At 38.7% G+C, this 88,208-nt stretch carries 87 protein-coding genes, 11 tRNA genes, 1 rRNA gene, 1 pseudogene, 3 riboswitches and 1 other annotated feature; of the genes and pseudogenes, 28 read left to right on the top strand and 72 right to left on the bottom strand.

Going from position 1 to position 88,208, the window contains the following annotated elements:
- From GD441_RS12550 to GD441_RS12490, 13 genes are all read right to left on the bottom strand, one after another.
- Positions 1-1,479: ribosomal RNA gene (locus tag GD441_RS12550) — 16S ribosomal RNA — on the bottom strand; the annotation flags it as partial.
- 254 nt (positions 1,480-1,733) lie between these two features.
- Positions 1,734-1,807, bottom strand: a tRNA-Gly gene (locus tag GD441_RS12545).
- Between the two features lie 26 nt (positions 1,808-1,833).
- Positions 1,834-1,910, bottom strand: a tRNA-Pro gene (locus GD441_RS12540).
- Between the two features lie 8 nt (positions 1,911-1,918).
- Positions 1,919-1,995: transfer RNA gene (locus GD441_RS12535), tRNA-Arg, on the bottom strand.
- A 12-nt stretch (positions 1,996-2,007) separates the two neighbouring features.
- A tRNA-Leu gene (locus GD441_RS12530) sits at positions 2,008-2,093 on the bottom strand.
- Between the two features lie 63 nt (positions 2,094-2,156).
- Positions 2,157-2,241: transfer RNA gene (locus GD441_RS12525), tRNA-Leu, on the bottom strand.
- Between the two features lie 10 nt (positions 2,242-2,251).
- A tRNA-Lys gene (locus GD441_RS12520) sits at positions 2,252-2,327 on the bottom strand.
- 3 nt (positions 2,328-2,330) lie between these two features.
- Positions 2,331-2,405: transfer RNA gene (locus GD441_RS12515), tRNA-Gln, on the bottom strand.
- Positions 2,406-2,533: 128 nt separating this feature from the next.
- Positions 2,534-2,609, bottom strand: a tRNA-Asp gene (locus GD441_RS12510).
- Between the two features lie 181 nt (positions 2,610-2,790).
- Positions 2,791-2,862 (bottom strand) — tRNA-Glu (locus GD441_RS12505).
- A gap of 10 nt (positions 2,863-2,872) precedes the next feature.
- Positions 2,873-2,963: transfer RNA gene (locus tag GD441_RS12500), tRNA-Ser, on the bottom strand.
- A 9-nt stretch (positions 2,964-2,972) separates the two neighbouring features.
- A tRNA-Asn gene (locus GD441_RS12495) sits at positions 2,973-3,047 on the bottom strand.
- 122 nt (positions 3,048-3,169) lie between these two features.
- The gene (locus GD441_RS12490) at positions 3,170-3,637 is read right to left on the bottom strand and encodes a SprT family protein (RefSeq protein ID WP_153126771.1); all 468 of its coding nucleotides are present in this window, start codon (positions 3,635-3,637) and stop codon (positions 3,170-3,172) included.
- A gap of 115 nt (positions 3,638-3,752) precedes the next feature.
- On the opposite strand from GD441_RS12490, the gene cmpA reads away from it, so the two are divergent.
- Positions 3,753-3,872 (top strand): cortex morphogenetic protein CmpA, encoded by a 120-nt coding sequence (gene cmpA, locus GD441_RS12485; RefSeq protein WP_153126770.1) that lies wholly within the window; start codon positions 3,753-3,755, stop codon positions 3,870-3,872.
- Positions 3,873-3,950: 78 nt separating this feature from the next.
- Here cmpA and GD441_RS12480 read toward each other — a convergent pair whose 3' ends face one another.
- From GD441_RS12480 to acpS, 6 genes are all read right to left on the bottom strand, one after another.
- Positions 3,951-6,101, bottom strand: coding sequence for a Tex family protein (locus GD441_RS12480; protein WP_191992185.1), 2,151 nt, complete (start codon positions 6,099-6,101; stop codon positions 3,951-3,953).
- Between the two features lie 168 nt (positions 6,102-6,269).
- Positions 6,270-6,620 carry a type II toxin-antitoxin system PemK/MazF family toxin gene (locus tag GD441_RS12475; protein WP_153126768.1) on the bottom strand — a complete coding sequence of 117 codons (351 nt, stop codon included), beginning with the start codon at positions 6,618-6,620 and terminating at the stop codon, positions 6,270-6,272.
- A gap of 4 nt (positions 6,621-6,624) precedes the next feature.
- Entirely contained in the window at positions 6,625-6,906 is a 282-nt protein-coding gene (locus GD441_RS12470) for a CopG family ribbon-helix-helix protein (RefSeq protein WP_153126767.1), read from the bottom strand.
- Positions 6,907-7,222: 316 nt separating this feature from the next.
- The gene (alr, locus tag GD441_RS12465) at positions 7,223-8,392 is read right to left on the bottom strand and encodes an alanine racemase (RefSeq protein WP_191992182.1); all 1,170 of its coding nucleotides are present in this window, start codon (positions 8,390-8,392) and stop codon (positions 7,223-7,225) included.
- 125 nt (positions 8,393-8,517) lie between these two features.
- On the bottom strand, positions 8,518-9,528 hold the full coding sequence (locus GD441_RS12460; RefSeq protein ID WP_153126765.1) for a LolA family protein: 1,011 nt from the start codon (positions 9,526-9,528) through the stop codon (positions 8,518-8,520).
- A 394-nt stretch (positions 9,529-9,922) separates the two neighbouring features.
- Positions 9,923-10,276: a holo-ACP synthase gene (acpS, locus tag GD441_RS12455; RefSeq protein ID WP_153126764.1), complete on the bottom strand. Its 354-nt coding sequence runs from the start codon at positions 10,274-10,276 to the stop codon at positions 9,923-9,925.
- 133 nt (positions 10,277-10,409) lie between these two features.
- On the opposite strand from acpS, the gene GD441_RS12450 reads away from it, so the two are divergent.
- Complete coding sequence (locus GD441_RS12450; protein ID WP_153126763.1) at positions 10,410-11,003, top strand: rhomboid family intramembrane serine protease; 594 nt, start codon at positions 10,410-10,412, stop codon at positions 11,001-11,003.
- Positions 11,004-11,031: 28 nt separating this feature from the next.
- Here GD441_RS12450 and GD441_RS12445 read toward each other — a convergent pair whose 3' ends face one another.
- From GD441_RS12445 to GD441_RS17570, 5 genes are all read right to left on the bottom strand, one after another.
- Positions 11,032-12,486 carry a PH domain-containing protein gene (locus GD441_RS12445; RefSeq protein WP_153126762.1) on the bottom strand — a complete coding sequence of 485 codons (1,455 nt, stop codon included), beginning with the start codon at positions 12,484-12,486 and terminating at the stop codon, positions 11,032-11,034.
- Positions 12,479-12,955 carry a PH domain-containing protein gene (locus tag GD441_RS12440; RefSeq protein ID WP_153126761.1) on the bottom strand — a complete coding sequence of 159 codons (477 nt, stop codon included), beginning with the start codon at positions 12,953-12,955 and terminating at the stop codon, positions 12,479-12,481. Before GD441_RS12440 ends, GD441_RS12445 begins: the two co-directional genes overlap by 8 nt.
- 419 nt (positions 12,956-13,374) lie before the next feature.
- Positions 13,375-14,841 carry a degradosome RNA helicase CshA gene (cshA, locus tag GD441_RS12435; RefSeq protein ID WP_225434224.1) on the bottom strand — a complete coding sequence of 489 codons (1,467 nt, stop codon included), beginning with the start codon at positions 14,839-14,841 and terminating at the stop codon, positions 13,375-13,377.
- 594 nt (positions 14,842-15,435) lie between these two features.
- Positions 15,436-16,182, bottom strand: a complete 747-nt coding sequence (locus GD441_RS12430; protein ID WP_338091709.1) for an alpha/beta hydrolase — start codon at positions 16,180-16,182, stop codon at positions 15,436-15,438.
- A gap of 190 nt (positions 16,183-16,372) precedes the next feature.
- Positions 16,373-17,749 carry a protoglobin domain-containing protein gene (locus GD441_RS17570; protein ID WP_153126760.1) on the bottom strand — a complete coding sequence of 459 codons (1,377 nt, stop codon included), beginning with the start codon at positions 17,747-17,749 and terminating at the stop codon, positions 16,373-16,375.
- Positions 17,750-17,944: 195 nt separating this feature from the next.
- Between GD441_RS17570 and GD441_RS12420 the strand changes: the two genes are divergently transcribed.
- Positions 17,945-18,121 carry a hypothetical protein gene (locus GD441_RS12420; protein WP_153126759.1) on the top strand — a complete coding sequence of 59 codons (177 nt, stop codon included), beginning with the start codon at positions 17,945-17,947 and terminating at the stop codon, positions 18,119-18,121.
- A 206-nt stretch (positions 18,122-18,327) separates the two neighbouring features.
- On the opposite strand, the gene GD441_RS12415 is transcribed toward GD441_RS12420, so the two are convergent.
- Both GD441_RS12415 and GD441_RS12410 read right to left on the bottom strand, forming a co-directional pair.
- On the bottom strand, positions 18,328-19,695 hold the full coding sequence (locus GD441_RS12415) for a UDP-N-acetylmuramoyl-tripeptide--D-alanyl-D-alanine ligase (RefSeq protein WP_153126758.1): 1,368 nt from the start codon (positions 19,693-19,695) through the stop codon (positions 18,328-18,330).
- Between the two features lie 146 nt (positions 19,696-19,841).
- Positions 19,842-20,924 carry a D-alanine--D-alanine ligase gene (locus GD441_RS12410; RefSeq protein ID WP_153126757.1) on the bottom strand — a complete coding sequence of 361 codons (1,083 nt, stop codon included), beginning with the start codon at positions 20,922-20,924 and terminating at the stop codon, positions 19,842-19,844.
- Positions 20,925-21,110: 186 nt separating this feature from the next.
- Here GD441_RS12410 and GD441_RS12405 point away from each other — a divergent pair, with 186 nt between their 5' ends.
- The gene (locus GD441_RS12405) at positions 21,111-21,275 is read left to right on the top strand and encodes a hypothetical protein (RefSeq protein ID WP_153126756.1); all 165 of its coding nucleotides are present in this window, start codon (positions 21,111-21,113) and stop codon (positions 21,273-21,275) included.
- A gap of 125 nt (positions 21,276-21,400) precedes the next feature.
- On the opposite strand, the gene GD441_RS12400 is transcribed toward GD441_RS12405, so the two are convergent.
- Positions 21,401-22,168, bottom strand: coding sequence for a hypothetical protein (locus GD441_RS12400; protein ID WP_338091710.1), 768 nt, complete (start codon positions 22,166-22,168; stop codon positions 21,401-21,403).
- A gap of 194 nt (positions 22,169-22,362) precedes the next feature.
- On the opposite strand from GD441_RS12400, the gene GD441_RS12395 reads away from it, so the two are divergent.
- A complete protein-coding gene (locus GD441_RS12395; RefSeq protein ID WP_153126754.1) occupies positions 22,363-23,553 on the top strand; it encodes an FtsW/RodA/SpoVE family cell cycle protein in 1,191 nt (396 codons plus the stop codon).
- Positions 23,554-23,735: 182 nt separating this feature from the next.
- Here GD441_RS12395 and GD441_RS12390 read toward each other — a convergent pair whose 3' ends face one another.
- The 3 genes from GD441_RS12390 to GD441_RS12380 form a co-directional block, all read right to left on the bottom strand.
- Positions 23,736-26,156 (bottom strand): heavy metal translocating P-type ATPase, encoded by a 2,421-nt coding sequence (locus GD441_RS12390; protein WP_153126753.1) that lies wholly within the window; start codon positions 26,154-26,156, stop codon positions 23,736-23,738.
- Positions 26,157-26,240: 84 nt separating this feature from the next.
- Positions 26,241-26,447: a copper chaperone CopZ gene (gene copZ / locus GD441_RS12385; protein ID WP_153126752.1), complete on the bottom strand. Its 207-nt coding sequence runs from the start codon at positions 26,445-26,447 to the stop codon at positions 26,241-26,243.
- 12 nt (positions 26,448-26,459) lie between these two features.
- Complete coding sequence (locus tag GD441_RS12380) at positions 26,460-26,801, bottom strand: metal-sensitive transcriptional regulator (protein WP_153126751.1); 342 nt, start codon at positions 26,799-26,801, stop codon at positions 26,460-26,462.
- Between the two features lie 139 nt (positions 26,802-26,940).
- Here GD441_RS12380 and GD441_RS12375 point away from each other — a divergent pair, with 139 nt between their 5' ends.
- On the top strand, positions 26,941-27,552 hold the full coding sequence (locus GD441_RS12375) for a histidine phosphatase family protein (protein WP_225434223.1): 612 nt from the start codon (positions 26,941-26,943) through the stop codon (positions 27,550-27,552).
- On the opposite strand, the gene GD441_RS12370 is transcribed toward GD441_RS12375, so the two are convergent.
- The 6 genes from GD441_RS12370 to GD441_RS12345 all read right to left on the bottom strand — a co-directional run bounded on the left by GD441_RS12370 (position 27,541) and on the right by GD441_RS12345 (position 32,499).
- On the bottom strand, positions 27,541-27,789 hold the full coding sequence (locus tag GD441_RS12370) for a hypothetical protein (RefSeq protein WP_153126749.1): 249 nt from the start codon (positions 27,787-27,789) through the stop codon (positions 27,541-27,543). The genes GD441_RS12375 and GD441_RS12370 overlap by 12 nt on opposite strands.
- A 168-nt stretch (positions 27,790-27,957) precedes the next feature.
- The gene (locus GD441_RS12365; RefSeq protein ID WP_153126748.1) at positions 27,958-28,254 is read right to left on the bottom strand and encodes a rhodanese-like domain-containing protein; all 297 of its coding nucleotides are present in this window, start codon (positions 28,252-28,254) and stop codon (positions 27,958-27,960) included.
- 25 nt (positions 28,255-28,279) lie between these two features.
- On the bottom strand, positions 28,280-28,642 hold the full coding sequence (locus tag GD441_RS12360) for a rhodanese-like domain-containing protein (RefSeq protein WP_153126747.1): 363 nt from the start codon (positions 28,640-28,642) through the stop codon (positions 28,280-28,282).
- Between the two features lie 143 nt (positions 28,643-28,785).
- Positions 28,786-30,009 (bottom strand): efflux RND transporter periplasmic adaptor subunit, encoded by a 1,224-nt coding sequence (locus GD441_RS12355; protein WP_153126746.1) that lies wholly within the window; start codon positions 30,007-30,009, stop codon positions 28,786-28,788.
- A 16-nt stretch (positions 30,010-30,025) separates the two neighbouring features.
- Positions 30,026-30,688 (bottom strand): hypothetical protein, encoded by a 663-nt coding sequence (locus tag GD441_RS12350; RefSeq protein WP_153126745.1) that lies wholly within the window; start codon positions 30,686-30,688, stop codon positions 30,026-30,028.
- A 200-nt stretch (positions 30,689-30,888) separates the two neighbouring features.
- Positions 30,889-32,499, bottom strand: coding sequence for a gamma-glutamyltransferase family protein (locus tag GD441_RS12345; RefSeq protein ID WP_225434222.1), 1,611 nt, complete (start codon positions 32,497-32,499; stop codon positions 30,889-30,891).
- Positions 32,500-32,735: 236 nt separating this feature from the next.
- Positions 32,736-32,843, top strand: a riboswitch (SAM riboswitch).
- A 102-nt stretch (positions 32,844-32,945) separates the two neighbouring features.
- Between GD441_RS12345 and GD441_RS12340 the strand changes: the two genes are divergently transcribed.
- Complete coding sequence (locus GD441_RS12340) at positions 32,946-34,268, top strand: Na+/H+ antiporter NhaC family protein (protein ID WP_153126744.1); 1,323 nt, start codon at positions 32,946-32,948, stop codon at positions 34,266-34,268.
- A 69-nt stretch (positions 34,269-34,337) separates the two neighbouring features.
- On the opposite strand, the gene GD441_RS12335 is transcribed toward GD441_RS12340, so the two are convergent.
- The 3 genes from GD441_RS12335 to GD441_RS12325 form a co-directional block, all read right to left on the bottom strand.
- Positions 34,338-35,675: a sodium-dependent transporter gene (locus tag GD441_RS12335; RefSeq protein WP_153126743.1), complete on the bottom strand. Its 1,338-nt coding sequence runs from the start codon at positions 35,673-35,675 to the stop codon at positions 34,338-34,340.
- A 93-nt stretch (positions 35,676-35,768) separates the two neighbouring features.
- Positions 35,769-36,000 (bottom strand) — a binding site (T-box leader).
- Positions 36,001-36,250: 250 nt separating this feature from the next.
- Positions 36,251-38,197: a cytochrome D1 domain-containing protein gene (locus GD441_RS12330; RefSeq protein WP_191992183.1), complete on the bottom strand. Its 1,947-nt coding sequence runs from the start codon at positions 38,195-38,197 to the stop codon at positions 36,251-36,253.
- A 36-nt stretch (positions 38,198-38,233) separates the two neighbouring features.
- Entirely contained in the window at positions 38,234-40,333 is a 2,100-nt protein-coding gene (locus GD441_RS12325) for a hypothetical protein (protein WP_153126741.1), read from the bottom strand.
- 228 nt (positions 40,334-40,561) lie between these two features.
- Here GD441_RS12325 and GD441_RS12320 point away from each other — a divergent pair, with 228 nt between their 5' ends.
- A complete protein-coding gene (locus tag GD441_RS12320; protein ID WP_153126740.1) occupies positions 40,562-41,323 on the top strand; it encodes a MerR family transcriptional regulator in 762 nt (253 codons plus the stop codon).
- Between the two features lie 209 nt (positions 41,324-41,532).
- Here GD441_RS12320 and GD441_RS12315 read toward each other — a convergent pair whose 3' ends face one another.
- The 6 genes from GD441_RS12315 to GD441_RS12290 all read right to left on the bottom strand — a co-directional run bounded on the left by GD441_RS12315 (position 41,533) and on the right by GD441_RS12290 (position 48,001).
- On the bottom strand, positions 41,533-42,606 hold the full coding sequence (locus tag GD441_RS12315) for an ABC transporter substrate-binding protein (protein WP_153126739.1): 1,074 nt from the start codon (positions 42,604-42,606) through the stop codon (positions 41,533-41,535).
- The gene (locus tag GD441_RS12310; protein ID WP_153126738.1) at positions 42,603-43,406 is read right to left on the bottom strand and encodes an ABC transporter permease; all 804 of its coding nucleotides are present in this window, start codon (positions 43,404-43,406) and stop codon (positions 42,603-42,605) included. Before GD441_RS12310 ends, GD441_RS12315 begins: the two co-directional genes overlap by 4 nt.
- Positions 43,390-44,208 (bottom strand): ABC transporter permease, encoded by an 819-nt coding sequence (locus GD441_RS12305; RefSeq protein ID WP_153126737.1) that lies wholly within the window; start codon positions 44,206-44,208, stop codon positions 43,390-43,392. The genes GD441_RS12310 and GD441_RS12305 overlap by 17 nt, the downstream gene beginning before the upstream one ends.
- Positions 44,198-45,304 (bottom strand): ABC transporter ATP-binding protein, encoded by a 1,107-nt coding sequence (locus GD441_RS12300; RefSeq protein ID WP_153126736.1) that lies wholly within the window; start codon positions 45,302-45,304, stop codon positions 44,198-44,200. Before GD441_RS12300 ends, GD441_RS12305 begins: the two co-directional genes overlap by 11 nt.
- Before the next feature lie 86 nt (positions 45,305-45,390).
- A complete protein-coding gene (locus GD441_RS12295; protein WP_153126735.1) occupies positions 45,391-45,933 on the bottom strand; it encodes a helix-turn-helix domain-containing protein in 543 nt (180 codons plus the stop codon).
- Between the two features lie 850 nt (positions 45,934-46,783).
- Positions 46,784-48,001 (bottom strand): MDR family MFS transporter, encoded by a 1,218-nt coding sequence (locus GD441_RS12290; protein ID WP_225434221.1) that lies wholly within the window; start codon positions 47,999-48,001, stop codon positions 46,784-46,786.
- A gap of 279 nt (positions 48,002-48,280) precedes the next feature.
- A riboswitch (FMN riboswitch) is annotated at positions 48,281-48,414 on the top strand.
- A 342-nt stretch (positions 48,415-48,756) separates the two neighbouring features.
- Between GD441_RS12290 and GD441_RS17235 the strand changes: the two genes are divergently transcribed.
- The 5 genes from GD441_RS17235 to GD441_RS17475 all read left to right on the top strand — a co-directional run bounded on the left by GD441_RS17235 (position 48,757) and on the right by GD441_RS17475 (position 51,814).
- Entirely contained in the window at positions 48,757-49,086 is a 330-nt protein-coding gene (locus GD441_RS17235) for a dihydrofolate reductase family protein (RefSeq protein ID WP_225434220.1), read from the top strand.
- A gap of 85 nt (positions 49,087-49,171) precedes the next feature.
- Positions 49,172-49,813 (top strand): riboflavin synthase, encoded by a 642-nt coding sequence (gene ribE / locus GD441_RS12280; RefSeq protein ID WP_153126733.1) that lies wholly within the window; start codon positions 49,172-49,174, stop codon positions 49,811-49,813.
- 26 nt (positions 49,814-49,839) lie between these two features.
- Complete coding sequence (locus GD441_RS12275; RefSeq protein ID WP_153126732.1) at positions 49,840-51,033, top strand: bifunctional 3,4-dihydroxy-2-butanone-4-phosphate synthase/GTP cyclohydrolase II; 1,194 nt, start codon at positions 49,840-49,842, stop codon at positions 51,031-51,033.
- 21 nt (positions 51,034-51,054) lie between these two features.
- Positions 51,055-51,525, top strand: coding sequence for a 6,7-dimethyl-8-ribityllumazine synthase (gene ribH, locus GD441_RS12270; protein WP_153126731.1), 471 nt, complete (start codon positions 51,055-51,057; stop codon positions 51,523-51,525).
- Between the two features lie 160 nt (positions 51,526-51,685).
- Entirely contained in the window at positions 51,686-51,814 is a 129-nt protein-coding gene (locus GD441_RS17475) for a hypothetical protein (RefSeq protein ID WP_263862446.1), read from the top strand.
- A 179-nt stretch (positions 51,815-51,993) separates the two neighbouring features.
- Here GD441_RS17475 and GD441_RS12265 read toward each other — a convergent pair whose 3' ends face one another.
- Together GD441_RS12265 and GD441_RS12260 are read right to left on the bottom strand one after the other, a co-directional pair.
- Positions 51,994-52,689: a TerC family protein gene (locus tag GD441_RS12265; protein WP_153126730.1), complete on the bottom strand. Its 696-nt coding sequence runs from the start codon at positions 52,687-52,689 to the stop codon at positions 51,994-51,996.
- 86 nt (positions 52,690-52,775) lie between these two features.
- Positions 52,776-52,871, bottom strand: a riboswitch (yybP-ykoY riboswitch).
- Positions 52,872-53,055: 184 nt separating this feature from the next.
- Positions 53,056-53,550: a DUF1572 family protein gene (locus GD441_RS12260; protein ID WP_153126729.1), complete on the bottom strand. Its 495-nt coding sequence runs from the start codon at positions 53,548-53,550 to the stop codon at positions 53,056-53,058.
- 251 nt (positions 53,551-53,801) lie between these two features.
- Between GD441_RS12260 and GD441_RS12255 the strand changes: the two genes are divergently transcribed.
- Together GD441_RS12255 and GD441_RS12250 are read left to right on the top strand one after the other, a co-directional pair.
- On the top strand, positions 53,802-53,972 hold the full coding sequence (locus tag GD441_RS12255) for a hypothetical protein (RefSeq protein WP_153126728.1): 171 nt from the start codon (positions 53,802-53,804) through the stop codon (positions 53,970-53,972).
- A 652-nt stretch (positions 53,973-54,624) separates the two neighbouring features.
- A complete protein-coding gene (locus tag GD441_RS12250) occupies positions 54,625-54,783 on the top strand; it encodes a DUF1540 domain-containing protein (protein ID WP_153126727.1) in 159 nt (52 codons plus the stop codon).
- Positions 54,784-54,861: 78 nt separating this feature from the next.
- On the opposite strand, the gene GD441_RS12245 is transcribed toward GD441_RS12250, so the two are convergent.
- The 3 genes from GD441_RS12245 to GD441_RS12235 are packed head-to-tail and all read right to left on the bottom strand — an operon-like array spanning position 54,862 to position 56,833.
- The gene (locus tag GD441_RS12245; RefSeq protein WP_153126726.1) at positions 54,862-55,512 is read right to left on the bottom strand and encodes a nitroreductase family protein; all 651 of its coding nucleotides are present in this window, start codon (positions 55,510-55,512) and stop codon (positions 54,862-54,864) included.
- 36 nt (positions 55,513-55,548) lie between these two features.
- The gene (locus GD441_RS12240; protein WP_153126725.1) at positions 55,549-56,409 is read right to left on the bottom strand and encodes a VOC family protein; all 861 of its coding nucleotides are present in this window, start codon (positions 56,407-56,409) and stop codon (positions 55,549-55,551) included.
- On the bottom strand, positions 56,396-56,833 hold the full coding sequence (locus GD441_RS12235) for a DoxX family protein (RefSeq protein ID WP_153126724.1): 438 nt from the start codon (positions 56,831-56,833) through the stop codon (positions 56,396-56,398). The genes GD441_RS12240 and GD441_RS12235 overlap by 14 nt, the downstream gene beginning before the upstream one ends.
- Positions 56,834-57,051: 218 nt before the next feature.
- Between GD441_RS12235 and GD441_RS12230 the strand changes: the two genes are divergently transcribed.
- Entirely contained in the window at positions 57,052-57,375 is a 324-nt protein-coding gene (locus GD441_RS12230) for a winged helix-turn-helix transcriptional regulator (protein ID WP_153126723.1), read from the top strand.
- A 76-nt stretch (positions 57,376-57,451) separates the two neighbouring features.
- On the opposite strand, the gene GD441_RS12225 is transcribed toward GD441_RS12230, so the two are convergent.
- The 5 genes from GD441_RS12225 to GD441_RS12205 all read right to left on the bottom strand — a co-directional run bounded on the left by GD441_RS12225 (position 57,452) and on the right by GD441_RS12205 (position 62,003).
- On the bottom strand, positions 57,452-57,763 hold the full coding sequence (locus GD441_RS12225) for a hypothetical protein (protein ID WP_153126722.1): 312 nt from the start codon (positions 57,761-57,763) through the stop codon (positions 57,452-57,454).
- On the bottom strand, positions 57,748-58,773 hold the full coding sequence (locus GD441_RS12220; protein WP_153126721.1) for an anti-sigma factor: 1,026 nt from the start codon (positions 58,771-58,773) through the stop codon (positions 57,748-57,750). Before GD441_RS12220 ends, GD441_RS12225 begins: the two co-directional genes overlap by 16 nt.
- Positions 58,763-59,260, bottom strand: coding sequence for a sigma-70 family RNA polymerase sigma factor (locus tag GD441_RS12215; RefSeq protein ID WP_153126720.1), 498 nt, complete (start codon positions 59,258-59,260; stop codon positions 58,763-58,765). Before GD441_RS12215 ends, GD441_RS12220 begins: the two co-directional genes overlap by 11 nt.
- Positions 59,261-59,496: 236 nt before the next feature.
- Positions 59,497-60,639, bottom strand: coding sequence for a glycerate kinase family protein (locus GD441_RS12210; RefSeq protein ID WP_153126719.1), 1,143 nt, complete (start codon positions 60,637-60,639; stop codon positions 59,497-59,499).
- Positions 60,640-60,779: 140 nt separating this feature from the next.
- Positions 60,780-62,003 (bottom strand): MFS transporter, encoded by a 1,224-nt coding sequence (locus tag GD441_RS12205; protein WP_191992180.1) that lies wholly within the window; start codon positions 62,001-62,003, stop codon positions 60,780-60,782.
- A 165-nt stretch (positions 62,004-62,168) separates the two neighbouring features.
- Between GD441_RS12205 and GD441_RS12200 the strand changes: the two genes are divergently transcribed.
- From GD441_RS12200 to GD441_RS12190, 3 genes are all read left to right on the top strand, one after another.
- Positions 62,169-63,950, top strand: coding sequence for an ABC transporter substrate-binding protein (locus GD441_RS12200; RefSeq protein ID WP_153126717.1), 1,782 nt, complete (start codon positions 62,169-62,171; stop codon positions 63,948-63,950).
- A 127-nt stretch (positions 63,951-64,077) separates the two neighbouring features.
- The gene (locus GD441_RS12195) at positions 64,078-64,266 is read left to right on the top strand and encodes a hypothetical protein (RefSeq protein ID WP_153126716.1); all 189 of its coding nucleotides are present in this window, start codon (positions 64,078-64,080) and stop codon (positions 64,264-64,266) included.
- A gap of 11 nt (positions 64,267-64,277) precedes the next feature.
- Positions 64,278-64,529: a spore coat protein gene (locus GD441_RS12190; protein WP_153126715.1), complete on the top strand. Its 252-nt coding sequence runs from the start codon at positions 64,278-64,280 to the stop codon at positions 64,527-64,529.
- Between the two features lie 146 nt (positions 64,530-64,675).
- On the opposite strand, the gene rraA is transcribed toward GD441_RS12190, so the two are convergent.
- Complete coding sequence (rraA, locus tag GD441_RS12185; protein ID WP_153126714.1) at positions 64,676-65,155, bottom strand: ribonuclease E activity regulator RraA; 480 nt, start codon at positions 65,153-65,155, stop codon at positions 64,676-64,678.
- Positions 65,156-65,614: 459 nt separating this feature from the next.
- Here rraA and queF point away from each other — a divergent pair, with 459 nt between their 5' ends.
- Positions 65,615-66,112 carry a preQ(1) synthase gene (gene queF / locus GD441_RS12180; RefSeq protein ID WP_153126713.1) on the top strand — a complete coding sequence of 166 codons (498 nt, stop codon included), beginning with the start codon at positions 65,615-65,617 and terminating at the stop codon, positions 66,110-66,112.
- Between the two features lie 49 nt (positions 66,113-66,161).
- Here queF and GD441_RS12175 read toward each other — a convergent pair whose 3' ends face one another.
- The 3 genes from GD441_RS12175 to ilvA form a co-directional block, all read right to left on the bottom strand.
- Positions 66,162-66,773 carry an alpha/beta hydrolase gene (locus GD441_RS12175; protein WP_153126712.1) on the bottom strand — a complete coding sequence of 204 codons (612 nt, stop codon included), beginning with the start codon at positions 66,771-66,773 and terminating at the stop codon, positions 66,162-66,164.
- A gap of 66 nt (positions 66,774-66,839) precedes the next feature.
- Complete coding sequence (locus tag GD441_RS12170; RefSeq protein WP_153126711.1) at positions 66,840-67,775, bottom strand: ring-cleaving dioxygenase; 936 nt, start codon at positions 67,773-67,775, stop codon at positions 66,840-66,842.
- Positions 67,776-68,030: 255 nt separating this feature from the next.
- Positions 68,031-69,248 (bottom strand): threonine ammonia-lyase, encoded by a 1,218-nt coding sequence (gene ilvA / locus GD441_RS12165; protein ID WP_153126710.1) that lies wholly within the window; start codon positions 69,246-69,248, stop codon positions 68,031-68,033.
- A gap of 249 nt (positions 69,249-69,497) precedes the next feature.
- Here ilvA and GD441_RS12160 point away from each other — a divergent pair, with 249 nt between their 5' ends.
- Positions 69,498-69,932 (top strand): Dps family protein, encoded by a 435-nt coding sequence (locus GD441_RS12160; protein WP_153126709.1) that lies wholly within the window; start codon positions 69,498-69,500, stop codon positions 69,930-69,932.
- Positions 69,933-70,174: 242 nt separating this feature from the next.
- Here the strand turns inward: GD441_RS12160 and GD441_RS12155 are convergent, their stop codons facing one another.
- Positions 70,175-71,863, bottom strand: a complete 1,689-nt coding sequence (locus GD441_RS12155) for an acyl-CoA dehydrogenase family protein (RefSeq protein ID WP_153126708.1) — start codon at positions 71,861-71,863, stop codon at positions 70,175-70,177.
- 62 nt (positions 71,864-71,925) lie between these two features.
- Positions 71,926-72,309 (bottom strand): MerR family transcriptional regulator, encoded by a 384-nt coding sequence (locus GD441_RS12150; protein ID WP_153126707.1) that lies wholly within the window; start codon positions 72,307-72,309, stop codon positions 71,926-71,928.
- A 364-nt stretch (positions 72,310-72,673) separates the two neighbouring features.
- Here GD441_RS12150 and GD441_RS12145 point away from each other — a divergent pair, with 364 nt between their 5' ends.
- From GD441_RS12145 to GD441_RS12130, 4 genes are all read left to right on the top strand, one after another.
- The gene (locus GD441_RS12145; protein ID WP_153126706.1) at positions 72,674-72,814 is read left to right on the top strand and encodes a hypothetical protein; all 141 of its coding nucleotides are present in this window, start codon (positions 72,674-72,676) and stop codon (positions 72,812-72,814) included.
- An 85-nt stretch (positions 72,815-72,899) separates the two neighbouring features.
- Positions 72,900-73,736 carry a hypothetical protein gene (locus tag GD441_RS12140; protein ID WP_153126705.1) on the top strand — a complete coding sequence of 279 codons (837 nt, stop codon included), beginning with the start codon at positions 72,900-72,902 and terminating at the stop codon, positions 73,734-73,736.
- A gap of 12 nt (positions 73,737-73,748) precedes the next feature.
- Positions 73,749-73,925, top strand: coding sequence for a hypothetical protein (locus GD441_RS12135; RefSeq protein WP_153126704.1), 177 nt, complete (start codon positions 73,749-73,751; stop codon positions 73,923-73,925).
- 171 nt (positions 73,926-74,096) lie between these two features.
- The gene (locus GD441_RS12130; RefSeq protein WP_420849694.1) at positions 74,097-74,360 is read left to right on the top strand and encodes a transcriptional regulator SplA domain-containing protein; all 264 of its coding nucleotides are present in this window, start codon (positions 74,097-74,099) and stop codon (positions 74,358-74,360) included.
- Between the two features lie 111 nt (positions 74,361-74,471).
- Here GD441_RS12130 and GD441_RS12125 read toward each other — a convergent pair whose 3' ends face one another.
- Positions 74,472-75,440, bottom strand: coding sequence for a DMT family transporter (locus GD441_RS12125; RefSeq protein WP_153126703.1), 969 nt, complete (start codon positions 75,438-75,440; stop codon positions 74,472-74,474).
- Positions 75,441-75,652: 212 nt separating this feature from the next.
- Here GD441_RS12125 and GD441_RS12120 point away from each other — a divergent pair, with 212 nt between their 5' ends.
- Positions 75,653-76,090: an Hsp20/alpha crystallin family protein gene (locus GD441_RS12120; protein ID WP_153126702.1), complete on the top strand. Its 438-nt coding sequence runs from the start codon at positions 75,653-75,655 to the stop codon at positions 76,088-76,090.
- 161 nt (positions 76,091-76,251) lie between these two features.
- Here GD441_RS12120 and GD441_RS12115 read toward each other — a convergent pair whose 3' ends face one another.
- From GD441_RS12115 to GD441_RS12085, 7 genes and pseudogenes are all read right to left on the bottom strand, one after another.
- The gene (locus GD441_RS12115; RefSeq protein ID WP_153126701.1) at positions 76,252-77,211 is read right to left on the bottom strand and encodes an ABC transporter permease; all 960 of its coding nucleotides are present in this window, start codon (positions 77,209-77,211) and stop codon (positions 76,252-76,254) included.
- Positions 77,204-78,130, bottom strand: a complete 927-nt coding sequence (locus GD441_RS12110) for an ABC transporter ATP-binding protein (RefSeq protein WP_153126700.1) — start codon at positions 78,128-78,130, stop codon at positions 77,204-77,206. Before GD441_RS12110 ends, GD441_RS12115 begins: the two co-directional genes overlap by 8 nt.
- A gap of 291 nt (positions 78,131-78,421) precedes the next feature.
- Positions 78,422-78,589 (bottom strand): annotated as a pseudogene (locus GD441_RS12105) (sigma-70 family RNA polymerase sigma factor); the annotation flags it as partial.
- Between the two features lie 101 nt (positions 78,590-78,690).
- Positions 78,691-79,725 (bottom strand): DUF1835 domain-containing protein, encoded by a 1,035-nt coding sequence (locus GD441_RS12100; RefSeq protein ID WP_191992179.1) that lies wholly within the window; start codon positions 79,723-79,725, stop codon positions 78,691-78,693.
- A 16-nt stretch (positions 79,726-79,741) separates the two neighbouring features.
- Entirely contained in the window at positions 79,742-80,752 is a 1,011-nt protein-coding gene (locus GD441_RS12095; RefSeq protein ID WP_153126698.1) for an HD domain-containing protein, read from the bottom strand.
- Positions 80,753-80,785: 33 nt separating this feature from the next.
- Complete coding sequence (locus GD441_RS12090) at positions 80,786-80,923, bottom strand: DUF3977 family protein (protein ID WP_225434219.1); 138 nt, start codon at positions 80,921-80,923, stop codon at positions 80,786-80,788.
- A gap of 434 nt (positions 80,924-81,357) precedes the next feature.
- Positions 81,358-83,382 (bottom strand): methyl-accepting chemotaxis protein, encoded by a 2,025-nt coding sequence (locus GD441_RS12085; RefSeq protein ID WP_191992178.1) that lies wholly within the window; start codon positions 83,380-83,382, stop codon positions 81,358-81,360.
- A gap of 552 nt (positions 83,383-83,934) precedes the next feature.
- Between GD441_RS12085 and GD441_RS12080 the strand changes: the two genes are divergently transcribed.
- The gene (locus tag GD441_RS12080) at positions 83,935-84,081 is read left to right on the top strand and encodes a hypothetical protein (protein ID WP_153126696.1); all 147 of its coding nucleotides are present in this window, start codon (positions 83,935-83,937) and stop codon (positions 84,079-84,081) included.
- Positions 84,082-84,640: 559 nt separating this feature from the next.
- Positions 84,641-85,486, top strand: a complete 846-nt coding sequence (locus tag GD441_RS12075) for an Nmad3 family putative nucleotide modification protein (protein ID WP_153126695.1) — start codon at positions 84,641-84,643, stop codon at positions 85,484-85,486.
- Positions 85,487-85,564: 78 nt separating this feature from the next.
- On the opposite strand, the gene GD441_RS12070 is transcribed toward GD441_RS12075, so the two are convergent.
- Genes GD441_RS12070 through GD441_RS12060 form a run of 3 tightly spaced genes read right to left on the bottom strand, consistent with a single transcriptional unit; the run spans position 85,565 to position 87,959 of the window.
- Positions 85,565-86,533, bottom strand: coding sequence for a CBASS cGAMP-activated phospholipase (locus GD441_RS12070; RefSeq protein WP_153126694.1), 969 nt, complete (start codon positions 86,531-86,533; stop codon positions 85,565-85,567).
- Between the two features lie 22 nt (positions 86,534-86,555).
- Positions 86,556-86,951 (bottom strand): type II CBASS E2 protein, encoded by a 396-nt coding sequence (locus GD441_RS12065; protein WP_153126693.1) that lies wholly within the window; start codon positions 86,949-86,951, stop codon positions 86,556-86,558.
- On the bottom strand, positions 86,952-87,959 hold the full coding sequence (locus GD441_RS12060) for an SMODS domain-containing nucleotidyltransferase (RefSeq protein ID WP_191992177.1): 1,008 nt from the start codon (positions 87,957-87,959) through the stop codon (positions 86,952-86,954).
- Between the last annotated feature and the right edge of the window lie 249 nt (positions 87,960-88,208).

The raw sequence follows: 88,208 nt of genomic DNA, 5'->3' as shown, positions 1-88,208 counted from the left end.
GCAGCCCTTTGTACCATCCATTGTAGCACGTGTGTAGCCCAGGTCATAAGGGGCATGATGATTTGACGTCATCCCCACCTTCCTCCGGTTTGTCACCGGCAGTCACCTTAGAGTGCCCAACTGAATGCTGGCAACTAAGATCAAGGGTTGCGCTCGTTGCGGGACTTAACCCAACATCTCACGACACGAGCTGACGACAACCATGCACCACCTGTCACTCTGTCCCCCGAAGGGGAACGTCCTATCTCTAGGATTGTCAGAGGATGTCAAGACCTGGTAAGGTTCTTCGCGTTGCTTCGAATTAAACCACATGCTCCACCGCTTGTGCGGGCCCCCGTCAATTCCTTTGAGTTTCAGCCTTGCGGCCGTACTCCCCAGGCGGAGTGCTTAATGCGTTTGCTGCAGCACTAAAGGGCGGAAACCCTCTAACACTTAGCACTCATCGTTTACGGCGTGGACTACCAGGGTATCTAATCCTGTTTGCTCCCCACGCTTTCGCGCCTCAGCGTCAGTTACAGACCAGAGAGCCGCCTTCGCCACTGGTGTTCCTCCACATCTCTACGCATTTCACCGCTACACGTGGAATTCCGCTCTCCTCTTCTGCACTCAAGTTCCCCAGTTTCCAATGACCCTCCACGGTTGAGCCGTGGGCTTTCACATCAGACTTAAGAAACCGCCTGCGCGCGCTTTACGCCCAATAATTCCGGACAACGCTTGCCACCTACGTATTACCGCGGCTGCTGGCACGTAGTTAGCCGTGGCTTTCTGGTTAGGTACCGTCACGGTACCGGCAGTTACTCCGGTACTTGTTCTTCCCTAACAACAGAGCTTTACGACCCGAAGGCCTTCTTCGCTCACGCGGCGTTGCTCCGTCAGACTTTCGTCCATTGCGGAAGATTCCCTACTGCTGCCTCCCGTAGGAGTCTGGGCCGTGTCTCAGTCCCAGTGTGGCCGATCACCCTCTCAGGTCGGCTACGCATCGTCGCCTTGGTGAGCCGTTACCTCACCAACTAGCTAATGCGCCGCGGGCCCATCTGTAAGTGACAGCCGAAACCGTCTTTCCCTTCCTCCTCATGCGANCGTCAGACTTTCGTCCATTGCGGAAGATTCCCTACTGCTGCCTCCCGTAGGAGTCTGGGCCGTGTCTCAGTCCCAGTGTGGCCGATCACCCTCTCAGGTCGGCTACGCATCGTCGCCTTGGTGAGCCGTTACCTCACCAACTAGCTAATGCGCCGCGGGCCCATCTGTAAGCGACAGCCGAAACCGTCTTTCCCTTCCTCCTCATGCGAGGAGGAAATCTATCCGGTATTAGCCCCGGTTTCCCGGAGTTATCCCAGTCTTACAGGCAGGTTGCCCACGTGTTACTCACCCGTCCGCCGCTAACTTCTCAAAAGCAAGCTTTTAAGAAGTCCGCTCGACTTGCATGTATTAGGCACGCCGCCAGCGTTCGTCCTGAGCCAGGATCAAACTCTCCAAAAAGTTTTATAAGCATCGAATCTCTTCGTCAGCTTCGCTCGCTCACGTCCTCATTTATCAATAATAAACTCCGGCGTTCGCTCGCTTTGCTTCCTCGACCTTCTCGCTTCTAAAACTTTTTTCGTTTTAAAAGAGAGAAAATCCGATTCTCAACTCCATCTTTTTCGAGCTTGACTTGCTCATAAATTGTGTTGCTTAAAAGCAACTAGAATTAACGTTGACGTATTGTTTTGTTTAGTTTTCAAAGTGCAATCATTTGGAGCGGGTGATGGGAATCGAACCCACGACATCAGCTTGGAAGGCTGAGGTTTTACCACTAAACTACACCCGCATTATTTAATAATGTACAATTTTCGATGGTCGGGAAGACAGGATTCGAACCTGCGACCCCTTGGTCCCAAACCAAGTGCTCTACCAAGCTGAGCTACTTCCCGTAATATAATGGCGCGCCCGACAGGAGTCGAACCCATAACCTTCTGATCCGTAGTCAGACGCTCTATCCAATTGAGCTACGGGCGCATATTATTTAATTGGTGCGGCCGAGAGGACTTGAACCTCCACGGGGTTGCCCCCACTAGGCCCTCAACCTAGCGCGTCTGCCATTCCGCCACGACCGCGAAAGCGACAAATTGTATGATAACAAACCAACGATGTTATGTCAATATTTTTTTAAAATATAATGGTGCGGGTGAAGGGACTTGAACCCCCACGCCGTAAGGCGCCAGATCCTAAGTCTGGTGCGTCTGCCAATTCCGCCACACCCGCAATATGAAAATGGTGAGCCATGGAGGACTCGAACCTCCGACCCTCTGATTAAAAGTCAGATGCTCTACCGACTGAGCTAATGGCTCGAATGGCTGGGCTAGCAGGATTCGAACCTACGAATGACGGAGTCAAAGTCCGTTGCCTTACCGCTTGGCTATAGCCCAATAGTTAATCATCTTATAACAACTTCCATCGTAATACTTCCTCAAGAAGCAACTCTCATATATTATCACACTACATTAATATTTGCAAGTGTTATTTTTTTATTCAATATTTAAAGATGAATTAAAGATGGCGGTCCCGACGGGAATCGAACCCGCGATCTCCTGCGTGACAGGCAGGCATGTTAACCGCTACACCACGGGACCAACTTAATCATTTAATAAATCTATGCTTGCTTAAACTGTCTCTTCCTCTTCTAGTCATTTCGAAGATGCTAATACGTCGAGACAACTCGCTGTTTATTCCAGATGCTTCGCTCGTCGCTACACCACGGGACCTTTAAGGTCAAAGAATGGGAGGCGATAAAATCGCTTCCCATTAATAAGATGACCCGTACGGGATTCGAACCCGTGTTACCGCCGTGAAAGGGCGGTGTCTTAACCACTTGACCAACGGGCCATGATAACTATGGCGGAGAAGGAGGGATTTGAACCCTCGCGCCGCTTACGCGACCTACGCCCTTAGCAGGGGCGCCTCTTCAGCCTCTTGAGTACTTCCCCAAAACAAAATGGCTCCGCAGGTAGGATTCGAACCTACGACCGCTCGGTTAACAGCCGAGTGCTCTACCACTGAGCTACTGCGGAATATTGCGGAAATTTTATTATAACCTCTGGCTGAATCGTATGTCTTAATGTCTTTGATATCTTATCGACTCTTTAAATTATAATTACTTGAATTCATGTTGTCAACAATAAATATTAATTTTTTATTTCTCCACTGAATCCAATACTAATTTTCCTCGGCATCTGCCACATACATATTTTATCGTATTCACCCTCCTTTTTCTAATATAGATCATCCCACAATCTTTACATTTATAATGATACATTCTGTGCTTTTTTGAGGTACTACGCCTACTAACCAAAGGAGTGCAGTACCTCGGCGCTCCAACTTCCTGCATTAGTTTCTTAAACTCTGGATCTCTATGCTTATATCCTCTCCCTTCAATATGAAGATGATAATGACATAGTTCATGCTTAACGATTCCGATCAGTTCGTCCATCCCATGTTCTTCGAAATACTTATAATTAATCTCGATATTGTGGTTATGTAAAAGATATCTTCCACCGGTAGATCGAAGCCTTGGGTTAAATAATGCTTTATGACGAAACGGTTTTTGAAAATGGGTAAGTGATATTTTTTCAGTTAATTTTTGAAGCTCTTGATTGTTCATATAATATACCCCCATACATTCTTCAACAACGTCCCTCATCATTTGTTTTTGAAACCTAACAAGCCATATGAACATACAATATTTTAAATCTTAATGGAATTTAAGGAGGTCCCTTATGCCTAAATGGTTGCAAAAACAAATCCAAAAAGCATTTTTGGAAAAGGACCGTTATCAAATTCGACTATTAAATCAATGCTGGTATTATTATAGAAAAAATAATTGGACTGACTCATAAGTCACTATACTCCCATTTCCAAATCATCTCCGTTTAGAAAAAGGAATAAAGCCATCTCTTTTGAGTCAGTCCTTTACATTATTTAGGTGGTATCATTGTAAGAGAAACCCGTTGTTTTTTCAAATCTACCTGTTCCACCCAGACGGTGACTACATCACCAACAGACACAATTTCAAGAGGATTCCTTACAAATTGTTTGCTTAATTTTGATAGGTGCACAAGTCCGTCCTGCTTTACTCCAATATCAACAAAAGCACCAAAGTCTACCACGTTACGTACTGTACCCTGAAGTTCCATACCAACCGATAAATCTTCCATTGTTAAAACATCTTGTTTTAACAATGGTCTTGGAAGTTCATCTCGTGGGTCTCTTCCTGGCTTCATCAAATGATCTATAATGTCCTTCAAAGTAATCTGGCCAATCTGAAATTCTTCAGCAATATCCGTAAGGTTCAATTTCTGCAAAGAATGATTAAGCTCTTCTGTACCTATATCTGCACTTGTGAATCCAAGTTTAGACAAAAGCTTTTTGACGATCGTGTAATTTTCAGGGTGAATGGCTGTACTATCTAAAGGCTCCTCCCCATTGATGATGCGAAGAAATCCAATGCACTGCTCGTAGGTTTTAGCCCCTAATCTTGGAATCTTTTTCAGCTGCTCTCTAGATACAAACCTTCCTTCTTCCTCTCTCTTTTTCACAATGTTTTGAGCTACTGTCTTAGACAAGCCCGAAACATACTGCAACAATGAAGGAGAAGCGGTATTCACATTTACACCTACTTGGTTAACGGCTGTTTCAACTACAAAAGTGAGAGATTCAGTAAGTTTTTTCTGGGATACGTCATGCTGGTACTGACCAACCCCAACTGATTTAGGATCAATTTTAACAAGCTCAGCCAAAGGATCCTGCAACCTTCTGGCAATGGATACTGCACTTCTTTCTTCCACCTGCAAATTCGGAAACTCTTCCCTTGCCAAATCTGAAGCTGAGTATACACTCGCTCCTGCTTCGTTAACAATGATATAATATACCGTTTTCCCATATTCTTTTATCGTTTCTGCCACAAACTGTTCGGTCTCGCGCGAAGCTGTCCCATTCCCTATAGCTACTACTTCTACACCATGCTTAGCTAACAAAGAAAGAAGTTTTTTCTTAGCCTCAGCCTTTTTTGAAACAGGCGGATGAGGATAAACTACATCAACTTCTAACAATTTTCCTGTATCATCTACAACTGCTAGCTTACACCCTGTCCGATAAGCAGGATCTACTCCTAAAACAACTTTTCCTTTTAATGGCGGCTGCAACAATAGATTTCTTAAGTTCTCTGCAAAAATATGAATAGCTCGGTCTTCGGCTTTCTCCGTCAACTCTTTTCTTACTTCTCTTTCGATCGAAGGATAGATCAATCGTTTATAAGCATCATCGATAGCTTCCTTGATGATATTTACACTGATTGCATACATATCCTGAATATATTTTTTGGCTAAATAAGAAGTAATTCTTTCAACATCAGCTTTAAGGGTAACTTTTAAGATTTCTTCTTTCTCTCCCCTATTCAAAGCGAGAATTTGATGTGGAAGAACCTTGGAAATGGGCTGTGTAAATTCGTAATATATCTCAAAAACTCCTCGCTCATCCTTTTCTTTTTCCTTAACAACAGATTCGATCTGCCCATTCTTAAAAAATTCCGTCCTTACCCATTGTCGAATAGAAGCATCATCAGATAGATGCTCTGCAATGATATCTTTTGCTCCCTCCAAGGCTTCTTCAGGTGTATGTATTTCATGATCTTCCGATACGTATTCAGCCGCTTTTTCTAAAACAAAACCTTCTTTAGGATACGACAAAAGCCAATCAGCAAGCGGTTCTAATCCTTTTTCCTTTGCAATGGTCGCTTTTGTCCGGCGTTTTTGTTTGTAGGGACGATATAAATCCTCAACAACCTGCAGCTTGTCGGCTTTTTCTATAGACGTTTTCAATTCAGGTGTTAGCTTTCCTTGCTCCTCGATTAATCTCAGAACTTCTTGCTTTCTATTATGTAGATTCTCAAGATATGTCCAACGCTCGATAATGTCCTTAATTTGCACCTCATCAAGTGATCCTGTCATTTCTTTACGATACCGTGCGATAAATGGGACAGTGTTCCCCTCCGATATTAACGAAATGACATTTTCCACTTGCTTAGTCTTAAGCTTCATTTCTGCTGAGATTTTGCTGAATAACTCCATTTTATAATCAACCGTAGTAGTCAATGCCTAGCCTCCAAACTTCTTCTATGTATGTGATCAGTTTACCAAAAATAACAACATGAAGGAAATCGTATTTGTGCCTGATTCCCTTTTGTCCCAAACAAAAAACGCTCTTATTATTCTTTAAGAGCGTTTAAATATCAACTATTAAAATTCTTTCAATCCCAAACTGATTTGCAGTGCCTCATCTACTTTTTTCATGATTACATCATCAAGGTGGGTAATCATATCCGTTAAGCGTTTTTTATCAATGGTACGTATTTGCTCTAGTAAAATAACAGAATCTCTTTCAAATCCGTAACGCTTAGCATCAATTTCCACATGAGTCGGGAGCTTCGCTTTCTGAATTTGGGCTGTGATTGCTGCTACTATGACTGTAGGGCTGAACCGATTACCGATATCATTTTGTATAATCAGCACAGGGCGGGTTCCACCTTGTTCAGAACCTACCACAGGGGATAAATCTGCGAAGTATACGTCACCACGCTTAAAGCCCAAATTCTTATCCTCCACTTACTAAACGTTCAACGCAATGCTCTGCCTCATATTCGGCTAGAAAGGCTTCTGAAGCAATCTTCAAATTAATTGCCGCCATTTCCACATAACCGCGTTTCATTTGATCACGAAATTTTCTCTTTTTTCTTTCGTTTAAATACATCACAGTCGCACGGTAAATAAGTTCACTGCGGTTTCCATTTACTTCTTCTACATATCCATCTAATTCTGTCAGTAAATTTTGAGGTAATTGAATCATTATTTCTCTAGTTGCGCTGGGTTCAGACACAAATATACACCTCCACCATCACTACACACCTTTACTACTTCGGTAACATATTACCATTAATACACACAAAAGCAAAGAGTATATTACATTATGATCAAATACGTTTACCATTCAAACCGTTGAAAACACTTGTCAGATAAGGCAAGAGCACGCAAAAGAAGAGAATTTGCCAAAACATACCAGATCCTATTTACTGAGTTGAATAAGATCTCTCAATCAGTATTCCCGTAATATTATAGTCCAATAATCCTTGAATTTATGCGTATATAATAAAAAATCACAAACTATTTTCTGCAGTTTTTACTTCAAAACAATTTTATTTTATTAAAGAATGTAACGGATTATGAATGAAAACTGTTTTTCCGTCTTTTTTATATACACGGGGAACCCGATTTCCAATCATGCAGGTCACTTCATAGTTAATCGTTTCCAGCTTTTCTGCCACGTCATCAACAGAAACAAACATTCCATTATTCTCTCCAATCAGAGTTACCTTCTCTCCAATTGGATATTTTGAAGGAAGCTTAATCATGCATTGATCCATACAGATTCTTCCTACAATCGGTACAAGCTTGCCATCTACAATCACTTTAAAGCCTTGGAGTTTTCTGATCCAGCCATCCGCATAGCCAATTGGAATCGTCCCGATCCACTCATTCTCCTTCGCGATATAAGTAGCTCCATAACTGACAGCATCACCAGCTTTAATTTCCTTCACATGGACTAATTTCGTGTGAAGAGAAAACGATTCTTTTAATGGGAACGGTAAAATATCTTTCATTTCTTGTGAGGGAGTGAGTCCATACATAGATATCCCCATTCTTACGGCATTAAATTGCGCATCTTCAAATCGTAAAGAAGCCGCACTATTGCTGCAGTGAACCAATTCTGGCAAAGAATCTAGTCCGGACAGTAATTCTTTAAATCTCTCAAGCTGTTGCTCATAAAAAGTCGTTGTCAATTCATCAGCCGTTGCAAAATGGGTATATATCCCTTCGAATAAAAAATTCTCATGTGCAAGCAACTGATCTGCTAAATGACGAAGCTCATCTTTCTCCCGGATTCCTAATCGTCCCATTCCTGTGTCACACTTGATATGAACTTTAAGAGGCTGCTCTCCATAAAAATGCTCTACGGCTCTTTTCAACCATTCTTCATGAAAAACTGTTACAGCAATATTGAAGTTTGCTGCTAATGTCGCATCTTCCGGACGAGTTGCCCCTAATACTAAAATTGGCGCTTCAATTCCTTTTTCCCGTAATGCAATCGCTTCGTCCAAAAAAGCAACAGCCAAATAGTCTGCTCCAGCTTCAAGTGCTGTTTTGGCGACCTGATAATCTCCATGACCATAGCCATTAGCTTTTACTACCGCAAAAAGCTTTGTTCCACCCTTAATATGCTGCTTCATGTTCTTAACATTTTCAAATATATGATCAAGGTTAATTTCAGCCCATGTATCTCTAAAATACGCTGCGTGCTTCACCAAAAACCCTTCCTTCTCGTTCTCTTCTTTAGATAAAATTATCGTCCTTTGAGAAAGAAGTGTCAAACCTAGAAAAACAGACCCTCAAAAAACAAGAGTCTGCTAAATCTGTAGTAGTTATTAATGATTTACTTAATCGGAGCAACCTGAACAGAACGGGCAACTTCAATCATCTCTTCAGGAGACAGCTCTTGTGATGCTAGAGTATATTCCACTCCCTCATACGTCCAAGAAACCGTATTGGCTGTCATTGCTCCAACCGTGAAACCTAAATCGACAGGATTACCAATAACATTCGTCGGAGCCAAAGTTGTCTGCACGACTTCTGCTTTTTCCTGAATCAATGTGTAGCTCTTCTTACCGTCATAAGTTAAAACAAAGCGCTTACCGTTCTCTGTTTCAATTTCTTTTTCCTCCGTTAAGCTAACACCTTCTAATTCTAGCGCAGGATATTTGACAGAAAATCCTTCATCCTTAACCTCGGCCATAACAGGGACTTCAAGTTGGGCACCCGTCATGTTTTTCTTCATGTCAAATGCATCTTTTTCAAATGTCGCGTTGAACTTAACATTTGAAAATTCCACAGTCACTAACGTGTTCTTGTCTGGATCCATAACCTTCACACTGATAGGAGCAAGATCTTTTTTATTTATAGTAATTTCTTGATAAGGAAGCATCTTATTATTTTGGTAGCGTGTTTTCGTTTCAAACACATAATGCTTATCTGTTGCTTTAAAGCTGGCAGACTTATCATCAATAATGTCTTTTACCAGAGATTCATACAAGTAGGCTTGGCTGCTATTTTTCGGCCATTCACTTTGGAAACGGAAGCTCTTGTTTAAAGCAGGCGTTAGGACAAATACACCTTCTTTATTTCTAAGAATCATCTGGCTCTGGTCTTTTTTTTCATTCTTTAAATTTACACGGTAGTAATCTGGATCTTTATGCCACACTTCTACATCATAAACTTGCGGCTCTGATCCCATCTTTAATGTCATCTTTGCATCAGCCTTGTATCCCTTCAGCTCAGTGAGCTTTTCATTTAAAGCTTTCACAACATCAGCCTGGGACTTTTGTCCACAAGCAGAAAGAGCTAATATTAACATAAGGCCAGCAAAAACTACCAACAACTTCTTCATCTTTTCAACCCCTTTTTTGTCATTTGAACGTAAAAGGGAGACGAAAAGGCATGGACAAACATTGGCGAAAATTCTTGAAGCATGATGGAAACACAAAGTTGTTATTCAAGTTTTCTAAATCTCAAGCTTGAGAAGCACCGATAAACGATTTAAGTATCGGCTTGCCAATTTATCCCGTATTAACTGCCCGTAAAATTCCCTATTCGGAAATACCGGATAGTAAATACCCGATTAACTCAACTGATTCTCATTCTGATTAAGGATCACTTTCTTAATCGGGCCTTGTCTCACCTATAGCAATAAGAGTATATGAGACAAACCCCGTGATTATGTCCAAGTGTTGACAAGCTTTTTTCATAAAATTGTTTTGCATTCATGACTAAAATAAGAACATTCATCGTGCTTCAATGATAACCTGCGCAGCCGCATAATCCTTGCTGTGTGTTATAGAAAGATGAACCCCATCCGAAAAGGGCAGGTGAAAAAATGGCTTACCTTTTTCATCATAGAGAATTTCCATATCAAGAAAGCTGAGATCTTTTCCGATCCCTGTTCCAAAAGCTTTCGAAAAAGCTTCTTTAGCAGCAAATCTCCCCGCAAGAAATTCTCTTTTTCTTGAATTTGATAACATCTCATATATTTCTTGTTCTTTCTCAGTTAAAATTCTTTGTATAAACTTTGGTTGACGAGTTAAAATCTTTTCAATTCGTTCAAGCTCAACGATGTCTAATCCGATTCCTTTTATCATACACATCAGCCTTCTATTTTGTTTTTAATTGGCATACCCTATCAGTATTCCGTCTCTAGAGAGAGGATTCATAAAATGAGAAACAGTATACACCCCCATGTTGGTATAGACAAGTTAATCTAGGAGGATGAATATGTTTATCAGAACGGAAAGTTTTCATGATTTTATACGTATGTATCCAGCTGTAACCATTATAATTTCTATAAATAGTATGATTTTTTTATTAACGAATGTCCCTTTTTTGGAGGACAGACATTGGTTTGAATCTATGGCAGGCGTTAACTTATTTATCGCGGATGGGGAATATTGGCGACTTATTACACCGATATTTTTACACGGATCCTTCAGCCATATTTTGTTTAACAGCTTCTCTACTATTATTTTTGCACCCGCATTGGAAAAGCTGTTCGGTTCAATCAAAATGACCTCATTTTATTTACTAGCAGGAGTTGCAGCAAACATCCTAACTTTTTGGCTCATGCCTCTAAAATATGTTCACGTTGGAGCAAGCGGGGCAATCTTTGGTCTACTAGGTTGTTACTTATATCTGGTTTTAATAAGAAAAGATCTTTTGACAAGACAAAACTCCCAGACAATCCTAACATTGACAATCATTGGAGTTATTATGACGTTTATCCAACCGCAAATCAATGTGATAGGTCATCTAGGAGGCTTAGTATCAGGGTTTATTCTAGCCCCTCTATTCTTACGCTTTAGAAAAAAATAATCTGGCTAAAAAAAAGCAGCCGGTTTGTTTATCCATTTAGATACCATTGTTTCACTTGCTCAATATCACTCTTTTCGAGATCATAAACCCTGCCCAATCCCGGGCCAATTCCAAGCTTAATAAAAACCGACAACGTACCAAGGTCTTTTCTATTTTGGAACCAGCTGTATTTTGTATCCATTGATTGTATTTTTCGTTTTTTCGCTATGAAGGTTTGTTTTGAAATGATTCGATAACGTAGCGATAGTTGATCTTCTGTTAGATTCCATCCTGCTGACTGATAGGAAAGATAGGCCCATATACCACTTAACGGTAATAAAAGCAAAGACATTAAACCCCATGGAAAGAAAATGGCTGATACAGCAACTGATACAGGAAGCCATACAAACCATTGACGAAATAGATATCTTGAAAAAGCCCTTTTCGGTACAGATGTTATGGAAACATTAGCTGTATAATCCGGAACAAAAACAGGAATTAGATTTTCTAGTTCTTTCTTTTTGATAAGTGGGAAAAGCATAACCTTCGAAACCTCTGCATCCATGACGGATCCACCTGCATTTTCAATATACACCGTTGCATAACCAAGAGGTTGCCTTATAATATTTTCTACAATGCGGATGGCTTGGATTTTATCAAGAGGAATCGTTATTTTTCTTCTATCTAGTAAACCACGTGTAATAACAAGTTCATCTTCTATTTTTTTCACAGTAAAATAGGCATACTTGATCACGATACCTGCTGTAGCTACCACGTATGCCAGTACAAGTCCCAAGAAAATAGCGGCAGCAACAACACCGACACCAGAAGAAATAAATTTCTCAAATCGACTAAACACTTTTTCATAAGGAATCAATTCCTCAAATTGAGCGAGAAAGGCCATTGCTCCAGAAAAGACGACCCCTACACCTCCTGAAGTGGCGGCCATTAATAGAAGCTCTTTAAACTTCATTTGAAAAACAGTCGGTGTTTTCAGTGTAACATCTTCCATCTCATGATGCTCGGTTACTATTTCTGCTTGATTTTTGTTTTTATTCTTTATTTCTGAAAAAGACGTGCTAATTCTGTCAGCTTCTTCTTTTGAAATAGCCGTTAATACCCCTTCCGCCAGCATTCCAGAAGACCCGGCTGTTTCAATTTTCACCTTTACCAATCCAAACAAACGCTGCAAAACGCCTTCCGATACAGCTATACTTTGAACCCTTTCAAAACGAATGTATCTCTTATTACGAACAAAAACTCCTTGCTCAATAATAATTTCTCCATCTTTTAAGACATAAGTAAAACGCAGCCAAGAAAGCCATCCATACAGTAAAATAAATACGACTGAAACAAAAATGATAATAAGTTCTATATTTTGCCATTTCGATGAATCATTGCTTCCAAAAACAAATAAAGCAATAAAAGGAATGATTGCTTCCTTCAAAGTTTTCATTGCATTCGAAACAGCAGCAATGGGATGTAGACGTTTTGGTTCAGACATCTTCTTCCTCCACACTTGCAAGAATGGAAATCTTTTGTCGCAGATGATCCGCTTCTAGACTATCCAATGCAGGGATTACATGAACTGTCGCAGCTGTAGAAATATGAACTGCAGCTAGATCATACTTTCTGTAAATCGGACCCTGTTTCGTTTCTACATGTTGTACACGATCCATAGGGAAAAGTGTTTTTGTAACAACAAACAACCCTTTTTGAATTTCTATTTCGCGCTCCCTTACCTCATAGCGCCACCACTTCCACCGAAGAGAAGGTAAAAAGAAAACCAGTAGAACAAATTCAAGTAATGCTAATCCCCAATAGATCATATATAACCATTTCGGCCAATCAAAAAGCTCGTTCACAATCGTAAGTCCTACTGCAATAATAATTCCAATTAAAGCATACAGAAAGCCCGATAACCTCCATACCTTTAAAGCCTTCGTTGAGATAATATTTTCCAACTCTCCCATTCGCAAACTCCTTTTTACAATTTATGCTATTTTTAGTAAGTATACTATAATATCTATTAATCTCTCTATACTATTTAGTACGAAATGAAGAAAGAGCCCGACTAGCTCTGACGAGAACCCAGTAAACTTACAAAACTTCGCAGAGTCCCCAAGAAAAACTGCAGGCCTTCCGAATTGGGTTAGCTCCACTAAAAATCCCACCAGTTTTGGTGGTAATCCCGCCGGTTTTTATAAAAATCCCGCCAGTTCTCTTGATAATCCAGCGGGTTTTTCCAATAATCCCGCCAGTTTCAGGAATACTCTCGCCAAACGTTACTTTTTACACTTTTTAGTAAGGGGCAGGAGCTGGTGATTCGCTCACCTACTTGTCGCAAAAAAAACTGCCCCATTATAATAGGGCAGCTTTCTGTAACTCCTATTTATTTTGTTCTTTCTTTTCTGCCGCGGCTGAAGTTTCCTTTTGAACGTTCTCCGCTGCGTTTATTGCTGTATTCTTTGCTACGGCCATTTGAGCTTCTTCCGTTTCTACCCTTATCGCGGGAGAAGGTTTCCCTTACTTTCTTGACAGGGAGAGGCTGCTCTTCTGTTAATTTTACAGGCGTACTATCAGGCTCTTTCGTTAAGCTCTTGATCACGCTAGCAACAATAAGTTCTGCATCGTACTTATTAAGAAGGTCTTTTGCATTTGGCAAGTAAAGGGATAAATCTTCATTTTCAATAATCGAAACGAGTTTTTCCGTTACAGCTTTTTGCTGACCTTCTAGTGCTTCACTCAAGGAAGGAGTTTTCAAACGCTCCATTCGCTTCTTGGTTGTCTTTTCAATTACATATAACTGAGGTCTCTCTCTGTACGTTACAAAAGTTACTGCTGAACCAGTTTTCCCAGCACGGCCTGTTCTTCCAATTCGGTGAACGTAGCTTTCAGGGTCCTGTGGAATGTCAAAATTATAAACATGCGTTACACCTGAAATATCCAATCCACGAGCTGCAACATCCGTTGCAACCAAAACATCAATGCTTCCCTCTTTAAATTTCTTTAAGACAGAAAGGCGCTTTGCCTGGCTTAGGTCACCATGAATTCCTTCGGCCGTATAGCCACGAAGGTTTAACGCAGTTGCAAGTTCATCGACACGTCTCTTCGTACGACCGAATACAATCGCTAACTCCGGAGTCTGAATGTCCAATAAACGTGTAAGCACGTCAAACTTCTCAGCTTCTTTTAGCTCGATATAGTATTGCTGAATACGGTCGACCGTCATTTCTTTTGCTTTTACCTTCACATGATGTGGGTCTTGCATGAATTTTTCTGCAATTTTTCGAATCGGCTCAGGCATAGTTGCAGAGAAAAGAAGGGTTTGATGCTCTTCAGGAACTGTAGAGAGAATGGCTTCAATATCTTCAATGAAGCCCATGTTTAACATTTCATCCGCTTCATCTAAGACAACTGTATGAACATTGCCTAAACGAATCGTTTTACGGTTAATGTGGTCCAAAAGCCTTCCTGGTGTTCCCACAATGATATGTGGTTTTTTCTTTAATGCTCGAATTTGGCGTTCAATATCCTGTCCGCCATATACTGCAAGAACACGGATTTTTTTCCCATAGCCTAATTTATACAATTCTTCAGATACTTGGATCGCAAGCTCACGAGTAGGCGCAATGACTATTCCTTGCACGTGCTCAGCCTTCGGATCAATTTTCTCCATTAACGGGATTCCGAATGCTGCCGTTTTACCTGTTCCTGTCTGCGCTTGTCCAATAATATCCTTGCCTTCTAGAGCTACCGGAATCGTTTGAGCCTGAATCGGAGTGGCTTCCTCGAATCCCATCTTTTCAATCGATCTTAACGTAGACTTATCAAGTCCTAATTCACTAAACAAAGTCAATTTTTCTAACTCCTTTTATTGAGAAATTGTGTATATCTTTAGAAAAAGTTTTCTCATGATCACCAGTAAGAATGATATCCCTTAAAAAGTTTACCTTCCAATTGAAACCTCAGCAAATGCCGATATACAAGATGAGAAGCATCCCAACACAACGTTAAGTCTACCTCTAGGAAAATATATCAACAAGAAGGATTTTAAGGAAAGAACCGAGCTTTTTCTTACACAAAACAGGCCTATGATGCTTGGAGTTTGAAACAATTTAGAAAAATTGCGAAAACAAAATCACACCAACAACTCTGCTGTCTGAATTGCTGGGCGTTATGATTAGCATTACAAATTTGGGTGCATTGGCCTATTTTATTCATTAAAAGTTCTTATATCTCAAGATTTAAAAGAAATCTCTTTCAAAAGATACTATACGAAAGTGTCAATATGATCACTTAAGGAAGACAACACTCATTGTTACAAAAAACAAGAAGGACAATAAATTATTGTCCTGAACTCTTGATGCAATATGAAAAAACATATTTATCGAAAGTTGCCTTAAAGATTATAATAACACTTGATATATCTTATTGCAACAAAGCAAATTGGTTATACGTAGGTAAATATATTTTTTCGATCGTCCTTTTTAGCAGGTTGTTTTCCTGTTAAAAAAACATAGATTTCACGAAATAACGCTTCCTTTCCCTCACAATGACAGATTAAATGCTTCGCTTCATCTACCCAAAAAAGCTTTTTATATGTTGCTGGGATAATCCGGTACAAATACTCCGCACTCTTTGGCGGCACTATGCTGTCTGATTTTCCTTGAGCAATAAATGTAGGAACCCTTACCTCTTTCAACGCCTTTGAATAGGAGGCAACAAGATTTCTAAATTGTAGTGTAGCACTGAACGGAGTTTTCATTATTTTATTTTTAAAACGTAAGTAAAATTCATTCTCTTTTACCTTTCCATAGAACAAATCCGTTATTAAGTCCTTCATATCAAGAGCAAGTTGCTTAGGGTTTATATATTTTGCAGCTGCACTTAACAAAACGAGTTTTTTAACTGGGTACTTGGATGTAAGATAGCAGGCAATCATTCCTCCCATTGAAAACCCGATTAGATAGACCTCTTCACATTCTTTTAAGAGCTGAAGAAGTTCTTTTTCGGCACATTCCACCCAGTCAGTATATTTTATTCCCTTTAAGCTCGCGTTTTCTCCGTGCCCCGGCAAAGTTGGAACAACAATTTTCCAATTCGTATGCTTCCTCAAATAATTTGCCAAAGGCTCAACCTCAAACGGCGCACCTGTAAATCCATGTATACACAAACACCCAATCATCATGATCACCATTACATTTTTTCTTTCATTATACCCGATAACACTAGAGATACTCTTCGTTCATAAAAAATACCCCAGAAACATTTCTGAGGTAAAATACTAAACAACTTTTACAAATTGATCTATTTTACAAACCTCTAAACCTGTCCTTCAAATTTTAAATGATGCTTCATAAGGCCACCTCAATCAATTGTATCTTAATTTATGCTTTAAACTTATCTGTCAGCTCGTTATTCAAATAACTTAGCTGCTCAGCCATTTCAGCAATTTGATTAGAGGCCTTTGAAATTTCTTCAAATGTCTTTCTAAAATCGTTTACAGCCTTTCCGAAATTACCAATTCTGGAATCGCTCATCTTGACACTGTCTACAGAGTTTTCAAGGATTTCTATTATATTATTATTCATTTCTCTAAATAAGCTTGTTTCATCAACGATAATTTGAAAGCTTTTCTCAAACTTCTCAATGGTTTCCTGAACAGCTGTAATTTGAGTTTGAATATGATCTAATGCATCTTCTGTTTGATGAGCAAGTTTGCGTACCTCTTGCGCTACAATAGAAAATCCTCTGCCATGTTCACCAGCGCGAGCCGCTTCAATGGCAGCATTTAAAGACAGGATATTTGTCTGATTAGAAATGCTTCTAATCGATTTCACCACTTGTCCAATTTGTGCAGAGCTTTCGCTTAATTCTTGAGTCAAGCTTTTTGTTGAATGGATGAGATCTACCACACCATCCACCTTTGTCAAAGAAGAAGATACGTTTTTCCTGCCTGCTTCTACTCGTTCGATCAAGTTTTTGGATTCCATTTGAATCGAACGGATTTCATCCAGCATCAATTGAACTTGTTTTTCTTTATCGCTAATTGATGAGGTTGTTTGCTCTGCGCTTGCTGCCAATGTCGAAGCTGAGTCATTCAGTTTATATTGAAGCTCTTCAATTTCATTAAATTTCATCATAGAAGAAGTGTAAGACTCAATATAGGTTTCAATGGCAATTTGCATATCAAACGAGCAAAGTCTCTGGAACGACAAATAATATTCGGTTACATCCTCCCAGCGCTCCAACTCCCTTGTCAATAGATGCAATACCTCATTTTGGATCAAAGTATATGCTCCAATATACCATTCCGGAAATAGACCGATCCGATTATGGACATTACCAATTACCTTCCTGCGGATGACATATTGTTCCCCCACTTCTCCTGAAACCATATCCAGCAAGTACTTTCTTAATGTATGCTTCAGTCGGTCAATGGTGGAGTTTTCTTTTATGATATTCGTAAGATGAGGAATCTCCTGAAGTCTCGTGTAAAAAGCATCTACAACCTGATCTACGTTTCTTTCAAAAATAGGCTTTAAATGAGTAAGGTTAATAATATCTTGTTCGGTCAAGCCCACAAACTTTACCTGTGTAGCTTCTCTTCCATTCATCAATTCACGATAATAGGAACTGGAATGGGTAGAAACAGAATGTGTCACAGAAGCGGAAGGCTTATCTTGAGATGAATCTTGTTTACGGAAAAAATGGACCGCTCCATTTTGGTTTTGCACGAAAAATTTAAATGGACATCCAGCCATGAATGTATCCCCCCCAGTAAAAAAAGAAAAATAAGTCTTTTTTCCTGCATTCGGTTTCAGTATATCGTATATTAATTTTAGTTTGTTAAGAATATCCAACAAATTTATGAAAATATTTCAAAAATTAATCTGCATATAAATATTTTAAAGTATTCTTAAAGAAGGAATTTTTTTAAAGAGGGGAATTTTCCTTATGTGAAAATTAACGGAATATTTGAACCTTCCAATCAGCTATCAGGTGAGATCTATTTTTGGACGGAATTAGGTGAAGGAGAATACGGGCTCATTATTATTGATGTAAGTGGACACGGCATCCACCCTTTTAGAGTCCTTGCTCCTTTCTCGGATGAAGCATTCCGAAATCATGGATGATATTTGTATCATTCATGGTATTTTGAATTAGCGTTTTTAATAACAAAAGCTGCCCTTTAAATAAAGGACAGCTTTAGATTGTTTACAATGGATGTTGTACTCAAAATCAGGCAGATTAAAACGTTTATTAGGCGGATATATTGGTCACTAGGGAGCAGGAAATCGGTCGTCATTCCGATTGATCGGTCTTCAGAAGCATTCTTTCCTTACCCTTCCATTAAGGCTTGAACGACTTCTTCTAACTTCATTCCCCTTGATGCTTTTACCAGGATGAGATCGTTTTTGCTAACCTGGTTTATTAATGTTGCAATTAATTCTTCTTTATCTTCGTAAGAGAAGATTGCTTCTTTCGGTAAAACCTTCATAGCGCCCTCTGCTATTTTTTTGCCTAACCGCCCGTAGGTAAACAATTGATCTACTGAGCCTGGTTTAATCATTGCCCCAATTTTCAGGTGGAATTCCTCTTCTTTTGGTCCTAGTTCGAGCATATCCCCTAATACAAGGATTTTCCTATTAAAGCCAGTAAGCTCTGTTACCAAATCGATGGCTGCTTTCATAGAAGTCGGACTAGCATTGTAGGCATCATTAATGATGATCTCTCCTCGTTTGCCTTTTTTCATTTCCATACGCATATTGGTCAATTGTACGGAAGAGAGACCTGCCTTTATATTCTCTGGTGTTATGCCCAATTCTCTCGCAGCAAGAATCGCTGCCATTGCATTCTGTACATTATGTGCTCCTAAAACCGGTAAAACAAACTCCGTGCCATATAAATTAGTCTTAAATAGGGTATCTTTTTCTCTTGTCTTTATATACTCAGCGTACACAGTATTTTGATGACCCAAGCCAAAAGTTAGATTTCTTATTGAATGACCTTCTACACGCTCTTTTAATAAAGGCTCATCTCCGTGATAAATCAGCACTCCATCCTCCTTGAGCCCTGACATAATTTCAAGCTTTGCTTCAGCTATTCCTTCTCTAGATCCTAAATCTAGAAGATGCGCTTCTCCAATATTCGTGATGATGGCCAAGTCAGGTTCTGCAAGCTTGGACAACAGCTCAATTTCTCCTCTTCCACTCATTCCCATTTCAAGGACTGCTACTTCTGTATCTTCGCTCATCGTCAAAATGGTAAGAGGCAGCCCAATATGGTTATTGTAATTTCCACTCGTTTTATGAACGCGATATTGAGTAGAAAGAAGAGCGGCAACCATGTCTTTTGTCGTAGTTTTTCCGTTACTGCCGGTTATGCCCACAACCTTAACCGAAAGCTGCATTAAATAATTTTTCGCAAGCGCTTGAAGAGCCTTTAACGGATCTTCTACAAAAATTAACGGAATATCCTCAGGTGGATTGGGAACATCCTTTTGCCATAGAGATGCACCTGCTCCTTTCTCAATGGCGCTCTTTACATATTGATGACCATCCACATGCTCTCCTTTAAAGGGGATAAATAGATTTCCTTCCTCGATCTTTCTTGAATCAATCGATACTCCTCTGATTTCAATATCATATTCTTTATTCAATTGCCCATTCATCATGCTGGCTATTTCTTGTAAGCTTCGCTTAATCATCAGATTGCCTCCATTCTGTGTTATTTTTTCGAATCAATTAAGATTTTATAAATATGTAAAATAATCTCTTTACTCGGAAGCCCTAACAGAAAACAAAGCAGAAGCTTTTGTCACTCGACTACAGCCTCTGCTTCCATTCCATTAAGTTAAAAAGTGTACTTAATTTTTTGTTTTTCTTCATAGCGCTCTTTCGCAAGCTCCACTAGCTTCTCAATAAGCTGTGGATAATCCACACCCGAATGTTTCCATAAAAGCGGGAACATGCTGAATGGCGTGAAACCAGGCATCGTGTTTACTTCATTAATGAATAGTTTCCCTTCTTTGGTCAAGAAAAAGTCTGCACGTACCAAACCAGAGCAATCCAATGCTTTAAACGCGCGAATTGCCAGCGCTTTTAGCTCTTCGTACACGCCATCCGGAAGCTCAGCTGGAATAATAAGCCCTGTATCACCATCTTCATATTTGGCCTTATAATCATAAAAATCTTTTTTGGGAACGATTTCTCCTGCAACAGAGCATTCAGGATGATCGTTACCGAGCACACCAATTTCAATTTCTCTTGCAATAACGCCTTCTTCTATTATAATTTTTCGGTCAAATTGGAATGCTTCCTTAAACGCAGCTTTTAACTCTTCTCTTGAAGTACATTTGCTTATTCCGACACTTGATCCTAAATTAGCAGGTTTTACAAAACAAGGATAGCCTAGTTCCTTTTCTACTTTCTCATAGGCAGCTTCTTCGTTTGATTCCCACTCCGAACGGATGAACCAAACGTAATTCACTTGTGGAAGCCCTGCTTGGGCAAAGATATTTTTCATAATGACCTTATCCATCCCTGCAGCTGAAGCCAACACACCATTCCCTACATATGGGATATTCAAGATTTCGAGCATACCTTGAACCGTACCATCTTCTCCATTTGGTCCATGAAGGAGTGGAAAAATAACATCATACCCTCTCTTTTCTTCTGGTTTTTCTGCAGGAAAAAGCTGAGTACCTAAAGCAATAGGTGTTTGGGAATTTTGAGCCGGAAAAGCGAGTTCCTCTACTGTGCTTGCCGGACTTGTTAACTGGGGTCCAGTGATCCATTTCCCTTCAGTCGTAATGTAAATTGGATATATCTCAAACTTATTAAAATCTAAAGCCTTATTAACTGCGAGAGCCGTTTGAAGCGAAACCTTATGCTCCGCAGATTTACCACCATATAATAACCCAATTCTTGTTTTCATCTAATAACCTCCGAATAATCATTCCATCCATATTGTAACACTTTCATTTTCAAACGAAAATGTGTACAAATGATCTAAATGTTTTTGTTTCATTAAATCTTACTTCCCACAATTATGATATGAAATCTACAGCTAGGCATACAACTCCATGATCTGAACGATTTTCGTAAAATAGTTGAGTAATTCATGAATACTGTGATTATTCCCTTTCTTCCTACTCATATTTTAGGGATATTCGTTAAATGGACTCAAGGCGGTCAAGTAGGAGCCATCATAAGTGTATTTTTAAAAGTGCTTATTATGATTATTGCCTTACATCTATTGATGCTCATTCTGCAACTGATAAAGTAAATACCTATTCAAAGTCGCTTATTGAATCAGTATAAAATAAAACGCTTGGATAAGTGTCATCCAAGCGTTTTTTGATTAATCCCGCATTAACGGGCAGTAAGACCCCCACTGATGGAAGTTTCACTTTATTTTTGAATAATAGCCCATTCTCTCGTTTTTCTTTGATAAATGATTTTGGCCTCTGGTTCATGTCCGACTGTATCTAAAAAACTTTCCATCATATCATCCATATGGATAAAATCTCCCAGCACCCAAATTGGGATTTCCAAGCGACTTCGTGTCTGTTGGATATGTTTTAATGATATCGTCATACCTTCAGCCATAAGATGAGACAGTCTCATCAGCGTCTCCACAGGAACATCTGGATATTCATTCTTTTTCTTGATCCCCAGCCATGTCCTTTCGAGCTTGAGCCGTTCCATTTTTAAAGGCAGGAGTTTAGTGAGCATATAAAAGAAGGTGTCGAGTGAACGATAATACGTTTTATTAAACCATCCATCATCATGTGATAGATACACATAATGATTGTTAAGCTTCCGAAAAAACGGCGGTTTTAAATGAGCCTTAGCATGACCCAAATATAGAAGCTCTGCAATTTCATACCCTTCTAATTCATCTAATCCCATCTCATCATCAAAATCAACCCAACAAAAATCTCCATAGCCATTTACATCTTCTTTTAATAATTGTGGTAAATTTTCCTGCGTAACAAATTCGAGGAGTGTATTCATATTAAACTCCCCATCATCAAATCGATGTTTTAAGAGAAGTAAATTCTGCAAAGGTTTCGGAATAGAGAAGGCAAACTCCTGAAATCCAATTCCGCTCGAGATGACAAAGCGATCAGATGCATGTAAATGTAAGTATATGATTTCTCTATGTTCGTTTTTCACCAAACCCCTACCCCCTATCATCCCCAAAAACTAAATACAAGATCCTTACATATTTCGTACTAAATAAATATAAATTTTACCACTTTTTTTTGACAAAAGTAATATTTTTTCACAAAACTTCATGTTTGAATGTGTTTGTTAGCTTCTATCATAAATGGTAGAATTATGTATTATAAATCAGAAAGGTGTATCCGATGGATCAGCGTCGTACTTTTTCAGAAAAGTTTGATTGGACATTATGCCTCATACTCTTCGTGTTTTTCGTGGTGAGCTGCCTGTCTATTTATAGCGCCCAGACTACAGGACAATATCCCATTAATTTTGTTTCAAAGCAAATTTTCTGGTATCTAGTAGGAGCTCTCATTATTTTTTTTATTATGTATTTTGACCCGGACCAATTAAAGAATTTATCATGGTATCTTTATGCAATCGGAAACCTGCTATTATTGGTGTTAATTTTTGCACCCCAATCTATCGCTCCAATCAAAAATGGTGCAAAGAGCTGGTTTATCCTTCCTGGTGGTCTTGGAGCTATACAGCCTTCTGAGTTCATGAAAATTTTTTTGATCCTTGTACTTGCGAGAGTAATCGTAAAACATCATGAAAAAGTGATCTATAAATCTTTGCAAACGGATGCCTTATTATTATTAAAAATTGGTGCTGTAACAGCTTTACCCCTTATACTTATAAAAGAACAGCCAGACCTAGGGACTTCGTTAGTTATGATCGCCATCATGCTTGGAATGACTCTCGTTTCCGGCATCAGCTGGAAAATTCTATTACCGTTGTTTACAGGCGGAGCTGTGATCGCTTCTACTTTAATATTCTTTGTTTTAAAGCTCCCACATATTCTTGAGAAGTATTTGGGTATTCAACCTTATCAGTTCGACCGAATTTACGCTTGGCTGACACCACATGAATATTCGGGCAATAAAGCTTATCATTTGGAAAAATCACTGTCCGCTATTGGCTCAGGCATGATGTCTGGAAAAGGATTTACAGGTCGTGAGGTCTATATTCCCGAAAGCCATTCCGATTTCATTTTCAGTATTATTGGAGAGGAATTTGGATTTATAGGCGGGAGCATTGTAATTGGTTTATATTTTATCCTAATTTTTCATTTGATAAAAATTGCATTGGATGCAAATGATCATTTTAATTCATATGTTTGTGCTGGTATCATTAGCATGATCACCTTCCATGTGTTCCAAAATATCGGCATGACCATTCAGGTCCTTCCAATCACTGGAATACCGCTTCCATTCATCAGTTATGGCGGAAGCTCTCTTATGGGAAACATGATGGCCATGGGGATCGTTTTCAGTATGCAGTACCACTACAAAAACTACATGTTTAGCTCAAAAGAGAAAGCAAAAAGTTTGTAAAACGAAAAGCACCTTTATGTCAAATAAAGAAAGGGCTGTAAAGGGCAACTTCATTAAAAATTGAAAATCAAGAAGGGTGATATATCCATATTCTTGAACATACAAAGGGGCATCCAAAAGCCGAAAATTCGACTTATTGGAAGCCCCTTTGTTTTGTCTTTATCTTTTACATTGAGTTCTTCTTAGAGTTTCACCCGTTGCAGACGAAGTGAATTCAGGACTACGCTGACAGAACTAAACGCCATTGCGGCTCCAGCTACCCATGGAGCAAGAAATCCAAATGCTGCAATTGGAATCCCTAAAGTATTGTAGGCAAAGGCCCAGAAAAGATTTTGTTTGATGTTTTGAATGGTTTTCTTGCTCATGTAGATTGCATCGGCTATAGAATGGAGATCACCTCTCATTAATGTAATATCGGCTGCTTCCATCGCCACATCTGTACCGGTCCCGATGGCCATTCCGATATCAGCAATCGCCAAAGCTGGTGCATCATTAATACCATCTCCTACCATTGCAACCTTTTTCCCTTGCATTTGTAGCTTTTTCACTTCTTCAGCTTTTCCTTCCGGAAGGACTTCCGCGATAACATGTTCAATTCCTGCTTGCTTTGCAATGGCTTCAGCAGTACGTTTATTATCACCAGTAATCATCCAAACTTCCAGACCCATATCCTTTAATCGGGCTATTGCGGATTTAGACGTTTCTTTTATCGTATCGGCGACAGCAATCATGCCTGCATAATATCCATCAACAGCCATAAGTATAGCCGTTTTCCCTTCGCGTTCCAGCTTCTCCATTTGGTCAAGAGCCTCTTCGATCCTGACATCATATTGGCTCATGAGCTTTCTAGTTCCAGCTAATACTTTTCTTCCGTCTATTTCAGCATATATACCATATCCGGGAATGGCCTCGAATTTCTCGACTGACTTCAATGTTATCCCCTTTTCTTTTATCCCTTGAACGATTGCTTCAGCTAAAGGATGCTCAGAAGATTTTTCAGCCGAACCTATTAATTGCAATAGCTCGTCTTCATCCCATTCCTTCGCTACTACTACATCTGTTAATACTGGCTTGCCATTCGTTACTGTTCCTGTCTTATCCAATAAGACAGTGGTAATAGCATGTGTTTGTTCTAAGTGCTCGCCGCCTTTAAATAAAATACCGAATTCAGCTGCTCTTCCTGAACCAGCCATTATAGAAGTTGGCGTAGCGAGTCCCAATGCACATGGACAAGCAATGACAAGCACAGCTATTAATTTTTCTAATGCACCTGTAAAATTACCCGGATCGACAAATGCGATCCAAATGAAAAATGTAACGACAGCAATGCCAACAACGATTGGAACAAATACACCAGAAATTTTATCAGCTAAGCGCTGAATCGGAGCTTTAGAGCCTTGAGCCTGTTCAACAACCTTTATAATTTGGGCCAGAGCCGTATCTTTCCCAACCTTCGTCGCCTTCATTTTAAGAAAACCATTTTTATTAATAGTGGCTCCGATTACCGTATCACCAACACTCTTTTGAACCGGAACACTTTCACCAGTAAGCATAGACTCATCAAGAGCGGATTGTCCTTCGACGATTTCACCGTCAACCGGTATTTTCTCACCCGGTTTTATGAGCAGTACATCTCCAACTTTAACTTCATCTAAAGAAATCTCGAATACCTCACCATGTCGCTCAACCGTTGCGGTTTTTGCCTGTAAGCCCATTAATTTTTTTATGGCTTCAGATGAACGGCCTTTCGCCTTAGCTTCAAATAGCTTTCCAAGAAGAATTAACGTAATTAATACCGCACTTGTTTCATAATATAGCTGAAGGTCTTGGTGATGAGATCCAATCGCCTGAATGGTTTGATACAAACTATAAAAGTAAGCCGCTGATGTACCGAGAGCTACCAGCACATCCATATTGGCGCTTTTATTTTTAAGGGCTTTGTAGGCACCTTTATAAAACTGACCACCGATCCAAAATTGCACGGGGGTAGCCAAGGCAAATTGAACCCAAGGATCCATTAAAAAATCTGGAATATACATAAAAGAAGTAAAAGAGAAATGCCCTACCATCGTCCAAAGCAAAGGAAATGACAAGATGGCTGACAAAATAAATTTATGTTTCTGCTTTTCAATCGCTTTTTGCCTATGACCCATCGGATCCGTTTCGTTTTGATCTACCTTAACAGCTGCTCCATATCCGAGTTTTTCAATTCGATTCATTAAATCTTTCGGTTCTAAAATAGCCGGATTATATTCGATGGCTGCGGTTTCCAAAGCTAGATTAACAGAAGCCCTCATTACGCCATCCATTTTATTTAATCCTTTTTCAATACGATTTGAACAGGCTGCACATGTCATTCCAGAGATGTTCAACTCTACTTTTTCCGTCACTACACCGTACCCTAAGGCTTCTATTTTTCTTTGTAAATCTTCCGCCTTAACTTTTTCTGGATCGTACTGTATGGTTGATTTCTCAAGCGCTAAATTTACGTTGGCAGCCTCGACACCATCCATTTTGTTCAATACCTTTTCGATTCTGGATGAACAAGCTGCACATGTCATCCCGGATATTTGAAAGACTGCTTCTTTATTTTTTGCACTCATTGTCGTCACTCCTTATACCACCCAGGGGTATGTTGAGATTTTGAAAAAACTCGGCACGTATTGCTAAGCCGAGTTTTCTGATATTTATTCTACGTCGTAACCTTGGTCATCAATCGTTTCTTTAATTTTTTCAATCGATACAACTGCAGGGTCGTATTCAACTTCTACTTTTGCTTGACTTAAATCCACGACTACCTTTTGAACTCCTTCAAGCTCTCCTACGCTTCCTTCCACAGCCTTCACACAATGTCCGCAAGACATGCCTTTTACACGAAGAATAACTTTTTCCATTTGAAATCCTCCCTACTTTTTCATAAGTCGCTGAATAGTTTCTAACACTTCATCTAAAACTTCAATGTCGCCTTCTTGGATTCTTTCAAGCACACAAGTTTTTAAGTGTCCTTCTAAAAGCAATTTGGCAACACTGTTTAACGCTGATTGAGTGGCTGCAATTTGAGTAATAATATCATCACAATATACATCTTTTTCGATCATGCCTTTAATACCGCGGATTTGTCCCTCTACTCGATTTAGCCGCGTAATGAGATTTTTCTTTACTTTTTCTGAGTGATGACTTTTTCGTTCAGTGCTAGTATGACAATGTTCGCTTTGCAATTTTGATTCATTAGGGTTTATGGTGTCCATTTTAAAACCTCCCCACGCTTTAATAGTACCATACCCTACTATGGTATGCAATTTTATAGTAGAAAATTTTTTCTTTTTGAGGTGCATCGGTTATTATATGAATGGATTCTTATTGTTTTTATTCAGGAGGTTATTCGTTGTGCTTACGATCTATTTAACTCGTCATGGGCAAACAGAATGGAATGTTCAAAAACGAATGCAGGGTTGGGGAAATGGTGAATTAACGGATCAAGGCAGACAGGATGCTCAAGCTCTCGCTAAAAGATTAAAGGATATACCAATTGATGCCGTTTATTCTAGCTCCAGTAAAAGAGCTTATGAAACAGCAGAAATCATTGTAGGCGATAGAGAAATTCCCATAATTAAAGATGATTTATTGCGGGAAATGCATTTTGGCGATTGGGAAGGACGTACACGAGACGAAATTGAACGAGAGTACCCAGAAGATTTCAAAGCATTTTGGGAAACTCCTCATCTTTTTAATCGAGATGATGGAGAAGTTTTTAGTCAGGTTCAAGAACGTGCGAAGTTAGCCTTTCAAAAAATCATTGAGCAGCATAAAGAAGGTACGGTTCTGGTGGTATCTCATTCTATTTTCCTTCGGGTTCTCATCGCATATATTCGCCAGCTGCCGCTCGAAAAGCTATTTACTCAAACACCTTTAGGGCACACCAGCTTAACAAAAGTTGTCATTAAAGACGATCTCCATCACATCGAATTCGAAGGAGACATCTCACACTTAAACAAATAACAATTGGGGACGACCGATATTTTGGATTGACGACCGATTTTTGGGCCTGATGACCGATATATTTGATTGACGACCGATATTTTGGGCCTGATGACCGATATATTCGAACGACGACCGATATTTTGAGCCTGACGACCGATATATTCGAACGACGACCGATATTTTGGGCCTGATGACCGATACATTGGATTGACGACCGATTTTATGCGCTTGGTGACCCAAATATCCAACTAACAAGCATTTTCAATCAGTCCAAATATGCGTGAAAAATACGTAGGGGCTGTCCGAAAAGGGCAACTTCATTAAAAATTGAAAGGCAAGAATGGTGAAATATCAATATTCTTGAATATAAAAAGGGGCATCCAAAAGCCGAAAATTCGACTTATTGGACTGCCCCTTTAATGTTTATACGGTCTCCCAATTCCAGTTAGACATACCACCTGTCATGTTCATGACTTTAAAGCCTTGATTTTCTAAAAACATCGTAGCATGCATACTTCTTCCGCCGGATTGACAGACAATGATGTACTCTTCGTTTTTATCCATCTCTTCTAAATGCTCTGGAATGGTTCCAAGTGGAATGTTCTTTGCTCCTGGTATCATACCGAACATTACTTCTTCTGGCTCTCTCACATCAATAATATTTAATTTCTCATGATGATCTAATTTATTTTTAGCTTCTCTAGGTGTGATATTTTTCATGTTTGAATGCTCCTTTATTTAAACATTAAGGTCTCCAAGAACTCATACCGCCGCGAACGTTGGTAATTTTCTTAAACCCTAATTGCTTCAAGATTTTGCATGCTTTTGTACTTCTCATTCCGCTTTGGCACATAACCACAACTTCTTTATTTTTGTCCAATGAAGAAGCCTTTTGTTTTAACACATGAAGAGGAATATTTTGAAATTGCCGGATATGATTGCCTTTATATTCAGCTGGCGTACGTACATCAATAAATTGAACATTCTTCTCTTTTAATCTACCTTTTAACTCTCCTGCAGATATATAATTGATACCCTTACTCGGTACCATCCTACTTGCAACGAGAATGACTGAAACAATGATAAAAATCCAAACAGACCAACTCATGTTGTTACCTCCCTTAAATACCCTTATGGGTATATTATCACCTAAACACCATTACCCCGTCAACAAAAAATATTAATCATAGAAAATGCAGTCAAATAATAAAAGCTATGACTGCCATTTAGTAACAGTCATAGCCGTATTCATTACCTTTCTAACATCCCCATCAAAACATATTGAAGCGTTTGTTTTTTGGATAATCCTTTTAATTCTTTCATTTGAATGTTGGATGTATGAAGTGGCGTTATAACAGGAACGTTTTCCACTTTCACATCCATTGGATCCTTTGCAACTAAATCTTTCTTCTTTAAGCCTTTTTGGATTTCCTGCTTTCCAGCGAAGGTCAAACCTTTATTAACTCTTTGTTTTTCTAACCTTCCACTGTCTGACAATCGGTATACATAATATTTCTTGTCTTCTTTAAATAAAGTACGGTTCGGAATGACAGGAACATTTTTTGCTTCATTCACAATTACGGTAACATCAAGCTTCGCACCTGCCAAAAGTTCTGAATCAGGCTCGTTTAAGGAAGCTGTAAACGGGTAAACCGTTTCTTTTTCTACATGAGGTTCATTTGCAGGGTATGTATGCAATGTACGTATACTGCCTTCCAACTTCTTTTTGTACAAAGGAGAGTACAATACTACTCGCATTCCTTCTTCCGCCTTTTTCCTTTGTACTTCTGTCATCAATCCTTCTACTCCTAAATCAGAGGAAGCAATTTGGATAACAGGGCTTTGTAAGTCTTGGTTTAATTCTGTCACAGTTCCTTCCACTTTGCTTGTGACCGTCAGATTGTTAATTTTTTGGTTAAGATACGCAATTTGTGCATCTATTTTTACTACTTCTTTTTCTAACCGATCCTCAGCCAGCTCTTGTTTGTATATCTCCTGCTCGATTTCGCTTTCTGATATTTTTTCAGCTGTGTATTCTTTCTCTTCATCAACTTTTGATGTTGGTACTGATATAGAATTTTGATAAGACTTCAATTTCCAAATATGATCTTGAACAGCTGCTATTTCCCCTTGAAGCTTTGTTTTTTCCTCTTCCAATCCTTTCTTTTCATCCTCTAGTTTTTCAGAGGAATAAGTAAATAAAGGTGTTCCCGGTGAAACTTGGTCCCCTTTTTTCACAAGGAAGGACTCAATTGGCTGCTTGTCTCCATCCACATAAACCGGAAATTCTTCTAAAGGCTTCAATACACCTTTCGTATCAAATTTTTCCGTTATATCATCTTGTTTCACTCGGAGCCAGTCTTCAACATAAGCCACTCTGGCTGCTTTACTGTCTTCTTTTAAAAGTAGATATAAATTTACACCCACAAATAATACACAAAAAATAATGAGTGCGGCACTTTTCCAACTATTCACAATCATGCACCCCCTCTTAAAAAAAGACTCCAATTCTGATATAAGCTAATAATGCTGAAATGAACCAACAAAAGGCAAAAAACAAACTGACAATTGGGATGATGACCTTTTTGCTTTTGCCAGATAAAGCAGTTAGATAATAGGAAATGATTCCAATCATTAGCCATTGAAATATCGTTATTTCTCCAAAGAAATAACATACGAGCTTATTGGTTGTTATGTACTGGGCAATCACTCCAAAAGCCAAAGGATTAGAAGCTTGATCGACATTTAGTCCAGTATAAATCAATAGATTTAAAGCTTTTTCAAACAAGGCCATACAAAACACTGACATTTGAATCACAACTAGCTTTTTGTATGGAATCTCAACAATGCTCCAAAAAAATAAAGCAGCCAAAAAGAGAAAAATAACAGGAAACATGAATCCTAAAACAATTTTTCCAAGTAAAAACAACTGTTTCCTTGCTTCAAATTCAGAATTTGTTAAGTCCGTCCATTCTTTCGTAATCGATTCTGATCCGATTCCCAAATAACCACTCACCGCAAATAAAGCCATACTCAACAAAAACAGCCAAGCCAATTTCAGCTTATAATGTTTAAATTCTTCGGCCTCTTGAAGCTGATATTTATAGATAAGTGGTCGGATTAGCCCTTTTAAAAGCTGAACTCTAAAGGTCATAAAAAATCCTCCCCAGTATTAATAAATGAAAGTATAATCTCCATTTTAAACGAAAATAGATAAAAAGTTTACTATAACTACTATTTTTCTACTAAAGTTAAGTCGAACAAACTCTTTTGTATGACTCATTAAGACTATTAAAGTACAAATAAATAGAACTGACTCGTGATATTGAATCAGCTCTAATGATAAAAAAATTGTTACCAGCAGGCAATACTTCCATCCGTTCTGCCTTCAGTTCCCCCAACCAATACACCTGTCTCCCAATCCCTCCAGATGATTTGACCACGTCCAAAGCTACCTGAATCGATAGCCACTTCAACCTCATGGCCTTTTCTTGATAGTGCTTGGGCCAAATGGGAAGGAAAATGCGGCTCAACCATTACTTTCTTACCTTTTAGCCATTGCCATCTTGGTGCATCAAGGGCTGCCTGTGGATTGAGATGGAAATCTATCGTATTCATAATCACCTGCATATGTCCTTGTGGCTGCATATATCCACCCATCACACCAAACGGACCTACCGCTTCCTTTCCTTTCGTTAAAAAGCCTGGGATGATGGTATGGTACGTATTTTTTCCTCCTTTTAAGGCGTTTGGGTGGGTTTCATCAAGCGAAAAATCATGCCCTCTGTTTTGTAAGGCGATCCCTGTTTCCGGAATCACAATGCCTGATCCAAAGCCCATGTAATTACTTTGAATGAATGACACCATATTTCCGTCTCCATCTGCCGTTGCGAGGTACACCGTACCAGAATGAACAGGCTGATAAGGTTCGGGACTCATCGCTTCTTCTCCTATTAAATCTCTTCTTTGCTGACCATACACTTCAGAAAGCAAATCCTCTACTGCCATTTTCATATCTTTCGGATCTGTAACATACGCTTTTCCGTCTGTATAGGCGAGCTTCATGGCTTCAATTTGTTTATGGTATGTATCAACCGTATCTTTATCGTTCCACTCAAACCCTTTTGCAATGTTTAAAGCCATTAGCGCGACAATTCCCTGACCGTTTGGAGGGATCTCCCACACATTATAGCCTCTATATTCAATCGATATCGGATTGACCCATTCGGCTTTATATGCTGCTAAATCCTCTTTTGACAAAAATCCGCCGTGTTTGGAAAAAAAGTCGGCTATTTGATCAGCAAGATCTCCTTTGTAAAAGCTCTCTGCGTTTGTTTCAGCAATTGAATGGAGTGTTTCAGCATGGGCTTTCGACTTCCATACTTCTCCGATTCTAGGTGCTCTTCCATTTGGAGCAAATGTTTCAAACCATCCCTTAAACTCTTCTCCGTGTAAAAGTGTCTTATAGTTCTTATAGGCTAAATCCCAAAATTTCCCGAGCGTAGGGCTTACTGGATATCCTTCTTCCGCATATCTGATTGCCGGCTCTAAAACATCAGGTAAAGGAAGCTTCCCAAACCTTTTCGACAATTCAACCCATGCAGATGGAGCGCCTGGGACCGTTACCGGAACGAGACCGTGGGCTGGCATTTTTTCATGTCCTTTGCGTCTAACTGCTTCTATTGAAATATTTTTTGGTGAGGGACCGCTACCGTTTAGCCCGTACAGCTGGCTATTTGTCCAAACTAAGGCAAAAGCATCAGAGCCAATTCCATTAGAAGTAGGTTCGACAACAGTAAGTGCAGCTGCTGTAGCAATTGCTGCGTCAATGGCATTACCGCCTTTTTTCAACATTTCCAATCCTGCCTGTGCAGCAAGCGGCTGTGAAGTAGCGACCATGCCTTTATTGGCAAAAACACTATTTCTCGCTAAAGGGTACGGGTTATATAAATAATCGACTGTCAAATGATATCACCTCTTTTACTATACTTCGTGACAATCTTTCCATTTCCCTTCCTAAAAATGGTTCCTGGGTTAGTATTTTGCTACTATTTTTTGAGAGAGTACTCCTATTAGAAGATGCATATTGTTTGAATATCATTATTTTTGAAAAGTACTATTTTCCCAAAAAATTATTTTGACTTTTTACTAAAAACCATTTAAATTAATAAAAGACTGTTTTAAAAAAATAGTAGAATAACTTCTTATCAAGAGAGACGGAGGGACTGGCCCTATGATGTCTCGGCAGCGGACTCACATAGTATGAGTGCTGTGCCAAATCCAGCAAGCCTAGGCTTGACAGATAAGAAGAGCGATTCTTATTGGAATAAATAAGACCTCTTCTTGTGTGCAAGAAGAGGTCTTTTAGTTTGTTAAGCGATTTATATCCATTTTAAGTGAGGTGCATTCAAATGCAAATTGAAAAAGGAAACGCATGGGCTTTATTGCCTCTTGGCGTATTTTTAGCATTGTTTATTGGATCCGGTGTTATAACTGGAGATTTTTATAAATTGCCTGTCGTGGTTGCCATCATCGTAGCGGCAATTGTAGCTTTGTTAATGAACAGAAAAGAAAGCTTAACGAATAAAATTGAACGCTTCGCAAAAGGAGCGGGTCATATAGATATTATGTTGATGGTGTTTATTTTTATTTTAGCTGGGGCTTTCTCTCAGTCTTCTAAAGAAATGGGAGCTGTAGAGGCAACCGTTAATCTCGCTATGTCTGTTATTCCTCAGAATTTGCTGATCGTAGGATTATTTATGATCGGAGCGTTTATTTCACTGGCAATGGGCACCTCAATGGGGACGATTGCAGCACTCGCGCCAATTGGTATTGGAATTAGTAGTCAAACGGATATTTCTGTCACACTATCCATGGCTGCCGTTGTAGGGGGAGCGATGTTTGGAGATAACCTATCCATTATTTCAGATACTACGATTGCAGCTGTTCGTACACAGCAAACTGAAATGATTGACAAGTTTAAAACAAACTTCTTCATTGTATTACCAGCTGCTATTTTAACAGCTATAATCTTCATTTTCATTTCAACCGGTTCAACAGCTAGTGTAGATCGTGATTCGTTTAGCGTAGTTAAAATTATTCCTTATGTCGCTGTTCTAGTAACAGCATTAGCTGGAATGAATGTGTTTGTTGTATTGTTAACTGGAACTTTGCTGGCTGGTGTGATTGGTTTCGCTGATGGAAGTTTTACGCTTACTACTTTCTTAAAAGCTATTACTGACGGAATGTATGGGATGACAGAGCTTGTTTTCCTTACCCTTTTCATTGGAGGGACAGTGGAGTTAATTCGCTATAATGGCGGGATCCAATTTATCCTGCACTTCTTGACAAAAAATATTTCCTCCAAAAAAGGTGCCGAGTTTAGCATTGCTGGATTAGTGAGTCTCACAAACTTTGCAACAGCTAACAATACCATTTCTATTATCACGGCAGGTCCACTAGCCAATCAAATTGCCGAAAAATATGAAATTGATAAAAGAAAATCTGCTAGCTTACTTGATATTTTTTCATGCAGCGTTCAAGGAATGATTCCTTATGGAGCTCAAGTATTAACTGCTGCAAAGCTCGCGGGCATCTCACCAATTAGCTTGCTGCCATACTCTTTTTATCCAATTCTCATAGCGGTTTGCGGTGCGATTGCAGTTGTGATTGGTTTCCCAAATTGGGCAAAAGAAAAAGCCCCTAAAAAAGTTTCCAGTATTACAAATCAATAACCCTTTATAGGTTTTTACGATCAATTAAAAAGGAAGCTGTACAGGTGACAGCTTCCTTTTTCATATGCTTTATATAATTTCTAAAGAATCCAGAAACACAACGATAATCACAACAGGTACAACAAACCTCATCACATTGTACCAGAGAGAGAATAGAAAACTTCCTCCCTTAGAATGTTGAAGGAGTTCCTGCTTTAACACTTCCTTCTTCATTTTCAAAGGAACAAAAATTGAAATGAGCAATACTCCAATTGGTAATAGGATGTTACTCACCAAGAAGTCTGCAATATCAAAAATATTTTTGTCAAACAAAGTCAGTTCCCCAAGTACCCCGAACGAAAGCGCAGAAGGAATTCCAAGAATGAAAATAAGGATTCCGATTGTCCAAGAAAAGGAAGCTCTCTTTTTCATATTCCCTTTAGCTAATGTTGCAACAGCAATTTCTAGCATTGAGAAGGCCGAAGTTAACGTCGCAAATAAGAATAGCGCCAAGAAGAGTAGAAGGAACAATTCTCCAAATACCATTTTTTCAAAGACAGCCGGCAAGACGATGAACAATAATCCTGGTCCTTCTGCGGGTTCAAATCCAAAAGAGAATACAGCCGGAAAAATAGCTAAGCCTGCCAATAGAGCAATAAACAAGTTCATCGTAACTACCGACATGGCCGGCTGGACAATGCTTTCATTCTTCGGAAGATAGGAGCTGTATGTCGCCATTACCGATACCCCTAAGCTTAGCGAGAAGAAGGATTGCCCCATCGCAAACAAAATACTTTCAGAAGTGATATTCGAAAAATTTGGCTCCAAGAAAAACTTAACGCCTTCCATCGCATTCTCTAAAGTCAGAGAACGAACAATCAGGATCACAAACAAGATGAATAAAGCCGGCATTAAGATTTTACTTGCCTTCTCAATTCCCTGCTGTACACCTTTAGCGACAACAATGATGGTAATGAGCAAAAACATACCCTGTGCTGCCAGTACAGTCCATGAGCTGGCAATTGTTTCACCAAACAAACTACCATAATCTGCCCCTTTTTCAATGACTCCACCATATAGTCCTTTTACAAAATAAATGACAATCCAACCGCCAACTACACTATAGAAGGAAAGCAGAATAAAACAGGTAACAACCCCCAATATACCAATCCAATGCCATCTCGTATTAGGTGCGATTGCTTGATATGCACGGATCGCATCTTTTCCTGTACTCCTACCTACTACAAACTCCGCTAACAATAATGGCAATCCAATAAATAAGGAAAACATTATAAATAAAAGAAAGAAAGCTCCTCCTCCACTTACTCCTGTTACATATGGCAATTTCCAAATAGCCCCGATTCCAATTGCAGAACCGGCAGCAGCAAGGATAAAGCCAATTCGTGATGACCATTGTTCTTTTTCCATGACGCCTTCTTCCTTTCTTCTACCTACTGTATTTTCAAAAATAATCTTTCTTTACGGCAAAAATAAAAGCCACATCCCTATCTATTCATTCTAGATAGGGACGTGGCTGAACACGCGGTACCACCCTACTTGGAAGCTGACGATTTCTGCTTCCCGCTTTAATGGAAATAACGGTCCAAACCGTCCTTTTTGCAATTCCATGGCTATTGCAAAAAAGGAAAGCTCCAAGACTGAAATTCACCTTGTCTTTGTATCAGTTTCCACCAACCACTGATTCTCTTAAAACAGGGAGACAGGCTTAATAAAATCTCTTCAATGCTTTAATTATTAAAAATAATGATATTCGAAATTATAGTATGATAAGAATTAAAGGTCAAGATAATAAGTTCTGAAAATTATATTTATTATTTTAAAATTAGATTTTAAATGAATTAACATATATAACTCGTGTTTCTTAATATTATTTGACGTTCTTTTTCTATATTTGTAAAACATTTGTGCTATTGTATTAAATGAAGAAAATATTTATATTACATAAAAAGCAGCGGATTTTCTGATCCGCTCTTTTTCTTATTTCATTCAAGACTTCTTACATATTCTGCAATAGATTGTATTTCTTCATCGGACAATGTTGGGATAGAATGGTTTTTATGCTTCATAATAGCTTCTTCAATTGTTTTTGCTGAGCCATCATGTAGGTAAGGTGCTGTAGCCCATACACCTCTTAATGTCGGAGTGTCATAGGATCCTTTTTTTCTAGGGTTTTTAAAAGCTCCTCTAGCATCACCATCAGAATCCTGATCCCATTTGTTAGCTGTACCGATGTTATGCAGAAATTCTACACGGTCTGTCGTTAACGCTCCTTCAGCATTGACCGCCAAAGTGCTATCTGTTAAAAATTCTCCACCATGACAGCTCAAGCAATTTCCTTTTCCCTTAAAAAGTAGTTCCCCTGCTTTCGCTTTATTGGATAAAGAACCATCGTCATTACGATAAGGACTTTTTGGAACAGGAAAAGAATCTGGTTGATCTAAAAAGGCAAACATCGCATCATACATATGCTGTACCTCAGGTGGAAGCGGTGCACTCGGATCGAAATCCATCATCCCTCCCATTTCTCCTTGGACAGTATGGATGTAGTCTGTAAAATCATCCCGACTTCCATCCCACATAAATAAACCTGTTTTTGTCGTTAATACGTTACTCGGAACATTTCGTTGTCCTTTCGGCGTCATCAATGTTAAACCGTTTATTTCACCATTGCTATGACAGGAAGCACAACTCATCCAGTTATTTCCTGTTATATCTGTTGCAAACTCATCACTGTTTGCACTATAAAATATCGTTTTCCCTTCTCTTACAAGCTCAGAAAGAGGGTCTTTTTTGATCAGAGAGATCGGTTCTGTTGTTTGTTTGACCCTTGCGTAAGGTGAGGAGCCTCCTAGATCAATAATGGATAAATCATGACTCATTGCATTATGTACATAAGCTGTAGTCCCCTCATCATTTACCACAATCCCTCTTGGATTATTCCCTTTCATTCTTCTTAGAATTTGCGTTGCATTTCCACCTCTTTTCAAGTCAAATACAACCAAATCCTCACTTCCAGACATCACAACATATGCCTTGGAGCCGTCCTTGGAAAAAGCTACATCATATGGATTCGACACAATCATCGTCTCATTTTTTGAATCTAGTACATTCATTTCCTCAAAGAGCTCTTTTCTTTGTTCTATTAGTTCTTGGTCGTTTACTGTATCGATGACTGAAACAGCAGGAAAAATGGTCTCCTGAAAATGTATGGGCGTATCTACATTTGTTAACAAATGTGGAATCCAAGCTGTCTTTCCATTAGGAGTGATGACGATCTGTTCTAGTGTGTTAGGAATTCCCTGACTTTTTTTATGGTCCGGAAGATCAGGGGAATTTTGCAGCTGAATCGTCTTAACGACATCGTAATTCTTTAGATCGACGACACAAATCTTTGCTTCTAAATATAACGGAATATACAATTTATCTCCCTTTGATGTAATGGTGATGCTTCTTGGTCTGTCTCCTAATTGTACTTCTTTTACTAATTTCTTATCTTTCAAGTTAAAAACTTGCAGATTACCAGATCGGAAATTAGAAACAAACAATTTCTTGCCATCCTGACTCGTCATAACCCCATATGGTTCAATACCAGTCTGAATACTGTCCACGACCTTTTTACGCTCTAGAGAAACAATATCCACCTGATGATCGTATAAGCAGGATACATATAGATATTTTTCATCTGGACTTAAAACAAGCTGACTGGGCTCTTTTCCAACCGGAATTTCTGCTTCAACCTTTTGTTTTTCTACATTGTAGATCGTTACTGTGTGAACGTCTAAGTTAGCAGTATAGATATACGTATTCCTCTTATTGATAGCAATATTATTGCTGTTAAGAGAATAATCTCTTATGATCTCTTTTGCTCGTTCCTGTTGAATGGTTTTTGTAGAACAAGATCCTAAGAGTACAGCTGTAATGAAAAGCATCAATGTCCATCCAAATCGCTTCAATGGCTCTCACCTTTATTTCTTTTTAAGCTCTACTGGTACGAGAACAGGAGCAATCCCATATTGGCCGTGCCCAGCTTGAATTTGTGGTACGTTGTCTCCGTCTGTATTGCCAGACTTGTCTCCTGCTTTGTAGAAATCGCCAGTATCCCAAAATTCGCTTGTGATCATTCCTTGATCTAACGCAGGACCATCTATTATTTTTTCATGGAAATCTACATACTTAGAGGTAATCGATTCGATCTCTAAAGCTTCAGGCTGCTCCGATTCGTTTCCTGTATTAGAAAGATTTTGGATCCCCACTCTAAAAGCTGCAGAAAGCACACCGGCAACATAAGGATCGTATTTCCATTCACCTTTTTTCGTTTGATACAGATTTAATTCTTTGTCTAAGAAATATTCATCCATCTTCACATATAGCTTTCTAGCTGCTTCGCGATACTTTTCATCCTTAGTGGCTAAATAAGCTGCTGTTAATCCTCTAATCGCACCTAATTGGGCTTTTAATGTAGGTTCAGATGTATCCACACCTTTTTCTACATCAAAACCGTTTGCCACTAATCCATGATCTTGCATTAGTTCATTCATGATGAAATCTGCTTGCTTGATTATAAGTTCTTTTGCACGTTTACCTTCTGCCGTTTGCAGCGCTTCACCTTCTTCACCGCTGCCATAGCCAACTGGCATTCCATCAAATGCTCTTTGGAAAATACGCAGCGCTTCCATTGTATATCCCGCTTGGAATGTATCCATATAAGTTCCCGCTTGCTCTCCAGTATGTTCAGTAACAAAGAAACCTTTTTCCTTATTAAAGTGCATGGCATCAATATTTTTGAATACATGTAGAAGCACATCACGGTTTACAGAATAAGGATCGTTTGAACGAACATCATTTTCTATCGTGCTGTCAATATTTTTCTGTTCTGCTTTTGGATAAGGTGCACCATCAAATACAGCTCTAAAGGAAGGGGCTACATTTTTGCTTTCTGGTCTTTGATCAGTCATTCCGAAATATTCAGATCCTGACCAAAGCATTAACCACTGGTCTTGTAAATAACTCTTTGAATCTACTACTTTAAGTTGACTAGCTTTTGGCGCTACATCATTGCCATCTTCCATCACTTCGATTTTATGAGGCAAATATACAAAGCCTTCTTCCGGGTTATATAACGTTCCAGGCTTAATATTTGTTAATTTTTTATTTTTTCCATCCATAAATAGCTGATCTGCTACAAAATTAAGCTTGTTCCAAATTTCTTCAGCTAAAATCATGCCTTGCATACCGTCGGCTGAGCTAACACCTAAGGCAACATCTTCAGCTTGATCGTCATTTGGTGTGTTGCCCTCTAATTCCTCATCTGTTTTTGTGTTATGGTAACCTCCTAAAAAGTCGCTAGCCCATAACACTTGCTTTAAAAAGGTTGCTCCATACGCAGAAGGATTTAACTGCTTCTCCATTTTAGAGCGATCCCATCGCACCGATTTATAATCCACTTGATAAACAGGTACATACGTACCGTCATCATTCGATGCATATTCGTCTATATTTACTTCTTGAGGATAGTGAGGATCGCCTTTTGTATATTCAATCATTGTAGGAAACATATTTTGAAAAATTTCTTCTCGCGGATAACCGACTGAATCCGCCAGCTCATAATATCGTTCTGAGAGAGCCTCCTCAGGTGTTAATCCTTTCATTTTTGCCCAATGCTTTAATGCAGGTCCATGTACTAAATGAAGCCCAAGACCAGATTTTTCTACAACCTCAATCATAGCTTCTTCTGAATATTCGTATGCCTCGATTGCCGCTGTATAATCAAATGCGCTCGGCTCGTTTATTTTTCCCGGGTCTAGAGTATCCAAATCAACCCCTAATCCCTCAACTAACGGTTCGCCTGATAATTCAAATTCAGTTAGTGCAAACATATTGGCTGCATTATCGTATGTATAATCTGAAACACGTACTTCATAATTTTCCTTACGAACAGCCTGCGCTTCTTTTTCTTTCTCTGTTGGCTTGCTATTGGTAGCTTGGTCATTGTTCGTACAAGCTGTAGAAAGCAACAAGCAAGAAGCCACTGCTAAAGTGGACATTACTTTCCATGGTTTATTCATTTTATATCCCCCAACCCTTCAATGATAATAATTATCATTATCATTATACTCTTTTAATCTCCTATTTCAATATCTCTAGTAATAATTGACAAAAAATTCACAAACGATAAAGTGAATCTTCCATCCGTTGCATCTAATTCTGCTGATGTTTATTTTTTCGAAGAAATGACATTTAGCTATTGACCCTATCGTTACGTCATAGCTTACGCTAAATCTGGAGGTGATAAAGTGTATAAAATTAAAGAGGTAGCGGATTTTGCCGGAATCAGTATTCGAACTCTTCACCACTACGATCATATTGGACTATTACAACCTGCAGAAACAACAGAAGCAGGCTACCGGCTTTATACAAAAGAAAATCTGGAACGGCTACAGCAAATTTTATTTTTCAAAGAAATTGGTTTTTCGTTACAGGAAATTAAAGAAATTCTTGATCGTCCCAACTTTGATCGAAAAAAGGCATTGGAGAATCATCGGGAACTATTACTCAAAAAGAAGCAGCGGTTAGAAACCATGCTTCAGACAGTTCAAGAAACCGTACAGTCGCTCGAAGGAGGAATAGAAATGAGTGGTCAAGATCTATTTAAAGGCTTTGATATGTCAGAAATTGAAGAGCACCAAAAGAAATATTCCGAGGAAGCAAAGCAAAGGTACGGAAAAGAAAGAGTAGAGGCGGTCGAAAAGCGAACAAGCCAATATACGAAAGAAGATTGGGCAAGAATACAGGCTACAACAGGGGATATTTACCGTCGTATTGCTGAAAGAATGGATCATGAACCATCTGACCCAGAGGTACAAAAAGCAGTAGCTGAATGGAGACAATTTATTACAGATCATTATTATGACTGTACACTTGAGATTTTTCGGGGACTTGGCGACCTTTACGTCGATGATCCCCGCTTCACCAAAAACATCGATAAGTTTCAGCCGGGATTGGCAAAATTTTTACGGGAAGCCATGCATTACTACTGTGACCAGCAGGAGAAATGATACTCTGGGTGGGCTTTCCCGGAACGGGTTGATTTATTTAGAAAACGGGTTGAATTATTCTGAGAATGGGTTGAATTATTCCGAGAATGGGTTGAATTATCTCGAAAACGGGTTGAATTATCTCGAAAATGGGTTGAATTATTCAAACAACAGATTATATCCAGTAAAAAAAAATCCCCTCGCTATAAATGGTGAGGGGATTTTCCGTACTATTTCTTGTGCATCTTGAATTCTAAGAACAGCTCATTATAATAGGCGAGCATTTTTTTACCGAGGTTTTCGTATACTTCAAGTCGATCTGTTAGCTCGGCATCAGGATAAAAGCGTTCATCGCCTGAAATATCTTCAGGCAGTAATTCCAAAGCCTTTTCATTCGGGGTGGAATAGCCGACGTACTCTGCGTTTTGAGCTGCATTTTCTGGGTCCAGCATGAAATTCATGAACTGGTGAGCTCCTTCAATATTCTTCGCTGTTTTCGGGATGACCATGTTGTCAAACCATAGGTTCGAACCTTCTTTAGGGACTACATAATCAAGCTTTTCGTTTTCCCACATGATTTCAGCAGCATCTCCAGACCATACGACTCCTACAGCTGCTTCCTCGTTGGCGATCAGCATTTTAATTTCATCCCCAACAATCGCTTTAATGTTTGGAGTCAGGGTATCGAGCTTTTTCTTGGCCTCAATCAAATGCTCTTTATTCGTGTCGTTTAAAGAATAATTTAGGCTATTTAAGCTCATGCCCATTACCTCGCGAGCTCCGTCTACAAGCAAAATTTGATTTCTCAGATCCTGATCCCAAAGGTCATTCCAGCTAGTAATTTTTTTCCCATCTAGCATTTCGGAGTTATACACGATCCCCACTGTTCCCCAGAAATAAGGAATGGAGTATTTGTTTTTTGGGTCAAAAGATAAATCCATAAAGCGTGGATTGATGTATTTTAGGTTGGGAAGCTTAGAATGATCAAGTGGTATTAGCAAATCTTCTTCCTTCATCTTTGCAATCGCATATTCGGATGGAACTGCGATATCAAACGTTGTTCCACCCTGTTCAATTTTTGTCATCATCGCTTCATTGGAATCAAACGTTTGGTAAATGACCTTCAAACCCGATTCCTTTTCAAATTTATCAATCAGCTCTGGGTCAATATAGTCTCCCCAGTTATAAATCGTCAGCGTGTTATCTCCAGAGTAGCCCTCGGAGGAGTTCAGCTCAGCCACTACATATAGCAATCCGAAGGAAACGACAAATACAAGAATAAAAGCTCTTACAAGCTGTTTCATTTTTTGACTGTCACTCCTCTCGGACGAGTGTTACGCTGATTGATGAAATAATAGCCAATCACAAGGACGATTGTGAACAAGAATAACAGAGTTGACAACGCGTTAATGTTCAAGGAAATCCCTTGGCGCGCCATGGAGTAAATTTCAACAGACAGCGTCGTAAAACCGTTACCCGTTACAAAAAAAGTCACGGCAAAATCATCTAACGAATACGTTAAAGCCATAAAGAACCCGGCAAAAATACCAGGTGAAATAAACGGCAAGATGACCTTTGTTAATACATCCCAACGGCTTGCACCTAAATCAAGCGCTGCATCGATTAAGGTCGGGCTCATCTCCTGAAGCTTAGGAAGCACCATGATCACGACAATCGGTATGCTAAATGCGATATGAGACAGCAAGACAGACGTAAAACCGAGCTTAATACCGATGATTGTAAATAAAATCAGGAACGACGCCCCAATGATGACGTCAGGACTGACAATGAGAACATTGTTTAACGATAACAACGTATTTTTCATCTGACGGCTTTTGACATACATGATGCCTATGGCTCCAAAAACCCCGATGATCGTGGAAATGGCCGCAGATAATAGTGCAATAATCAAAGTGTTTAAAACAATGATCAACAATCTAGTATCCTGGAATACTTCCTTATACCAATCAAGTGTGAAGCCTTCAAACCCGTACATCGTACCGCCGCTATTGAAGGAGTAGTACACTAGGTAAAAAATCGGAGCATACAGGATGATAAAGACGATTGCTAAATATAAAGTTGAAAGCTTACCATTTCTTTTCAATCTTCATCCCTCGCTTCCGATTTCCTGTTACAATCATAATCAATACCATCGCAATAATTAGGAACACTGCAATCATGGAACCCATTCCCCAGTCCTGTGTAACAAGGAAGTGCTGTTCAATGGCCGTCCCTAATGTAATAACTCTATTTCCGGCAATCAAGCGTGTAATCATGAAGAGTGAGAGAGCCGGAATAAAAACTGCCTGGCAGCCTGCTTTAACCCCATCAATCGTTAGTGGAAATACAACTCGGCGGAATGTTGTCCAGCTGGAAGCACCCAAATCATGGGCTGCATCTACCAAAGATGGATTCAATTTTTCAAGTGCATTAAAAATAGGCAGAATCATAAACGGTATGAAAATATAAACCGATACAAATACAAAGCTGAAATCCGTAAACAGAATCTGCTTAGAACCGATGCCTAGAACATCGAGAAATGCGTTAATGGGACCGTACGTTCCGAAAATACCAAGAAACGCATACGCTTTTAATAAAAGATTAATCCAAGACGGTAAAATAATCAGCAGCAGCCATAGCTGCTTATGCTTTGTCTTTGTCAGCAAATAGGCAGCAGGATAAGCAACAATCAAGGAAAAGAAGGTAATTAAAAAAGCATACCAAAATGAGCTAAGTGTCATATTTAAATAAACGGGCGTAAAAAATTTTTCGTAATTGACGAAAGAAAATTCTCCCTCAATATTGAAGAAAGAATAATATAGCACTAACAGTATGGGCGCTATAACAAAAAGCAGAATCCATAATACATAAGGAATCATATAAAGAGCGCGCGCATTACTTTTCATGGCCAACCTCTTCATACGCTTCTAGACGTTTATCAAATTCTTCCTCTGTTTCGCCCGGACGCATAACGTGAATCGCTTCCGGATCGAAGAAAAGCCCGATTTCATCGCCCACTGTCGCTTTTTTTGTTGAGTGCACTAGCCACTCGTTTCCATCTTGATCGTAGCAGGAAATTTCATAATGAACGCCACGGAACAGCTGAGTATCTACCTTCACCTGAAGCTTTCCTTTTTCTGGAGTCGTAATTTCTAGGTCTTCAGGACGGATCACAATTTCAACCGCCTCATTCGGGTTCAAGCCTTGATCTACACACTCAAATTGTTTACCAGCAAATTCAACTAAGTAGTCGTGGATCATTTTACCTTTTACAATATTCGACTCCCCGATAAAGTCTGCCACAAATCGGTTAATAGGCTCATCGTAAATATCGGTAGGAGTTCCACTTTGTTCGATTTTCCCTTTATTTAAGACGAAAATTTCATCGCTCATCGCAAGTGCTTCCTCTTGGTCATGGGTAACGAAAATAAACGTAATACCAAGACGGCGCTGGAGCTCACGAAGCTCATACTGCATTTCCGTACGAAGCTTTAAATCTAAAGCGGACAGTGGTTCGTCAAGAAGGATGACCTCAGGCTCGTTGACAATCGCTCGAGCAATGGCTACACGCTGGCGCTGACCACCTGACATTTCGCGTATTTCGCGATTTTCATAACCTTCTAGATTTACAAAACGAAGGGCTTCTTTTACCTTTTTTTGCACGAGATCGTTTTTCATTTTTTTAATCCGAAGACCAAAAGCTACATTTTCAAATACGTTCAAATGCGGGAATAGGGCATAGTCTTGAAACACTGTGTTCACTTGGCGGCGGTTGGCAGGGACATTGTTGACGAGCTTACCATTCATATAAATCTTACCTTGAGAAGGCTCAATAAATCCGGCTATTAAACGAAGAATGGTTGTTTTACCACAGCCTGAAGGACCAAGCAGCGTGTAAAACTTCCCTCTTTCAATCTCAAAACTTACTTGATTTAGTACAGGAGGATCATCATCGTACTGCTTCGTAACATTTTCAAATCGTATAATCGTTTGATCTGACATAACGGTCTCCCTCTTCATAAAATGTTAGATTCTTTAATGTTCCTGTCGATCATGCTGTCTAATCATTTTCGTTCCTTTAGCTCTCCCTACAAATAGGATTCTGTTGCAACAAGAAGTAACTCAGACTTCCCATCATGGTTATTTACAATTTGATGCTCTTCCGAGGCATGATAATAGATTGCCTCTCCTGCTTTTGCAGTGTATGCCTGCTTCCCTAAAATCACTTTAATTCGCCCTGAAAGCACATAAGCAAAGGTTTCCGATAAAGAAGGCTCAAATTCCTTAAACTCACCATTTTTTTCAAAGGTGAGCAGTACCGGCTCCATTTCATTTTCATTTGATTCAGGAACAAGCCACTGAATGCGATACCCTTTCTCTTCATCGTAGAATTCAGTTTGATCTTCTTGTCGATACACCACTTTTTGCTCTAGCACTTCTTCATCAAAGAAATCCTTAGGCGAGCATCCTAAAACCTCTAAAATGTTAAAAAATGTTTCGATTGAAGGCGAGCTTAAATCACGCTCCAGCTGTGAAATATACCCTTTACTTAAATCCGTACGCTCCCCCAACTCTTCTTGAGTAAGGCCTTTTTTCAATCGTAAATTTTTGATTTTTTTTCCAATTTTCATACGTAAATTACCCTCAATCATGTTTAAAGTATGTAAACTATTAGTAAAGATTGTTTGCTGTAGCATTACTTTTAGTTTACAATCAACACGATTATTATACTAGATTGAACGAAAACTTCAACGAAAACTTCAACGAAAACTTTCCAATTTTCGACAATATTTTGAGCTCTACATTTTTTGTATGATCAGGTATTTGCGTCATAATTTCTTTGAAATTGGATTTTATTACAAGGTAAAATTAAAACTTATAAACGAATATAGACTTTTCGATTTATACCTCTCGATAAAATAAACAATTAACACAGCCTTTTTATAAAAAGAACTACAGCCTATGCGGCTGTAGTTCTTAGGTTGGAGACAAAGTATATTTCTCGCACATTCAGACTGATTGAAAACGCTTGTCAGTCGAGGAACGAACCCGTGCGAGGAGCGGAGTTACCCTAAATGGTAATGAGCACCGGAGGAGGGTTCGTGACGAAGAATGCGAGCGTTTGTCAACAGTCTGAGAACTACAGCCTATGCGGCTGTAGTTCTAGTTCATTCGAATATAAAATTTAGGCTCTTTTCGCATAGATTGTTATTTTTTGACTATAAAGTTTGCCCGTTGATTGCAGCGAGAGGCACTTGCTTTCCGCGGGAAGGGATGTCACTCCTCGGCGTTACTGCCTGTTGGGTCTCCCACTTCCCTCTATTTCTCGCAGGACATTGAATATGCTTCTTTGAAAAAACACCGCACGAAGGAAATGCGAATGCATTTTCCAGGAGTCAAGTACCCTCCGGTACAATCAACTCAGATAGTTAAAGGTAATTTACACTAAAAAAGCAACAAACTTTATGAAAACAGCCAAAATTAAGAGCTCAGAGTCTTTTTCTCGATTTTTTTCGGAGCAGTGCTTCCCATATAAAAGAAAACGACGCTCAGCAGCACGACACAAGTCATCGTCGTATAAAGCGTAAAACCACCAGATCCTGAAAGCAAATAGCCTCCAATAATGGGACCTAGAAAATGGCCTAAGCTCCGGAATTGTGCAGCCCCAAAATAGGCACCTCTCATGCTTTCATCCGCAATTTGGTCAATGACCAAGCTATTGGATGGAAAAATGAGAATTTCCCCCAATGTTAATAAACCCATCGCAACCATCATACCGATCCAGCCCTCAAAAAAGCCAAACCCGAACATCCCTAGAGCCATGCAAACTGCACCGGCTACCATTACTTCCATCGGCTTAAACTTTTCTGCTATGTGGCTCGTAGGCAGCTGTAAAATGATCACCATTATGGCATTCAAAGATAAGAGTACAGAATACAAATAAACTCCCTTCGTGAAGGAATCCTTTAAATACTGTGGCAAAGTAGAATCCATTTGAGAATAGCCTGCATTTACAAGAATCATTCCTAAAATCAATAATAGGAGCATACGATCTTTGCGGATGACATGGAAGACTGCCCTAATATTCATTTGACTCCGTTGCGTACTGATATTCCCGACTCTTAGATGTTTGTTCATTTGTAAAACCAATATAAGTCCATACAGGAGGTACATAGTACCTGTTACAATAAAGGATATATCAGCTGATTTTGTAGCAAAGTAGGCGCCCAACAACGGTCCTATGGCTGCACCAATATTAATGGCTGTGTAACGGAGTGAAAAGGCACGCATCCTTTTTCCCTTTTCGGTCAGGTCTGATATCAATGCTTGTGATGTTGGTTCGAAAAACGAGCGACACAAACCGTTTACTGCATTCAATATAATGAAAAGAATTGGAATACTAACTAACGAAAAACTATAAAAGACTGCAGACCAAGTAAACAGGGCAAAAATCATGACTGGTTTACGCCCGAACCGATCCGATAGATGCCCGCCAATAAATCCACCGATTGTTCCCAACAACGGACTAACTCCTATCGTAATACCAATTAATAACGGATGCATATTAAGGTCAGTAGACAAGTAAATGGCCAAGAACGGCATCGTCATGGAAGAAGAGCCTCGGGCAAACACCGTCCCTACCAATAGTGTCCAAACAATCGGATGGAACTGTTTGATATAATTTCTTAAAAAGTTCATGGTATTTTCCCCGCATTTAAATAAAGTATGGAAAATTATACAATAAAACTTCGAAAGACTAAATAGTTTTTTCAGATCTTTTCGAAATTTCCGCTTTTGTTTTTCCTTTTCCCACAGGAGTCAAGTACTCTCCGCTACAATCAACTCAGATCGTATCGTTACATTACATTAAAAAAGCAACAAACTTTACGAAAATAACCAAAAACAAATTCTTTCCTTCAAAGTTTACATAAATGTTGACGAAATAAATATGTAAGTTTATCATAAGAGCAATTCAATAGTTTCCTTCGGGGTCGGGTGGAATTCCCAATCGGCGGTGATGTAGCTTGGCTAATAAGCCCGCGAGCCCTTTTGGGCAGGATCCGGTGCGAATCCGGAGCCGACAGTAAAAGTCTGGATGGGAGAAGGAAAACAAGAGTTTGAAAATTGGACGTTCAAACTCTTATTTTGCTATGCATGTCATTGTATGATCGACCCCCATTCTTTTTGATGGGGGTTTTTTCTTTGAAAACAGGAAGAAATTGGTTGTGTTTTCATTACTTTTTAATAGGTGGATTTTTTCATTATTCTTCCGAATTTTCAAAGAAATTTTGCCAAAGGAGGTGTATTTTTGACGGATCAGGACTATTGGAAACTAGCTTTAGAACCGACGTGTCTAGGCCAAAATCCTGTTGTTAAATCAGTGATTGTGAACCAGGGTCCATACGGCGGTTTAAGAGCCTATTTAAAAGCTGGCGAGCCGCATTCCGAGGTCCATGCCATCAAAATGGCTTGCAGCAAATCAAAAGGCGCGACTATTTACGTTATGCTCGAACCATGCAGTCATTACGGGAAAACTCCGCAATATGCAGGATTACAAATTTTCCTTATCCCATGTCCACATCATTCAATCCCCCGAAGAAAACGTCCAAAATCCACATGTCTTGACTCTACTAAGACAAGAAGGCATTTCGTCCTTGCTTGTTGAAGGTGGAGAATCCATTCATGCGAGTTTTATTGAAGATCAGCTTTTCCAAGAAATCATTGCATATATTGTCCCAAAATGGATTTGCGGCACAACCGCTCCTTCTTTTTTGAGCTCTTAAAAGAGGTTCCTTCCCTTTTATTGACGTCCGTTGAACAGCCTGGAAGGGAGTTAAAAATAACAGCTGTTCCAGAAAGGAGTTAATCATGTTTACAGGCATTGTAGAAGAAATCGGCTTCGTGAAAGAAGTTCGGCAAAGTTCGATGTCTTTACGTCTGACAATCGCTGCTGAAAAAATTCTTTCTGACGTCCACATTGGTGACAGTATTTCGGTAAATGGCGTTTGCTTAACTGTCACTTCCTTTAACGACGGAGCATTTTCTGTTGATGTGATGCCCGAAACGGTTAAATCAACCAATCTAAACCACATCAAAATAGGTTCTCAAGTGAATCTGGAACGTGCTTTGGCTTCCGGTGCACGTCTTGGAGGACATTATGTAACCGGACATATTGACGGGACCGGAATCATCAAACACAAGCGGCGAATGGAAAATGCCGTGTACTACGAAATCGAAGTCTCTCCATCCCTTTTGCATTACATGGTCATGAAAGGCTCCGTTGCGGTGGATGGAACAAGTCTAACGATATTCGATCTTTCACGACACTCTTTTACAGTCTCCTTAATTCCCCACACTCTCACTGAGACCATTCTAGGGGAAAAAAAACCGGGTGACAGTGTGAATATAGAATGCGATATTTTAGCGAAGTACACGGAAAAACTTCTGAAAAGCCAGGCAAAAAGCCAGAAGCTAGACGAAGCTTACCTGAGAGAACACGGATTTATGTAAAAACCATGAATTGAGGTGAACCACTCATGTTCCATTCCATTGAAGAAGCGATTGCAGATTTAAAAGCCGGAAAAATCATTATCGTTGTGGATGATGAAGATCGCGAAAACGAAGGAGATTTTGTTTGTCTAGCAGATAAAGCAACTCCGAGTGTGATTAATTTTATGATTACACATGGAAAAGGGTTGCTTTGTGTACCAATCGCGGAAGAAATTGGTCATCGTCTGCAACTTCATCCAATGATTCAGCAAAATACAGACCCACATAAAACCGCTTTTACAATTAGTGTGGATCATATAAATTCTACCACCGGAATTAGTGCATTTGAACGCTCTGAAACCATTATGAAGCTCATTGATCCAGACAGTATCCCTTCGGATTTTGTAAGACCGGGACATGTTTTTCCGCTCCTTGCAAAACCTGGCGGAGTATTAAGAAGAGCTGGACATACAGAAGCCGCCGTTGATTTAGCCATTCTGTCGGGCAGTTCTCCTGCCGGAGTGATATGCGAAATTATCAAAGAAGACGGGACAATGGCCCGACTTCCTGATTTACTAGACATTTCAAAAACACATAATATAAAAATCATTTCAATAGAAGATTTAATTGCATACAGAAGGACAAGTGAAAAACTTGTAAAAAGAGAAGCAGACATTCTTCTACCCACCCCTTTCGGTGAATTCAGGATGATTGGGTACTCTAATGTCCTGGATGGTAAAGAGCATGTCGCTTTGGTAAAAGGCAAGTTGGATCCTGACAAACCTACACTTGTCCGCGTCCATTCGGAATGCTTAACAGGCGACATTTTCGGATCCTTCAGATGCGACTGTGGTCCGCAGCTTCACTCTGCACTTGCACAGATTCAAGAAGAAGGCCATGGTGTCCTCCTTTATATGAGACAAGAAGGCCGCGGTATTGGACTATTAAATAAACTGAGAGCTTATGAGCTACAGGAGCAAGGCTATGATACTGTTGAAGCAAACAGACATCTTGGATTCGAAGATGATTTAAGGGATTACGGAATCGGAGCCCAAATCTTGCAGGATCTTGGAATTAAGGAAATAAGGCTTTTAACCAACAATCCGCGTAAAATTGCGGGCTTATCTGGCTATGGACTCGAAATCGTAGAAAGAGTACCGATTCAAATGCCTACTAAAAAAGAAAATGAGCGCTATTTACAGACAAAAAAAGAAAAACTTGGACATCTTCTACACTTTTAAAGGAAAACAGGAGGGTTTTTCATGAATAGAGTATTCGAAGGAAATTTAATTGGTAGTGGATTAAAAATTGGTATTGTTGTTTCCCGCTTTAATGAGTTTATTACGAGCAAACTGCTTTCAGGCGCACTTGATAGCCTCAACCGACACGGCGTAGAGAAAGAAAACGTAGATGTGGCATGGGTTCCGGGAGCGTTCGAAATCCCATTAGCAGCCAAAAAAATGGCGGATTCCAAACGATATGATGCTATTATTACGCTTGGAACGGTCATTAGAGGATCCACATCCCATTATGATTATGTATGCAATGAAGCCGCAAAAGGAATTGCCCAAACATCCCTTTCATCCGGAATACCGGTCATTTTTGGTATTGTAACGACAGAAAATATCGAACAAGCCATTGAGCGTTCCGGAACAAAAGCAGGCAATAAAGGATGGGAAGCAGCTGTATCAGCCATTGAAATGGCCAATTTGACACGCAGCTTAGAAGGATAATAAACACAGCAATACACAAAAGTACATGCTGCTGATTATGGACTTTACATTTTTTCAACACACTGACCCCCATAACTTGAGGATTGTACCCGAAGTTTATAATAACAGGATTACTTCATCACTGTTATAGGTAAAACTTCAGTAAATGGAGGTTAGAATCATGGTAGAATCATATATCAATATCGATCAATTGCTTGAAGCTACCACCGAGGTTGCTGAAGAAAATGTATCTTTTTTGTTGAAGCCCATTGACATTGATCATTTATTGAGCAGCACACAAGACTGGTAGAAGCAGCTTTAATATAGAAAAACTATCTAAAATGAGCTTGGAAGATCTTTTCCAAGCTCATTTTCATTTTTCTCGCTAGACAAAAAAACACATTAGAATTTATGTGAATTCTAATGTGTTTTACATCGTTTTCACCTCTGAAGTGAACCTGTTAGCATAGATGGGTTGCCCTTTTATGGTTAGCTAATTTTTTCTTTTTCAAAATCATACGTTTCTTTCATTTTGCGTTTCTTCAATAGACCGGCTGAGACTACAGCAGCTACAACTAACAACTCAAATCCGTATTTAACAAATTCGTTTGTGAAGAAATCTTTTAAAAAGGGTTCTCCAACAATCATTTTAGAAGCAGTCCAAGCCAAAACAGCTGCACCCATTACAATGATGACAGGATAACGCTCAATCCATTTTAAAATAATCGTACTACCCCACATAACCACTGGCACAGAAATGAGCAGGCCTATTATAACGAGTAGAGTGCTACCATGAGAAGCACCTGCTACAGCAAGCACATTATCAATTCCCATTAAGGCATCTGCTACAATAATGGTTCTGACAGCTGCCCAAAAGCTATTGCTCGCTTTAACATCACTATGTTCATCCTCATCAATCAAAAGCTTGTACGAAATCCACACAAGCATAACCCCTCCGGCAAGTAATAATCCCGGAATTTTTAATAGCCACACCACCGCAATCGTGGCAATAGAGCGAATAAGTACTGCACCGAGTGATCCGATTAAGATAACCTTCTTCTGTTGATGCTTTGGTAAATTACGGGCTGCTAGACCAATGAGAATTGCATTGTCCCCAGCTAATACTAAATCAATCACAACGATTGTTAACAGTGCTGTAAGAAATTCCATGCTTAATAATTCCATTCCTGTTTCCTCCAGTTTCGATTTTATCTCAGAAGAACCTGTTAAAAAATAAATAGACCTCTGCCATAGAAGGCAAAGGTCTCGCTAAGCACATGTATGCCAACAAAGCCGATGGGCAAAACCCATGTAATGACGACTTTGTTTCAGATGAAAATCTGACGCTACTCCCCTTTACATTGAAAGGTGACTATTTAATTGATTACCTCTTGTATTATAACCTATTTTTACCCTAAGTAAATAGTAAAAAGATAGAAAATAAGAAATAGATCATTAGAAAAGCGGATAAGACTTACAGTTAGACATAAAAAGGAGACTAAAACAGCCTCCTTTTTACAATTTTAATATAGTAACAGAAAAGCTTTCCCTTTATTTCTTTCTCGGAATTGTAAGTGATTTCCAACCTTCAGATTTGAGCTGCTTGGCAATGTAAACAATTTGTCCGACATGATAAGAATAATGGTACATCTGCCTCTCAATTGCTTGAAGAACGGTATGCTCCTCTTGACGAATGGTCACCGTCTTCAGTAAATCTTGTTCCTCAATGTCTCCCAATACGGATAAGAATACGTTCCATCCTTTTTCCCAATAAGCTAACACATCACTTCGATCGGAAAAATCATTGATAAACTCTCTATCCCGGTTTCTATTTTCTTTTTCGCCATCGGTTTTGAAAAAATCTGTCCATCTTGAAATCATATTCCCGCTCATATGCTTCATAATGACGGCTATGCTATTGGAGTCCCCATTAGCTGACCAAAATAGATCTTCATCATTTACTTGGACGATTGCATCTTCAACCGTCTTTTTCATATATGTAAAACGCTCGTTGACTACTTTTATATATTCTTTTCCTATACTCATTTTTTCATCTCCTCCGGTACTAGCTTCAGCGTATCACCTTTAAATTCTTTTATACTGGTCGCATGATAAGATCAATCGGTCCAATCCTGCATTTGATTTTGATACCATTTGCTTTTGACATGACCCGAATGTTCTGGACCTACAATGTGATAGCCAGTTTCTAAATCCACTTTATCTATTAATATTCGGGATAAATGTAAATTTTTCCTATCGATCAATAAAAAGAGTTGGAGATATAAAGGGACTGATGAATGAATGACCGATATATCGGAATGACAGCTGATATTTTGTTCCTAACGACCGATATATCGGGAATGACGACCGATATTTTGTTCCTAACGACCGATATATCGGGAATGACGACCGATATTTTGTTCCTGATGACCGATATATCAGGAATGACGACCGATATTTGGAAATAACGTCCGAAATCTTGCTCCTAACCGAGCTGGAATCCTTTTGATTTAAGCGAAAATCCTCTCGATTTAAGCGTTCTGCCCCTCGATTTAAGCGAAAACCCTTGTGATTTAAGTGAACCTTTTTTCACGGTTAGCCTGTCCCTATAAAAATCTGCAGGTGGATAGTCATTTCGGTTATTTGTCGTTCCTGTACCTAAAAAATAAGTAAAGGCTAGCATCTCTTAAATTAACCAGGTGTAAACTCACGAAACTGCTGTAACAGCAAACAAAAAGGCTTACCCATAAGTCATAACAACTTATAGGTAAGCCCTTTTATAAGGTATTTTAAGAGGGGAAACATACCTTATATAACAATTTTTTTCGACAACGGATACCCGAACCCAATAGTTTTTGGGATAGACCATATCGTTGCCTTTAATAGGATGAGGGGGTGAATAATTGCTATCCTAATTTAATGATAATGATTTTCATTATCGTTTGTCAATAGACTTTATAAAACTTTTTAAAAAAATCATTCAGTTTTTTCCAATACTTGTCCAATTTTTAAAAAACGGAATCGTACACCTAGCTCTAATGGGAAAATGTTCTTCTCAAGAGGAAATTGTATCTCCATATATCATATAGGGAATCCTATCAATTAGAGGAGGTGTGGAAAATGGCACAAGATGTACTTTGTGAAGTTGTAAACTGTGTACACAATCGAGAGGGAAAGCTCTGTGATGCTACACAAATTTTCGTTGTTAGTCATAAAGGTAAAGAAGCCAGCAGCAGCATAGAAACGGATTGTAAAACCTTTGAACCAAGTGATATATAAAATATTGATGAAGGCAACCATTCTAATGGTTGCCTTCATCTAATGCTGGGATTCTTCGTAACAATCTCAACATCCTTTTTATTTAAAAACCTTCACACGTTCTTCTAGTGGTTTGAATTCCTTTTCGCCTGCAGGAGCTGTGGGTTTTCCGAACGGCATTTGTGCAATCAACTTCCATGTAGCCGGGATATTCCATTGCTTTTGCACTTGAGCGTCGATTAATGGATTATAGTGCTGTAACGAAGCGCCTAAACCTTCTTCTTCTAAAAGAGTCCAAATGACAAATTGTAGCATACCATTTGATTGCTGGGACCAGATCGGGAAGTTGTTTTTATAAAGCTCAAAGTTTTTTTGTAATTGTTCAATGACACTTTGGTCCTCAAAAAACAAAACAGTACCGTATCCGCTTTTAAAAGAATTGATTTTCTCTTCTGTTGCAGCAAAAGAGTCAGTAGGAACAATTTTACGTAGCTCTTCCATCGTAATATCCCATAGCTTATCATGATGCTCTCCAAATAAAACGACCACTCTTGCACTTTGAGAGTTAAAAGCAGATGGCGTATGCTTCACCGCATGATGAACAAGTTCTTGAATTTTTTCTTCTGATACGATTTTATCCTTGCTAATTGCATAAATAGAACGTCTGCGAGCAACCGCTTCTTTAAAAGAATGATTTACACTGCTTTGCTCTTGAATAGGATCTTTAAATAATTTTGTTAATAAACCCATTGTTAGCACCACCTTTTTTTTCGTTTTTATGTTTCCCTATTTATTTTGAAACCATAATTGAATGTTTGTTCCTGATGGATCCTTTGTAAGAACTACTCCATCTTGCTCTGAAACCTCTGCTCCGAGATTTTTAAGGTTTTCTACAGCATTATTTCTAGCCGCTAATGTTGGATAAACGATAGAAAACCACTTTAGGCCCACGCTGTTTTCATCAGGAGCTGGAGCCCCTACACCATTCCACGTATTCATGCCAATATGATGATGGTATCTGTTCGATGAAAGGAAGTAGGCTTGATGTCCATATTTGCTGACCAAATCGAATCCAAGTGCCTCGCAGTAAAATTTTTCTGACTCTTGAAGATCTGAAACATGCAAATGAATGTGCCCTAATACAGTTCCTATCGGCAGCCCCATCCAAGCTTCGTTATTCGCCTCTGCCAGCACACCTTCTGCATCCATTGGAACAGTCGCCATTTCCACTTGTTGTCCCTTCCATGACCACTTTTCTGCAGGTCTATCCCGATAAACCTCAATTCCGTTCCCATCAGGATCTGCAAAATATATGGCTTCACTTACCAAATGGTCTGATGCTCCTTGGATCGGATACTGCTTTTGAAGCAGATGAAGTAAAAACTTCCCAAGCTCCTTCCGGTTTGGAAGAAGGATTGCAAAATGGTATAGACCCGTTGTCCGGGGCTGTTTTGCGGTCACATCGTCTGGTTGTTCCAAAATCAGAAACGGTGTTTTCCCATCAACCGACAGATACGCTTTTTTCTCAGAAAGTTTTTCACCTTGAAAGCCAATAATTTCTTTATAAAACGTTAAAGAACGGTCCAGGTCTTCAACTTTCAAAGAAATTGGACCAAGATAAGTAGCTGGGTAACTATGAAAGTTCATGTTCTGCTGTCCTCCTATTTGAATGGCTTTTAATACGAGAAATTCTTTCATCTATTGCTAGAAAAGAATTTCCATTCAGCGCAAGATAAATGGAGATGACAAGCAGCGCTAAGTCTAATTCATATCCCGCCATCTGACCATTACCAAAAAATCCGGCAGAGAGCTTCACCTTGAAAATAGCACCTATCATTATTATGGCTAAAAGTACAGATACGATTCTTGTGCCTATTCCAAGAACAAGAGCGATTCCGCCAGCTGTTTCAATGAAAGCTACCACATAGGCTAAAATCCCTGGAAGACCGATTGTCTCAAAGAATTTTGCGGTATTTTCAATACCTCCCTGCCATTTTGCTAACCCGTGGATGAAAAATGCGATACCTACAAATATTCTTAAAATAAATGCGCCAATCTCATGCTGTTTCATTTATTTACAACCTTTTGCTTAGTTTGTTTTATAGGTAACTTACAGGCAGTTGAAAGGCTCCGGAATACGTTTACGACCTTCTAACCTGTAAGTCAGTTACTTTATGTAAGTAAGTATATGTTTATAATTTAAATACGTCAAGTAATTTATTTATAAAATATAATTATTTTATTATTTGTAACATTGAGCTATACTATAAATAATAGGAGTGAGTTATGATGAACCAAAAATCACTATGTCCTCGTTTTGAAAAAGCGATGTCTATATTAAGTCAGCGATGGACGGGGCTGATAATTTATCAACTTCTTTCAGGTGGTCCTCAACGCTTTAGCACAATTGAATCCGCGATCAACATTAGCGGACGCGTCCTTTCAGAAAGATTAAAGGAATTGGAGCAGGAAGGAATCGTCAAACGTGAGGTCTACCCAGAAACACCTGTCCGCATTGAATATTCGTTGACGGATAAAGGTCGGGCACTAGAACCCATCTTGAAAACCATTGAGAAATGGGGGCAGGACTGGCTACCTGTTATGGAAGAATAGTAAAAAACTGCAGCCTTTTTTTAGCTGCAGTTTTTTATGTTTTTTTGGGGATAGAGTGAAAGATCTTCAGTCTCAACTAAGGCTTCGGATTAATGCTCCACGCTAAACCAAACATCATAAATGTAAATACAAACAGAAAAACACAAATCCCGATTCCCCACCATGCACATAGTCTTGACCGTTTGCGGGTAAATAGACCAACAATTCCTAGAAAAAGTCCGATGAGCGGAAGCTGTACAAGAGCCGTTTCCGGAAATGCTTTTGTTTCTAGCAATAGGGCTGCATTTAAACCGGCAAGCGCAATCAGACCGATCACGAAGGATAGGAATCCCGTCCAGGTTTGAAGGGTTCCATCTCTTTTGATTTTCTTTTTTACTCCCAGTTCCATAATTTTACTTCCCCCACTTTCATTGCACGGATATCCTTTATCTGTTCAAGCTTCCTTAATTCCGCTGTAGGACCAGTAACGACCGCTCCATATACTTCAATCCCGTTTTTCTCTATATAGGAGATACGTTCATCTAAATTCAGTGATTTTGCTCTTGCCACCTTAACCGCAACCTCTTCTTTTTTTTCTAGCAGCTTCAAAATATCGAGAAATACCTTTTCATTACTTTCCCGGCCATTAAAGGGAGACCAAGTAGTCGTGTCAATTTGAGAAGGGTAACCAATTGGTGAAACTGGAAAACCCTCCTTATCAAATCCCTTTGACTCTAAGCCGCTATTCACTGCATACCAACGAGACTCCACATCCATTGAAAGCAGCTCTTCCACTTCCTTAGGTCTCATGATTTTAGAAAAAGAAAGATATACTTCTGATACCGTTCCATCTGGTAATCCTTTTAAAAGGTCCCATTGTGATTGCGTGTCAAAAGGTACATCATTTTTCGGATGAACCATTACTTCAGTTTCTGGCATTGGTACTTCAGCAAGCGGTCGATCCAGCTTCCACTCTTTTTTTGGAAAATTTGGCTGATCTAAATAAAAATGAAGGGAATACTCCCCAGCTTTGTAATCCTCACTACCAATTCTTTTGAAAACATCGAACATGATGTCCATCGAAAAAATTCCGATATCTTCCTCCAGCTCCATTTCTTCTACACTCATGTTTGGTTCGGTCACATAAATCGTTTTAGCCGCCACATCTATCAAATGATTCGCTCTTCCCCCGATGGCGTAGTATAGGTAGGTACCAAGCGTCAAAACGGGTAATATGAATAATAGGCAGGCTAAGCTAATCATAATATTCGTCATTCGCGCCCTATTTTTCCCAGATTGAATAATTTTTTTCTGGCCCTCATCCGAAAGACCATGAATTTGTTCCATTTCTATTCTGGAATTACTGATCAATTGCTGATAGATGGATTCATCCTTTGAACTAATCTTTTCATCGGTCATCACGAATTCTCCTTTCCTTAATCATCTCTATTAGCTTCTTTCGCCCTCTAAAAACGTGACTTTTCAAGGTGTTAAGTTTGAGATCCAATACATCAGCCGCTTCCTGATAATGAAGCTGATGCAAATCACATAACAAAATAGCATGCTTTTCATTTTCTGGCAGTGTATGAATACAACTCAACAGCATTTTAAATCCCTCTCTGTCCAAAAAATCCTTCTCAGGAGTTTGGCTATGCTCCATGCTGTAAGACAGCTTGTCACTAAGCGTCACCCTTTTATGTTTTCGGTTATAATCGATAAAAGCATGATAAGCGACCTTAAATAGCCAAGCCTTTATATTTTGAAATTCATAGTCCTCCATTTGCAGATATGCTCGGTAAAAGGCTTCCTGTACCAAATCTTCTGCTGTGTAATGATCTTTGGAAAGAGAAAACAAATATCGGTATAAATCGTTTACGTGCTGTCTGTATAGATCATCCAGATTCAACCTTGCTCCCCCTTTCACACTATCCACGATTTACCATAACAAAAAGTTGCACATAATTGGAAAATTTTTTGCAAGCAAACAAAATACGCCGTTCCTCATTTAAAAGGGAGGAACGGCGTATCCATTTACTTGGAAATTTTTGATTGTAACAGGTTATAAAATTGGTTGCTGTCATCCGGTCGCAAATGTACCTTTGTGACTTGCTTTTCGAAGCCGTAACTAAAGTAATCCTTCAGCTACTTTACTGCTTGTATTAATCTCATCATCTGGTTCATTGTCACTTCAATCTGTTTGGAAGCTACTTCAAATTTCATGGCCTCTTCCAAAGGAAGGCATTCCGTCTGTATGGAAAAGGCGGCATCCAGTACCTTATTTAACTCACCTAAATCATGATCAATCCGGCCAGCAATCCCAATGACGGGAATACCAAATTGTTTAGCTAGCCGCGCTACTCCGTACGGAACTTTCCCCATGGAGGATTGGCGATCTAAGCTGCCTTCACCTGTTATAACTAAATCGGCATCTCGAATCTTCTCCTTCAATCCAACTAGCTCCATGACCATTTCAACCCCTGGCTTCATTTCGCCCTGCAGGAAGCTAGCGATTCCACCACCTAAACCACCTGCTGCACCGGCTCCAGGAATGTTTTGAACCTCTATGCCGAGATGCTCTTTTATAAGACCTGCAAAACGACGCATTGCTTGATCCAGGACTTCAATATCACGGTCACTTGCCCCTTTTTGTCTGGCAAATACATACGCAGCTCCCTTTTCACCATAAAAAGGATTGTTTACGTCGTTTGCCACAATAAAGGTGCACTCTTTTAACTCAGGCAGTACATGTTGATCAGAAAAATCGTATACTTCCAGCAAAGGATTTCCATGATGAGATAGCTTTTCGCCATTTTTATTATAGAATTCCCAGCCAAGTGCCTGAAGCATTCCACAGCCTGCATCATTTGTGGCACTTCCTCCGAGAGACAAGATAAAATGCCGGTATCCTTTTTGGATGGCGTCTTTTATCTGTTCGCCCAATCCATAGCTGTTTGTTTTTAAAGGATTCCGTTTGGCTGGGGGTACTAAAGGAAGACCTGTACTCTGAGCACATTCAATAAAAACATGTTGGATTTCGTTGTACTCAAAAACAGCATACTCCGCTTCAACGATCTCCATGATCGGGCTGTGAACTGAAACAGGAATCTTCTTTCCTTTGTTTACATAAAGCAACGCCTCAATGGTTCCTTCCCCACCATCCGCCATCGGGACAATGTCCACTTCTGCATTTGGTAAAGCCTGTAATAGACCTCTTTTCGCTGCTTCTCCGACTTCTAGAGAAGAAAGAGAACCTTTAAAAGAATCGATTGCCATTACACATTTCATGTTATGCACTTCCTGACTATTTTTGAATCAAAAAAAGGGAAATTACCAAAAATGGAACCCCTTTCATCCTTTCTTGTATCTATTATAAATCGGTTTTCACTTTCTGTCTTTTCGTAAAAAACAATATTTTCGGGAAGATTCTAAGGAAGCTGCCATAGATTCGATTTCTTATACAGAAGAAATAGCATAATGTTTAAAAGGGAGGCGCTTATAAAAACGGAGGAGCTTCCCAAAACGTCCATCATCCAGCCTGATAAGAGCATAGCTACTGGCATCCCGAATCTAAAAAGCGTTCCTGTTATGCCGCTAATTCTTCCCATCAAAGCAGCAGGAGTTTGTTCCTGGCGAAAAGTATAGGCACATATCGTATATACACAAGAAGCAAATCCATTTAATAAAAGGGATGGTACAAGCAGTAACCAATGATGGGTGAAGAATAATCCCAAATAAGCGACTCCATTTAATAATATGGACATCCCAAATAAAATCCCTAATGAGTACCGGTCTCTTAAGGAACGTGCGGCCAGACTTCCTAGTAATCCTCCAACTCCGGCTGAGGATAGCAGAAAGGAAAGCATAGAATTAGAAAGTTTTAATTCCTCCGTACCAAAAAATAAAACCGTTGTACTAACAACCGTCATTGAGCAATTCGCTACCATTATAAAGAAAGTCATGCTCTTTAAAGCCTTATTTTGACTGAATTCTCTCCAGCCTTCCTTAAAATCAGCCCAAAAAGATGTTTCAAGATTGTTTTTTTCGGGTTCATTCACCTTTAGTCTCATCAATAAAATATAAGAGACAGCATATAAAAACGCAGCTATTAATAATCCCTGCTCCATATTAGATAGGATCAGGACCATACTTAATAAAACAGGTCCCATTATGCCAACAAACGTTTCAACGAAGGAAAGCTTAGCATTGGCAGAGGTTAGCTTATTCATCGGTAAACTCATTTTAACCAAGCTAATTTGAACATTAAAATAACCGTAATTCAAGGTCATCAGCATAAATCCAAGAAGGTAATAAAGAATAGGTTTATAGATGCCTCTCCCAAACATCTCATACATGACGAATAAAATAAGAGCTTGAAATAGCACCATTGCCATAGCCCATTTCTTTTGATTAACCCGATCCACAATGACCCCAATAAACATGCCAAAAAATAGATTAGGCAAAAGTTCTGCTGTTCTCATTTGGGTCATGATGATCGAAGATTCCGATAACTGATACATCAATAACGGGAGCAGCAATTCGTAAATTTTATTCCCGATACTTAAGAGAAGGCCCGCTGATAATAGAAGCGTAAAATTATCATATTTCCATTTACCAATCCCTTTTTCCCTCAGTGTGTAATGAACACCCATATTTTTTATCCCCTCTTTGTTTATCGATTCTAATCTCATTTTATGTCGAGACATGTATAGGAAAAATCGAAAGGATTTTTCTAAGCTTTTCACCTTTTCTTTCGCAAGATCATCTTGACAAAAATTAGAAAGTAGAAAAATGATTAACTGTGGGGAGGTTTTTTTGTGACCAATCAATATACCTATCACTTTTTGCTCTTACGTAGTGCCTTTAAACATATTCCGAACGGCACAAGCATTGAAATATCTATAAACGAACTTTCGAACGTATTGTTTTGCACGAACCGAAACGTAAAGATTATTCTAAACAAACTTATGCAACATGGACTTCTTTCTTTTAAACCAGGCAAAGGAAGAGGTAACCTCTCCGTTCTTTCTTTTTCTATGGACTTTGAAGACTTTTTGCATGAACAAGTTCAATTTTTATTGAAAGAAGGCCATCTCAATAAAGCCTTGGAGCTTGTAAGAGAGTATGGAAATCAGTCGAAAGCAGAATCGTACTTTTTGGAATGGATCAGAAACTACTTTGGTTACTACAGCATTGTATCTAATGAAGATCAAGAAACAGAGATATTGAGGTTTCCTATTTTCCGACCTGTCACAACGTTAGATCCCGCTTATGCTTTTTTTGATTTCGACGCCCATATTATGCTCCAAATCTATAACGCACTAGTTGATTATGATCCGAACACAGAACGATTTAAAGGTTCGCTTGCTCATGCATGGGAAACGAATCCATCTAAAACCAAATGGGTCTTTTATTTACGGAAAGGGGTTCTCTTCCATCATGATCAAGAATTAACTTCCCATCATGTAAAAAAATCCTTCCTGAGGCTGAAGGATTCCCCCCACTCCTGGCTATTAAGAGATTTAAAAGAAATAGAAATTGTCTCAAAGTATTGTCTCGTCATCACTTTCCATAGACCTCAGCATCTCTTTCTACATTTTGTTTCATATGTACCCATGTCTATTGTGGAAATAGAAGGAACCAATTTTTTTGGAACAGGTCCATATAAAATCAGCACATTTTCGGAAGACTACTTGGAGCTTTCCATCTTCGAAAAACACTTTCAGCACCTTCCACATATTCATAGGATCGAAATATGGAGAATGGAGACCAGGTGGCTTGAACATGAGGTAATGGAAGGGCAAAAACTCCATGTCGATACAGGAGAAAGTAAAAATAAAGGATTAGAAAGTTGGTCAAAGGCTGAGATTTATTCCGGTACTACCGTTTTAAGTGTCAACACGGTTAAGGAAGGTCCCTTGCAAAATGTGAAACTGAGAAGGATGATGGATTTGTTGATCGATCGGGCTAAGATGGTTCAAGAATTGGGGTATCCAAGAATTTGTCCATCGATTCAGTTTCATTTTTCTGACGGATATGCCATGAAGAAGTCAGTAGCCATAGATAAAGTAGATCAAAATCAAACAGACTATAAAGGAGAAAAAATAACCCTTTACACCTATAGAAGGCACGAGCTTGATGCTCAATGGCTCAAAACCCACCTTCACTCCTATCAAATTCAGCTGGAGGTCAAGGTTGTCGAATTACATGAAATAAAGAAAAAAGAAATGATCGAGCAGGCGGACTTGATCTTGTTTGAAGCCACGCCTCATGAAGGAATTATATCTCTGTTAGATTTGTATTTATACAAGGAAGGCTTTATCTATCCATTACTTCATGACGAGATGAAGAAAAAGCTGGACACGAGAATGAGAGACATAACAGCTGACAGCAATCCAGTATCTCGACAGGATAAATTGAATGAAGTCGAGGAATATTTGAAGAAAGAAGGCATGCTACTATTTTTAACCCATAAAGAAATCGAAGTAAGCTACGACACCTTCCTAAACGGGGTAGAATTCAACGCTCGTAAATGGATTGATTTTAAAAAGCTCTGGTATAAGCCTCCGCAAATTCAAGACATTCTTTCTGAGGATTGAAAGAGTATTCGTAAGAAATTCAGCTTTCAAATACCCATCAAATGTAGCTAATTTTTAAATAACACATGGAATATTTTTTACAAACTTAGGCACATTAAAAGTGTAATTTTGTAAAGGAGGCTGAACGATGAATACATCTTTAACCGAGTTGGAAGTTGAAAATTTGCGGCATATCATTGGCGGACATGGAATGGTTGCGAATAAACTCGACACTTATGCGCAGCAATGTACAGATCCGCAATTAAAAGAAATGCTACAACGAGATGCCCAATCAGCAAGACAAGCCCAACAAACACTACTAAGCTTTCTTGGTTAGGAGGAAAGAGTATGCAAGAAAAAGATATGGTTAATGACTATCTGGCAGGCTTAAACGCAAGCTTAACAGGCTATGCAACTTATATTGCAGAATCCCATAATACAGACCTTAGACAAACGTTGATCCAGCTTCGCAATCAAGACGAAAACCGTCAAAGGACAATCTATAATTATGCTCTTCAAAAAGGATATTATCAACCGGCAGCACCAGCTTCTCAAGAAGTGATCCAGCAGGTAAAATCACAGCTTACAGCTAATCAATAAAATCAAAAACGTACCATTGTTTGATAATGGTACGTTTTTTACGTAGATAAATGGTACTTTATTCGGATTCATACTTGTTGAAAACACTTATCAATCGAGGAACAAATCCGCGCAAGGGCGGAGTAGCATTTGCAGGCAGTCTGAACCTACTTGAGCTCGCGAGCAGAAACAATAACTCCATCTTCATCCGCATATACATAATAACCAGGATGCCATTCGACTTCCCCAAACGATAGAACGACATTTCTCTCGCCTTTTCCCTCTTTTTTGCTTTTTAAAGGATTCGTACCCCTTGCCAGGATTCCTATATTTAATTGCGCAAGCTCAGCTGAGTCACGGACACAACCATTAATAATGACCCCTGCAAGATTACGATTTTGGGCAATTTCTCCAAGCATGTCTCCCATAAGAGCGCATCTATTGGAGCCTTCACCATCTACTACAAGCACAGAACCCCCCGGAACCGTTTGTAACGCCTCCTTAACGAGGACATTATCCTCCAATACCTTGACCGTTTGAATTGGTCCTGAAAATCTTCTCTTCTTCCCGAATGACTTCCATTCTATCAAACATACTTGCAGTTCATCTGAATATTCGTCACACAAATCCGTTGTTTTAAAATTCATACCAATCCCCTCCCTTTTGCTTTAAATATTCTTGTTTCTTATTAAATTTCCTTCTCTTTACGTGATGAAAGTTTCAACACAAAAAAATGGAAGAGCCATATTTTCCACATCCCATCTTATAGGAAGATGGCAAACCACCCACCTAATCTAGTTACTAACATACTGTGGCCACATCCAAGTGTATTTTCCACAGAGACAAAACCGTCTTTTTTGTCCACGAACGGTGCCTGACACCGTATTGACATTCCTTTTAAAATTCTCTATATTTACATTGACAATTAAATTAATATATCCCGTTTTGTCGGGAGAGGTTCATAGCATTTAACCCTCTATAAAAAACTATGGCTTTGATTACTAAATCAACAACCATATTCAAAAGAGGATATGGTTTTTTATTTCTCAAAGTGTATCGTGCTATGCGCCTCTCCTTATGCGGGTCAACATAAGGGAGGCTTTTTTATGGCAGGAAGAAAAGATGAAGAATTACAAGGAGTAACCTTACTAGGTAACCAAGGAACGAAGTACCTTTTTGAATACTCCCCTGATATTTTGGAAGTATTTGAAAATAAACATCCAGACCGCGATTATTTCGTAAAATTCAATTGTCCGGAATTTACGAGCCTTTGTCCGAAAACTGGCCAGCCGGATTTCGCGACCATTTATATCAGTTATATTCCAGATAAATTAATGGTTGAAAGCAAATCTTTGAAGCTTTATTTATTCAGCTTCCGCAATCATGGTGACTTTCATGAAGACTGCATGAACATCATCATGAATGATCTAATTAAATTAATGGATCCACGCTATATTGAGGTATGGGGAAAATTCACGCCGCGCGGTGGAATTTCTATTGACCCATACTGCAATTATGGAAAGCCAGGAACCAAATATGAAAAAATGGCAGAATATCGCCTAATGAATCACGATATGTACCCAGAAACCATCGACAATCGATAATTTCTGTATTTAAAAGAAAACCGGCTGCATTTTTCCAGCAGCCGGTTTTTTAGGATATAAATTTCCCTGCATACCATTCAGCAGCGGCATTTACTTCTGTAAACGTAAGTTGATGTCCATAATTCTCCCAATACACCGTAACATCCGCTTTTGCTTCTTCCAACAAGCCTTGCAATTCGATCGTCTCTGAAGCTGGACAAATCGGATCATTTTTTCCTGCACCAATAAAGATCTCTTTTCCAGATAGGTCTGGCAATTCTACACCTCTGAGTGGAACCATCGGGTGATGAAGAATCGCTCCCCGAAGAGCATCTCGGAAATGAAAAAGTAAGCTCGCAGCAATATTTGCTCCATTCGAATATCCAATGGCCACAATGTTGTTGCGATCGAACTGATATTTTTCTGCTGCTTCATCCAGAAAGGCATTTAGCTCCTTTGTCCGGAATATAAGATCTTCTTCATCAAAAACACCTTCCGCAAGTCTTCTAAAAAAACGCGGCATCCCGTTTTCAAGAACATTCCCACGAACACTTAGCACATTAGCCGCTGGATCTATTTTATCAGCTAAAGGCAGCAAGTCGGTCTCTGTACCCCCTGTACCATGGAGTAAAAGCAGAGTAGGTCTTGAACGGTCTTTTCCTTCATGAAAAATATGCTTCATTTTTGACTTCCTCCAAAATAAAATTAGTCGATAAGCAGCTTATGCTACATCCCCTCATAAACACGATTACAATTCTCTCACTTCAATTGGAAGCAATACCTTTTCTATTTTATCCCTTTGTGGTTCATACCAAGACGGAAGCATAAGCTTTTCTCCCATCGTTTCTTCTGACTCATCATGTGCAAACCCAGGAGGATCTGTCGCAATTTCAAATAGAATCTCTCCCTGCTCTCTGAAATAAATCGAATGAAAATAATTGCGGTCTTGAACAGGTGTCACATGAAATCCATAGCTTTCCAAAAGGTGCTTCCACTCCATTTGGTCATAATCGTCCTTTGCTCTCCAAGCTATGTGATGAACCGTTCCTGCTCCCATTCTTCCTCTTCCATTAGGAGATACCTTCAAATCTATGATGTTCCCAATACGATCAGCCGCTTTAAAACGGATATAATCTCCTTCCTGGCCAATTCGTTCTAATCCCAATACCTGTTCTAATAATTCAGCTGTCTGCTCAGGTCTGGAAGAATACAATGTTGCACCTCCAAACCCTTTAATGGCCTCCTCTGGAGAAACTCCACCGAAACTCCAAGGATTTATCTCTCCTTCTTCTCGCTCTACTATTTCAAGCTGTAAACCGTGAACATCTTTAAAACTCAAATATTTCTCACCAAAACGTTCTTTTCTTGTAACAGGTATATTGTAGTTGGCTAACCTCTTTTCCCAAAAAGAAAGCGCTCCATTTGGAACCACAAATGAAGTTACACCCACTTGTCCTGTTCCGATTCTTCCAGTATATGCGCCTGGCCACGGAAAAAATGTCATAATGGTACCAGGACTGCCTCCCGCATTTCCAAAGTACAAATGATACGTACCAGGATCATCAAAATTAACCGTTCTCTTTACTAATCTCAAGCCTAGAATCCCGGCATAAAAATCTACGTTTTCCTGGGGATTTCCGACAATTGCTGTAACATGATGTATACCCATCGATTGTTTAACCATTCATCCATTCTCCTCCCTTTTAACGTTTCACGTGTTACTTAAAGCTTCATTTGGTGCACAAATGTTCTTTTATTTAAACCGATTAACCGCATAATCCTTTATAAAAACATTATCTTTAATTCAAGATATTTATCTATTTTTAAACCATCTCGATTAGAAGATGGTTTCATTAAATATCTCGAATTCAAGATAATTCTAATTCATACATTGTTCTTTGTCAATCGGCTTTTTGGCTTCTAGGATTCTCCTCTTTATTCATGGCAGGCTTATCTTATTCAACACGTGATACCCCTTACCATTTAACGCTTGAAAAACCTCTTGAATATGATCAGAATCCCGTGTCTCAATCGTTAATTTCAGCTCAGCACTTCCTGGAAAAATATGCTCACCAATATGATGAAGAGAAATTTGCATCACATTCGCTTGCAGTTCTGCAATGATTTCTAGTACTTTTTCCAGCTGTCCCGGCTTATCCATCAGCACAATGGAGAAGTAAGCGTACCTCCCGGCTTCCACCATTCCGCGCTCAATGATTCTGGATATAAAGCTTACATCCACATTTCCACCACTTAAAACCGTGACAACTTTCTTGTCCTTGAAGGGCACCTTTCTATACAGCAGTGCAGCTAGCGCACAAGCACCTGAACCTTCTACTAAAAGCTTGTTCCGTTCCAACACCATCAACATGGTACGAGCAATCTCCATTTCATCGACACAAAAAATATCATCTACATACTCTTGGACAAGCTGAAAAGTAAGGTCTCCCGGTTTTTTAACAGCAATCCCATCTGCCATCGTCGGCATTGCTTCGACCATGACAGGCTTCCTTTCTTTTAATGAGCTTCTCATGCTAGAACAAGCCAGGGCTTCCACGCCGTACACCTGAATAGACGGTTTCATTTTCTTCACAGCATAAGCCACTCCCGCGATCAATCCTCCGCCTCCAACAGGACAAATCACAGCATCCATATCCGGAAGCTGCCGTAAAATTTCTAGACCAATGGTTCCTTGTCCTTCAATAACAGACGAATCATCAAATGGGTGAACAAAAGCTGCTCCCGTTTCTTCTTGTATTTTTTTTGCATAAACAAGTGCTTCATCCACTCCACTTCCGTACAACTCAACCTTTGCACCGTATCTTTTAGTTGCTTGTATTTTCCCGATCGGTGCTCCTTTCGGCATCACAATCGTACACGGGATGCCTAACATTTTACTCGAATAAGCCACCCCTTGAGCATGGTTTCCAGCAGAAGCTGCCACTACCCCATTCTGAAGCTCATCTTGATTCAGATTCATCATTTTATTATAAGACCCGCGCACTTTAAACGAACCGGTTTTTTGTAAATTCTCAAGCTTTAAATATACTTCATTTCCGGACAAATCACTCAACGTCTTAGAGTAGTCAAGCGGAGTCTCATGCACGATTCCTCTCATTTTTTCTTGAGCCAACACAATTCCCTCTAACGAAATCATAAGCCACCTCCCTAACATGAATACTTTTATTTTTTGTAAAAATACGGGATTTAATCTTGTGAATTCGTTTTTGCCTCTAAAAAATGTCAAAAAGTTTTTAACTCTTTTCGTTTAGAGGCGCCCAAAAGCATATATACTAAAATTAAACCAAAATCATTTTATCTTAATTTATAATAATTATAATTTAGTATTGATTTTAATTTTATATTTGTTATAATTAAATTAAGATAAACAAAGGAGGAATTTTCAATGGAACTACAAAAAGCTTTAAATTTACAAATTGCAAACTGGAATGTTTTATACACAAAACTACACCGCTTTCACTGGTATGTAAAAGGGCCTTTATTCTTTACTCTGCATGAAAAATTTGAGGAGCTCTACAATGAAGCTGCAACTGTTGTAGACCAACTTGCGGAACGCCTGTTAGCAATCGGTGGAGAGCCTATTGCTACCATGAAGGAATACTTAGATGTAGCCACAATAGAAGAAACAAAAGGTGAGAAAAAAGCTAGCGAAATGGTCGCTACACTTGTAGAAGATTATAAAAAAATCAAAGAAGACTTGATCCAATTAGCTAACCTAGCTGAAGAAAACCAAGACGTCATTACAAATGACCTTGCCGTAGGTCTAATTGAAAAAATCGATACCCACGTGTGGATGCTAACAGCTTATTTGGGAGAGTAATTAAAAAACTGCCTATCCTCTGCTACTTGGCAGAAGATAGGCAGTTTTGTTTTTTTCATTGAGCTGCATTCCTATCACTCTGAGTACTCTGATCCAGGTCCACTAAATTCATTACAAATTATAATCCTACATATCTCTTCCTATTTCCATTTTCTCTTTAATTCCTCTAACTCTGCGATTACTCCACTAACAAACCAAGCCAAAATTCCCGGCCTGGTTCATGTCTCATTTATCATCCACTTTCAGCTTGTTGTAGAAACGGCTTTTTCTTTAAGATCAAACATCACAATGTCTTCAAAGTATTTAACGGTTTTCATATCTTCGTTGTATTCATCCGCGTGTTTCCAAGCTTCCTCTAAAAAGACCTCCATGATTTTCACGGCTCTGTCGTAACCGGATGTGCCATATTCTAGGGCAACGACACTTTCCAAAATAACCGTCATCAATCGGGCAATTTTTTTGGAATGGAAGGTTCGATGATCCTCCGATCCATTGATGACAGAAGCAAGTAACACTTCCAATTTTTCTAATCCTTGCTCGACCATGACAACCCATTTTTGCGAAGCAACGGAGACTGCTCGAATTCTTGCTTTCATATCCTGTAAAAAGTATTCATGAGCATTGAATTTTTGCATAAGACGTAATACTTCCAGACCTAAAATGTTAGCTGTGCCTTCCCACACAGTTAGAACTTGTGCATCCCGCAGCAGCCTAGGGGTAACAAAATCCTCCATATAGCCATTGCCCCCATGCATTTCAATCGCTTCATGAGAAAAATGGATCGCTTGCTCTGCTGTTTCTTTTTTCAATAGAGCAATATAAAGTCGGTTCAAAATCTCATCTTTCGGGGTAACGGTCTCCCGCTCGAGCATCACCTTATTAAATAAAGGCAAGTATTGAAATAATGTCCGCGTTTCGACTTCCAGTTTAACAGCAAGCTTACTAAGCGTATCCCTAACCATCGGAAATTCGGTCAGATTTTTTCCAAAGGCGTCTCTTCTTACTGCATATTGCCTTGCTTCTGTGAACGCCCGCCTCATAATTCCAAGTGAAGCAACTGCATTACAGACTCTCGATAGATTCAGCGCTTCCATCATATAGTAAAAGCCCTTTTTCTGATTGCCAACCATGTAGGCCTTAGCTCCGTCAAATTCTACTTCTGCCGATGGCACAGCTTTAACCCCTAATTTATCCTTTAATCTACGAATCCTGATTCCATTCAGTGTACCGTCATCCTTACGCCACGGAACCGCAAACAGCGATAAGCCTTTCGTTCCTTCAGGTGCCCCTTCCACCCGTGCCAAAACCATGGCCACTCCGCACATGCCGGCATTGGATGCGAAATACTTCTCCCCGTACAATGTATAGTGATCACCTTCGGCTATCGCTTTTGTCTCGTTGGCTCCAACATCTGAACCACCTTGTCTTTCTGATAAAAAGGTAGCTCCCTCGTATAAAGAAGTTTCTCCCGTTGAGAGCACATGCGGTAAAAATCGAGCCTTTAGCTCTTCCGATCCATATTGATCCAACAAATACGCTGTTGCCATGGATAATGTGACTGGACAATAAAATCCTGGTTCAGTTTGCGAGAGCAGATATCCTTGTGCGTAAGAATAGAGATAGTTTCCTTTTCTTTTTATTTCAGGTATTTCTTTGTGTGGATAGGCCACAATGCCGGTATTGTACGTTTCTTCTACTGTCATCCGATAGCCGTCATTGACCCATATTTCTGATACATCGTCGCCATATTTATCGTATTTGATTAGCTTTGGCTGCCCTTCGCGATCTGTAAATCGTGCTCGCTCATCAATAACCGTTGCACATCTTTCCCCAAATGCTTTCAGCTTTTGGTCTGCATACTCGAAGAAGTCAGGATCTAATAGTTCTTTTAACAACGCCTGAAAAGATTTGTCTTCTGAATAAAAATTCACCTCTTACACCTCCTGATGCAAAGGATATTTCCTGGCATTTCTTGATAATAATTGAGAAATATTCAATTGTCTTCACTCCTTACAACGTCTAGTTTTTTTGAGAAAGCTTGTAATAACTCTTCTATTTCTCCTTTTAGCTCTTGAAGTTCCGCAATGCGGGCATTCACCTCCTCTAATTTCTGTTTACCGTATGAAATGGTTTTTTCCAGCTGTCGCTTTCCGGTTCGATCTTTATCAAAAAGCAGCACCATTTCTTTTATTTCATCCAGGTTAAAGCCATAACGCTTCCCTCGGAGAATTAACTTGATCTGGGCATATTCCTTTTTACTGAATATACGGATTCCGTTTTCTGTACGCTGCGGTTTAATTAATCCAAGCTCTTCATAATAACGGATTGTCCTTGTCGTAAGACCAAAGGCTTGTGCAATATCTGTTATCGTTTTCATATTTCTTCCACTCTTTTTTTCTGAATATTTATAAAACAATTTTACCATTAACGTTAACGTAAACTGCAAGTATTTGTTATAAAAGTGGGAATATTACGGTCAAGGTTTTGTGGTTAAGGGGTCCAATTTAATATGTATGAAGGAAATGAGGTGAGAGATTTCTTATGAAGAAAAAATACTACCTTCATCACATAAAAAGCCCTAAAATGGTATTAGGTACATTTTCTCAATTTTCATGATGAAAGCAGACCAATCTTCTCAAATCCTTCAAATTTTTTAAAAAATTCTCATATTTGAATGATTCGTTCTAAAAAGGGAAAGAGTACAATAATGATATATGGCAGGTTTTTTAGGGAGGTACCTAATGATACAAACTTTATTAAAAATCTTTAAACAGAACGCTGCGACAGTTATTTATAATGAGCGCGAAACCACGCTGGAGAATGGTACAAAAATTTATTTTGCCACATTAAAAAGGACAAAACCACCTATACATGGTAAATAAATGAAAAAATGCTCTTTTCTCCCCATTTAAGCAAAACCTTATTTTGGTAAAATGAGGTATTATAAGGGGATAGGAGGGCTTTATATTGGAATGGAAAAATAAACTAAAGCAATTTGGTCCTTCTGGTTTCATATTAATCGGAATCATTAGTGTACTTTTATTTTATCTAAATGCAAACAATACTAACATCATAACAGCGCTTCATATACTCATGGCTAAACCATTCACCTTCCGTTTTTTACAGTATGGTGAAGAATATTCTCCTCTACACAAAGCCCTTCAGTTTTTTGTTTTCATACTTATTTATGGTTTATTTTTTGTAGGAATCGTTAATGCTTTTATAGTAGTAAAGAATTTATTTAAAAAGAAACCCGCACTCATTGCCAGAAACATTCACGATTATAACTCTTATATTGATCTAGAGGATAAGCTTGGGGATGCTATGATCGCACTGGAAGAAAGATTCAATTCCAGAGTAATCGATGAGAAAGTAACCATTTTTATGAACACCAAGGAAATGGAAATCAAAAGAATATTCGGCGTATCCGAACGACAAATTGATTTTATTTGGTACTTTCATGGGAAAAATAATGATATTGAGCTGGTGTATCTAAAAAAACCAGCAGATATACATGGAGCTGGGAAATTAATTAACTCCGCCCTTGATATGCCTGATGTTCGAGTAAAAGAAGCTGCTGTAAACAGTCAGCTGGAGCTGCAGAATTGTCCCATCAAACAGTTTATTTCCGTACGGAATTACGGCCACCTTAAATTAGGACTAGCTGTTTTGATCTTGAAAGACAATGTGTTTACAGAAGAAAACCTTCAAGAATTTACATACTATACATCCAAAATGATTCTACTAGGAACATATATTCCATTTTTACGACAAATTAAAAAGAAAAAGCAATTAGCAAACTAGGAGGCGATTGTGGTGACCAAAATAGCTAAAGTATTAGGTGCAAAAAGCACTTTTGGCTCCTCCACTATCAAACGGAACGGTGCAATTATGAAAGGGACCCGTGGTAAAGGGATTGCCGAACTAAGCAGTGTCCGAGATGATGTAAAAATTTTAGAGAATAAAAAAGCTCATAGAAAGATCCAGGTCTAAATAGGAGAATCTCATACATATATGATTGTATGCTTAAAAACCTTGCATACCACACTCTTGCAAGGTTTTTTCCTTTTGTCGTTTCCTCCCTTACGATTTTTCAACTCGTTACATATTCCTGCTCATTCTATGCAAACTATTCATGAATAAGAGGAAAGGAGCGATTCCATTTTGGATGAATTAGTAAGTAAAAAGGATATGAAAGTCGGGGATGAAGTATTTGTCATTTACAACAATCCGCATACACCAACTGTAGCCAACGTACGGGCTGCCGAGATTGTGCCGCATCCTAAAAACCCGAACGATGTAGCCCTGTTTTTACATGAAACATTCCATGTCATTGAAGACGATGATGCGCTGTTCACGTCCGAAGAAGCAGCAGAAAGAGCTTTTCAAGAAATAATAGACTCCCGGACGGATGAAAGCTTTGACTAAATTGAGGCTGTCCAAAACAAAAGAGCCAGGCACCCCTCGGAAGAGTTAAAAACATCCGAACTGTAACTGCTGAGGGAGCCAGGCACTTATGGGACAAACTGAATGAAACTTTTAGACGCTTGCCGCTTGATTGTGAGTCTGGTCTTTTTGGTGTAAAACATAGCTATGTAAAATCATTCCTACAATCAAGACCATCATACCAGACCAAGATAATATCGATGGAATTGGGATCGACAACAAGAGCAACTCTCCCAACAATGCAAAGAGAACCTCCATTGATTGAGTTGCTTCAACAGCTGCAAGCTTCTGCATATCTCCTCTAACCATTTCCGTTGCTTTGAAAAAAAGAACGGTAGCGATGACTCCTGAAAAAATAGCCACCAAAACCGATTGAAAAGCCTGCTCTCCGCTTGGAACATCTCCGGTAAATAATCCGTATAAGGAAAGTACAAACCAAAAAGGCAAACTAGCAAGTGTCATTCCTAACACACGTTGATAAGGATCCAACCGACCACGACAAACTTCCATCATTTTACGATTCCCTAATGGATAAGCAAATGAAGCAATAATAACCGGTAAGACCCCTAATAGCAGCTCTCTTAGCGAAAGATGATTGGCATGCTCCACTTGCATGAAGATGATTCCTAACAAAATCATAAGGGACATTAGGAGACCTTTAATGGGAATTTTTTCCCTTACTTTTACAGGTCCTTCCTTTGTTTGAATGGTTACCGAGAAAAATGGTACAAGCAACGAACCCGAGATGATCGTTATTTGCCATGTTCCAGCGATGAGCCATCCTGGTGAATAGGCAGCTGCAAAACATAATGGAGTATAAAACATTCCAAATCCAATAAAACTCCATACCAGCCACGTTTTCGGGTGTTCCTTCATCACCTTTAAGAGAGCTCGAAAATTCCCCTTCATTACGACAATCAGAAAAAGAAAAGGAACCATAAAAAAATATCGTAATGAAGCACTCCAGATCCAACTTCCACCAGACAGTTCCATTACATGATTAAGGATGAAAGTAAAAGCAAAAAAGAAAGCAGCAAAGATCCCCAATATAATAGGTTTCATCCATACTCACCTCGATTCCATGTGACCAGTTATTCTTTATCCATACTATTCTTTTTCATATATTCAATATATCGCATGTTGATTTATACAATCCATGGAATTTCAAAGTTGTTGGTTATCTTTTTCAAAGAGTCCATTATGATTTTGTTGGAATAGCTTTGCATAACTTAGAGAAAAATATCTCTGTACTGAAAAATAAGGAGGCTGAAATAATGGCATTAATACCGTATGATCCATTCAAACAACTGTATAATATGAGAAGAGAGTTTGACCGTTTCTTTTCAGATTTCCCTTCCACTTTTGGAGCGGATCATCATTTAGGAGGAATTCGAGTAGATGTACATGAGACAGAAAATGAAGTAGTGGCTACTTGTGATATTCCTGGGCTTGAAAAAAAAGAAGATGTGGATATCGACATTGAAAATAATACATTAAGAATCAGCGGTTCAATCAATAGAACCAATGAAACAAACGAAGAAAATATGTATCGAAAAGAACGTTTCGTAGGTCGTTTTCACAGGGCTGTTTCACTTCCAAGCCCTGTATCCCACGAAGGTGTAAAAGCCACTTATAAAAATGGTGTTCTTGAAGTAAGAATGCCTAAATTAATGAAAGATCACAATAAGAAGATTGACGTGGAGTTTCATTAATATCCAATTAAATCGGATTCAGTTATTTCAATTTACCATTTCCAAATTAAAAAATAGGCTGACGAGGTTTCTCGACAGCCTAGTATATACAACTTATCCTGTATTAATGAGCAGTAAAACCCCACTAATGGAAGTTTCACTTTATTTTCTTATTTATTCCATTATGCTGCCACATCTCTCTTTTTAAATACATAATGAGCCAAAAACTGGAACAGAACAAAATACAATACGAGCATGATTACCGAAAATGTCAGTGTCATTCCTTCCACCAACGGAACCCCTTCAAAATATTGCATCAAGTCTGTATTGGCAAACAGTATATATTTTGCCCAATCAAATTTCATTGCTAATAAACTAGTGATTTGACCCCCCATAAGCATAAGAAATAGAGATAAACCAATGGCTAAAGAGCTATTTCTAAAAACGGCCGAAATCATAAAGGCCATGGTTGCTAGCATAATCATATTAATGGATTTCATTACGTAAAAAATTACAAGATGAACGAGCATAGGCTGTTCTGTTACCTTTCCATCATAGTAGTTTAAATAAGGGACTGTTGATTCCGGGGGACCAAATAAAATAGCTCCAAGAGCAGTTGAATATACGAACAAAATGAACAGCATCAACAGAGCAAAAAGAATAACTGTTATATATTTTGCAACCAATATCTTTCCTCTGCTAATCGGTCTAATCAATAATAGCTTGATCGTTCCCCAATTAAACTCACTTGCCACGATTCCCGCAGCAATAATAATGGTGAATAGCCCTGCAAACTGGATTGCTTCTGAGGTATGTGCTACAAAATTCCACATTGAGTACTCTTCATTTGGCGAAAGATTATGTTCGATTCGATACTCATTAATAGCTATTTGTTTCTTCATATAAGAAATCTGTCCTTCTGGAACTTTATCTCCTATTTCTTTTAACTCCTTCTTTAAATTATCGTTTTCCGCTTGCAGCTCTTGTTTCCAATTTTCATGACCTGGTGCAGTTGTCCCTTGATCTTGATATTTTAAAAAGGCTCCAGCAACGGATGTAATGATTATGATGAGAACAATCATCACATACGTTCCGGGACGTTTAAATATTTTCATCAGCTCGTTTTGAATTAATTTAATCATGGACTTCTTCCTCCTTACTGCTTGTAACCTCTAAGAAACGATCTTCTAACGTTTTGGTTACTTCCTTAATTCCATAAATAAAGATATCTGCTTCTACCAGTTTTTTTACGAGCAACGGAATTTCGTCCTTAACCAGAGGTACCATAATAGCGTCTGCTGTGTTTTCAACTGTGAGATCAGGATACGATTCTTTTATGATCGCCATTGCTTTTTCAATCGATCCCACTTCAATTTCAAACAATTTTTCTGTACCTTGAACAAACTCCTGAACGTGCTGAACGTCAATCAATTTTCCACTCTGAATAATTCCAATTCGATCACACATCATTTCCATTTCTGATAGAAGATGACTCGATACAATGACGGCCATATTTTTCTCCCTTGCAAGCATTCTCAGATGATCCCTTATTTCACGGATGCCTGCAGGATCCAACCCATTTGTCGGCTCATCTAAAATTAGAACTTCAGGATCGTGTAATAAACATTGAGCTAAGCCAAGCCGTTGCCTCATTCCAAGTGAGTAGGTTTTTACTTTGTCATGAATTCGATCAGTTAAGCCTACCAGCTTGACTACTTCATCTATTTTTTCCTTCCGAATTCCTTTTGACATTCTTGCAAAATGTAACAGGTTTTGATAGCCGCTTAAAAACTTATACATTTCTGGATTTTCAACAATGGCACCCGCACGGCTGATAGCTTTTTCAAACTCGGTTTTGATGCTTGCACCAGCTATTTTGATATCCCCTTTTGTTATTCCTATAAGCCCGACCATCATACGAATTGTAGTGGTTTTACCAGCTCCATTCGGACCTAAAAACCCAAACACTTCACCTTTATGCACTTCAAAGCTAATAGAATCAATAATCGTTCTTCCTTTAATAACCTTCGTGACGTTCTGTATTTCAACAACCGCCGTCATATTCTTTCTCCTCTCATTCTTTAAATGTTTGCTTTATCTGCCCTAAAAACGACTTACGTTTCACTCAGTCAAGTCCAAAATCCTAAAGCTACTAAAAATGTATTTTGTATAAACCTTTACATGCATTCACATTACAATTCTTATATGTATTAATCCTCTAGTTCGATAGTACACGAACACAAAATAAAAACAATATACATTTTTACAATTTTTCAATTATTTGTAATTTATTTTTTTATAGAGATCCTTCATGGCTACGTATTGGGGCTGCAGAAATATGGTGAAGGATTAAAGATAGTGAAGAATAACAACTTGCCTGAGCTTATAAAGCAAATTGTTCACTAAGTTAACGAGTTGGCGGTTAGAGAGTTTTTCAACTACATCGCTTGAAAAATCAACCTCCATCACTTGTCCATATTCTTCTGCTTTTTTTACAATTCGAAGACCCATCCATCTCTTTTAACCCTAGCTTGTCTTCCGCTTTTTCCGTACAGAAAATAAAAAACACGAGGAATACTGAAGTTTTAAAACCCATTTTCCTCGTGTCAGAGAACAGCATACTATGACTTTTTCAATCGCACACTATAAAACCGCATCGCTTCAAGACTTCCTTCCATCTCAAATACCCCGTTTTCGATCAATTTCCTTACTCGATACTCCAAAAACCCATCGCCTACATATTGGTCTAAATGCCCTAGCACATGACCAATTAACCTGGCTGATTTCATAAAGGTATTCGTGTTTTGCTTACGATGAAGTTCTTTTGCCATATGAATAATATATTGATCATAATAATCTTCAGGAACGCTGACGATTCTTCCGTTCCGCCAAATTCGTAAATGTTCACGCTGTAGAGAAAGCTCAAGCCATTCCTGTTCTAAATCCTCTCTTTCATGCTGTGTAAGAGGCGATACATGACCTTGCTTATAGATCATTTCAAGCTTTTCAGGTGAAATTTCACCTGTATGCAATACGGTATATTCTATTTTAGAATTATGAAAAAGCTCACGATACAGCTTTGTTGTATTGAAGACAACGACATCATGGTTTCTGTCATTCAATAAATGAAGAACATACCGCAGACCTGTCTGTTCATGAGCGTTTTCAGCAACCCATATGGTGATCATTTGATCTTCTGGAAGAGAATGAATCTCATGGATCGTCTTTTGAAATCGTTCGGTATAATCATAATAATCAGCAGCACTGAAACAATGATTCATCCATTTCATTCTCGCATTTTTCCCAATCTCTTCATGCAGGTGCCAGATTGGACCAACAGAAAACATGTCCCAAAAAGAAATGACACGCTCCTCTTGATCTACACCTAAATTCTTTAGAGCCACCTTTAAACCGCCTGCAGGAGAATCCCCAAATAAAATATGTACCATCTTAAAAGTCCCTTCCTGTTTACTTTCCGACCGTGCCGTTAAATCAAAAACCGTTCTGTATATCTTTTTTACATCCTTTACAAACTCTGCTTCTGAATATCCCTTCTCCTTTAATAGATTGACTCTAAGAAGGATATGAAACAAAAGCGACTTCGCTTCCTCTTCCGGCAGCTCTTTTACAACATGCTTTAATTTTTCTATTTCCATTTTGCGCTCCTCTTGTTCATCTACTTTTTTTGGCTCCCAATCTGTCTACTTCATTAGAAATGATTTTCACATACATACCGTCCATAGCTCTTTTCTTAGCTTCTTCATTCATTTTCTTCACAGCCTCTGATAATGCTGATGCTTTCATTACCTTGTTTTTATAAAGTACTGAAGGGTCAATAAGACGCACTTTATTTTTCCGATGTAAGTCAAAATGGTCCTTATCTTCTTTTACTTGTACATTCCGATGAATTTGCTTGATCATGCTTTGGATTTCTTCGTCTTTAGATGATTTTAATAAGAACATCACTTCTTCATCTGTTCCAAGGAGAGTATCAAGATTTATAACCTTTTTATTTAGTGCCACTTTTAAGGTTTTAGCCAAAATATCATACCCATAAATATTGAGAGGATCCATAAAGAAATCCAGTACTTCTTTGTAATACGTCTTTACAAACCATTCTGCCGCTTCAATATGGTTTAAAACCATTTTCCCGTCTACCACGATTACATGGCGTAAAAAGAAACGAACCTCTTCTAGAGTAATCTGTCCATATCGATACATGTCACGTAAAGTATAGTCTACACGATCCGCACATAATTCAGGTGCCGGCTGTTCAAGAAGCTTCCACTTAGAGTCATCTAAAAGTATATCCTTGTAATGGTTGCCATAGGATTCAAGAATACGAGGAATTTCAGAGTCTAAAATTACCTGATGATAAATGTTCTCGTGGTAATCTTCCTTTTTATTTTCCAAGACAAAATCAATAACATGCGAGAATGCTGTATGGGAAACGTCATGAAGAAGCCCAGCCATTTGTTCCTCAATAGAGCCACCAAGTTGCTTAATTAAAAGCATAACACCAACGGAATGTTCAAAACGTGTAACATTCCATTTCTCGTTAACGAAGTAGCTGGCCCCTCCTTGGTATACACCTTTTAATCTTTGCACTGGACTACTTAAAATAAGTTCTTCAAGCACTCCATCTATCGTAAATTCTCCATAAATCTCATCTATAATCTTCATACAATCAACATCCTATCCTACTAAATAAAAGAATTATTGACTCATAATTCCCAAAATAACTTTAAACGCTTTACGATTCTTTTTCGTTTTCTTAAACCCTTGCTTGCTATCCCATATAAAAACCGTTCTATTCATCCAAATTCTTATATATGCAGATTGAAACTTAATCAATCAAAATATACCATATTTACCCAATATTATCGATATATTGCCTGAGGCTGTCAGATGAATGAAGATTTCACACAGCATCCGTTTTCCTTATAGATCCTGGATCAAAATACAAAAGGAAAATTTAACGGGTTACCATTAATTCAACCCATTTTTGAAATAATTCAACCCATTCTCGAAATAATTCAACCCGAATTCGAATTAATTCAACCCATTCTCCAAATAATTCAAGCCGAATTCGAATTAATTCAACCCGTCCTCCAAATCTTCATTGTGAGAAACTGTTACCTATAGCTGGACCAAAGAACACATATCGAACAATAAAGAAAGAACACCCAAAAAGTAAGATGAAGCCAAGCAACTTTTCAACTAAAAAAAGAATCGAAATTACGCACGATCGTACGTCTCTCGATTCTCTAACAATTACCGATTTTCAGCTATCTAAGTTTAAATTTATTGATTTCTTTATCTAACTGCTGAGATAGTTGTTGTAGTCCTTGTGCGTAATTTGTAAACTCTCCCATCGTTGCAGCAATCTCTTCTGCAGAAGCAGAAACTTCTTCGGAGGAAGCCGCTACTTGTTGGGATACAGAGGAAATGCTTTCAATTTCCTTAACGGCCCTTTCTTTGTTATGTTCACTTTCCACAACATTCACTTTTACTTCTTTTACTTTCTCAGCTAATGTATGAACGGAATTCAAAATCTCGTTAAAGATTTCCTTTGTTTCTTCTACTGCACTTTCCTGCTCATTTACGACAGTTTGAGTTTTATTCATAGCCTCTACTGCCTTGCTTACTACTAACTTAATAGTATCCAAGATTTGTTTAATTTCGATCGCTGATGTCTTAGATTGTTCTGCCAGTTTACGCACTTCATTTGCTACAACAGCAAATCCACGACCATGTTCTCCCGCTCTTGCCGCTTCAATCGATGCGTTTAGCGATAACATATTGGTTTGCTCAGAAATTTCGGAAATGGATTGAAGAATCACGTTGATGGCTCCCATTTTTTCTTCAATATCCGCTACAATGTTTCTTACCTCTGTTGTTGAATCGATCGTTTGAGAAGACTTCTCTGTTAATAGTAAAACCTTTTGCAATCCTTTATTTCCTAATTCAGCTGAAACATTTGAGGCTTCTTCAATTTGATTCGTAGAACTTGCGATTTGATCCAGCTTTTCAGATAACGTTGTAATTTCATTGTATCCCGCTTGTGTATTTTCTGCTTGATGGGAGTTGCCATCTGCTATTTGATTAATGGCTTTTGCCACTTGTGCAACAGATTCAGACGTTTCATAGGTCATTGCTGATAAGGAAGATGCTGTTTCAAGAACCGATTTCGATGAAGATTCAACGTTTTTCAATGCATTGGACAAATTCTCCATCATATCATTAAAGCTGTGCTCTAACTCCTTAAACTCATCTTTTGTTTTCACATGAATTCTCGTTGTTAAATCACCCATTGCAGCTTGTTTAAATCCATTTTTAACAATTTCCATATTATTAGCGATTCTACGACTAATAAAGATTGAAACAGCAATTGAAATGACACCAAACAGTAGCATCATTCCAAATGATATGCCCTGGATTCGCTTAGCTCCGGCATTCATTTCTTTTTTTTCGAGGGTGGATACGACTTTCCAACCTGTTAGCTTGTTCGTACCAAATGCTGAGAATTTTTCACTACCATTAAAATGGTATGTACTATACCCTTCTTGTTTTGCAGACATATCTTTCCACAAAGATAACTTTGTAATGGTGTCTGTACCAATTAATTCTTTGTTCGGGTGAGTAATCATGGTGCCATCCGAATCAACAACCGCTACATATCCATTTTTCCCAATAGAAATTTCATTTGTTTTGGAAGCCAGCGTTTCTAGAACAATATCAATAGCAACTACACCGGTAATTTCGTTCGTTTTCTTATTTACAACAGCTTTTGAGATTGTCAAAACAAAGTGCTTTGTCACTGCATCTTCATATGGCTTATTAAAAACAATTTTTCCTTTTTCTTCGACTGCTTTTTTATACCAATCTCGACTTGTTGGATCATACCCGTCTGGCAAATCTACCTTAGGAGAAATGAGAAAATCCTTCTTGGTTGACGCAAAATAAACATGCTGAAAATCTGCTCTTGACTCTTGAATCCCTTGTAAAAGGTATTGACTGTTCTTTGCATTCAATGGATTTTCATAGAATTCTGTAAAGCTTATATTATTACCCATTAAATTGACTTGAGCTTCTGCTCCTAAAAGCAAGTTATTAATACTGGCGTTTACTTGCTTTGTCATTTCTAATGAAGATCTTGATACTTCTTCATAGACTGCTTCTTTTGTATAATGGTTCGATACAAAGCCCAAGGTTATTAAAGGGATAATCGCTAATGCAATCATTCCTACAATCAACCTTGTTTTAATACTCCGAAAATTAAATCTTTTCCTGTTGTTTAATCCCTCTGACATGTTCCATAAGCCGCCTTTCAAACATAGTGTCCTTTTACTTGAAGTTATTTTCCCTAAAATAATAGTGCAATATATGATTTTTATCGTCAAAAACACTGATTTTTTTAATCCTCTAACTCTTTTGAAATCTTTTGACATTACTTAAAGTAATCATTTGATAGAATAAGGTATTTAAGGCAAAAAAAGACCGAAGAGGAACCAGGACAATGCCTGGATTTTCTTCGGTCTTAATATAGATTTCTAAGAAAACGAAATTTCGATGGCTTATCTAGTTTTTTTACAACAAATAAACACGTGTAAAATAGAGTATTACACCCAGTTTTCACTCGTGTTGTTGGCTGCCAAAAAAGCCGTATATTGAGAAACTAGTCGAACAACATCCACATATGTACATGATGAATCTCATGCTATCGGTCGAATAATACCGAGTAATGAAGAAATGATTGTAGACCTTAATAAATTGGAACAGTTCAACAGATTGTTTAAATAATAACTAAGGAAACATTTCACTATATTATTTGTTAGGAAATTTATATAAAGGTGTTGAGAAAGTTGTTCAGAGGTCAAGATTTAGTAGAAAAACTGGGCTATGAAAGATGGGTTTTGAAAGAATCTGTTTTAGCTGTTGAAAAAGGATATGGAATAACGTCTGATTCAACTGTGACATTTCAATTAAACGGTTTAAAGACTCATAATTAGAAATGTATGAGGAGTTCGGCTCAAACAAAAGACTCGGTTTAATATCTCTAAACCCAGACAATATAAAATGGAGTATGAATTGGGTAATAAAACTTTTATTGACATTGAAGAAATCCGAAACTATTTTTAATAGAATAAAGTTTTGGGATGACTATATCTTTCCATTTATTGATATTGTCAAAAATCAATAAATGGATGTTCCCCTGGAGCGTAATTTGAGATTTGAATTGCATTGATCTAAGTGATGATTGGACAAAATACATAGGTAAATTCGCTAATAAGATGTAAAAAAGCATGGCTATCGCCATGCTTTTTTCTTACAATGTCAGTTCCCGACTTTTTTGTCATTCAACACTCGTGTTCATTTTAAAAAAAGTCGGGAACTAGAAGCTTGTAAAATACCCTTAACATCAATACCTTCGTTCCAATAATTGATTTCTTTATATTTAGCCCAGAGGTTTGCTTTCCCCTGGCGTTAGTACCTTCATCTACCCTCCAAGTATTTTACAAATTATTCCTAACAAGGTGATAAAATGGACGTAGTAGGGAGGAAGAAAAGATGAGAAAGAAAAAAGTTATTCTTAGCAGAAAAGGTTTTGATGACAGTACAGGTGGTAAACCAAGTCCTCTTATCAATGGAAAGTTTATTTCCTTACCAATACCGAGGGTAGAATCAGGAGTTTTCTATAAAAACTTATCATTTAACCAACACACAAATTATTTAGAGGTAATGAAGGACTTAAATATCAAATATTTTTCTGAGGCACATTTAGACCCCGACATCAGACAATCAGTTTTGCCTAATCGCCATAAAGAATGGAGGGGCTTATTCGGTCAAAGCGGGAATGCCCAAGCCTCATTGTTAAATGAAGGAATAACTACGGGTGACATCTTCTTGTTCTTTGGTTGGTTTCGAGAAGCAGAGCATGTAAAAGGTGCTTACCGTTATAAAAAAAACGCACCCAATATTCATGCCATTTATGGATATTTAGAAGTAGATGAAATGATTGATTTAAACGCTCCAGTTGCTATTCCAAGATGGGCTTTATATCATCCGCATATTAAACAAAAACAAGATTATTGTCATAAAAAAAACGGATTATATATCGCAACAAACTCATTAACATTCGACCCTTCCAAAAATGGATGGGGCTGTTTTAATTATGCGGAACAGTTAGTATTAACCAAACGCGGACAAAACAAACGCTCAGTTTGGGAACTGCCTCCTGTATTTGAAAATGAAGAAAACAAATTCAAAGGAAAAGTTTCATTCACCTCGTTGCGAAATGAAAATATACAGGTCGAATTTACAGGATTGAATAACCAAGAGCTTTATATAAGTGACAAGGAAGAAGTTGTTCGATGGGCTGAGGATATAATAAAAATATGCAAAACTTATAAATAGGAAGAAACACTTCGAAAAAAGTTAGAACTAGAGGGCTAGTTAAAAAAGGAGCGTTCCTCAGTGGACCGCTCCTTTAGATTATTGAAGTATTGCAGTTGCTTGGAAAAACATTTCTTTTACACCTTGTGCAACAAAAGTCCTTTCAAACATATGATTTGCTTCTCGTATCATAATAGAAAAATCATCTTCACTTGTAGAGTCTAAAGGAATCGGTCGAGTAAGTATTGGATTTAAACGGATTAAATTTTCTCCAATTAAATACTTAGCTGTATGCCATGCCCCTTTAGACTGTGCTTGCATCGTAAGTTCCACCAAGTTCTTCTTCCAGGATAGCAATCCGCCTGCCTCTGCAATTTTATTGGGAGCATTATATAAACTATCACCTGTACCGATGGATAACACCTTAATCTGATCAAGAGAATAACCTAATTTCTTTGCTTCAGCAATCCCAACTAACACTGGATTGTTCGCCCAAAGCCCTCCATCTATTTTACACTCTCCGTCTCCAATATTGGCAGCTGGGAAATATGAAGGTGCGGCAGATGTCGCTAGTCCCACTTCCCACATATATCTTTCTCCATCTCTAATATAATCTGGATGATGCGGCGTCTTAAAAACATTCGGCTCAGCTTTATGATGTTCAATAGATGGAACACATAACATCGTATTGGCATCACGAATTTTCTTGTTGGCAAACTTCTCTATTAATAGGTTTTTTAGTGGGTTATTAGAATAAGAAGCATTTTTTATATAGCCACTTGCTCTTTTTTTGCCAAAAATTTGCGTTCCTTCATTAATATATAGATTGGCTATTTCTTCGGCACTCATTCCAGATGTCAACCCCAGACAAATAATGCCCCCAGTTGATGTACCTGTCAATAAATCAAAATGTTTATGAATGGGTCCTCCAATAGAGTCTTCAACTTGTTTCAAGTAGTAGGCAGGAATAATTCCTTTCATTCCTCCCCCGTCAATTGATAAAATTTTAAAGGCATATTGTTCTTTGGGTTGCCAATTCCCAGCCTTATAATGATCCCAATTTATCATTTATTAATTCCTTTCTTCATGACTATCGAGGGCTATGTGGTGTTTCCTTCCCCCACCACACTCCTTCTTCTAACCAAATATTATAAAAAAAGAGCCATTCACTCGTCCAAGGTATTAAGGTATCTGCAATTAGCATATCAGCTTTATAACTTTTATCGTTTGGATGGTATAAGCATAAGGAGTGATCACTATAACGATGTGGAGCAAATTTCAACACTTTTGGTTCTATAACATAAACTTTGGGGGCATATGGATTATATTGGACTTTAACCATATAGACGGGTGAGTCAGGAGTAGGTTTTAATTGCCCCAGCCAAAAGATATCTTGATGATTATTTTTATGAAGTTCAAAGGAAGGAAATTTATTTTTTATTGCAAGGTTTTGCAACCCAAGATTAATGGTTTTAGTGTGTTTCATTTATTCACCATAGAAGCGATGATCGCGAAGTTTTGTACCTTGTTCTTGGTTTAAAAAACCAGATGGTGCTACCTTTACTAGTCCCCTGCTGATATTGTCCGCCATTTCCTTTGCCTCCCCTAAAGTGGAAGGAAAATATGATTTTCCAAAAATATTCTGCCATTTTTCAATACTGGTTTCTTTATCCGTTTCATCCAAAGCATCTTTACAGTTTTCTTTCAGATTTTTCACCTTTTTTAAGAATCGTTCCGCTTTGGTTTTATCCCAATTTCGTGCTAAGTTTTCATCTTCAAGAGAAGGATTTTTAACAAATATTTCATCTTCTTCTAAAAGGTTTTCCAATTCGTTAATAAGGGAACCCAATGTTTCTACAAGTGACTCTGCGATGGATGCTTTATGAACAAATGAATGCCCTACCAAAGTGGTCATTAAGATGGACTTTGGTGCTGTATCTTCCCCTACCTTATCATCCCGCCAATGCTTTAATATCTTAACAACTTTTGCAAAATGCCCATCTGTCTTAGTATTGATGGCATTGCACCAATTGGTAAATCCAGCAGGATTTGTTTTACACCATTCTTTATCCTTTTTGGAAGGAATTTTGATGACATTTTCAAATGGCATCGCAGGGACGATATCTACATGAAAATCACCTGCGTAATCAATTCTGACGCATCTATCTTTTACTTTTACCCTGTCCTCAAATTCCTTGTGACTTTTGATTCGGTCAGCGATCCCTTTAAGGACATCGTGTGGTTCGTCTTCATTTTCATCAAGTTCTAAAAGCAATATGGCATCGACGTCGAATTCACCTTCATTTTTCGGCTTAATGCCTGTATAAGTGCTGTAAGACCCTTGTGGATAAAAATCGAGGAACAAGTCTTTTAATTCTTCATCTTCCTTAAAATTATTCTCCCAATGAGATAATGCACTTTCTATACGGTTTGTCCTAGTAGGGTTTAAGGATATGTTCCCAACGAATTTCTTAAAATGGTCATTTAACTTCATAAATTTCCTCCCCAAATTGGTTTCGTATTGTCAAAACTTTTATAGTAAATAGGTTAGTAAATCCTATATTAGAGGGCTTTTTGAGCAAAAAAATTGCCACCCCCTGAAATTTAGGTAATAGTGAGGTTACCACACCGACACTAAATCCCTAAATAAAGGAAGTGACAATCTTGTACCCTCAAATTATAACCTATTTATTAAATTTTATAAACTATCAAGAACAGGTAATTCGAACATTATTGACTCTTC

The organism is Peribacillus tepidiphilus, from assembly GCF_009466385.1.
In the GTDB taxonomy this organism is placed as follows: domain Bacteria; phylum Bacillota; class Bacilli; order Bacillales; family DSM-1321; genus Bacillus_BN; species Bacillus_BN tepidiphilus.
The sequence above is the reverse complement of the archived record's forward strand: the minus strand, read 5'-3'. Positions and strand labels throughout refer to the sequence as shown.

Bases quoted from the DNA above. Each gene is read 5' to 3' on its own strand.
- GD441_RS12490 (WP_153126771.1), bottom strand. From the start codon at position 3,637: ATGAACAATCAAGAGCTTCAAAAATTAACTGAAAAAATATCACTTACC.
- cmpA (WP_153126770.1), top strand. From the start codon at position 3,753: ATGCCTAAATGGTTGCAAAAACAAATCCAAAAAGCATTTTTGGAAAAG.
- GD441_RS12480 (WP_191992185.1), bottom strand. From the start codon at position 6,101: ATGGAGTTATTCAGCAAAATCTCAGCAGAAATGAAGCTTAAGACTAAG.
- GD441_RS12460 (WP_153126765.1), bottom strand. From the start codon at position 9,528: ATGAAGAAGTTGTTGGTAGTTTTTGCTGGCCTTATGTTAATATTAGCT.
- acpS (WP_153126764.1), bottom strand. From the start codon at position 10,276: ATGATAAAAGGAATCGGATTAGACATCGTTGAGCTTGAACGAATTGAA.
- GD441_RS12450 (WP_153126763.1), top strand. From the start codon at position 10,410: ATGTTTATCAGAACGGAAAGTTTTCATGATTTTATACGTATGTATCCA.
- GD441_RS12445 (WP_153126762.1), bottom strand. From the start codon at position 12,486: ATGTCTGAACCAAAACGTCTACATCCCATTGCTGCTGTTTCGAATGCA.
- GD441_RS12440 (WP_153126761.1), bottom strand. From the start codon at position 12,955: ATGGGAGAGTTGGAAAATATTATCTCAACGAAGGCTTTAAAGGTATGG.
- GD441_RS12430 (WP_338091709.1), bottom strand. From the start codon at position 16,182: ATGGTGATCATGATGATTGGGTGTTTGTGTATACATGGATTTACAGGT.
- GD441_RS17570 (WP_153126760.1), bottom strand. From the start codon at position 17,749: ATGGCTGGATGTCCATTTAAATTTTTCGTGCAAAACCAAAATGGAGCG.
- GD441_RS12415 (WP_153126758.1), bottom strand. From the start codon at position 19,695: ATGATTAAGCGAAGCTTACAAGAAATAGCCAGCATGATGAATGGGCAA.
- GD441_RS12410 (WP_153126757.1), bottom strand. From the start codon at position 20,924: ATGAAAACAAGAATTGGGTTATTATATGGTGGTAAATCTGCGGAGCAT.
- GD441_RS12405 (WP_153126756.1), top strand. From the start codon at position 21,111: ATGAATACTGTGATTATTCCCTTTCTTCCTACTCATATTTTAGGGATA.
- GD441_RS12395 (WP_153126754.1), top strand. From the start codon at position 22,363: ATGGATCAGCGTCGTACTTTTTCAGAAAAGTTTGATTGGACATTATGC.
- GD441_RS12390 (WP_153126753.1), bottom strand. From the start codon at position 26,156: ATGAGTGCAAAAAATAAAGAAGCAGTCTTTCAAATATCCGGGATGACA.
- copZ (WP_153126752.1), bottom strand. From the start codon at position 26,447: ATGGAAAAAGTTATTCTTCGTGTAAAAGGCATGTCTTGCGGACATTGT.
- GD441_RS12380 (WP_153126751.1), bottom strand. From the start codon at position 26,801: ATGGACACCATAAACCCTAATGAATCAAAATTGCAAAGCGAACATTGT.
- GD441_RS12365 (WP_153126748.1), bottom strand. From the start codon at position 28,254: ATGAAAAATATCACACCTAGAGAAGCTAAAAATAAATTAGATCATCAT.
- GD441_RS12360 (WP_153126747.1), bottom strand. From the start codon at position 28,642: ATGAGTTGGTCTGTTTGGATTTTTATCATTGTTTCAGTCATTCTCGTT.
- GD441_RS12350 (WP_153126745.1), bottom strand. From the start codon at position 30,688: ATGACCTTTAGAGTTCAGCTTTTAAAAGGGCTAATCCGACCACTTATC.
- GD441_RS12340 (WP_153126744.1), top strand. From the start codon at position 32,946: ATGCAAATTGAAAAAGGAAACGCATGGGCTTTATTGCCTCTTGGCGTA.
- GD441_RS12335 (WP_153126743.1), bottom strand. From the start codon at position 35,675: ATGGAAAAAGAACAATGGTCATCACGAATTGGCTTTATCCTTGCTGCT.
- GD441_RS12330 (WP_191992183.1), bottom strand. From the start codon at position 38,197: ATGCTTTTCATTACAGCTGTACTCTTAGGATCTTGTTCTACAAAAACC.
- GD441_RS12325 (WP_153126741.1), bottom strand. From the start codon at position 40,333: ATGAATAAACCATGGAAAGTAATGTCCACTTTAGCAGTGGCTTCTTGC.
- GD441_RS12315 (WP_153126739.1), bottom strand. From the start codon at position 42,606: ATGAAACAGCTTGTAAGAGCTTTTATTCTTGTATTTGTCGTTTCCTTC.
- GD441_RS12305 (WP_153126737.1), bottom strand. From the start codon at position 44,208: ATGAAAAGTAATGCGCGCGCTCTTTATATGATTCCTTATGTATTATGG.
- GD441_RS12300 (WP_153126736.1), bottom strand. From the start codon at position 45,304: ATGTCAGATCAAACGATTATACGATTTGAAAATGTTACGAAGCAGTAC.
- GD441_RS12295 (WP_153126735.1), bottom strand. From the start codon at position 45,933: ATGAAAATTGGAAAAAAAATCAAAAATTTACGATTGAAAAAAGGCCTT.
- GD441_RS12290 (WP_225434221.1), bottom strand. From the start codon at position 48,001: ATGAACTTTTTAAGAAATTATATCAAACAGTTCCATCCGATTGTTTGG.
- GD441_RS17235 (WP_225434220.1), top strand. From the start codon at position 48,757: ATGCCATCAAAATGGCTTGCAGCAAATCAAAAGGCGCGACTATTTACG.
- ribE (WP_153126733.1), top strand. From the start codon at position 49,172: ATGTTTACAGGCATTGTAGAAGAAATCGGCTTCGTGAAAGAAGTTCGG.
- GD441_RS12275 (WP_153126732.1), top strand. From the start codon at position 49,840: ATGTTCCATTCCATTGAAGAAGCGATTGCAGATTTAAAAGCCGGAAAA.
- ribH (WP_153126731.1), top strand. From the start codon at position 51,055: ATGAATAGAGTATTCGAAGGAAATTTAATTGGTAGTGGATTAAAAATT.
- GD441_RS17475 (WP_263862446.1), top strand. From the start codon at position 51,686: ATGGTAGAATCATATATCAATATCGATCAATTGCTTGAAGCTACCACC.
- GD441_RS12265 (WP_153126730.1), bottom strand. From the start codon at position 52,689: ATGGAATTATTAAGCATGGAATTTCTTACAGCACTGTTAACAATCGTT.
- GD441_RS12260 (WP_153126729.1), bottom strand. From the start codon at position 53,550: ATGAGTATAGGAAAAGAATATATAAAAGTAGTCAACGAGCGTTTTACA.
- GD441_RS12255 (WP_153126728.1), top strand. From the start codon at position 53,802: ATGAATGACCGATATATCGGAATGACAGCTGATATTTTGTTCCTAACG.
- GD441_RS12250 (WP_153126727.1), top strand. From the start codon at position 54,625: ATGGCACAAGATGTACTTTGTGAAGTTGTAAACTGTGTACACAATCGA.
- GD441_RS12245 (WP_153126726.1), bottom strand. From the start codon at position 55,512: ATGGGTTTATTAACAAAATTATTTAAAGATCCTATTCAAGAGCAAAGC.
- GD441_RS12240 (WP_153126725.1), bottom strand. From the start codon at position 56,409: ATGAACTTTCATAGTTACCCAGCTACTTATCTTGGTCCAATTTCTTTG.
- GD441_RS12235 (WP_153126724.1), bottom strand. From the start codon at position 56,833: ATGAAACAGCATGAGATTGGCGCATTTATTTTAAGAATATTTGTAGGT.
- GD441_RS12230 (WP_153126723.1), top strand. From the start codon at position 57,052: ATGAACCAAAAATCACTATGTCCTCGTTTTGAAAAAGCGATGTCTATA.
- GD441_RS12225 (WP_153126722.1), bottom strand. From the start codon at position 57,763: ATGGAACTGGGAGTAAAAAAGAAAATCAAAAGAGATGGAACCCTTCAA.
- GD441_RS12220 (WP_153126721.1), bottom strand. From the start codon at position 58,773: ATGACCGATGAAAAGATTAGTTCAAAGGATGAATCCATCTATCAGCAA.
- GD441_RS12210 (WP_153126719.1), bottom strand. From the start codon at position 60,639: ATGAAATGTGTAATGGCAATCGATTCTTTTAAAGGTTCTCTTTCTTCT.
- GD441_RS12205 (WP_191992180.1), bottom strand. From the start codon at position 62,003: ATGGGTGTTCATTACACACTGAGGGAAAAAGGGATTGGTAAATGGAAA.
- GD441_RS12195 (WP_153126716.1), top strand. From the start codon at position 64,078: ATGAATACATCTTTAACCGAGTTGGAAGTTGAAAATTTGCGGCATATC.
- GD441_RS12190 (WP_153126715.1), top strand. From the start codon at position 64,278: ATGCAAGAAAAAGATATGGTTAATGACTATCTGGCAGGCTTAAACGCA.
- rraA (WP_153126714.1), bottom strand. From the start codon at position 65,155: ATGAATTTTAAAACAACGGATTTGTGTGACGAATATTCAGATGAACTG.
- queF (WP_153126713.1), top strand. From the start codon at position 65,615: ATGGCAGGAAGAAAAGATGAAGAATTACAAGGAGTAACCTTACTAGGT.
- GD441_RS12175 (WP_153126712.1), bottom strand. From the start codon at position 66,773: ATGAAGCATATTTTTCATGAAGGAAAAGACCGTTCAAGACCTACTCTG.
- GD441_RS12170 (WP_153126711.1), bottom strand. From the start codon at position 67,775: ATGGTTAAACAATCGATGGGTATACATCATGTTACAGCAATTGTCGGA.
- ilvA (WP_153126710.1), bottom strand. From the start codon at position 69,248: ATGATTTCGTTAGAGGGAATTGTGTTGGCTCAAGAAAAAATGAGAGGA.
- GD441_RS12160 (WP_153126709.1), top strand. From the start codon at position 69,498: ATGGAACTACAAAAAGCTTTAAATTTACAAATTGCAAACTGGAATGTT.
- GD441_RS12150 (WP_153126707.1), bottom strand. From the start codon at position 72,309: ATGAAAACGATAACAGATATTGCACAAGCCTTTGGTCTTACGACAAGG.
- GD441_RS12145 (WP_153126706.1), top strand. From the start codon at position 72,674: ATGATACAAACTTTATTAAAAATCTTTAAACAGAACGCTGCGACAGTT.
- GD441_RS12125 (WP_153126703.1), bottom strand. From the start codon at position 75,440: ATGAAACCTATTATATTGGGGATCTTTGCTGCTTTCTTTTTTGCTTTT.
- GD441_RS12120 (WP_153126702.1), top strand. From the start codon at position 75,653: ATGGCATTAATACCGTATGATCCATTCAAACAACTGTATAATATGAGA.
- GD441_RS12115 (WP_153126701.1), bottom strand. From the start codon at position 77,211: ATGATTAAATTAATTCAAAACGAGCTGATGAAAATATTTAAACGTCCC.
- GD441_RS12110 (WP_153126700.1), bottom strand. From the start codon at position 78,130: ATGACGGCGGTTGTTGAAATACAGAACGTCACGAAGGTTATTAAAGGA.
- GD441_RS12100 (WP_191992179.1), bottom strand. From the start codon at position 79,725: ATGGAAATAGAAAAATTAAAGCATGTTGTAAAAGAGCTGCCGGAAGAG.
- GD441_RS12095 (WP_153126698.1), bottom strand. From the start codon at position 80,752: ATGAAGATTATAGATGAGATTTATGGAGAATTTACGATAGATGGAGTG.
- GD441_RS12085 (WP_191992178.1), bottom strand. From the start codon at position 83,382: ATGTCAGAGGGATTAAACAACAGGAAAAGATTTAATTTTCGGAGTATT.
- GD441_RS12075 (WP_153126695.1), top strand. From the start codon at position 84,641: ATGAGAAAGAAAAAAGTTATTCTTAGCAGAAAAGGTTTTGATGACAGT.
- GD441_RS12070 (WP_153126694.1), bottom strand. From the start codon at position 86,533: ATGATAAATTGGGATCATTATAAGGCTGGGAATTGGCAACCCAAAGAA.
- GD441_RS12065 (WP_153126693.1), bottom strand. From the start codon at position 86,951: ATGAAACACACTAAAACCATTAATCTTGGGTTGCAAAACCTTGCAATA.
- GD441_RS12060 (WP_191992177.1), bottom strand. From the start codon at position 87,959: ATGAAGTTAAATGACCATTTTAAGAAATTCGTTGGGAACATATCCTTA.